Annotated in this window: 81 protein-coding genes and 1 tRNA gene (1 of these 82 running past the window's edge); 66 read left to right on the top strand and 16 right to left on the bottom strand. The window is 41.6% G+C overall.

What is annotated here, in order from left to right:
- The 4 genes from ACKI39_RS10825 to lysS all read left to right on the top strand — a co-directional run.
- Window positions 1–1,156, top strand: partial view of a PP2C family protein-serine/threonine phosphatase gene (locus ACKI39_RS10825; protein WP_407400419.1) — the 3' portion only. The gene continues 1,022 nt to the left of window position 1, outside the view; only the last 1,156 of its 2,178 coding nucleotides appear in the window; its start codon lies beyond the left edge, outside the window; the stop codon is at window positions 1,154–1,156.
- Between the two features lie 14 nt (window positions 1,157–1,170).
- Entirely contained in the window at window positions 1,171–1,503 is a 333-nt protein-coding gene (locus ACKI39_RS10820; protein WP_407400417.1) for an STAS domain-containing protein, read from the top strand.
- A complete protein-coding gene (locus ACKI39_RS10815; RefSeq protein ID WP_407400415.1) occupies window positions 1,496–2,347 on the top strand; it encodes a M15 family metallopeptidase in 852 nt (283 codons plus the stop codon). The genes ACKI39_RS10820 and ACKI39_RS10815 overlap by 8 nt, the downstream gene beginning before the upstream one ends.
- A 282-nt stretch (window positions 2,348–2,629) precedes the next feature.
- Window positions 2,630–4,258 (top strand): lysine--tRNA ligase, encoded by a 1,629-nt coding sequence (gene lysS / locus ACKI39_RS10810; RefSeq protein ID WP_407400413.1) that lies wholly within the window; start codon window positions 2,630–2,632, stop codon window positions 4,256–4,258.
- A gap of 144 nt (window positions 4,259–4,402) precedes the next feature.
- Here lysS and ACKI39_RS10805 read toward each other — a convergent pair whose 3' ends face one another.
- Entirely contained in the window at window positions 4,403–5,887 is a 1,485-nt protein-coding gene (locus tag ACKI39_RS10805) for a phytoene desaturase family protein (RefSeq protein WP_407400411.1), read from the bottom strand.
- Window positions 5,888–6,285: 398 nt separating this feature from the next.
- Between ACKI39_RS10805 and ACKI39_RS10800 the strand changes: the two genes are divergently transcribed.
- Window positions 6,286–9,525, top strand: coding sequence for a hypothetical protein (locus ACKI39_RS10800; protein ID WP_407400409.1), 3,240 nt, complete (start codon window positions 6,286–6,288; stop codon window positions 9,523–9,525).
- Between the two features lie 255 nt (window positions 9,526–9,780).
- On the opposite strand, the gene pta is transcribed toward ACKI39_RS10800, so the two are convergent.
- Window positions 9,781–10,812 carry a phosphate acetyltransferase gene (pta, locus tag ACKI39_RS10795; protein ID WP_407400407.1) on the bottom strand — a complete coding sequence of 344 codons (1,032 nt, stop codon included), beginning with the start codon at window positions 10,810–10,812 and terminating at the stop codon, window positions 9,781–9,783.
- Between the two features lie 190 nt (window positions 10,813–11,002).
- On the opposite strand from pta, the gene ACKI39_RS10790 reads away from it, so the two are divergent.
- From ACKI39_RS10790 to ACKI39_RS10780, 3 genes are all read left to right on the top strand, one after another.
- Window positions 11,003–11,800 carry a response regulator gene (locus ACKI39_RS10790; protein ID WP_407400405.1) on the top strand — a complete coding sequence of 266 codons (798 nt, stop codon included), beginning with the start codon at window positions 11,003–11,005 and terminating at the stop codon, window positions 11,798–11,800.
- Window positions 11,801–11,837: 37 nt separating this feature from the next.
- A complete protein-coding gene (locus tag ACKI39_RS10785; RefSeq protein WP_407400403.1) occupies window positions 11,838–13,112 on the top strand; it encodes a sensor histidine kinase in 1,275 nt (424 codons plus the stop codon).
- A gap of 132 nt (window positions 13,113–13,244) precedes the next feature.
- Window positions 13,245–14,267 carry a branched-chain amino acid aminotransferase gene (locus ACKI39_RS10780; RefSeq protein WP_407400401.1) on the top strand — a complete coding sequence of 341 codons (1,023 nt, stop codon included), beginning with the start codon at window positions 13,245–13,247 and terminating at the stop codon, window positions 14,265–14,267.
- 195 nt (window positions 14,268–14,462) lie between these two features.
- Here ACKI39_RS10780 and ACKI39_RS10775 read toward each other — a convergent pair whose 3' ends face one another.
- Together ACKI39_RS10775 and ACKI39_RS10770 are read right to left on the bottom strand one after the other, a co-directional pair.
- Window positions 14,463–15,560 carry a DNA adenine methylase gene (locus ACKI39_RS10775; protein ID WP_407400399.1) on the bottom strand — a complete coding sequence of 366 codons (1,098 nt, stop codon included), beginning with the start codon at window positions 15,558–15,560 and terminating at the stop codon, window positions 14,463–14,465.
- Between the two features lie 149 nt (window positions 15,561–15,709).
- Entirely contained in the window at window positions 15,710–16,456 is a 747-nt protein-coding gene (locus tag ACKI39_RS10770; protein WP_407400397.1) for a transposase, read from the bottom strand.
- 230 nt (window positions 16,457–16,686) lie between these two features.
- Between ACKI39_RS10770 and ACKI39_RS10765 the strand changes: the two genes are divergently transcribed.
- From ACKI39_RS10765 to ACKI39_RS10725, 9 genes are all read left to right on the top strand, one after another.
- A complete protein-coding gene (locus tag ACKI39_RS10765) occupies window positions 16,687–21,273 on the top strand; it encodes an acyl-CoA dehydratase activase-related protein (protein ID WP_407400395.1) in 4,587 nt (1,528 codons plus the stop codon).
- Between the two features lie 77 nt (window positions 21,274–21,350).
- Window positions 21,351–22,739, top strand: coding sequence for a hypothetical protein (locus ACKI39_RS10760; protein ID WP_407400393.1), 1,389 nt, complete (start codon window positions 21,351–21,353; stop codon window positions 22,737–22,739).
- Window positions 22,726–25,641, top strand: a complete 2,916-nt coding sequence (locus ACKI39_RS10755) for a tetratricopeptide repeat protein (RefSeq protein WP_407400391.1) — start codon at window positions 22,726–22,728, stop codon at window positions 25,639–25,641. Before ACKI39_RS10760 ends, ACKI39_RS10755 begins: the two co-directional genes overlap by 14 nt.
- A gap of 3 nt (window positions 25,642–25,644) precedes the next feature.
- Window positions 25,645–27,288: a hypothetical protein gene (locus ACKI39_RS10750; protein WP_407400389.1), complete on the top strand. Its 1,644-nt coding sequence runs from the start codon at window positions 25,645–25,647 to the stop codon at window positions 27,286–27,288.
- Window positions 27,289–27,307: 19 nt separating this feature from the next.
- Entirely contained in the window at window positions 27,308–27,919 is a 612-nt protein-coding gene (locus tag ACKI39_RS10745) for a MotA/TolQ/ExbB proton channel family protein (protein WP_407400387.1), read from the top strand.
- The gene (locus tag ACKI39_RS10740) at window positions 27,920–28,336 is read left to right on the top strand and encodes an ExbD/TolR family protein (RefSeq protein ID WP_407400385.1); all 417 of its coding nucleotides are present in this window, start codon (window positions 27,920–27,922) and stop codon (window positions 28,334–28,336) included.
- Window positions 28,333–29,355 carry a hypothetical protein gene (locus ACKI39_RS10735; protein ID WP_407400383.1) on the top strand — a complete coding sequence of 341 codons (1,023 nt, stop codon included), beginning with the start codon at window positions 28,333–28,335 and terminating at the stop codon, window positions 29,353–29,355. Before ACKI39_RS10740 ends, ACKI39_RS10735 begins: the two co-directional genes overlap by 4 nt.
- Before the next feature lie 21 nt (window positions 29,356–29,376).
- Window positions 29,377–30,048: an HAD family hydrolase gene (locus ACKI39_RS10730; protein WP_407400381.1), complete on the top strand. Its 672-nt coding sequence runs from the start codon at window positions 29,377–29,379 to the stop codon at window positions 30,046–30,048.
- A 43-nt stretch (window positions 30,049–30,091) separates the two neighbouring features.
- Complete coding sequence (locus ACKI39_RS10725; RefSeq protein WP_407400379.1) at window positions 30,092–35,785, top strand: SpiroCoCo family coiled-coil protein; 5,694 nt, start codon at window positions 30,092–30,094, stop codon at window positions 35,783–35,785.
- Window positions 35,786–35,841: 56 nt separating this feature from the next.
- Here the strand turns inward: ACKI39_RS10725 and ispF are convergent, their stop codons facing one another.
- The 4 genes from ispF to ACKI39_RS10705 all read right to left on the bottom strand — a co-directional run bounded on the left by ispF (window position 35,842) and on the right by ACKI39_RS10705 (window position 40,195).
- Window positions 35,842–37,023: a 2-C-methyl-D-erythritol 2,4-cyclodiphosphate synthase gene (gene ispF / locus ACKI39_RS10720; protein WP_407400377.1), complete on the bottom strand. Its 1,182-nt coding sequence runs from the start codon at window positions 37,021–37,023 to the stop codon at window positions 35,842–35,844.
- Between the two features lie 3 nt (window positions 37,024–37,026).
- On the bottom strand, window positions 37,027–37,638 hold the full coding sequence (locus ACKI39_RS10715; RefSeq protein ID WP_407400375.1) for a CarD family transcriptional regulator: 612 nt from the start codon (window positions 37,636–37,638) through the stop codon (window positions 37,027–37,029).
- Between the two features lie 37 nt (window positions 37,639–37,675).
- Window positions 37,676–38,938 (bottom strand): glycoside hydrolase family 5 protein, encoded by a 1,263-nt coding sequence (locus ACKI39_RS10710; RefSeq protein ID WP_407400373.1) that lies wholly within the window; start codon window positions 38,936–38,938, stop codon window positions 37,676–37,678.
- 285 nt (window positions 38,939–39,223) lie between these two features.
- Window positions 39,224–40,195: a tetratricopeptide repeat protein gene (locus ACKI39_RS10705; RefSeq protein WP_407400371.1), complete on the bottom strand. Its 972-nt coding sequence runs from the start codon at window positions 40,193–40,195 to the stop codon at window positions 39,224–39,226.
- A gap of 77 nt (window positions 40,196–40,272) precedes the next feature.
- Here ACKI39_RS10705 and ACKI39_RS10700 point away from each other — a divergent pair, with 77 nt between their 5' ends.
- The 33 genes from ACKI39_RS10700 to ACKI39_RS10540 all read left to right on the top strand — a co-directional run bounded on the left by ACKI39_RS10700 (window position 40,273) and on the right by ACKI39_RS10540 (window position 80,038).
- The gene (locus ACKI39_RS10700) at window positions 40,273–40,566 is read left to right on the top strand and encodes a CRISPR-associated protein Cas2 (RefSeq protein ID WP_407400369.1); all 294 of its coding nucleotides are present in this window, start codon (window positions 40,273–40,275) and stop codon (window positions 40,564–40,566) included.
- A 37-nt stretch (window positions 40,567–40,603) separates the two neighbouring features.
- Window positions 40,604–41,743, top strand: a complete 1,140-nt coding sequence (gene prfB / locus ACKI39_RS10695; protein WP_407400367.1) for a peptide chain release factor 2 — start codon at window positions 40,604–40,606, stop codon at window positions 41,741–41,743.
- Entirely contained in the window at window positions 41,730–43,490 is a 1,761-nt protein-coding gene (locus ACKI39_RS10690; protein WP_407400365.1) for a hypothetical protein, read from the top strand. The genes prfB and ACKI39_RS10690 overlap by 14 nt, the downstream gene beginning before the upstream one ends.
- 45 nt (window positions 43,491–43,535) lie before the next feature.
- A complete protein-coding gene (gene ftsY / locus ACKI39_RS10685) occupies window positions 43,536–44,408 on the top strand; it encodes a signal recognition particle-docking protein FtsY (RefSeq protein WP_407400363.1) in 873 nt (290 codons plus the stop codon).
- A 2-nt stretch (window positions 44,409–44,410) separates the two neighbouring features.
- Window positions 44,411–45,367, top strand: coding sequence for a hypothetical protein (locus ACKI39_RS10680; RefSeq protein WP_407400361.1), 957 nt, complete (start codon window positions 44,411–44,413; stop codon window positions 45,365–45,367).
- Window positions 45,364–46,590 carry an ABC transporter permease gene (locus ACKI39_RS10675; protein WP_407400359.1) on the top strand — a complete coding sequence of 409 codons (1,227 nt, stop codon included), beginning with the start codon at window positions 45,364–45,366 and terminating at the stop codon, window positions 46,588–46,590. The genes ACKI39_RS10680 and ACKI39_RS10675 overlap by 4 nt, the downstream gene beginning before the upstream one ends.
- On the top strand, window positions 46,583–47,269 hold the full coding sequence (locus ACKI39_RS10670; protein ID WP_407400357.1) for an ABC transporter ATP-binding protein: 687 nt from the start codon (window positions 46,583–46,585) through the stop codon (window positions 47,267–47,269). The genes ACKI39_RS10675 and ACKI39_RS10670 overlap by 8 nt, the downstream gene beginning before the upstream one ends.
- Window positions 47,266–48,585, top strand: coding sequence for an ABC transporter permease (locus tag ACKI39_RS10665; RefSeq protein WP_407400355.1), 1,320 nt, complete (start codon window positions 47,266–47,268; stop codon window positions 48,583–48,585). Before ACKI39_RS10670 ends, ACKI39_RS10665 begins: the two co-directional genes overlap by 4 nt.
- A gap of 61 nt (window positions 48,586–48,646) precedes the next feature.
- Window positions 48,647–49,180, top strand: coding sequence for a UvrB/UvrC motif-containing protein (locus ACKI39_RS10660; protein ID WP_407400354.1), 534 nt, complete (start codon window positions 48,647–48,649; stop codon window positions 49,178–49,180).
- 3 nt (window positions 49,181–49,183) lie between these two features.
- A complete protein-coding gene (locus tag ACKI39_RS10655; protein ID WP_407400352.1) occupies window positions 49,184–50,299 on the top strand; it encodes a hypothetical protein in 1,116 nt (371 codons plus the stop codon).
- A gap of 11 nt (window positions 50,300–50,310) precedes the next feature.
- Complete coding sequence (locus ACKI39_RS10650; protein ID WP_407400351.1) at window positions 50,311–52,866, top strand: ATP-dependent Clp protease ATP-binding subunit; 2,556 nt, start codon at window positions 50,311–50,313, stop codon at window positions 52,864–52,866.
- A gap of 254 nt (window positions 52,867–53,120) precedes the next feature.
- A complete protein-coding gene (locus tag ACKI39_RS10645) occupies window positions 53,121–53,600 on the top strand; it encodes an LSm family protein (protein WP_407400350.1) in 480 nt (159 codons plus the stop codon).
- 56 nt (window positions 53,601–53,656) lie between these two features.
- Complete coding sequence (gene nusA / locus ACKI39_RS10640; RefSeq protein ID WP_407400349.1) at window positions 53,657–55,141, top strand: transcription termination factor NusA; 1,485 nt, start codon at window positions 53,657–53,659, stop codon at window positions 55,139–55,141.
- Between the two features lie 28 nt (window positions 55,142–55,169).
- Complete coding sequence (gene infB, locus ACKI39_RS10635) at window positions 55,170–57,950, top strand: translation initiation factor IF-2 (protein WP_407400348.1); 2,781 nt, start codon at window positions 55,170–55,172, stop codon at window positions 57,948–57,950.
- A 10-nt stretch (window positions 57,951–57,960) separates the two neighbouring features.
- The gene (rbfA, locus tag ACKI39_RS10630; protein WP_407400347.1) at window positions 57,961–58,380 is read left to right on the top strand and encodes a 30S ribosome-binding factor RbfA; all 420 of its coding nucleotides are present in this window, start codon (window positions 57,961–57,963) and stop codon (window positions 58,378–58,380) included.
- 93 nt (window positions 58,381–58,473) lie between these two features.
- Window positions 58,474–59,820 carry an MATE family efflux transporter gene (locus ACKI39_RS10625; protein WP_407400346.1) on the top strand — a complete coding sequence of 449 codons (1,347 nt, stop codon included), beginning with the start codon at window positions 58,474–58,476 and terminating at the stop codon, window positions 59,818–59,820.
- Window positions 59,821–59,886: 66 nt separating this feature from the next.
- Window positions 59,887–61,773, top strand: coding sequence for a tRNA pseudouridine(55) synthase TruB (gene truB, locus ACKI39_RS10620; RefSeq protein ID WP_407400344.1), 1,887 nt, complete (start codon window positions 59,887–59,889; stop codon window positions 61,771–61,773).
- Window positions 61,774–61,947: 174 nt separating this feature from the next.
- Window positions 61,948–62,217, top strand: a complete 270-nt coding sequence (rpsO, locus tag ACKI39_RS10615; protein ID WP_407400342.1) for a 30S ribosomal protein S15 — start codon at window positions 61,948–61,950, stop codon at window positions 62,215–62,217.
- Between the two features lie 151 nt (window positions 62,218–62,368).
- The gene (gene pnp, locus ACKI39_RS10610) at window positions 62,369–64,459 is read left to right on the top strand and encodes a polyribonucleotide nucleotidyltransferase (protein ID WP_407400340.1); all 2,091 of its coding nucleotides are present in this window, start codon (window positions 62,369–62,371) and stop codon (window positions 64,457–64,459) included.
- Window positions 64,460–64,641: 182 nt separating this feature from the next.
- Entirely contained in the window at window positions 64,642–65,925 is a 1,284-nt protein-coding gene (locus ACKI39_RS10605) for a M16 family metallopeptidase (RefSeq protein WP_407400338.1), read from the top strand.
- Window positions 65,922–66,362: a dUTP diphosphatase gene (gene dut / locus ACKI39_RS10600; RefSeq protein WP_407400336.1), complete on the top strand. Its 441-nt coding sequence runs from the start codon at window positions 65,922–65,924 to the stop codon at window positions 66,360–66,362. Before ACKI39_RS10605 ends, dut begins: the two co-directional genes overlap by 4 nt.
- A gap of 15 nt (window positions 66,363–66,377) precedes the next feature.
- On the top strand, window positions 66,378–67,736 hold the full coding sequence (locus tag ACKI39_RS10595; RefSeq protein ID WP_407400334.1) for an LptF/LptG family permease: 1,359 nt from the start codon (window positions 66,378–66,380) through the stop codon (window positions 67,734–67,736).
- The gene (locus ACKI39_RS10590; protein ID WP_407400332.1) at window positions 67,733–68,803 is read left to right on the top strand and encodes an LptF/LptG family permease; all 1,071 of its coding nucleotides are present in this window, start codon (window positions 67,733–67,735) and stop codon (window positions 68,801–68,803) included. Before ACKI39_RS10595 ends, ACKI39_RS10590 begins: the two co-directional genes overlap by 4 nt.
- Window positions 68,804–68,819: 16 nt before the next feature.
- Complete coding sequence (gene tgt / locus ACKI39_RS10585; RefSeq protein ID WP_407400330.1) at window positions 68,820–69,956, top strand: tRNA guanosine(34) transglycosylase Tgt; 1,137 nt, start codon at window positions 68,820–68,822, stop codon at window positions 69,954–69,956.
- A gap of 3 nt (window positions 69,957–69,959) precedes the next feature.
- A complete protein-coding gene (locus ACKI39_RS10580) occupies window positions 69,960–71,744 on the top strand; it encodes a HEAT repeat domain-containing protein (RefSeq protein WP_407400328.1) in 1,785 nt (594 codons plus the stop codon).
- Window positions 71,745–71,836: 92 nt separating this feature from the next.
- Window positions 71,837–71,918: transfer RNA gene (locus tag ACKI39_RS10575), tRNA-Leu, on the top strand.
- Window positions 71,919–72,023: 105 nt separating this feature from the next.
- Window positions 72,024–72,773 (top strand): DUF554 domain-containing protein, encoded by a 750-nt coding sequence (locus ACKI39_RS10570; RefSeq protein WP_407400326.1) that lies wholly within the window; start codon window positions 72,024–72,026, stop codon window positions 72,771–72,773.
- A gap of 93 nt (window positions 72,774–72,866) precedes the next feature.
- Window positions 72,867–74,072, top strand: a complete 1,206-nt coding sequence (locus ACKI39_RS10565) for an ABC transporter ATP-binding protein (RefSeq protein ID WP_407400324.1) — start codon at window positions 72,867–72,869, stop codon at window positions 74,070–74,072.
- A 114-nt stretch (window positions 74,073–74,186) separates the two neighbouring features.
- The gene (locus tag ACKI39_RS10560; RefSeq protein WP_407400322.1) at window positions 74,187–76,145 is read left to right on the top strand and encodes a ribonuclease catalytic domain-containing protein; all 1,959 of its coding nucleotides are present in this window, start codon (window positions 74,187–74,189) and stop codon (window positions 76,143–76,145) included.
- A gap of 137 nt (window positions 76,146–76,282) precedes the next feature.
- Window positions 76,283–77,557, top strand: a complete 1,275-nt coding sequence (locus ACKI39_RS10555) for an O-acetylhomoserine aminocarboxypropyltransferase/cysteine synthase family protein (RefSeq protein ID WP_407400320.1) — start codon at window positions 76,283–76,285, stop codon at window positions 77,555–77,557.
- 3 nt (window positions 77,558–77,560) lie between these two features.
- Complete coding sequence (gene aroF / locus ACKI39_RS10550; RefSeq protein WP_407400318.1) at window positions 77,561–78,595, top strand: 3-deoxy-7-phosphoheptulonate synthase; 1,035 nt, start codon at window positions 77,561–77,563, stop codon at window positions 78,593–78,595.
- A gap of 3 nt (window positions 78,596–78,598) precedes the next feature.
- Window positions 78,599–79,495: a prephenate dehydrogenase gene (locus ACKI39_RS10545; RefSeq protein WP_407400316.1), complete on the top strand. Its 897-nt coding sequence runs from the start codon at window positions 78,599–78,601 to the stop codon at window positions 79,493–79,495.
- 3 nt (window positions 79,496–79,498) lie between these two features.
- Window positions 79,499–80,038, top strand: a complete 540-nt coding sequence (locus tag ACKI39_RS10540) for an adenine phosphoribosyltransferase (RefSeq protein ID WP_407400314.1) — start codon at window positions 79,499–79,501, stop codon at window positions 80,036–80,038.
- Between the two features lie 79 nt (window positions 80,039–80,117).
- Here ACKI39_RS10540 and ACKI39_RS10535 read toward each other — a convergent pair whose 3' ends face one another.
- A complete protein-coding gene (locus ACKI39_RS10535) occupies window positions 80,118–82,898 on the bottom strand; it encodes a M16 family metallopeptidase (RefSeq protein WP_407400312.1) in 2,781 nt (926 codons plus the stop codon).
- Between the two features lie 55 nt (window positions 82,899–82,953).
- Here ACKI39_RS10535 and ACKI39_RS10530 point away from each other — a divergent pair, with 55 nt between their 5' ends.
- The 6 genes from ACKI39_RS10530 (at window position 82,954) to ACKI39_RS10505 (ending at window position 91,907) form a co-directional block, all read left to right on the top strand.
- Window positions 82,954–85,182, top strand: coding sequence for a DUF4954 family protein (locus tag ACKI39_RS10530; protein WP_407400310.1), 2,229 nt, complete (start codon window positions 82,954–82,956; stop codon window positions 85,180–85,182).
- A 209-nt stretch (window positions 85,183–85,391) separates the two neighbouring features.
- A complete protein-coding gene (locus ACKI39_RS10525; RefSeq protein ID WP_407400308.1) occupies window positions 85,392–87,077 on the top strand; it encodes a 2-isopropylmalate synthase in 1,686 nt (561 codons plus the stop codon).
- Window positions 87,078–87,129: 52 nt separating this feature from the next.
- Entirely contained in the window at window positions 87,130–88,557 is a 1,428-nt protein-coding gene (locus ACKI39_RS10520) for an ABC transporter permease (protein ID WP_407400306.1), read from the top strand.
- Window positions 88,557–89,843, top strand: a complete 1,287-nt coding sequence (locus ACKI39_RS10515; protein ID WP_407400304.1) for an ABC transporter permease — start codon at window positions 88,557–88,559, stop codon at window positions 89,841–89,843. The genes ACKI39_RS10520 and ACKI39_RS10515 overlap by 1 nt, the downstream gene beginning before the upstream one ends.
- A gap of 25 nt (window positions 89,844–89,868) precedes the next feature.
- Complete coding sequence (locus ACKI39_RS10510) at window positions 89,869–90,645, top strand: outer membrane lipoprotein-sorting protein (protein ID WP_407400302.1); 777 nt, start codon at window positions 89,869–89,871, stop codon at window positions 90,643–90,645.
- On the top strand, window positions 90,642–91,907 hold the full coding sequence (locus tag ACKI39_RS10505) for a hypothetical protein (protein ID WP_407400300.1): 1,266 nt from the start codon (window positions 90,642–90,644) through the stop codon (window positions 91,905–91,907). The genes ACKI39_RS10510 and ACKI39_RS10505 overlap by 4 nt, the downstream gene beginning before the upstream one ends.
- A gap of 77 nt (window positions 91,908–91,984) precedes the next feature.
- On the opposite strand, the gene ACKI39_RS10500 is transcribed toward ACKI39_RS10505, so the two are convergent.
- Window positions 91,985–92,713: an ABC transporter ATP-binding protein gene (locus tag ACKI39_RS10500; RefSeq protein WP_407400298.1), complete on the bottom strand. Its 729-nt coding sequence runs from the start codon at window positions 92,711–92,713 to the stop codon at window positions 91,985–91,987.
- 313 nt (window positions 92,714–93,026) lie between these two features.
- Between ACKI39_RS10500 and gltX the strand changes: the two genes are divergently transcribed.
- The gene (gene gltX, locus ACKI39_RS10495) at window positions 93,027–94,598 is read left to right on the top strand and encodes a glutamate--tRNA ligase (RefSeq protein ID WP_407400296.1); all 1,572 of its coding nucleotides are present in this window, start codon (window positions 93,027–93,029) and stop codon (window positions 94,596–94,598) included.
- A 94-nt stretch (window positions 94,599–94,692) separates the two neighbouring features.
- On the opposite strand, the gene ACKI39_RS10490 is transcribed toward gltX, so the two are convergent.
- Complete coding sequence (locus tag ACKI39_RS10490) at window positions 94,693–95,319, bottom strand: formate/nitrite transporter family protein (protein ID WP_407400294.1); 627 nt, start codon at window positions 95,317–95,319, stop codon at window positions 94,693–94,695.
- A gap of 277 nt (window positions 95,320–95,596) precedes the next feature.
- Here ACKI39_RS10490 and argJ point away from each other — a divergent pair, with 277 nt between their 5' ends.
- From argJ to ACKI39_RS10470, 4 genes are all read left to right on the top strand, one after another.
- Window positions 95,597–96,883, top strand: coding sequence for a bifunctional glutamate N-acetyltransferase/amino-acid acetyltransferase ArgJ (gene argJ / locus ACKI39_RS10485; protein ID WP_407400292.1), 1,287 nt, complete (start codon window positions 95,597–95,599; stop codon window positions 96,881–96,883).
- Between the two features lie 72 nt (window positions 96,884–96,955).
- The gene (gene argB / locus ACKI39_RS10480; RefSeq protein ID WP_407400290.1) at window positions 96,956–97,858 is read left to right on the top strand and encodes an acetylglutamate kinase; all 903 of its coding nucleotides are present in this window, start codon (window positions 96,956–96,958) and stop codon (window positions 97,856–97,858) included.
- 204 nt (window positions 97,859–98,062) lie between these two features.
- Window positions 98,063–99,220, top strand: coding sequence for an acetylornithine/succinylornithine family transaminase (locus ACKI39_RS10475; RefSeq protein WP_407400288.1), 1,158 nt, complete (start codon window positions 98,063–98,065; stop codon window positions 99,218–99,220).
- A gap of 37 nt (window positions 99,221–99,257) precedes the next feature.
- Window positions 99,258–100,763 (top strand): pallilysin-related adhesin, encoded by a 1,506-nt coding sequence (locus ACKI39_RS10470; protein ID WP_407400286.1) that lies wholly within the window; start codon window positions 99,258–99,260, stop codon window positions 100,761–100,763.
- 6 nt (window positions 100,764–100,769) lie between these two features.
- Here the strand turns inward: ACKI39_RS10470 and ACKI39_RS10465 are convergent, their stop codons facing one another.
- Window positions 100,770–101,189: a hypothetical protein gene (locus ACKI39_RS10465; protein ID WP_407400284.1), complete on the bottom strand. Its 420-nt coding sequence runs from the start codon at window positions 101,187–101,189 to the stop codon at window positions 100,770–100,772.
- 341 nt (window positions 101,190–101,530) lie between these two features.
- Here ACKI39_RS10465 and ACKI39_RS10460 point away from each other — a divergent pair, with 341 nt between their 5' ends.
- Window positions 101,531–102,160, top strand: a complete 630-nt coding sequence (locus tag ACKI39_RS10460; protein WP_407400282.1) for a hypothetical protein — start codon at window positions 101,531–101,533, stop codon at window positions 102,158–102,160.
- Entirely contained in the window at window positions 102,160–104,016 is a 1,857-nt protein-coding gene (locus ACKI39_RS10455) for a TonB-dependent receptor domain-containing protein (RefSeq protein ID WP_407400280.1), read from the top strand. Before ACKI39_RS10460 ends, ACKI39_RS10455 begins: the two co-directional genes overlap by 1 nt.
- 8 nt (window positions 104,017–104,024) lie before the next feature.
- Here the strand turns inward: ACKI39_RS10455 and ACKI39_RS10450 are convergent, their stop codons facing one another.
- From ACKI39_RS10450 to ACKI39_RS10440, 3 genes are read right to left on the bottom strand one after another with little or no spacing between them, the layout of a single operon-like run.
- Window positions 104,025–106,619 carry a helicase-related protein gene (locus tag ACKI39_RS10450; protein ID WP_407400278.1) on the bottom strand — a complete coding sequence of 865 codons (2,595 nt, stop codon included), beginning with the start codon at window positions 106,617–106,619 and terminating at the stop codon, window positions 104,025–104,027.
- Window positions 106,610–107,731: a CapA family protein gene (locus tag ACKI39_RS10445; protein WP_407400276.1), complete on the bottom strand. Its 1,122-nt coding sequence runs from the start codon at window positions 107,729–107,731 to the stop codon at window positions 106,610–106,612. The genes ACKI39_RS10450 and ACKI39_RS10445 overlap by 10 nt, the downstream gene beginning before the upstream one ends.
- Before the next feature lie 34 nt (window positions 107,732–107,765).
- A complete protein-coding gene (locus tag ACKI39_RS10440) occupies window positions 107,766–108,557 on the bottom strand; it encodes a helix-turn-helix domain-containing protein (protein ID WP_407400274.1) in 792 nt (263 codons plus the stop codon).
- 198 nt (window positions 108,558–108,755) lie between these two features.
- Here ACKI39_RS10440 and ACKI39_RS10435 point away from each other — a divergent pair, with 198 nt between their 5' ends.
- Both ACKI39_RS10435 and ACKI39_RS10430 read left to right on the top strand, forming a co-directional pair.
- Window positions 108,756–109,709, top strand: a complete 954-nt coding sequence (locus tag ACKI39_RS10435; RefSeq protein ID WP_407400272.1) for an ABC transporter permease — start codon at window positions 108,756–108,758, stop codon at window positions 109,707–109,709.
- A 12-nt stretch (window positions 109,710–109,721) separates the two neighbouring features.
- Window positions 109,722–110,519 carry an ABC transporter ATP-binding protein gene (locus ACKI39_RS10430; protein WP_318690830.1) on the top strand — a complete coding sequence of 266 codons (798 nt, stop codon included), beginning with the start codon at window positions 109,722–109,724 and terminating at the stop codon, window positions 110,517–110,519.
- Between the two features lie 289 nt (window positions 110,520–110,808).
- On the opposite strand, the gene ACKI39_RS10425 is transcribed toward ACKI39_RS10430, so the two are convergent.
- Complete coding sequence (locus ACKI39_RS10425; protein ID WP_407400270.1) at window positions 110,809–113,829, bottom strand: glycoside hydrolase family 2 TIM barrel-domain containing protein; 3,021 nt, start codon at window positions 113,827–113,829, stop codon at window positions 110,809–110,811.
- 104 nt (window positions 113,830–113,933) lie between these two features.
- Here ACKI39_RS10425 and ACKI39_RS10420 point away from each other — a divergent pair, with 104 nt between their 5' ends.
- Complete coding sequence (locus ACKI39_RS10420) at window positions 113,934–115,079, top strand: GGDEF domain-containing protein (RefSeq protein ID WP_407400268.1); 1,146 nt, start codon at window positions 113,934–113,936, stop codon at window positions 115,077–115,079.
- Window positions 115,080–115,343: the final 264 nt, after the last annotated feature.

Raw genomic sequence — 115,343 nt, 5'->3', positions numbered from 1 at the left:
GTACCTTGGAACATCGTCCATGAAAATCATAATGGATGACGGTACTGGAAATCTTTCTGTAGTATATTCTTCTGACGGCAATACAAATGTTGAAATTCCATTTGATCACGCAACAGGCGATGCTATCATGAATGCCCACCGTCAGGTAATTTTTAAGGAACAGGTCACAAGACATGGTTCCCTTGCCGCCATAAAGAGCAAGCTTGAAATCCTTTTCAATGAGACTAAATCCGATGCTGTCATCATGCTTAATGAAGGACGCAACTTCATCGGTCTCATCCTTCTTGGTCCAAAGTCCAGCGGCAACATCTATTCAGATTACGACTATGAAATCTTCAACAAGTATTATTCAAACCTCTTTGTTGTAGGCTACTACATCAAGAACATCATGAACGAATCTGTTGTCGGTACCGTCAACCGTGAAATCCGCATGTCTGGTCAGATCATCACTTCCATCCAGGAAAACATGGATCTCATCCAGAGCAAAAAGGTCGATGCTGGTTATCTTATGATTCCAGCCCACAACATTGGTGGTGAATTTGTCGATATGATCCGACTTACTGATACTCGCCACATCTTTATCATCGGTGCCCTTTCTGGTAAGGGTATTGCCGCATCCATGAGCATGGTCATCCTTAAGTCCATCATCCGTACCTACCTTGCTGAGACTACTGACTTCAAGAAGCTGGTTGCAAAGGTAAATGTCTTTATACGAGACTCTTTGCCAAAGGGAACTTTCTTTGCTGGTATCTTCGGTCTTTTGGACTTTACTTCCGACACGCTGTACTACATAAACTGTGGTTCTCCAGCCCTCTATGTATATACCCGTGCATACAACAACGTAATTGAAGTTCAGGGTGAAGGTCATATCCTCGGATTCGTAAAGGATATAGCTCCACTTCTTAAGGTAAAGAAAGTAAAGCTTGCAGAAGGTGACATCATCATGTCCGTAACGGATGGTATCCTTGATACAAAGTCGCTTCGTGGTGATATCTTCGGTAAGACTAGGACCCAGAATGCTCTTATGGACAACTCAACTTATCCAGCAGATAAGATGACTAAGTTTGCATATGAGGTTCTTGTTGATTTTGCTTCCAAGGAATTGGAAAACGACGTTACCATGCTTGTCATCAAATACCTTGGAAACAGGGCATAAGGAGGAACATCTAAATGGATCAGTTAACTCTACGCGAAAAAGTTGGCGTAAACTATATGCTTCTTGAAGTTTCTGGAACAATGAATTCCAATACTTGCGTTGAACTTCAGCAAAAGGTATCTCAGTATATTATTGATTCCAATGTTGTTCTTGATATGGAACAGGTTCAGGTAATCGATTCCACTGGAGTTGGTATAATCATTGCAGGTCATATTGACGGAGATGACAACGGTACAAGGCTTTTTGTCATGAATCCATCTGAAGCAACAAGAATTGCATTGGGTAAGACGGGCTTTATGGATACCTTCCATGTGATCCACTCTGTAACAGAGGTTGAAGATGCATAGCATCAAAAAATATTCACCATTGTTTGTAGGATTTTTGGGACTTTCCATCCTGTTCTTTGGATGTTCAAAGAAGGCTTATGCTGCAGAAAAAAATGTAGAAACCAAGGAAGTAGTCAAGGTCCATCCATATACAGGAAGGCTTGATTCTGTTCTTTCGAAGATGAATCCAAGGGCAGCCGATTTCTGCAGATTGATCAAGGATAACCAGGTTGATTTTTTTTCTGATCTTTCTGTGATTCTTGAAGAAGAAAAAACTTTTCGCTCCGACGACAAGAGCCTATTCTTTTTGATAGACAAGAAGCATAAGGCTGAAAGCAGCTACGTTCCTAAGGATTTGATTGAACTTAAGGCAAATGATCTTTTCAACCTTAATAAGAAGAACATGTTCATCCGCCCTGAAGCATACGAGGCGCTTAAGAAAATGGCTCTGGCATCAAAGAATGACGGAATAACCCTTCTTGTAAGTTCTGTTTATCGTTCGTACCAGTATCAGGATAATCTTTTCAACTACTGGGTCAGTGTTGATGGACTTGAAGAAGCTGAGCGTGAAAGTGCCCGCCCTGGAACAAGCCAGCATCAGCTTGCGACTGCCATTGACTTTGGCAGCATCAGCGATGATTTTGACAATACTGAAATGGGGCAGTGGGTTTATAAAAATGCCGCAGATTACGGCTGGTCCCTTTCTTTTCCAAAAGGATATGAAGATGTTACCGGCTACAGGTGGGAATGCTGGCACTTTCGTTATGTAGGTGTCAATGCCTGCCGCTTCCAGAAAAAATGGTTCGGCGATGTCCAGCAGTTCATGCTTGAATTTATCGATGAGTGGAATAAATCCATTGATTAGTTTCATGTAAAAGTCGTTGTCTTTTTGATGACGACTTTTTTTCATTTACGAATACTCATTGAAGAACATTTTTTTTAAGCCTTATTAAAATTGAGAAGGAAGGAAGAGGCTGGCAAAAACATTTAAAGCCCTGAAAGATAGTTTCCTTGCAGGGCTTTGCATGTAGCGACGATATCTAGCGGTTTTACCAGACTCGTACTGACTGGTAGGTTTTCATAAAAAACTTTTACATGTGTTCTTCTATTCCAATTTGTCATTTTTTTCACTATACTCTATGTCATTATGTCTAGAGATGTTAAAGAATTGTGCCACTGGGCTGACCAGCAGGCTGCTAAGATTATCAAGGAGAAGGGTGACCTGGATTCTTACACTTGTGCTTCAGGTATCACACCTTCAGGAACAGTTCATATCGGTAACTTCCGCGAGATCATCACAGTTGATCTTGTTGTTCGTGCTATGCGCGATCGCGGCAAGAATGTTCGCTTCATCTATTCATGGGATGATTACGATGTATTCCGCAAGGTTCCTGGCAATATGCCAAAACCTGAAGAACTTGAAAAATATCTTCGCTATCCAATTACTTCCGTTCCAGATACATTTGGTCGTGACGAAAATTATGCACGCCACCATGAAGTTGACATTGAAAAGCAGCTTCCACGCGTAGGAATTCATCCAGAATTCCTTTATCAGTCACAGCGCTACCGTGCAAACCGCTATGCAGAAGGTATGAAGAATGCGCTTCAGAACCGCGAGCTTATCAAGGAATGTCTCAACCATTACCGCGACGACGACCACAAGATGAAGCCGGAAGATGTTTACTGGCCAACTGCTATTTTCTGCGGAAAGTGTAACAAGGACACGACAGAAATCACAGGCTACGACGGAGAATATGGCGTAAGCTACAAGTGTGAATGCGGCTGCGAAGAAACTGTAGACATCCGCAAGTTCGGCGGAATCAAGCTGGGCTGGCGTGTTGACTGGCCGATGAGATGGGCAGAAGAAAAGGTCTGCTTTGAACCAGGCGGAAAGGATCACATTTCTCCAGGTGGATCTTACGACACTGCAAAACTTGTATCAAAGAAAATCTACAACTGGGATGCACCTGTTACAATGAAGTATGACTTCGTTAAGCTTAAGGGTGTTCCAGCAAAGATGTCATCTTCTAAGGGTAAGGTAATTTCCCTTGTTGATGCTCTTGAAGTTTACCAGCCTGAAGTTTTGCGCTATATCTTTGCCCAGAACAAGGTTGACCACGAATTCTCAATCAGTTTTGACCTTGATGTTGTTACTGTTTATGAAGCTTACGACAAGACAGAACGCATCGTATGGGGACTTGAAGAACCAAAGGAAAAGGATCCTGCAAAGAAGGAATCAATCATTCTCCGCGAAAAGAGAATTTACGAATTGAGCCAGATCGAACCGGGAATGCCAAAGGTTCAGCCATATCAGGTTCCATTCAGACTTTTGACAACTTTGCTCCAGACTTATGATGGAGACATTGATGCAGTGATTGCTTCCCTTGGAGATGTAAAGCCAGAGCAGGAAGAATGTCTCCGCCGCCGCTGTGCTTGCGCATGGTACTGGATCAACGAAAGCGCTCCTGACTGTGCTCCTGATTTCTGCTTCAAGCTCCGCAAGGACGGCTCAAAAGCAGAAGACATTACTGGCGACATGCTAAAGGCTGTTATCCGCGTTCGTGATGAAGTTGTTCCTAAGGTTGGAACATATGCTCTGGACAAGGAATGCCAGCAGGCAATGTATGATATTGCTACAGAAATGGGTCTTGAATCAAAGGCTTTGTTTACTGCATTGTATCATGCCCTCATCGGAAAGGATCAGGGACCACGCCTTGCAAACTTCATGAAGATTATCGGCAAGGAAAAGCTTGCCAAGATTCTCAGCGTATACTAAGTAAAATAAGGGGATGTCCAATAAGTATGATTTACGGTGGTTGAGCCTGTCGAAACCACCACTAATAGCGTAGCAGTCATTTCGACAAGCTCAATGAGCGCTACGCTACATACTTTTGGGACATTCCCTTTCTTTTTTCTGGCTTTAGTCTTTTTCAAGCCACCAGTGGCCAAAGTCCCTGCAGAGCAATTGACTTGCTTTTCGTGCGGAACGTATCGTAACAGGGAGTCCTCCTGGCATCTGTGATCTATGCCCTTCAAAGTACAATCCCTTGATGCTCCTTGATTTGAGCGGATAGTTGAAAGCTGGTTTTCCTTTGCCCCATATGCTCATCCATGAACCATGCCAGCTTGAACAGTATCGTTCGTAAGTAAGTGGAGTGGCAAAGTCCGTTACCTGAATGTGGCCTTCTAGTTCCGGAATGTAACGGCATATGCTTGCAACAACCTTGTTGATATGTTCTTCTTTCAATGTCTTGTATGTTCCGTCTGCCTTTGCTTTTTTCCAATAGTCATAGCTGAATCCGCTAAGTACGCAGGTAAGCACGCTTGTTCCCTTTTTACTGTAAAACTCGTTGCCGGCGTAATTGTTCAGTCTTAGTTCCGTGAACTTTTCACCACCAAGTTCAAGTGAATCTTCTGCTGGAATAATTATGTTTTCCGGATACTGACTTAAATCAACGTCTGCACCGCAGGCAAAAAACATGCAGTTGCGGCTTGGATGGTAAGATTTCATTTTTTTTATCCAGTTTTCATCAATGGGACTTTCAAACAAATCATCTGCAGCCCTCAGTGTGTCCTGAGAAACCATTACTGCATCACAGGGAATGAAATCATTGTTTACGACCAACCCCTTTGTCTTGCCGTTTTCTACGACGACTTTCTGAACTTTAGACTTGAATAGTATTTTTCCGCCAGCCTTTTCCAATTCACTGACCATGTTGTTAATCATTATTGAGGAGCCGCCATATGGATTTCCGTAATCTCCGCGGCAGAAACCTCTTAGTGTGTAAACAAAACTGAGGGCATTATAGGTAGTTCCGACAACTGAGCGAAGAAGATGTCGTATTCGTTCGTCTTTTATTGCAGCTATATATTCTTCTGCACTGGTATTTTTTAACCTGTTTACAAGAAGTCCTGCGTGCCACATTTTAATAAGTTTTCTTATGTCTGATTTTACTGGATGCCTTGTTTTGATTCCTCTAATGTCATCAATTGGCATAAATACGTTTTTAAAAATCCTTACTTGAGTCATTATTTTTTTTATTGCTCTTTTGTCATTTGGCGAAGCTTTTGTAAGTTCTTGAATTGTTTTATCTATATCGCGGTATAATGATATGGAAGATTTTCCGTCATAGTATGTGTAAAAAGGATCTCTGAAATGAACCGGATTGTTTTCGTTTAATGCCCCGCATTCTTTCCAAACTTTATAAAGGGGAGTGTCTGGACTGGAACCAGTAAGCCAGTGCATTCCGCCTTCAAACCTATATCCCTTGCGTTCCCATCCTTGGGAAAGTCCACCTGGAATAGTATGCTGTTCAAAAATGGTTACATCAAAACCACTTTTTGCAAGAAACACTCCGCTTGTAAGTCCGGAAAATCCTGCACCAACGATTAAAACTTTTGCCATACCCAAATTGTAAGGTGATTTAGTCCAAATTTAAAGAAAAATTAAAAATCTACTGTATGATTTGTAAAATGTTGTTTTTTCTTTTAATTGTGCTGATTTGAAACTTAATGAACTTATTGGCAGTATCTTTGATTTCTTCCACATGAAACCTACAATAAATTCAGTTTTTACTGAAATATGAATCATGGAAATTACAGTTTGTAAAGCTAAGGATTAAAATTGACATAAACGAGTATTCGGGGTCTGTCCCCGTTGGCCATGAATTATGAATTATGAATTATGAATTATCAGGCTCTGTCTCCGTTGAACATTATTGAACTTGGCGTAGTTAAGTTTAACCGTTATAATTTTCTAGGATAGTAATAAAGACAATAAAGTGATGTAATTGAGGACGTGTTATGAATAATCTTGTTAAGTATAAAAGTGTATTTATTGTTCCCGTCGTTTGTTTGTTTCTTTCTTGTGAAAATTTCTTGAGTGGCGGTGAATTAAAAGAAAGGATTGAGAAACAGATAGAGTATTCAAACTCGTCATCAATGTCAGTTCATTTTGTTGTAGATAATAAAGCGGGAACCATAAAACCTACTGACGATAAAAATGTGAAAATTACAGACAGCTTTGATATTTCTTATATTCCTGCAGATAATTTTGTGTTTAAAAAATGGAATGTTTTTGAATATGGTACAAATAAAGAACTTAGAGATGTAGTTTCTTTTGCAGATTCTTCTGCTACAACTAAAATTACTGTTTTAAAATATATCCCAAATGGAATTACAATTACACCATCTTATTACGAAATTCCAAATATTACAGAAAAATTTCCAAATGATAATAGAACTGCAGTTTCTCAAGATTCCAGTATTTTTATAACTTTTAATTATGCACTTGAATTAAGCGATTTTTATAATGAAGAACTTGATCAATTTAAAAACATCGAAATATCTGCTGGTGGAAAAAATCTTATAGACAATAAAAACCCGTTCTATTATTTTACAAAACCCAAAATGGATAATGGGGGACGTACACTCATTATTTCAATTAATTCACGTAATTTAATAATACCTGAAGATTCATTGGAAACAGAAAAAGAGATTACGGTAACATTACTGCTTTCCAATATTTCCGTTGGGGGTAATACATACTTTAGTGAAGATAAAACCTGGACTTATCGTATTAATAAAACACTGGATAAAATTGCCCCAGAGATTCGTTCTTTTAAAGCATATAAAACTTTAGCAGATGGAAATGCAACAGCAGAAGAGATGGAAAACAGTCAATTTACAGACTGGACATCAGAAACATTTAAGACTAATCATACCAGTCAGATTACTGTTGTCTGTACAGGATATGATGCTGGCGGTGGTATAAAAAATCTTTTTGTTAGAGAACAGCTAATAAAACTTGTAAGTGGTACAGATAATACGACAATTGTTCCATATGAATATACAGCTGGAACCAATTGTTTTACGCAAAATGAAGATTATATATATTCTGCAAAATTTAGCTTCCCATTTCAAACACCTGAAGATGGTATTTTAAAGTTGGAGTTTGGACTTGAAGATTATGCAGGAAATAAAAATATTGAAAAAACTTACTATGTAGTAAAAGATACGTTAGTAGATGATACGAAATTCGGAGCAACGGGAACGCTGTCTTCTGAAACAAGAAAAGAGGTAAATGGAATAGATACCTTTGACTTTACTTTTCCTAAAGTGATAAATAAATCTTCTACATTAAGCTGTATAGATACGTACTACGGAACAAATACAAATTATTATGATCTTAATACTGTTACTAAGGTTGCATGGGGATATGACAAAGAAAATCTTACAGAAATTTTTCCTCATAAAGATGGAAAATATAAGATTTCAAAAAATGCCTATGCTGAAGCCTATATACAGATGACAATAGAAGATGCTCTTAAAAATTCACTGGTAAAAACAGTTGTTGTTCCGTCAAAAGCTAATACTCCAAGAATTAAAATCAAAAAAGAAACTGCAGAAACAAAACTTTCTGTTTATGCGGCATCATATGTCTCTTCTGAATCTCAATCTGTTTCTTCGATGTATTGTTATCTTACTAGTTCTAGTGGTTATTGGCATAATAATCCTTTCGAGAGTATCCTGAATTTGGGATCAAATGGAGATCCTGAAATATATTGTACTACATCAAAAGATAGTAATTTCGATGAAAATAATTTTAAAACAAAGTTTACTGTTTACGCCTACGCTCGAAATGCCTATAGTTCGTGGTATTTATTTGGTTGTGATAGTGATTTGAATGTTGTTTATAATGGTATTGAAAATCCTACGCAACCGCCTAGCATTGATGAAGTCCCTTATAAAGCAAAGCTTTCTGTATTAAACTATAAGCAAAACGTTCCAAATATTAACCTTAAAGTCACTTTGTATAATGAAAATGATACTTTATATACACAAGAATTAAATTCTGAATATAAATATTTAATTAAAGCAATTTCCACTAAAGATTGGACTGAATATTATTGTGATATGAATAATGTGTCGTTGCCTTCAGGACAATTATATAGAATTTATACTGCTATCCGTGATAAAGACGGCAATATTACATCTAGAACAAATTATACCAACCTTGATTTGAGCACTTACGATACCACTCCTCCTGCTGTCGAAATAAGAGATGCTAATTACATGAATTATGCATATTCCTCTGGAGCTGTAAAATTATTATTCTATACATTCCCTAAAGATAGTTCAGACTTAAAAAATACTGATGGAGTATATCAACTACAGTATTATTTTATTCCAGGAACTAAAAAAATGGCACGTTCTTCAGAAGAAATAGAACAATATCCTTGCAAAACGACAACATTTACCAAGATAAATGGAGAATGGCCAGAATATATTTTATTACCTTTTGATGACATGCCAGAAAATGACTATAATTTGTATGTAAAAATAGAGGATAATTCGCCTCTGCATAATTATACCTATGTCAATGCCTTGTGTTCTAACAAAAGTTCTACCGCAACAACAACGGTCTATTCGGATATGGTTGATGGGGAAAAGCATTTATTTGCTTCTTCAAATGATAGTGGAGATATAATGATTGACTATTTAGACAATAAGGTCTGGAGGACCATAAAAGGTTCTTCATCTTTACGGTGGTATATTCCACTAAATAGAAATCTTTTATCTAATGAAGAAAATAAGAATTATTCGGTAGATTTGACAAGTTTTGAATCTAAGTCAACTACATATAATGAATGGAAGGATAAATTTATAAAAATATCTATAAAAAGCTCAGTAACTTCAAAGCAACCATATTTTGGAAATATAGTAATTGCATATCCAAAATACTATTTGGAAAATATACCGGTTAAGCGTAAAAACGTTATAACAGGGGGCTTAAATGGTATTGAAGTTATGTGCGATGCACCTGTCCTTGTTCATACCATGTACTGTTCCAAGAATCTTGGTTCAAATCCTACTAATTGGGTAACTAAGGGTATTGAAACAGGTCTTGTAGTAAATACAGAAGGTGAGCCATTTACCTATGAAAAATCTAATTATGATTTTGTACCATCAGGAGCCTATTACACAATAATTGTTCATTTTGCGGATGGAAAGATGATTATGACAGATGTAAAACAAAAGTAAGATGTTGTTGATTCAGCCCAAACCGATTTTCAATTAACGGATTAGATTGTTAGGGGTCTGTCCCCGTTGATCGTATACTAAAAATCAAGATGAGATAAAAAAAGGGGTGTCTTAGAAGTTTCAAAAACTTCTAAGACAGCCCTTTGCGTTTAAAACTCGCAGTCTTAATTTATTTTTTATGCCTGAAGTGCTGGTCGTTCGCTACGCTCACTAACGAGTTTTCTGGCGAAAACTCGCGGGCTTTCTTTGCTTACTTTATGACTGTAATGCAGTCACTGCAACTGTGGCGATAATATCATCTACATTGCATCCGCGGCTAAGGTCGTTGAGAGGCTTTGCAAATCCCTGGCATACAGGACCGATTGCCATCCATCCGCCCATGCGCTGGCAGATCTTGTAACCGATGTTTCCTGCGTTGATGTTAGGGAAGATGAATGTGTTTGCATGACCTGCAACCTTGCTGCCTGGAGCCTTGAGTTCTCCAACTTCAGGTGCGATTGCTGCGTCAAACTGGAATTCTCCGTCGAGAGCGAGTTCCGGTGCCTTTTCCTGTGCGATCTTTGTTGCTTCCTGAACCTTTGAAACGCTGTTTGTGAACTTGCTGTCGTTTCCAGATCCCTTTGTAGAGAATGAAAGCATTGCAACGCGTGGTTCGATTCCAGCGATCTTCTTTGCTGTGTCAGCAGATGCAATTGCGATGTCTGCCATTTCTTCTGCTGTTGGTTCAATGTTGATTGCACAGTCGCCGAATACAGAAACGCCTTCCTTGATGTATGGGGTTCCAGATTCTGGAGCTACCATGATGAAGCATGAAGATACTGTCTTGATTCCAGGTGCTGTCTTGATTACCTGAAGTCCTGGGCGGAGTGTGTTTGCTGTCGAGTGGCATGCACCTGAAACGAAACCGTCTGCATCTCCTGCCTTGAGGATGAGGGCACCGTACATTGTGCGGTCCTTGAGGATATAATCCTTTGCTGCTGCAACATCAGCATATTCTGGAGCATTTGTCTTCTTGTTGATTTTGCCTTCACGTGCCTTGAACAAAAGTTCTGCGTACTTGTCTGCGTTTGAATCTGTTGTCGGGTCGATGAGTGTTACTCCGCTCAAATCTACACCAGGAGCAACCTTTTCGCATTCTTCCTTGTTTCCCAAAAGAATGATCTTAGCGATGCCTTCCTTTACGATGATGGAAGCAGCTTCTACAACGCGCTTGTCTTCACCTTCGCAGAGAACGATTGTCTTTCCGGCTTTCTTAGCCTTTTCCTTAAGTTCACTAACAAAATCCATAATTTGCCTTCTTTAATAAAAAAATCTGCATACAGAATACCACTCGGTCAAAAAGTTTGCAATTCATAGAAAATGGGCATAGAATTGAAATGAGATCCCAAAAGTGGACGCAGGAATTTCATTAACATTCTATTCACACTGGATGTGGTATAATTCTTGACTCAAAGTTAATTCGATACAGGATGCTAAATTGAAGATTATTTGTTGTGACGACGAAAAAAACCTTCTCATGTATCATAAGAATCTTCTCATTGCCATGGACGAAGTAACAGATGTCTTTGATTTTTCTTATGCAGAAGATGCGCTGAAATTTGCTGAAAAGAACAAGGATGTTGATGTAGCGATCCTTGACATCAACTTGCCTGTCATGAATGGAATTGAGCTTGCGGAAAAGCTTAAGGTTCTTGTTCCTGATATAAGAATCATCTTCATTACTGGGTATCCTGAATATAAGACCGAGGCGACTGAAAACGGGTGCAGCGGTTATCTTACAAAGCCTACAAATGTCAACGAAATCAAGAAGGAACTTGCCTTTGTGATGCAGGATATCAAGGCTTCCACTGCAGAAAAAATCAGAGTTCAGTGTTTTGGAAATTTTGATATTTTCATAAACCAAAGGCTCATTACATTCAGCCTGACAAAAGCAAAGGAACTCCTTGCGTATCTTGTGGACAAAAGAGGATCTACCGTCAGCGGTGGTGAACTTTGCGCCGTTCTTTGGGAAAACAACGAGGACGACGGAAAAAACAAGAATAATCTCAGGCATTGCTGGATGGCGCTTAAACAGGCTCTTGAAACCGCAGGTGCGCAGAATATGCTCAAGAAAGGGTGGAACTGCTATGGTATAGACCCTGATGCGTTCTGGTGTGATGCCTATGAATTTGAAAAGGGCGATGTTCAGGTAATCAACTCCTACAAGGGTGAATACATGAACCAATATAGCTGGGCAGAGAACAGCAAAAGCATCTTCAATAAAAAAACTGAATAGCACTGTCATTCTTAATTTTATTTGAGGGGTGGTACTAATGGTACAGGGATTGGGTGTCTGTATAGCATCATTTTCAATTTTCATTACTTATATAGTTTTTGGCTTGATGTCTCCCCGCAATAAGAGCAAGAAGGTAGTTCTTCCTCCTCTTGGACTTTTGTTCTGTCTCATCCGTTACCTGCTTGAAATAATGTTTCTTAACGGAGGATTCAACAATTATTTTTCCATGTCCGTTCATTATTCTGTATGGATTCTTGCAACCTTTGGCATTACTTCGGTTTTCTATCTGCAGAATGCAGGGTTCATGAACAATCCAGAAATCATAGGAAAGAAGCTAACGATTGCGGCATATACAGCCCTTGTTTCAGTAGTTCTGTTCACATTCAATGCGTTTGCTGCCTGTGTCAAAAACCATGAGTTCCTTGTCGATCGCTTCAGGTTTGTCGAGTTTACTGAACTTTTGATTCATCTGATAGTAATATGCCTCCTTGTCTTTTATCGCAAACAATATGGAACTAGAATTTTTCTTCTTCTTCTTTCTAGTCTTGTGCTTTATTTCCTTGCATGGGCTTCTACTTTTGCCGTTTATTCACTTAAATACGAAAAGTTCTATGGTTTCATAAAGGAAGTTAATCCTGCTGCCATTGCCACGATGGTTCAGGTCTGCATCCAGTTCTTTGTGTTTTATAATGTTGTCTACGGAAAATTTTTTGAAAACCGAATCAAGCTGGAGCATTCTCTGATAAGTGTTTCCCAATCTCAGATTCAGCCTCATTTTGTGAACAATGTCCTTTATAACATCAAGGTTCTGTATTCTGCGGATCCAGAAAGGGCAGAGAGAATGCTTGATAATCTTTCAAAATTCCTGAATGGAAACAAGGATGCTTTTGATACGGGTTCCATTCATCCTTTTGAGAGGGAGCTTGAACATGTTAAGTGCTATCTTGAAATTGAAAAGGAACGCTTTGACAATATTTCCGTTGTCTATGACATAGGAGTTCAGGATTTTCTTTTGCCGCCTCTTACGCTTCAGCCTATTGTGGAAAATTCCATTCAGCATGGCTTGCGGCCTAAGAAATCAGGGGGAACAATTACTGTTTCAACCTATAGGAAGGACGGAAACATCATTATCTCTGTTAAGGATAATGGCATCGGTTTTGACATGACAAAACCAATGGATTCAGGACGGAAACATCTTGGCATGGAAAACACCAGGTTCCGCATTGAAAAAATCTGCAATGGCACTCTGGATGTAAAGAGCATCGAGAATGCAGGAACCGAAGTTTTGATTACCATTCCTGCTTCAGTTTAGTTAAAGAGTTCATTTAATCGTCTAGAATTCATTTTACTTTTTTTTTCTCTAGTGATATTATTTTTAGAAACTTTAATAAACTTTAAGTTTTTTTAGTTTTACTTTATTTTTTTATCATCAAGAGGTACTTTTATGGCAAAAGACATCGATTGGGGCAACTTGCCTTTCGGCTACATGGAAACAAACAAGAGCTTCGTAGCCAACTGGAAAGACGGTGCTTGGGATGAAGGAACTCTTACTTCTGACCACACAATTACTATGAGCGAATGCGCATGTGTTCTTCAGTATGCACAGACATGTTTTGAAGGACTTAAAGCATATACAACTTCTGACGGAAAAGTCGTTACTTTCAGACCTGACCTTAATGCAGACCGCATGGCAGACAGCTGTACACGCCTTGAAATGCCTGTTTTCCCAAAGGAAAAGTTCATTCAGGCTGTAATCGATGTTGTTAAGGCAAACCTTGACTTTGTTCCACCTTATGGAAGCGGCGCAACTCTTTACATCCGTCCATTCATGTTCGGTTCAAACGCAGTTATCGGTGTAAAGCCTGCTACAGAATTCCAGTTCCGCATCCTTGTAACTCCAGTAGGACCATATTTCAAGGGCGGCGTAAAGCCAATCAAGGTTCGCATTTCTGACCGCGACCGTGCTGCTCCTCACGGAACAGGTGACATCAAGGCAGGTCTTAACTACGCAATGTCACTTTACAATATCGTAGACGCACACAACTGCGGATATGCTGAGAACATGTATACAGACCCTGCAACACATACTTATATTGAAGAAACTGGTGGAGCAAACATCCTCTTCGTTGACAAGAAGGGAACTTTGATTACTCCAAAATCGGGATCAATTCTTCCTTCTATAACACGTCGTTCTTTGATTACAGTTGCAAAGGACATCCTTGGCATGAAGGTTGAGGAACGCCCTGTAAACAAGAAGGAGCTCAAGAAGTTTGTTGAATGCGGTCTTTGCGGTACTGCAGCCGTTATTTCTCCAATCGGTCAGATTGACGACCACGGAAAGTCCATCATGCTTCCAAGCGGAATGGAAAACATCGGACCTGTAATGCAGAAGCTTCGCGAAACTTTGACAGGAATCCAGATGGGAACCGTTAAGGGACCAGAAGGCTGGGTTGTTGAAATCAATTAATAATTAGGAATGCATAATTCATAATTGAGTCCTCCGGACGGTCTGGTGATTTCAGGCTGCCGGGGGATTTTTTTTGTTAGGGGTGTTGCTTTTGTTGTATTCAAGGGGTCTGTCCCCATGGTTGAGTGTATGGATGTAATGGGGTCTGTCCCTATGGTTAAGGGTATGTAATGTGAATGTTCTTGATAGAAATGGTTATTTTTCCAGTACGAAAAGAAATTCGTTTACATGTATGTCACGGTTCTTTAGGTTGCGGCTGCCACGGAAGGTGTTGTATTCAATTTCTACGGTTTTTACTCTGCCGTATTTTTTCAGCATGCTTTTCATTTCATCAAAACCTATGAATCCCTCAGAATTGTATGATACAATTATATACTTTGCGTCAAGATTTGCGATTATTTGGTCCATGGAATCCAATGCATATGCTTTTTTGTTGAATTTTGATCTGTTCCAGTTGCATGGAATTCCTGAAACTTTGCTTAATTTGACATCGGGAATTGCATTGTCTGCTATGAGATTCAGCATGAAGTAATTTGAACCGTATGGGTGCTGGTTATAGGGTGGGTCAAGGTATGCGATGTCGATTTTTTTGAGTTCTGCAGAAAGCTCAACCGTATCCTGCTGAAAAAGCTGCATTTTGCTTGAATAGTTGCTGAATACAGGCACTGGAAGCTCAACCTGTCCCATTATTCTTGTCAGGGCGTTTTTTCCACTTCCTCCAAAGCATCCGATTCCTGTTTTTTTGTCTTTGTAGAAGCCTTTGAAGACGCCGCTTGTGTTTACATGAATGCTAGCTTCGGTTAAAAGGGGGGCAAGAAAGAAATTTTTGTATTCGTCGTCTATTTTTTCTATTAATTTTCTGTATGTATCGATTCTTTCTGCGTTTTCTCGGGTATAAAAAGCTCTTTCGCCTTCCTTGATGTCATTTGTATCCTTTGGAGCGTAATAATCACAAATGATACCTGGAGTTTTTGTTTCGAAGAATTCCTTTTCCAACGTGTTTCTAAGATCAAAGTAGTGATCGGCATTGAAATCACGACGGTTGAAAAGATAGCAGGAATTAAGAATACGGCTATAGTTTTCCAGATCGTTGGCGACAACAATTGAGGAATGCTGCTTTAGCATACGGGCAACGATTCCGCTGCCAGAAAAAAGGTCGGCGCAGACAAGCTTCTTCTTATTGAGTTTTTCTTTAATTATCTCTATTTCCTTTTGAATATAACCTATGAGGATGCGTTTGTTGCCAATGTAAGTGATGATCTGTGTTGTAAGGAAGTCGTTGTTTTCCGCCATGGTGGTAGTATAGATAGAAAATGGAAAAAAAGCAATTTTGCTGACAATGTGATAATGGGGACAGACCCCACGGATGATTTTTTAAGATATCATGGAACCTAAATTTTTCAAAGTTTTTTGTTCCTTAAACCTTCAATTTCAGATATTGTTTAGGATTTCCTGATTATAAGTTTGCTTATGCCTGTGAGTCTGGATATTTGATTTATTGATAGCCCATGCTTTCTCATGATTCCACATTTCTTAACTTGATCGTCGATATTTAAGCGTTCCAGTTCGTAAGGAGATGATATGTTGAATATTTTCTTGATTAGTTTTATTGCCTTTATATCACTAAAAAACAATTTGTTTTCAAATTCCATGCATTGTCTGGTTTCTTTTTGAAATATGAATTGGAATAGTTGTTGCTGTGATTTGAATATGCCGTATATGTAGTTTGTATCAACGAAACTATTGTTTTTGTTCCTCTTCAAGGCCCAATAACTATTCCATTTATACTGATCGATTCTGCCAAGTCCAGCTTTTTCACTGTTTTGGAGTATGTAACGATAAACAGTCTTGAAATATACATCATCAAGTATAGGTTCGCTCTTAAATCTCCCTTGGAATAGATGACCGCAGCGATCGTATTTGTGATTAAAGTAATATACATAGCTGTTTGCAATTTTCTGAACTAATAGACTTAAATTTTCCCCTGCGTTTCCTACCAAAATGTGAACATGGTTACTCATTAAACAGTAACAGTGTACAACTATTTCTAATTCTTTTGAATATTTTTTTATTCGATTAATGAAGAAAAATCTATCTTCATTATCAACAAAGAGATTTTGCTGGTTGTTTCCGCGTAGAATTACATGATAGAAGCCTGAGGTTCCAAACACTCTTGGTTTTCGTGCCATTTATATATTCCTATGTATTATATAACCGAAAAACTACATAAAATGGACAGTTTTGATTCGAAAAAAGAAACTATGTATGGGACTGTCCCCATTGTTCATTGTTTCTGATGCTGAAAAAAGATGAAAGATGGGTTGAAGGGGACTGTCCCCGCTGTTCTTGCAAAACACCATTAGTCATTGAAAAGAGATATTTTTACTTATATAATTGTAAAAATAGGATATCTATACATATGGAAAATAATACACTTGGAAACATTGCATCACTTAAGCCTTTGCTAAAACCTATCCGCATGGGAATCGATGTTGGTTCTACAACTGTTAAGGTTGTTGCTTTGGGTGATAATGATGAACTTCTTTATGGAGCCTATGAACGCCATCGCGCAGACATCCGCAATACAATCATCGCGGTTGTTAATAAGGCCTTTGATACTCTTGAAGGGCTCTTCCCTGCAAAGGAGAATCAGACCATCAGCGTTAAGGTCACTGGTTCTGGTGGCCTTTCAGTTTCGCAGTGGCTAAATATTCCTTTCATTCAGGAAGTTGTTGCCGCTACAACTGCAGTGCGCAAAATCATTCCTCAGACTGATGTCGTTATCGAACTTGGTGGTGAAGATGCCAAGATAACATATTTTAAAGGCGGAGTAGAACAGCGCATGAATGGAACCTGTGCTGGTGGTACAGGTGCCTTCATCGACCAGATGGCAGCTTTGCTTGAAACAGATGCTTCTGGACTCAACGAACTTGCCCGCGGTGCAACAACCATCTATCCTATCGCTGCCCGCTGTGGTGTTTTTGCAAAGACTGACGTACAGCCGCTCATCAACGAAGGTGCGCGTCGTGAAGATATTGCCGCATCTATTTTCCAGGCTGTTGTTTCCCAGACAATCTCAGGTCTTGCCTGCGGAAAGCCAATCCGTGGACATGTTGCTTTCCTTGGTGGTCCATTGCACTTTTTGGACCAGCTTCGCGAACGCTTCGTAGTTACACTCAAGCTTAAGGATGATGAACAGATTGTTCCAGAAAACAGTCAGCTTTTTGTTGCTTCTGGAGCTGCATATTCTGCAGAAAGGGAAATCAAATGGGTAAATGCTAAGGGTGAAGATACACCTGCCGTATTCCCGACAATAAAGGAATTCCGTGCAAGCCTTACAAATCTTGTAGGGGCTGAAATGCAGGAAGTTCAGCGTCTTGAACCTCTCTTTACTTCTCAGGCTGAACTTGATGAATTCAATCAGAGACACTCAACAGAAAAGGCTCTTGTCGGTGAACTTGACAAGACTGAAGGTCCTGTTTTCCTTGGTCTTGATGCAGGTTCCACAACTACTAAGGCAGTCCTTACAGATACAGAAGGAAGAATCCTCTGGCGTTTCTACGATGTAAATGCAGGAAATCCTGTTGACCTTGCAGTAAAGGTTCTTAAAAAGCTTTATTCAATCCTTCCTGAAAAATGCTATATTGCCCGTGCCGTTTCTACAGGTTACGGTGAAGCCTTGTTCCAGGCAGCCCTTGGCGTAGATGCTGGTGAAGTTGAAACAATCACCCACTATCGCGCCGCAGATTTCTTTGTTCCTGGCGTAGAGTTCCTTCTGGATATCGGTGGTCAGGACATGAAGTGCCTGCGCATGAAGGACGGTGCCATCGTAAGCATTCAGCTTAACGAAGCCTGTTCCGCAGGTTGTGGTTCCTTCCTTGATAACTTTGCCCGCACAATGGGTATGAGCGTTCAGGAATTCTCAAAGATTGCCCTTATGGCAAAAAAGCCTGTAGACCTTGGTACCCGCTGTACGGTATTCATGAACAGCCGTGTTAAGCAGGCACAGAAGGAAGGTGCTGAAGTAGCGGACATTTCCGCAGGCCTTTCATATTCAGTTATCAAGAATGCGCTTTTCAAGGTAATCAAGCTTCGCCGTGCAAGTGAAATCGGTACAAAGGTTGTAGTTCAGGGTGGTACATTCTTCAACGACGCCGTTCTCCGTGCCTTTGAAAAGATTGCCGGTGTAAATGTATACAGGCCTGATGTTGCAGGTCTCATGGGTGCCTATGGTAGTGCCCTCATTGCCCAGGACCAGTGGGAAGACCTCCGCCGTCCAAAGCCAGATGATCCAGACCAGACGCCAAAATTCGTCAAGTCAAACATTGCTACAGTTGATCAGCTTGAAAACTTCAAGGTTGAACTTGAACTCAAGCGCTGCGGAAAATGTTCTAACAACTGTCTCCTTACTATCAATACATTCATTGCTGGTGAGGAACGCCGCAAGTTCATTACAGGTAACCGTTGTGAACGCGGTGCAGACATCGAAGAATCTCCTGCAGAAAAATCAAAGCTTGTGGACGCAAGCAACAAGTCAAACACAAAGGGTGCAGACGAAGACAGCGAAAAGCTTCCAAACCTTTTTGAATGGAAATACAAGAGGCTTTTCAGCTATGTACCTCTCAAGGCAGAGGATGCTCCTATGGGAGATGTTGGTATTCCTCGTGTCCTCAACATGTACGAAAACTATCCGCTTTGGTTTACTTTCTTTACAAAGCTTGGATTCCGCGTAAAGCTTTCTCCTCGTTCAAGCCGTGCAATCTACGAAAAGGGTCTTGAGACAATTCCTTCTGAATCAGTTTGCTACCCAGGAAAGATTTCCCACGGACATGTGGAAAGCCTTCTTCAGCAGGGAATAAAATTCATTTTCTATCCTTGTGTTCCTTATGAAAAGCAGGAAGATCCTGGAGCTGGAAACCACTACAACTGTCCTATCGTTACAAGCTATCCTGAAGTTCTACGCAACAATGTTGATCGCTTGAGACAGGACGATACAATTTTCTTCATGAATCCGTTCCTTCCTATTTATGACAAGGATCGTCTTGCTGTTCGTCTCTTTGAAGAGATGACAAAGAAATTCCCTAAGCTTACAAAGAAACAGATTGCAGATGCTGTGGAAGCTGCTTGGGCAGAACAGGAAAAGTTCAAGAAGGAAGTTCAGGAAAAGGGTGAGGAAGCACTCGAAGAGACAATCACTCGCGGTGGCAACGGTATCGTTCTTGCAGGTCGCCCATATCACCTTGATCCAGAAATCAACCATGGAATTCCTGAGATGATCAACGGTCTTGGAATGGCAGTATTTACGGAAGATTCTGTTGCTCATCTTGGTTCAATTGAAAGACCTTTGCGCATCATTGACCAGTGGTCATACCACAACAGACTTTACCGTGCCGGTGTATTCGTAAGCGGCATGGCAAACATGGAATTAGTTCAGCTTACATCTTTCGGTTGCGGTCTTGATGCCGTTACTGCAGATCAGGTTGACGAAATCATGAAGTCAAAGAGCCGCATGTATACCCTCATAAAGATTGATGAAGGTTCAAATCTTGGTGCCGTTCGTATCCGCATCCGCTCCCTCATTGCTGCTGTTCGTGCCCGTGAAAGAAACAGGACTAAGCTTACTGTGAAGTCTGCTGCATTCAAGCGTCAGGTGTTCACAAAGGAAATGAAATACAAGCATACGATTCTTGCTCCTCAGATGAGCCCAATTCACTTCAGGCTTGTTCAGCAGGCATTCAGATATTCTGGATTCAATTTTGTTGTTCTTGATGCTGTTGATCCAATGGCAATTGAAACAGGACTCAAGTATGTTAACAACGATGCTTGCTATCCATCAATTCTTGTTGCGGGGCAGATGATTGCAGCTCTTCAGAGCGGCAAGTACGATGTAAACAGAACAAGCCTTATGGTTACTCAGACTGGAGGTGGATGTCGTGCAACAAACTACATCGGCTTCATTCGCCGTGCCCTTACCGATGCAGGACTTTCTCAGGTTCCTGTCATCTCATTGAGTGCACAGGGGTTTGAAAGCAATCCAGGTTTCAAGATTACTCCAAGTCTTTTGATTCGTGCCATGAGATCCCTTGTTCTTGGAGACCTTTTGATGCGCGTTCTCTACCGAACTCGTCCATACGAAAAGGTTCCTGGAAGTGCAAATGCCCTCTATGAAAAGTGGAATGCCAGATGTGAGCTTGGATTAAAGTCTCTTTCTCATTTCAAGTACAAGAGGATCATAAAGGGAATCATCAGAGATTTTGATAGACTTCCTCTTGTTCCTGTAAAGAAACCAAGGGTCGGGGTTGTTGGAGAAATTCTTGTAAAATTCCATCCGACTGCAAACAACGACATTGTTAATGTAATCGAGCACGAGGGTGCTGAATGTGTTATGCCTGACCTCATGGACTTCTTCTTCTATACATTCTCTACAGGTATTTTCCGCCATCAGGAGCTTGCATTCCCTAAGGAAACTGAAAAGAATGCACGCCGTCTTGTTTCAATGCTTGAGCTTTTCCGCGGCTATATGAAAAAGCAGCTCCGAAAGAGTCACCGTTTCGAGCCTCCTCATCTTATCTATGACATGATGAAGGGAGTAGATGATATCGTTCAGCTTGGAAATATTACTGGTGAAGGTTGGTTCCTTACAGCAGAAATGGTGGAACTCATCCATAGCGGTTGTCCTTCCATTGCCTGCGTTCAGCCTTTTGCCTGTCTTCCAAACCATGTTACAGGCAAGGGTATGATCAAGGAGCTTCGCCGCAGATATCCTGAGGCAAATATTTCAGCTGTCGACTATGACCCTGGTTCAAGTGAAGTCAACCAGCTTAACCGCCTTAAGCTTTTGCTTTCAAATGCTTCAGTCGGAAAGCATCCTGATGAAGAAGCAGATGGAATGGTTCACGGACCTGACAAGTCTGTCGTAAAGCCAGAAATCCAGCTTGCAGAAGGTGCAGCCCAGTTTGTCGATCCTGAGCCAGTCGCTATGAAGGATGCACCAGTAAGCAATTGATATTTTCGCATGGCCATTGATTTGGATTTGCGTTGAAACTTCTTTGGGAGGAAGTTGTTTTATAAAATAGTATGATCATGAAAAAGATATTTGCAAGAATTATTTTGCTTGCAGCGGCATGTTTTGCCTTTGCAGACTACAACAGCTACGATATCCCTGATTCTGCAGAGATCAGGCGAACCATCGTTGATTCCTGGCTTACACCTGATCTTGATACCCTTAGAGGCTATAAAGAACAGTTCAAGGACAACAGGATCGGTGTTACATATCAGATTCGTCTGGAAGAGGATGACGATGAATTCTGCGTCGTCGTTGCTCCTAGGTCAGAAATAGACATCAACATGATAAACGGTGACAGCGTAAAGACTGTCCGTGCTGCTGTCTATCCTAAGGGTGCCGCAGGAAGCTGGATCCTCTATAGGAACAAGAACAAGGGAATCCCTTCCCGCATTCAGTATTTCTTCAATCAGGATTCTGATGTCTATCTTCAGTTCAGGGCAGAGGGAAACAAGACCTTTGCAGATCTTGTGGTCTGTGGATCCTATGCCGCACGTTCTGTTTTGGTAGGTGTTCCATTCAACAGGCTATATACCGCTTCTTTTCAGGAAGTCAAGAGCTGGACAAAAAAATCCATTCCTTGGGATAAAGTTACAGTCGTAAAGAATCAGTATACAAATACACTCATTATGGTTGGTAGCATATTGGATAATCTGGATTCGTTCAGGTTCATGGATGATGCCTGCTATGATGAGCACGGAAAACTTAAGTCTATTGTTACTGGTCAGGATATAGTCGTAAGGGATGAACAGGGAAATCCAATTCCTGTCTCTGATCTTAAGAACATGCATTTCCTTTCTGGCGCAGGATTTGTAAAGTGGATAGTGGATGGTATCGTGGAACCTTACCGTGGTTATGGAACTTCGATACAGCAGCTGACTGTTCCTACCATGGAATTCAATTCTGTGGGAAAAAGCGGAGTCATGTCACAGGAATGGAATCTTACATTTACCTTGGACTGGTGCAGAAACCTTGCGTCCGAAGCCTATTCAATCCGTTCGAGCAGACAAGGGGACTACAAGACTGCTGGCCTGGATGTGAACTACAGTTATTTTTCTACTGAAATTTCAGATGGAAAGAATGTCAATGCAACAGGATACATCAGGAATACTGGATATCCTGTACATCACCTAAAGTCCATGCTCTATGTTCTGGCGGTTACGGAGCCTGAATGGTTCTATCTTGGTGCCATCAGACAGGGATCATCAATCAAACCTGATGAACTTGTATTCAATAACTGTGTTGTTTTCTTCCCGTACTTTGACAGAAATGGTAAATTTGGCTGTTATGTCTTTGAACAGGGAAATGAAATCACATTGGATAAATTCCTTGAAAAATACAAAGGAGCTTATGTACATCTTGAGAGAGTAAAAGCAACTGAGGCATTTTTCCCTTATGAAAAAAAGTAATAATAAAAAAACATTAGCAGCTGTTTCTGTCGTCCTGCTTTCAGCTTTTCTTTGTTTTGCGGGACCTGCAGATTCGGCTTCTGGTGATTCCTGGATTTTTTCGGAGATTGTCACGGCGTATTCTGGCGCTGCATATCCTTCTGTCATTGAACATGCCAACAGCCTTGTTTCAAATTATCCTGATTCAATCTACTGCTACAAAGCTCTTCTCTACAAAGGTGAAAGTCTTTGTTTCCTAGGTCGTTATGCAGAGGCTGAACCTGTTTTAGCACGAGCTTCTGGTAGTGACGATGTAGATGTTCAGGTGCAGGCCTTTTATTGGCTTGGACGAACTCGCCTTGCAATGCAAAAGAATGTCGAAGCCGTTGATTCTTTCTACAGATGCTGTGAAATTTCAAGTCAAAAGAAAATTTCAAAGAAATCAGAGCACTACTACAACATGGCTCTTTATTATGCAGGTGAAACTTACTTCGTCTCCGAGGAATTTGACAAGTGCATTCCTGTCTTTGAATCTGTCATTTTACGAGGTGACAGCTATCCTGTCGGTGCCTATTCAGATTCTTTCACGATGCTTTTCAAAAGTTATCTTGCGGAAAAAAAATATTCTTCCTTGATTTCATTGTACAGGAAGACCCCAGAGATGAAGTCGGCTCCGCTTGCAGACCTTTATGCGGAACTTTCCCTGCTTGCATCCAACGCCTATGAAAAGACTGGTGACTATAGGAATGCATGGGGGTGCTGTGTAAAGGCACTTTCATGTGCTGATGAAGCTGTTTCGTCTGAAGCCTTCAGGACGGCATACAGAATTTCTGGACCCTATGAAAAGCAGACAGGCAAGAGTACTTCCGATGTCTTTGAAAGTGTTTCTGGAAAACTTTCTGCTAATCCTGCTTTGCTGGCAGAATTCTGGACTAGAGTTGCCACTGACTGCTTTGAGAACGGAGACTATGAAAACGCTTCCAGATATTTTGACAAGGCTGAAAGCTACGACGGTGAAAAGAAATATGTTTCGTTGATTTCTCTTTACAGGGCACGTCTTAAAGGAAATACCCTTGATCTGATTGGAAAGGTTGATAGAAACAATGAGCTTTATGCCGACTATGAGGCTTCCTTTGCAGAGCAGTATGCTTCCGTCGGTGATTGGCCTAACTGCCATAATCATGGAAAGAATGCCTATGACAGCATTGATGTGGCTTTGGCTGATGAAAATCTCAGTCGAAAGGCAGCCTATTACTATGCCATGGGACTTCTGAACTGTGGAAAGATAATGGAGGCAGAAAAAGTTCTTGATGGTGGCAAAGTAAAGTTCAAGAAGGATGAACCTTTCTTTGTTGGAAGACAGAAAATTCTTGCAAGAATATATTCATTGTCAGGTAGGGAAGAAAAGGCAATTGAAACTTATAGGAGCTTGGATGATGATCTTAACGGAGAAGAAATTGCAGACTATGCAAAAGTTCTTTTTTCCTGTGGTTATTTGACCTCAAGTAAAAGAGAAGGCCTTAGATCCAGGACAGATGAAGGTAAATATATCGCAGCTCTTTCCTGCTTTAACCTTAAGGAATGGAAGTATGCGGAAAGTCTTTTTTCTGAATACCTCAGGTCCAATTCTAAGTCCAACAGGGAATATGCCGTCTTCTATCTTGGATATTGCCAGTACAAGCTTGAAAAGTCATCTGTCTGTGATACCCTTGAAAATTTCAGCGTGAACTATCCAGGCCATTTGCTTTGCTATAATGCTGCCATTGTCTGTGCCAATTCTGCCATTGCAATGGGAGACTATGAAAAGGCCGTACGACAATCTTCACTTGCCATGAGTCTTTCAAGAAACAGCTCTGAAAGGGAACACGCTACCTTGTTGACGTCTTCCATCTATGCGGATTCTGGTGACTACGAGCGTGCTGTAGCAATTCTTACTCCATATTTAAAGGATTCATCAGAATTCAGCATTGCGTGCAGATATCAGGTTGCATTGCTTTATTCTCGTTCAGGAAAAATTGGAGAAAGCGACAGATATTTCAACGAAATCCATGTAAGGTTTTCTTCCTCAAAATATGCTGAAGAAAGTACTTACCGCAGGGCAGAGCTTTTTTACACAGCGGAGAAATATCAGAACGCAATCATCCGTTTTGATGAATACAGAAAAGCCTACCCAAAGGGCAACTTCTATGAAAGTGCGGTCTTCTATTCTGCGGACTGCCAGAGAAGAACTGGAAATTCCAGGGATGCCATTCTGTCTTATGAACTCCTTCTTGTGGAATATCCTAAGTCTGCATATGCCTATGCAAGCTCAAAGGCTCTCGTTCAGCTTTATAAGGAAGCTGGCAATGTTCCAAAGGCAAAGGAAAACTGCGATAGAATGCTTGCTTCCGCCATGAATGACGAGCAGAAGGCAGAGGCTAGGTCGGAATCTAAGCTTCTTTCTGGACTTGCAGAATCAGGCAGCAATCCGAAGTTTGCATTGAAAAATCGATATGAATCCCTTGGAAAGCAAAAGACTAGGGATGGCCGTATCGCGGGTACGGAGCTTGCCGACTACATCTGGAATACGGAAGGAAACCTTGATGAGGCAGTTGAGGTTGCCGAAAGGATCTATGCTGAACAGATCAAGAAAGCCAATGTTGATGTCGAATGTCTTTATGCTGCGAGAAATGGAATTATTCTTGCCCAGGCAGATCGTCAAGGTGGAGAATATGTTTCCTCTGCGAATTTCTTCCTTGCTGCGGCAAAATATGCAAGACAAGGTGGTGACGATGTTCTTGCTTCCCGTGCTCTCTACGGTGCGGCTGAGGCTTTTGAAACCGCTGGCAAAAAGGGCGATGCAAGGAGCGTTGCCGATAAGCTTGTTGAACTCTATCCGAACACTGAATATGCAAAGAGTGTCCGTGAATTGATAAAAAGGTAGTATATGAAAAAATTATTGTTTGTTTTGTTTGCCTCCATGGCAGGTTTTGCTTTTTCTCAAAGTTCTGAAGAAGAGAAGATCCAGCTTCCTGAGATCACAACCACAGTATCGGGTGACACAGTGGTTGCTGGAAGAGATGCTGTTCCTGACTTTTCAAAGGTTGTTCCATCTGCTGGCGTAGAAAAGAACATCATGCCTAAGCTTCCTGGTGAACGCATGAGTGCTGAGGATCTTGATGTAGAGCCTGAGGCAAATTTCTTTAGCGGTGAGAACAAGAATGTCTATGCACAGGGACTTGTTGGCGGTGGTTTTCCAGGAGATTTCATCGGCGAATTCTCCGTGTACAAGGCTTCTAATTCTGATCCGTTCAGAATTGAATTCTCCCACTTCAGCAGAAACGGTTATGGAAAGCATACTGCGGCTGATGGATTCTTTGATAATGGAACTAAGCTGTATGCAGAAAAATCTTTCCATGCCATTGATTCTGATTTTACCATCGGTGGTAGGTACGATAGAGCTGGAACGGGTCTTCAGGGGTTGAACGATCATTTTTATGACATGAATTCCCAGAAGGTTTCTGCTGTGTTCCTGTTTGATCATTTCTTTGGTGATTCTGGCTTTGAGTTTTCTTCAGAAACCGAAGGCTACTGGTACAACAGATATTCTGGAATAATCAATGATGGTGATTTCTTAAAGCAGGAAAAGAATGTCAATGTTGTGTTCACCAATCCTGGTTTTGTTTTTTCCTGGTACAACAAAGGATTTTCTGCAGGTCTTGAATGCAATTTCCAGATTGAATCTTTCATTGGGAAGCATGACGATACACTGGCAGACGACATGTTCCGTGTAGATGGTTCCTTGTTCACTGGATATGAAAGCGACATTGTAACTGCTTTTGCCCGCGGTGGAATAGCTGGTGGAACTGAAATCGGTGAAGGCCGCAATATCGTTCCAAGCTTCAGTACAGGTGCGGAAGTAAGGGCTCCAATGTCAAATGGACGCAAGCTTGTAGTAGGTGTGAATGGTGGACTTGAGACACGACATGAGGAATTTTCTGTCCTGGAAAGAAAATATAAGTTTGCACAGATGGTTTCCTTGACTCGTGAGACTTCTGACTGGTTCGTCAACTCAAAAATCGTCCTTCCATTGTTTGATGTCATTACCTTCAATAGTGGGGTGGAATTCAAGAAGACTGCCTTCGACAACTGTCCATGGGAAGCTGATTATTCAAGTAAAAAACCTTGCGGTGTGTTTGGTTTCAAGAATGAAAAAAGAACTCAGGTTACAACGGATAACGGCATTTCCATCAAGTATGATATTTTCACACTTCGTGGTGGCTGGAGAGCTCATTGGCTTCATGTACCTTCAAACGAATACAGGCATTCTGTAGAGGGCTCCATCGGCTATGATGATGACGATGAACGCTGGGGTTTTTCTGCAGGCGTGCTTGAAGCTGTGGATGGAAAAAGCGACAAATGTCCTAATCTTAGAGCCAATATCTATGTCAACATAAAGAAAGCAATGAGACTTTCTCTTGAAATGGACGATGCGATAAAACTTTTTGCACGTAAGGACAGGGAGTATGTCGAATCAGGATATTTGGTAAGGGCTGGAAGTGTAACCTTCCTGTCTCGATTCTTCTTTTAAAAATATATAGAGGTAAATTATGTTTCAGATATTGAAGAACGGTGGAATCCTTATGGTTCCAATCATTGCTTGTGGTTTCCTTGTCGTGTTTATCGTAGCTGAAAGGCTTCATTATTTTTTCACCCTGAAAAAAAGGGAAGAAACTTTCTCCGATGACATTGACAATGCACTTGCTAAAAAAGACTATGCGGTTGCAGAGAACCTTTGCGCTAATGCCCTTACACCTTGTGCTTCAGTTGTAAGGGATGCCATCAAATGCCGCGGACTTGCGGAACAGGACCTTAAGGAGTATGTTCAGACAAGGATGGATCTTGCTGTTCCTCGGTTTGAACATTTCCTTTCGGCTTTGGGAACGATTTCCAATGTTGCTACTCTTCTTGGTCTTCTAGGAACTGTTACTGGTAACATCAAGGCTTTCGGTGTTCTTGGAAACGGAGGAACCATGGGGGATCCTGCCTTGCTTGCTTCTTCCATCGGTGAAGCTCTTGTTACTACAGTAGCGGGCCTTGTTGTTGCGATCCCTGCCATCATTTTTCATAGCTATTTCAATTCTCTTGTAAACCACAGCATAAAGCGTATGGAGCTTACAGTGACAAGGGTCATGTTCCGCCTTACAGGAAAGGAGCTTTAAATGAAAGTTTCGGAAAGAAGGAGCAATGGTGGACTTGGTGGAGTAGACCTTTCACCTATGCTCGATGTCATCTTTCAGCTTATCCTCTTTTTCCTTGTTTCTACGACTTTTTCGGTGCTGCCTGCGATAAATGTCAACCTGCCTGAAAGTTCAACTTCGCAGGGGGTGGAGACAAGCAGCATAACCATCACTGCCCAGGAGGATGGAAGCCTTTGGTTCAATGAAGACAAGGTTTCAATGAAGGAACTGGAAAAACTCCTCAAGGAATTTGACACAGGGGACAGACCCCGAAATGAATTCCCAGTTTCAATTCAAGCTGACAGCAATGTGACCAACGGAAAAATAGTTTCCCTCTTTGATGTCATCAGGTTCAGCGGATTCAGTGCGGTAAGCCTTAGGACTACGGGTAAGAAATGATTTTCCAGTCTACCGAAATCGAGGCGCAGGGCAGAAGGTTTGCGCTTCAGGTTACAGCAGCATTTTTTCTCTTTCTTGTCATTCTTTGTCTTGCGGTCAGAATCAAGCCAAAAGAAAAATATCATGAGCTTGCAATCCGACTCGACAGTGTTCCTGTTGTTAAGGAAAAGGCGGCTGCTTCAAAGAAGCCTGATCCTGTAAAAACTGAGAAAAAGGTGCAGGAAAGCCAGGAAAAGAAGGTCGAGACTCCTAAAAAACAGGAAAATAAGCCTTCTCCAACAAAGAAAGCCGAGAAAAAGTCGGAGCCAGAAAAGAAAAAGGCTGTCGCCGAGGATTCCAAGCAGAAATTTGAGGAACCTAAGCTTAAGAAAAGTGTCGACGAACTTATGGCTGAAAACAGGACTGCCAGAAAAAAGGTTGAATTTGACGAAAGCCTTTTTGCAGACAGCAATGAGCCTGTCCAGACAAAGGAATCTACAGTAACCAGGAATGTTGCAGTTGCAAAAAGTTCTCTTAGTGGTAGTTCTGCCACAGCGGAGACTAAGAAAGCCTCTGGAGCCTCTTCCAGTTCGGCATCCAGCAATGCATCTGACAATTCCGTTTCCGATTCGACAAGGGATGCACTTAGTGATATAAAGAACACTTTGTTTTCTTCTACAGTTGCTGAAGGCATAAAGAGCAAGTCTAACATCCAGGCCTCAAGAAGTCCCAACGGAGCTGTTTCCATGCAGATGTCGGACGGAAGTGCAAGGCAGCTTCTTTATCCTAAGAGTCCTTCGATAATGGTTTCTGAGGAAAACGCAAGGCTCATTGATACCACAAGGAATGTAAAGATAACTTTTACTGTCAAGCCTGATGGATCCGTTCCTTTTGGGGGTATTCAGATTACTCCTGGTGCAAGTATTCCTGCTGCTATCCAGAAGGAAATAAAGGAACAGATAATGGCATGGAAGTTCTCGGAAGACGCTTCTGGAAGAAATGCAACCGCAGCCTTCAACTATTCCCTTGAGATTAAGTGATTTTCCTACTATAATAGAGGAATGTACAAGGATATACAGGCAGTGGCATTTGATATTGACGGAACGCTTTATCCTTCATGGAAGCTGTTCGTTCGTATGCCATTGCATGTTCTCAAGAACTTCAAGCTTTATCTTCACTTCAACAAGACCAGGCATATCATGCACAGAACCGCTCCTTTGGCGGATTTCTATGAATACCAGGCCCGTATGCTTGCAGAAATTTCCAAAATCAAAAGTCCTCGTGCAAAAGAAATCATCAATGAAGTCTGCTATGACGGACTTAAGAAATTCTTCACAAAAGTAAAACCTTACGCACATACATATGAATGTATCAAGGCAATGAAAGATGCAGGTCTCAAGATCGGTATATTGTCGGACTTTCCTCCAGAACAGAAAGGGGATATCTGGGGAATCCGCGATCTTTGTGATGTCTGCATTGGTTCTGAGGAATCTGGTGCCCTTAAGCCTTCGATCTATCCTTTTGGGATTCTTGAACGAAAACTTGGAGTTCCTGCGGATAAGATCCTGTATGTGGGAAATAGTGTTAAGTACGATGTTCTTGGTGCCAAAGGTGCTGGAATGAAGACGGCTTACATACTGAAGGGTTTTAAGAAGCTGTTCAACATCAAGCTTCCTGAAGCTGACATATCATTTAAAAATTATCGTCAGTTGCAGAAAATCGTGCTAGAATAGATAGACGTACAAAAGAATAATCAAAATTGGGTGGGATTAAAAAGTGATTATCATTGGAATTGTTATCTCTGTAATATTGTCTGTGGTGGCTTCCTTCATCGTTCGTCAGATTGATAAGAATGAAAGTCAGATGGAGAAGGTCAAGAGATACGCTGAAAACAGAAAGAAGGAATTCGATGAATACTTCGACCAGCAGAAAGAATCTCAGAATATCATCATCAATGAACTTAAAACTAAGGAAATAGAAACTGAAGCTGCCATCAAAAGAATGGAACAGCAGATCAATGAATGCAAGGAAGCTACTGAAAGCTTTGAGGATCCCGTTAAGGCTGTCGAAAACATTCAGGCAAGGATTCAGTCCTACGACAATGTCCTTAAGAACCTGATGGAAATGACTGCTGCTGTAGAGCAGAATCTTGCTTCTGTAAAGAATGAGGCTGTGCTCATCGATAAGGTCAACGCCCGTCTCAACAAACAGCAGAAAGCCGCAGAGGTGCTTGAATCAAAAGTGTCGGAACTTGTAAAACAGTTTTCGGCAAAAAACGCAGAACAGCTTAAATCAATTGGTGAGGATCTTCTCAAGGCATTTGAGGAACGAGCTTCAGAAGTTGAAAGCACGACAGAGCTTTCAAGAAAGCAGAATGAAGCTATCATGAAGAAAATCGAGGATGACATCCGCAATGCCTATTCTGCAGCCATTGAAAATGCAAAGAAACTTGAGGATGAATCTTTCAGCCAGCTTCGTGATGAATCGCAGCAGAGGATCGATGAGTGCCTTAACGAAATCAACACGCAGGCAAAGCAGATTACTGCGATGATCGATACTAGAATCGAGGATACTCAGAAATCTCTTGATGTACGCTCAAAGGAACTTGTGGATGCCTTCAAGGATTACAGCAGCACAATCGAAGATAGGTTCAGGGAAAGAACAGAGAACATGCAGCAGATGCTGGATGCTCGCACCAATGTTCTATCCGACAGCTGGGAAAAGAAGATGACTTCTCTCGAGGCGGATCTCAAGGAGCGTGCGGAGAATTTTGATTCCGTTCTTGATGCTTCTACTGATTCCCTCAAAGGCAAACTTGAACTAAAGATTGCAGATATCGAGAATGATGTAGAGACAAGAACTGGGAACATTGAAGGAAATCTTTCTGCCAAGGTTGATGAACTTGCTTCCCGCGTGGAGGAAATCACTTCTTCCCTCAATAATGAGATTGCGGAAAAAATCAATGACATCCGTTCTGACCTTGATAACAACACATACGAAATCCGTGAGCAGTGCAATACTCGCATAGCTGAATTCAAGAACAGCCTTGAAGACAGCACTTCTGGCATTGAAGAAAGAATCGATGGTCGTATTGAAGCCCTCAACAACAAGATTGATGCAGGTCTTGAAGGAATGGACTCGAATATCGATGAACGCGTCTCAACTCTCAATGCAAGGATCGATGACGGTCTTTCCGCAGTTGAAGAATCTGTTGATTCCCGCATCGAAGCCCTTAATGAAAAAATTGAAACTGGTATCGCTCAGATCGATAGCGGATATACAAATCGTGCAGACAGCCTTGAAAGAACACTTTCTGCAAAGTTTGATGCAATGACCGCTGATTTCACTGTAAAGACCGACAACTTTGACAGGATATTCACAGAACGATCCTCGGCTTTTGAAGAAAAGACTGCAGCTTTCGAGAATTCTGTTCGCGAAAGAACTGAAAAAATCAATGCTGCCATCGATACTAATACAAGTGATTTTGAGGAGAAGCTTGCTGAACGTGTAAAGGATCTTGATGCCGCTCTTTCTCAGAAGACAGAAGCCCTTGATATGCTTTTCCATGACAAGACAAAAGCGTTGGAGACTGATTTTACGACTAAAACCGATAGCCTTACCAAGGATCTTGAAGATAAATACGGTGATATGGTAGGGTCGATTGACGGTCGTCTTAGGGAAATTTCAAAGAACTATGAAGATAGAATCATGGAAATGAACCAGAAGTTCAATGATACTTCAACATCTGTGATCCATATGTTCGATGACAAGAACCGTGAGCTTGAAAGCGCCTATGACCTTAAGGCAAAGTCCCTTAAGGAAAGCCTTGAGAACAGCACTGACGGTGCCGAATCTGAAATGAAGGAAAAGTCTCAGAAGCTCATTTCTCTTTTCAACGAAAAAGCTGCAGCCCTTGATGCAAAACTCAAACAGAAGATCTCATCGGTGGATCAGGAAATCGATAAGAATTTCGATGAGCTTGCAGACAAGCTTAAGCAGAAGACGGCCGCTGCGAATGCAAGTCTTGATACATCTATCGGTAAGATTGAAACTGAAATCAAGCAGAGGACTGCATCCCTCAATACAAACCTGAATGATAAGGCTGATGCCGCTGACACTATGATCCGTAAGAAGCTTGATGAGCTCAACAACCGTGCTCTTTCCATTTCTACGGAAATCAAGAACAGGACAGACAGCCTCGAAGATGATGTAAGAAAGAAATTGAATTCCCTCACGGAGGATGTAAGGGAACAGACTGCTCAGGCTGTTGAGAAATATAGGGAGACAACTTCTTCTTATACCCAGGATATTGAGGATCGTACAGATACCCTTAGGAAAGAACTTGCGGAGCGTACAGAAAATCTTGAACGCCAGCTCCGTGACCGTACAAGTGAAATTGAAGGTAAGCTTGAAGAACTTGTCAACAATGTTGAAAACCAGACCCATGGAGCCATGGAACAGTATAAGCTTACGACTTCTGATTATACTGCAAGGATTGAAAACCAGACAAAGAGCCTTATGGATGCCCTCGACAGCAAGAGCCGTGCACTGGAGGAGCTTATCGATTCAAATGCAAATGCTTTGGCTGAGAAGACAAATGCCCTTGAGTCTGAAATCAACGGTAAGGCTGAAGGCATAAGAGAAGAAGCCATCAGGATAGTAGAATCAATCAAGGATAGTCTTTCTTCGGAAACTGATACGGCTAGAAGGGAAGCAGAAGCTCAGATTGAGAATGTCAAAGGTCAGTTCTCGGATGCTGCCGATAAGCTGGTTGCCGAAATGCGCGATACAATCTCCGATGTTCAGAGAAAGGTTTCCGATGCTGTAGAGAACGCAAGATCTGCTGTTGATTCTGTCAATATGGATGCAAAGGCAAATGCAGAAAAACTTGCAGCCCTTCAGGAATCTGTTGACAGACAGTCTGATACTCTCAAGGAACGCTATGACGGCATGTTCAACAGCATTCTTGAAAAAGCAGAGCAGGAAGAAACATCTGCCTATGATAAATTCAGTACCCTCAGTACGGCGAACCTTGAAAAATACAAGAAGGATGTTCAGGATCGTGTCGACCAGATGCACAGCGATGTAAAGTCTACCCTCGGGGAGCTTGATGAACAGGCTAAGACCTACAATGAAAACATTTCCAATGCGTTGACTGAAATACAGACCAAATTCCAGTCTATTCAGGAGCATTCAAATACCATCACTGAACGCATTGTGGCAGAGACGGCAGAACATAAGGAAAAACTTGATGGATTTGCCGTTGAACTCAGCTCTCGCCTTGCAGAAATGGATTCCAAACTTCTTGGAGCATCCCGTGATATTGCCGCTGAATGCGATGCAAGGCAGACAAAGTATCTTGCGGAACTGGACAATACGCTCGATGAGTATAAGAAAGAAATGGAATACCGCTTTAAGAAGCTTAATTCCGCTGGTGCCGATGTAGATAAGCTTGAGTCTGCCTTGAGAAAGCTCATGGAGCAGAGCCAGAAGAAGGTTGTCGGCGACTTTGAAAAGTTTACTCAGGTCCAGGAAAAGAATCAGAGCGATTTTGAAACCGAACTCAGCAGTAAATTTGCCAAGGTCAAGGAAGAACTTGAAACGGTTCAGACCTCGTTGGATGAAATCAAGAGGGATTCCGCAGCAAGACTCAGCAGTAAGGTCAAGGTTTTTGAGGATTCATTCCTGCAGGATCTTGCAAAACGTGAAGATGATGTATCTTCAAAGCTTTCATCCTGGAAGAATACCTTTGATGCTCAGTTTGAGAATTTTACTGCAGAGTACGAAGACAAGAGAGAAAGCCTTGAACGACAGTATGAAGAAGCTCTGACCAAGAGAATAGTCGATCTCCAGAAAAAGACTCAGGATCAGGAAAAGAAATTCCAGACTGCACTTCTTGCTGGACAGACGACAATCCAGGAACAGATCAATTCCGTTAACCAGAGGATCCATGATTTTATCGAACAGTATCGTGCTGAAATAAAGAAGGCCATTGAAGGTGTTGATGGTGAGCTCAAGGCAGAGTCCGATGAATACAAAAACCGTATGAATGAAAATCTTGATAGGACTGAGCGTGAGCTTAATTCCAAGATTGCAGAGCTTAAGGGAATTCTTGTTTCAAAGCAGGAAACTCAGTCTGCTACCATCGATGCTGCTGTCCAGGAATTCTCTGAATGGAAGACCCGTCTCAAGGGGCAGTACGACGATTATTATCAGCAGATTGAAGGTCAGCTTAAGACCCTTGCCGATACAAATGAGCAGAAAATTTCTGAGCTTCAGACTGACTTTTCTGCTGCGGCCAAAAGAGCTGGAGAAATCCTCAGCACCTTTGATTCTGACAGCAAAAAGCATATCGGTGAATTCGAAACCATGTACAATGAATTCTTCAGTCAGGTAAAGGGATATACTGAAGAGCAGACAAGGAATGCCGAAGCCAAGATAAAGGATCTTAAGAAGACCTTTACTGAAAAAGCAGAGGATTACAAGCAGGCTTATCAGGGAGCTACCGACAGGCTCAACGATGAGACAAACAACCTACAGATGAAGGTTGATGACATCAACAAGAGCATTGCGAAATTCGTATCTGAATCGGCAGCTTTTGAACAGGCTGATATTCTTAAACGACAGCTTACAGACGACCTTGAGGATCTTGGAAAGAAGATCTCTTCTGTTAAGAACTTCGATGCAAAGATCAATGATCTTGCTTCACAGATGCGCCAGCTTGAACATCTTGGTGATGATGTAAACCAGAAGCTTAATGCCTATAGTGCTGATAAATCTCGTCTTGAAAGCCTTGAGTATAAGTTTGATACTTTGCTTAACCTTTCAAACGGTATGGATGCAAAGATCCAGGAAATACAGAAAATCAACGATGATTTCATCAATATTCAGGCAAATGTACGCAAGTACAGCGAGTCCATGGCAAACATGGAGAATAAGTTTGAACGTATCGAGAAGAAAAGCGAGACCGTTGACCGTGTTGCCGAGGCTGTCGATCATTCCTTTGAGAACATCAGTGCTCTTGAAGAACGCCTGAGCAACTATTCTTCTGAGTTTGAGAATATTCCTGAAAAAATGGACAGACTTAAAAAGGATATGGATGCCATTCTTAAAAATGGAGAGATTATCAGCGAGGCAGTTGATAAGGTCAGCTCTCTTCAGGAATTCATCAGGGATGTTGATGACCATATCGCAGAAATCAAGGATTCCAAGGAAGGCATTGTCGCTACGGAACAGAGGCTCCAGAAGCTTTATTCCGATGGTGAAAAGCAGCTTGATCTTCTCCATTCAATTGCATCGAAGGATACGAGAAAGAAAAAGGAGGCGACAGGTAATTCCCTTTCACCTCAGCTTAGAAGCAACGTCATTTCCCTTAAGCAGAAGGGATGGACAAACGCAGAAATTGCAAAGAGCCTGGGCATAGAAGAGAACATGGTTCAGCTTATCCTTGAAGTTGGTACTGACTCATAAAAAATGAATCCCTTGGGAACTTGCTTCTCAAGGGATTTTTTATAGTTGTGGAAAAATTATTCGTTTCTTTCAAGAAGACATACACAGTAGGCTTTTATTGCATTTCCTTCGCCTACGGAATCCTGCTTTTCGTTTGTCTTTGCCTTCACGAATACCTGGTGATTGGAAACTTCAAGGACATTTGCTATGGACTCTATGATCTTTTCTCTCCATGGAAGAAGCTTTGGTTTTTCTGTTTCCACCACGCAGTCAAGGTTGTTCAGTCTCCAGCCTTCATTGCTTATATCCTTCCAGATTTTTCGAAGCAGTTCCTTTGAATCGGCATCCTTCCATTGTGGCTCATCGGGTGGAAAATAGGAACCTATGTCACCAAGCCCTGAAGCTCCCAAAAGAGCATCGCTGATTGCATGCAGCAGTACATCACCGTCAGAATGTCCATCTTCACCTTTTTCTGAAGGAATTTCTATTCCACCAAGGTAGAATTTTCTTCCTTCAACCAGGCGATGGAGATCCGTTCCAATACCTATTTTTGTCATCAAATGCTTCATCGGAATATCCTGGATGAATGTTATTTTTTTGTTGTCCTTGCTTCCTTCCACCACAAAGACCTTTTTGCCGTCGGTTACCTCTGGGTAATTATCCCATATTTCAGTATCATCGGTGAATTCCATGTCCTCTTCCGCAGCTTTTTCATGGCAAAGGAGCAGGGGAGCAAGGATAAATGCCTGAGGGGTCTGGACTGCACAAAGATTTTTCCTTACCAGATGCCTTTTTATCGTTCCGTCTGGAGAGATTTCCTTCTGTGTATCCACTGGTGCAATGGCAGGAACTGACGCTCCATATCTTTCTGCAGCGGCTATTACTTTTTTTATGGTTTCCTCGGATACGAAAGGTCGAGCCGCATCGTGGATAAGTACTATGGAATTCTTTTCTGGAATTGCTTTTATCGCCTTGAAAACGGAAGATTGCCTTGTGGAGCCACCTTCAACGAAGAAAAGATTTTTATGTTCCAACAGCTCATGTAATCTTGGGTCTGAGAAAAGAGCCTTTTCTGCATCCTCTTTTCCGTCTTTGGGAATGGCTATGACTACCGTAGAAAAATCCGCTGTCTCCAAAAAAATGCGGGCGGCACAAGATAGAACTGTACCGCCTTTCATTTCAAGGTATTCTTTTTTTTTGCCGAGGCCCACCCGTGTGGATGAACCTGCAGCTGCAAGAACTAGTGAAAGTGATTTCAAGGATTAATCCTCGTCGTCATCGTCATTGTCTTTTGAAGATGATGAGGTGTCTTCTTCGAATTCATCCTCGTCTTCATCATCATCGTTATATACTGGCTTCTTTTCAATCTTAAGACCAAGAGGTTCAAGCTTTGCATGGAGCATTGCTTCAACTTCCTTTGCGGAAATTCCGTAAGCTTCTGCTATCTCATTCTCAAGAAGTGTCTTTGCGTTTTCATAGAGCTTGCGTTCAAGAATTGGAAGTTCCTTTACCTTTGAACGGTGGTAAAGACAGCGTACGATTGCCGCAATGTCACCGATTGTTCCCTTTTTGAGAAGGTCAAGGTTCTGCTGGTAACGGAGCTTCCAGTCTGATGTTGGTGGCTCATAGTCGTCACTGATGGAATCAAGTGCTTTCTTGGCTTCTGCTTTTGAAACGATAGCACGAATTCCAAGAAGTTTTGCATTGTCTACAGGAACGATGACATTCATGTCAGAAACTTCGATGTAGATCTTGTAGTGATAAACCATCTCGCCTTTGAAGTCGCGCTTGAATACATCGACGATCTTACCTACACCCTGGCTAGGGTAAACGATTGTCTGGTTTACTGTGAATTCTGTCTTTGGTTTTGCCATATCTTCTATAATATCATACTTTTTCTAGAAATTCAATTCACATGGATGAGGCGTGTTTCTTTGCACCTTCAGCAGCGGCTCCGATGATGACGTTCCTAAGGTCTTTGTCGTACCATTGACAGGTTTCTCTATTAAAGAAGCCAAATGCCTCTGCAGGGTTTTCATTGTTTCTTTCCTGCCCATTGTCCCAGAGTATTGAAATTATTCCCCTTGAGGCGGATTCCTTAAGGTAGTAGTTAAACCATATAAGACGGTCTTCTTTGTTTCCTTTGTTTGTGGCTCCATATTCACCGATGATGACAGGGTATCCTTTGTCGATGAAATTTGATTTGAGCATATTGAAGTGCCAGTCCAGCTCATCCCTTGTCTGGATTGAAAATGTATTGTATCCATCCTTGCCACAATTCATTGTAAAGTTGTATGGGGTGTACATATGGACTGAAAGAGCAAGCTTTCCAGGTCCTGATGGATCATCTGGAAATTTAAAGCTGCCATTCCATGCGGCATAAGGAGAAGCAACATATGCAGGTACCATTATCATTCGGTCTGTGTTGACGCCGCCTCTGCTACGGATTGTCGTGACTGCCTTCTGGTTGAGTTCATTGATGACTTTGACTGCTTCCTTACATTCTGGACAGCTCATTTCAGCATTCCATTCGTGGGCGTGACCTCTCAGACGAGGTTCGTTGAGGGTTTCAAAAATCACCTTGTCATATTTTGCATCCTTGAATGCGTCCGCAACCTGCTCCCAGACTTTTTCAACAAAAGCCAGTGACTTTGCTTTTCCTTTTTCTGTTGGGTAGAAGCCCTGGAAAGCATATACCATGTTGTCGTTGATGTAGTTGTCGTGATGGATGTTGAGTATTACATACATCTTTTCTTCGATGCACCAGTCGACGATAGTCTTTACGCGGTTCATCCACTCTGCATTGATTTCATAGTCTGCATTGATGTGTGGAGTCCAGCTTACAGGGAGACGGACTGTCTTTATTCCGCTTTTTGCGAGACCTTCTATCATGCTTCTTGTGGTCTCTGGTTGCCCCCAGCTAGTTTCTGTATTTTGAGGTTCGTCAGAAAAAGAATCAGCATTGTGGGCATCCAACGTGTTTCCGAGATTCCAGCCTGTTCCAAGATCCATAAGTGTCTCCTTTGTAACTGCCTTGAGTTCTGAATCCTGCCATGGAGGAGTTATGTCTCCATAATCGGTCCATGAAAACATCCTTGAGTTGTCTACGCAGCTCACAAGGATGAAGGATAAAAGCAGCATTGATTTTATGAAAGTTTTTCTAGTTTTAGCCATATTGACCTCTTTGCGGTGTGTGTCTTTGCTGAAAAATCTTTCCTGCTGTTGAATATAATGCAATGAAGATGCAAATAATACAAAAATTATGCTAAGTGTATAAAATTAGTTGGAAAAATTAAAAAAAAATGGGGCTGTCTCAAAAGTTCGATTTGCGGTGGTTGAGCATGTCGAAACCACCATATTTAGTGTAATGGTCATTTCGACATGCGGCTTTATGGAAGCTCCGCAGCCATATGCAATGATCGCTACGATAGTTACTTATTAGACCCCCATAAGTGACCTTTAGTTCAACTGGTCCAATGTGCTGTCAATCCACTGACGGCACAGTTCAGGATAAGTTTCTTCCAGCGCAAGGAATCTTGTCAGTGCAGAAGGAAAATTTCCAGTGTAGTAGTAGGATTCCCCCAGGTAGAAGCTGGCTCTGTCCGCAACAGTTTTTGTCCTGTTCTGTGCGAGGAACTTCCTGAGCTGCGTGATGGATTCTGAGTACTGCTTCTTTATGAAATGGGTCTTGAGGATTTCGAACAGGAGGTATTCATCTCCGCCTGCAGGACTCACAAGATCTTCTTCGAATATATGGATTGGAAGAGGTTCAATCTTGTGCCTTGTATCCTTTCTGATGAGGCTCTTTGCCTTTTCCTTGGATGCGGCGGAAATTGTTGGCTCGTGGGTAGCCTTTTCATCAAGAACATCGATATATGGCAGTGGAGTTTCTCTCAATGCACCGTTTTCATAGGTTTTTCTAGGCTGTTCGGGTGTCTTTATTTCTGATTTTACCTTTTTCTGTTTTCCGTTGGCACGGGCACCCTGGACCGTAGCGTTTACTCCTGGAAGTACTGTCCTGAGCACTGGGTCGTCAGGTGAATATTCGTTCTTTTCGTCTGTTTCTTCGTCGTAGTAATATTCGCTGTTTGCAGGGTTTTTTGACGCAATTGCCGAAACCACTGCGTAGTAGTATTCCTGGGATGTTCTTAGGGTGTCTGTGTAGGAGGTTTCGTTTGACATGAGGATTGCTATAGGCTCAAGATTCTCTGTCTGTGAAAATCCTGTGAATGGTTTTGTTGCCCTGTAGACAAGTAGCGCTGAAACCGAAGACAGGTCCGATGGACTTGACCATGTCACCGTCACTGACTTTGCTGAGGTTGATTCAGCCTTGATCCCTGTGATTATGGACTTTGTCGACTGGGCAAAGGCAGCTGATGCAGAAAGAATAAATGATAGTGCCAAAAGTTTTACACAGATTCTGTTTTTCATACACATATTTTCTACTAAAATGCCCGTATTTTCAAGTCTGTTTGACAATAGATGTTGTTTCAATTATTCTGTTAGATATGTTTGTTTCTGTAATGATTGAACCAGGAAGTCTTGACAGCGGTAAATCTCTTGTTGATATCCTTACACGCTATGGATTTACAAAGATTCAGCGTTCCTGCTGGGAGAACATGAAGGTCCGCGAAGATGAGCTTTCAAACCTTAAGAAGGATTTGGATCGTGTTACCGATTACTATGATAAAATCAGACTGTATCAGTTCCCTGTCAATGGGCTTTTTGTGATTACGGAAATGAAGCAGAAAAAATGGCGCAAATGCCAGTTCTCTGGCACTCCGAGTCCAAGAAGACAATAGAAATAGTCAGAAAAAAAGATATCTAAGGAATGTATATATGGTAGAAGATTTTCAGGAACCCATCGCACAGTTGAGGGAAGGCATTCTTTCCGTATGGGGTCGCCTCGACGTGGATGATATAAACAAGAAGATTGCAGACAAGGAAGCGCAGTCAAATGCTCCTGGATTCTGGGATGACAATGCAAAGGCAACAAAGGTCATGAATGACATCAAGCTCCTGAAGGGAAGAATTGAGCCTTGGCAGAAGCTTGTTGCTGATATCGATGACATTGAAACGATGTATCAGATGGCATTGGAAGAAAATGACCAGGCGTTGGAAAGCGAGCTTAAGGAAATGTATGAAGCTGCAAACAAGGACTACGAGCACTACAGTATCCTTAACCTCTTGAGCGATGAAGTAGATAAGAACGACTGCTTTCTTTCCGTTCATGCTGGCGCAGGTGGAACGGAAGCCTGTGACTGGACTTTCATGCTTTCAAGAATGTACCAGAGATGGGCTGAACGCCACGGATATAAGATTGAAATTGTTTCACAGGAAGAGGCAGAAGGAGGACTTAAGTCCATCAACATGAGGATTTCTGGCGATTATGTTTACGGATACACAAAGGGGGAGGCTGGAGTCCATCGTCTTGTCCGTATTTCTCCTTTTGATGCCAACGCGCGTCGTCATACTTCATTTGCTTCTGTATATGTTTTTCCAGTTCTTGATGACAGCATTGAAGTCAACATTGAGCAGAAGGATCTTCGTGTAGATACATATCGATCGGGAGGAAAGGGTGGTCAGCATGTCAACAAGACTGAATCTGCAGTCCGCTTTACCCATATTCCTACAGGAATTGTCGTTGCCTGTGACAGTGAAAGATCCCAGCTTATGAACCGTGCCACAGCAATGAGCATTCTCCGTTCAAGACTTTATGAATACTACAAGGAACAGAAAGAAAAGGAGAATTCAAAATTCGCAGGTGAAAAGAAGGATATTTCTTTTGGAAGCCAGATTCGTTCCTATGTTTTCCAGCCATATACAATGGTAAATGACCACCGCACAAAGCTTAAGATCGGAAACATACACGATGTCATGGACGGAAATATCGATCCGTTCCTTGATGAATTCCTTTCTGCAAAATGGAAGGGACTTTCTGTTACTCCTGATGACGATGACATGGATGACATCGAGTAGACTGAAGACGCTGAAAAAAAAGGTCTTCCTTTGCTTATTCTCAATATTCATTGTTTCCTCTGATTTCTTTGCTGATGAGTGGGTTCTGTCCGCAAAGAAATTTGAATTTGCACAGAACAAAAAACGTGACATTTCCGAAGAGGAGCTTTCTACATTGATTCCTCAACTTCTGCTGGAGCAGATTTCAGAAGGACTTATCAGGAATACATCAAGCAAGGAAATGATGGATCGGACATTGGAATCCTATCTAGTTGATCGGCAGTCCTTGTTCCTTCAGCTTTCAAGGGATTACAGAAAGCGTGATTCACTGGTCCTTACCACCGACAACAAGAAAAAACTTGCAAGGGCAATCAAGGCTCAGCAGAAGGTCATAAGGGAAACAGAAATAAAGATAGAAGAAAATCTTGATAAAACCCAGCAGATCAAGGATGAATATAGAAGGTCTCTTGAAAAAGAAAGTGCAGATACAAAGGTCGAAAGTGACTTCAATTTTTTCTTCAATCCGTTTACAAATCTTTTCGTAAAGAAAAAGGAAAACTTGCTTCCAGATCCAAGGGAAGAAAGAATAAGCCTCTATAAAAAGGATTCCGCTGAACTTTATGTTCCAGGTGAATCCTATAGACGCAACGGGCTTGAAAGTCGCGCCTTTGAAAAGGAAATGGTCGGCGCAAAAATCAACGGTCTCATTGATGGTTCTTTGACGGTGTATGGTGAGTATTTTTCTGTCACATGCTCACTTTATCTTTATCCTGGAAGGGATCGTCTTGGAACCATAACTGAGGTTGGCAAGGTAAGGGAATGTGGAAAGGTTGCTGCAAATGTCGCTTCATACTTTTGTCCACTGATAACGAACCATATGGGCGTTGAAGTTTTTTTTGAGGTCCAACCTGCGGAAATTGTCGACAGGACCCATGTGACCGTTGATGGAATCTATTACGACAAGGTTCCAGATAGATTGATTCTTGATGCAGGAAAACATACGGTCAAGGTTGAATGTCAGGATTATCATACAAGAATGATTTCCTATGAATTTATAGGAGCTGAAAAATTTCTTGTTTCTGCGGATATGGTCAAGCAGACCAAAGCTGATGTTTCTGTTGCTCTCGTCAAACCAGAGGAAGGAAAAATATATGCGGATGGAAAGTTTGCAGGAGAAATCCTTTCCGACAGTTATTTTGGAAAATTCACATCAACTGGCGAACCGATCATAGGACACTTCATGGCAAAAAGAAAGGATGTTAGTGGTGAGAAGGCAAGTTTTTTCTATTATGTTCCTGAAAGCATACAGACCGATGATGCTGTGCTGACAGTCAACAGCAAAGCCATTGACCATGCTTCCTATATCGACAGGCGTAGAATTTGGACCTATAGGGCTTATACACTCCTGATTCTTTCAATGCCTTTTACCCTTTACTACACAGGGCAGTACAATTCTTCCGTATACGCATACAATGCAAGATCTTTCAATGACCTAGATGAAATCTACAGGCTCCAGAAAGCAAAGAATATTTGTCTTGGTGTTACTGCTGTATGTACAGGCTTTTTTGTTATTGAACTGGTACGATATCTGATTGCCGCCAATTCAGTTCTTCCTGCCAATGTACACAAGGCTTCTGCTTCAGAATTAAAAAAAATAGAAGAAAGAGCAGGAAAAATGGTACCCGCTCAGCCTGTTGTTGAAACAAGTGTCGATGAACAGGATAATGATGATATTGAAATCAAGGACATCTCTAAAAATACATTTTAGAGACTCCATAAAGAGTACAGAAAATATAGTTGCTGGAGAAACATAATGAGCAGACTTTCATTTGCAGAAAAACTCAAGAGCATATTCGGTTCAAAGAAGGCGGAGTCAGAAGAATTCTTTGAAGACCTTACGGACGCACTCATAGAAGGCGACATCGGTGCAAAGAATGCAATGCAGATTGTAGATGAACTTGAAGCAAAATGCCGTGATGAAAAAATTACGGATCAGGAAAAGATCTCTCAGATACTGAAAGGGCTGCTTTTGTCTCAGATAAAGTCTGTTTCCTTTGTTCCTGAATCAGGCAAGGTGAATGTCTGGATGATACTTGGTGTCAATGGTGTTGGAAAAACAACATCCGTAGCTAAGATGGCAAAGCTATACAAGGACCGTGGAAATGATGTGGTCATGGCTGCCTCTGATACATTCCGTGCGGCTGCAGTTGACCAGATTTCCATGCACGGTGAAAGACTTGGTATCCGTGTTGTTAAGCATCAGATGGGGAGCGACCCATCTGCGGTGGTTTTTGATGCTGCAGATGCCTGTCGTGCCAATGGTGGGGGACTTGTGCTTGCCGATACAGCAGGTAGACTTCACAACAAGGAAAACCTTGTGAATGAATTGAAGAAAATAGATAGAATTTGCAGTTCAAAGGCTGATGAAGGCTGCTATAAGAAAATCCTTGTAATAGATGCAACCACAGGACAGAATGCTGTTCGTCAGGCAGAGGTTTTTAATGAGGCTGTAGGTGTGGATGCTGTCGTCCTTACGAAATATGATTCAACGGCAAAAGGAGGAGGTATCGTAACCATTTGTCGTGAACTAGGTATTCCAGCTTTCTTTGTCTGCACTGGTGAGCACTACGAGGACATAGCTGAATTCAATTCGGAAAAATATGTGGACGAATTCCTGGGCAGATAATAATGGATATAGTTTCTGCTGCAATGAGTCTTTATCTTCTCTTTCCAATCCTCACAGACAGGCAGCAGAGATACTCTGAGCTTATCAAGAGAAATTTAACTTCAAGTCCGCAGGAGGTTGAGAAGCGTATTGAACTTGTTAAGTTTCTTGGGCTTGAAGAGTCACAATACAGTATACCAGAAGAACCTGTGTCTGATGGTGAAGAATTAAAAACTGCAGAAAAAAAAGAAGATGTTGTGGAAGTATATCTTAGGGATGTTCATAATCATCTTAAGCATTTTGAATTTGGTGAAGAAAAATTTTCTGTGGGGGACAAGGATGGTTTGCGGTCTTCTGTTGTTTCCGTCAATGGTGATACCGTAACCCGTACCAGTTATGATTCAGAATATAGGGTAGTTGAAAGCATCGTATGGAAGAACAAAAGCACGGTTTCAGAATCTGTCATGCTGAATAAAAAAAACTGGTTCTATACGGATGATGAAATCTACATGACAGAGGATGATTTTGAGAAAAATATCTTTTCTGATACTGTTTTTAATGATAGAAAATTGCCTGTAAAACTTTCAGTCTATCTAGTAAAGCAAGAAAAGGTTGAAGGTTCTGAAGATAAAGCTCAGAAAAAAAATCTTTCAAGGGTTGAATATTTTGACTATGACCTGCAGGATCGAATGACTGTTGAGAAAACAGAATCCTATGAACAGAAGGTAAACGAAACTACTGGAAGACAGAAGGATGTGGTCGTTTACACATCCGAAAAAAGATATGAATATAAAGATGGCTTCGAAACGCCTGACCTGAAATACTTTGAGGACGGAAAGCTCAGACAGGAAATCCAACGGGTAAGCGAAAGTACTTACTATGAATCCCTCTATTTCCCTGGAGGCGCAGGAGTCAGGTCTAAATATGTAGATGAAACTAAAGTTGAAGAAAAGCTGTTCCTTTATGGAGAAAATAGATGAAGGGTATCAGATGGATCCTGTTTGTTTCAAGAAGATTCTCAAAGGTTGACCGTAAGGGTAGGACAGCTGTTACTTCATGGCTTGCCTCTGTAGGTGTCTGTTTTGGTGTCATGGCACTTACGGTCGTCATGGCTGTCATGAATGGGTTTCAGATGTCCTTCATAGATTCCATAATGGAAATTTCCTCCTACCATATCAGGGTTACTGGCATTGCTTCAGAAGATGAAGCTTCATTTCTGGATTTCTGCAAGACCGATAGAAGAATACTCTGTGCTGTTCCTTTCTATGAAGCACAAGGTCTTATGGCGGGGAAAAAAGGTCTGCAGGCCGCTTCCATGGTGCGTGCCTTACCTGAGGATGTTTCAAAGCTCGATTCTGGATTCCGACGGGAACTAAAGATGGTTTCTGGTCGTTTTGATCTAAGTGAACCTGATTCCATTGTAATAGGAAATACCATTGCATATAACCTCAAGCTCAGAAAAGGAAGCAAGGTGAATATCGCTGCCTTGAGCGGTTCCTCCGATACAGCTCTTCTTTCCACTAATAGAATTTTTACTGTAAAGGGAATCTTTTTCTGTGGATATGCTGACATAAATGCTGGATATTCTTTCATCAATCTTGAGTCGGGGGAGAAGAATTTCGGAAAAGAGACTCCTAAGATATATGGAATAAAGCTCAAATCTTCTAGAAGCGATGCTGCTGTTCTTGAGGAAATCAAGGCTCTCTTCAAGGATGCAACGGTTGTAAGCTGGAGGGAATTCAACAGGGGATTTTTTGGAGTCCTCAGAATGGAAAAAAACATCCTGTTTCTTCTTGTGCTTTTGATTTTCGTGGTCGTTGCAATAAATATCTACAATGCACTGAAAAGACTTGTCTATGAACGCAAGCAGGAGATAGCGGTTCTTTCGGCTTTAGGTGGAAGCAAGGGCAACATAAGGAATATTTTCCTTGTGCAGGGAATTAAGACAGGTCTGTTCGGAGCTGTTCCAGGTATGCTTCTAGGTATTTTTGCCAGCAGGAACATTTCTGCCTTTTTTGAGTTCCTTGGGACTGTTTCTGGAAATTCCATGTTCTCAGCCTATGCTTCCATTCCTGCCAGATTGATTCCTCATGAGGTTTTCCTGATTTTTATGTTTGGGCTCTGTTCCGCTTTGGTGGCTTCATGGCTTGCAGGTAGGAGTGTATTGAAGATGACTGTTTCGGAGGTTCTTAGAGATGAGTGATGATTTTATCTTAAGCCTTAAAGATATTGAGAAGACTTATGTTTCTTCTGGAGAAAACCTTACAATAATAAAGGGGCTTTCCCTTGATTTGGAGCGCGGCAAGAAATGTGTCATTGTTGGAAAAAGCGGAAGCGGTAAATCAACCTTGCTTAATATCATAGGTGGTCTTGATTCTGCGACCGATGGAACTGTCCATGTCAACGGCTTTGATGTATCCAGAATGAACGAAAGACAGATCAACGAATTCAGGATGAATGTACTTGGTCTCGTTTTCCAGTTCCACTATCTGCTGAAGGATTTTACTGCCCTTGAAAATATTTTTCTTCCTGCATATATGGCAGGTGTTCCCAAAAAAGAAGCTATGGAAAAAGCGTTGGATCTTCTCTCTGATGTAGGACTTTCAGAAAGAAAAGATCATCTTCCATCCCAGCTTTCAGGTGGTGAAAGGCAAAGGATTGCAGTAGCCCGTAGCCTTGTTAATGATCCAGAACTCATTCTTGCCGATGAACCTACAGGCAACCTGGATCCTGAGAATGCAGTTTTGATAGGTGATATGCTGTTTTCCCTTTCAGAAAAATACAGAAAGACCCTTGTGCTTGTGACCCACGACATGAACCTTGCTTCAAAAGGAGATGTCTGTTTTGCAATTGAGGGCGGAACCTTGGTGGAAAAGAAATGACATTTGCCTCATCGTTGCTTTATGCGAAGAAAATTTTCTTCTCCCGTACAAATCGAGGGGCTGAAAAAAGCTCAGGGCAGCGTTCTCTTGCGGGAGCTGTCATCTGCATAGCTGTAAGCCTTGTTCCTCTTGTCGCGGTTCTTTCTGTCAGCAGCGGAATGATTTCTGGAATGACAGGAAGAATGATTCATCTTTCATCCCAGGATATTCAGGTGGTTGTTGAACCTGAATCCCTTTATGCAGGTTCTGAGGAAAAATTCCTTGAGTTTGCTGGGAAATTCAAGGATGTGGAAGGTGTCACCAAGGTCTATGGAGAGGTCCAAGGTATGGCTCTTGCTGCTGGTAACAACTTTAGGAGCGGAGCAACCCTTAGGGCTGTTGATAGGAATGTCTTTGTAGAAAACACTTACTTTTCTTCATTTTTTGATGTTGTCGAAGGTTCAACGGATCTGTCGGATGGTAGGAATGCCGTGATAGGTAAAAAACTTGCCGAGACTCTTGGTGTTCACCCTGGAGATACGATCAAGCTTATTACAATCAAGTCAGGCGGAGAAAAAGTTGTTCCTAAGGTTTCTATCTTTAAGGTTACAGGGATTGTTTCCTGCGGCTATCAGGAATTGGATGCCCTCTGGGTATTTGTTTCCCTTGAGAATGCCTTTACGACCTTTAAGAAGTGTTCCCTTGAATATTTAATCGGACTGGAGACTGACAGGACCTTTGCAAAGGAACTGGATGATGTCCTTGCAGACGTAAGGATTCAGCTTGTGTCGGATATTGAATGCATCGGCTGCTTAGCTGAGACCTGGAAGACTGTCAATGCCGCCCAGTTTGAAAATTTTGCTTCGACAAAGGCTCTTCTGGTCGTCATCATGCTTGCGATAATACTCGTTGCAAGCATCAATATCAGTTCTGCGATAGTCATGGTCGTTATGGAGCGAAAAAAGGAAATTGCCATTCTCAAAAGTACGGGAGGCTCATCTTTGGGAATAGGTGCTTCTTTTGTTATGACAGGGCTTTTTGCAGGTCTAAGCGGAATAGTGATTGGCGTTCCAGCGGGGCTTCTTATATCTTTGTTCATAAATCCTATTATCAGTGGTATAGAACAAATTGTTAATTTAATTCTTAGCTTTTTCAACGCAGGCCATCTGAAATTCCTTGATCCAGCTTTCTATCTTCAGGAAATTCCTGTCGTCATCCCATGGGCGGAGATTGTTATTATTGTGGTTTCAACCATTATCCTTTCCATCGTCATGTCCATTCTTCCATCCCTTAGGGCAGGCAGGTCAAGCGTAACTGAAATTCTCAGCAAGAACTAAGTTTTTTTGAATTTTTGTTCAATATTTTGTATAATTGGATCAAATAGATGAGGGGAATTTAATGGTCTGTGACTTTTGCCACGAACGTGAAGCCGTGATATTCATGGAACAGATGACCGGTATCGGTCAGCATCGTAAAATCAACATATGCCTTGAATGTGCCATAGAAAGGGGAATTTCTCCAGATCCCAAAAGCATTGAATCTTCAATTGGAAACCTGTTCAAGGAACTCACAGAAGTATCAAAAAAGATATCTGAGAAAGAAAACAGGATATGTCCCGTATGCGGTACAAAGCTTGGAGAAATAAAGAAAACTGGAAAAACAGGTTGTCCCGAATGTTACGCCATTTTCAAGAATGAAATAAGACAGGCTCTGGAAAATAATGGAGTCAAGAATGTGTTCAAGGGAACAATGCCTGCTCGTCTTTCAACGATTCATTCGGTCCTCAATGACAGGGTAATCCTTCAGAACAAATTGAACGATGCACTTGAAAGGGAAGATTATGAAAAAGCCGCCATGTACCGTGACTACCTTAAGGCATTGGAAAGTCATGCCGTTTCCGATGGGTCAGATCTGGAAAAAGGGGGAGTCTGATCAATGGCAAAGAAAAAGAATTCCGCTGTTTCTGATGCCTGGTATACAACTCCTGGAATAGAACAGGATGTGGTTGTCTCATCCAGTTCCACATTGAGAAGGAACCTTGCAAATTTCCCATTTCCTTCAAGACTTCATGAGTCAGAGGCTGGACGCATCCAGTCCATAATGTTCGATGCCTTTAACTTTCTTCCAGATGCAAATGAATATCAGGCAGTTTCTCTGGAAAAGCTTGATGATGTAGGCAGAAAAATAATGCATGAACGTTCTATACTTGAAACTTCGGATGTTTCAAAAGGTGGAATCATCATGCGCAATGACGGAAGACTTGCCTGCACCGTAAATACAGATGACCATGTAGTCATGTCGACCTTCATGTCAGGACTTGCGTTGGATGACACGACAAGAAAAGTCTATGATGTAGACTGTGAACTCCAGAAGCATGTTCAGTATGCCGCAAGCTATGATTTTGGATATCTCAACAATTTCATTTTGAATTCAGGAAGTGGTCTTGCATTATCTACTGTACTTCATCTGCCAGCCTGTTCCTTGCTTCAGGAAGTAGGACCTCTTGCACAGAAGCTTTCTGAGGATGGATTTGACCTAAGGGCTCGCTATGGGTCAGGTGGGTTTGATAATGTCAGCGGCTATGGAAGCCGTGGCGCTGCCCTTGGAGCCTATTACAGGCTGACTACAAAAAGCAGTGCTGGAGGAACGGAACTTGAGCAGCTTGCTTCCATGAGGGTTGCGGTACAGAGCGTAATGCTTGCTGAACGCAATGCAAGAAAAAAGTGCCGTTCCACCCATGTTACGGAAATTGCAAACTATACCTACAGGTCCCTTGCACTTGCAAAAGCAAGTTTCTTTATAAACCTAAAGGAATCTGTCGATATTATAAGTGGAGTGAAGTTCGGTGCTGACATGGGCATTCTTGATGGCATAGAAAGCACTGAACTGCATGCTCTTCTTTACAGAGTTCAGGAAGGTCATCTTGAATATGTGCTGAACACAGGAAAGTTCAAATTTGAAAAGGACATTCAGGATAACAAGACCAGGCAGATTGAACGGTTGAGGGCACTCATACTCCAGGAATCTTTTGAAGGAATTGAAAAGCCTTAAGGAAAGTTGCTATGTATAAGAATTTTTCACCTAGAGCACGTAGACTTCTTGTAGCCCTTGCGCAGGATGAAGCCTACAAATCGGGCAGCAAGGAAGTTGATCCTGAGCACATAATTCTTGCCCTACTAAAATCGGCAGATGGACTTGGCTATATTGTGCTCCAGAACCTGCGCATCAATGTGCTTACCATGCAGCTTGCCATTGAGCAGAATTTCAACAACCGCTATCCTGACCAGGAGCTCAAGACTATTCCTGATTCAGAAAGGACTGCAAAATTCCTAAAGCAGAGTGCCTTCATTTCCAAGGCAATGGGAAACAGCTATGTAGGAACGGAGCATTTCATTCTAGCTGCTATCACCGAGGAGCATTCTCTTCTTTGGGCATATTTCAAGAAAGCAGGGATTTCCGTCGATCAGGTAAAGAAATCCATTTCAGATATTCAGAGAAAAATTCCTTCTTCCGCTATGAATGAAAACGAAGATATGGAGGAAGGCAACTTCATAAACGAAAAGGCTGTTCCTTTCATGGCTGACGGCAGTTCCCAGCAGAAAAAGAAAAAGCCTGAAAGCCTTTTGGAACAGTTCTCCAGGGATTTAACGGAGGCAGCTCGGGAAGGCAACCTTGATCCTGTTGTTGGACGGGACAAGGAAGTACTTCGTGCCGTTCAGATCCTAAGTCGCCGTTCAAAGAACAATCCACTTCTTATTGGTGAACCTGGTGTTGGAAAAACTGCCATCGTGGAAGGCCTTGCGCAGAGAATTGAAAAGGGGACAGTTCCTGTTGATCTCCTTAACAAGCGTGTGCTTCAGCTTGATCTTGCGGCAATGGTTGCAGGTACAAAGTATCGTGGAGAGTTTGAGGAAAGACTCAAGAGGGTGATGAAGGAAATAAAGGAAGCAAAGAATATCATTCTTTTTATTGACGAGCTTCATACGATCATTGGCGCTGGTGGTCCTGAAGGTGGGCTTGATGCTGGAAACATGATTAAGCCTGCCCTTAGCCGTGCTGAGCTTCAGATCATCGGTGCTACGACAACAAAGGAGTACAGAAAATATTTTGAAAAGGACAGTGCCCTTGTTCGCCGTTTCCAGATTGTCCGTGTAGAAGAACCGTCTGAAGACGAAACTGAAGAAATTCTTCTTGGGTTGAAGTCTAATTACGAGGAATATCATCATGTGAAATATGACGATGCCGTTATTCCTCTTATAGTGAAATATTCAAAGCGCTACATCAATGAAAGATTCCTTCCTGACAAGGCTATAGACATCCTGGATGAGGCAGGGGCAGCAAAGAAAATTCTTGAAGATACACGTCCTGAGGACCTTGAGCGCCTTGAGTCAGAATATGCAAAACTCAATGAGCAGAAGCGGGATCTTGTTGCTAAACAGGAATACGAAAAGGCTGCCTGGATTCGAGACAAGGTGAACAGCCTCCGTACGGAGATCGATGAACTTAACAGAAAATGGAAGGCTGCAGACGGAAACAAGAATCGGATTGTGACTGCGGAAGATGTGTGCAGGATAATTTCGTCTATGACAGGAATAGATGTTTCCAAGCTTGATGATGGAAAGTCTTCAAGACTTCTTAACATGGAAAAGGAAATCCATAAGGAAGTCATTGGTCAGAGTGAGGCTGTAAGCCTTATAAGCAGTGCGGTCCGCAGAAATCGTGCAGGAGTTTCTTCTGGACGCAGACCGATGGGATCCTTCATTTTCCTTGGTCCTACAGGTGTCGGAAAGACCCAGCTTGCAAAGAGTCTTGCGAAATTCCTTTTTGGAACGGAAGATGCCCTTATCCGTGTAGACATGAGCGACTATATGGAAAAGCATAATGCAGCACGTCTTGTTGGTGCTCCTCCAGGATATGTTGGATATGAAGAAGGTGGTGCCCTTACGGAACAGGTAAGACAGCATCCTTATTCAGTTGTTCTTCTTGATGAGATTGAAAAAGCGCATCATGACATCTTCAATCTGCTGCTGCAGATGCTTGAGGAAGGTGAGCTGAAGGACAATCTTGGACATACTGTTTCTTTCCGTAACTGCCTTGTGATAATGACAAGCAATGCAGGCGCAAGGGAAATCACAGCAGACAACCGCATGGGATTTTCAACCTTGAAGGAAGGACTTCTTCCATATGAAGACATAAAATCAAGTGCAATGGAAGAACTTAAGCGCATAATGTCGCCTGAGCTTCTGAACCGTGTTGATGATGTGGTTGTATTCAATGCTCTTTCCCGTGAAGAGGTTGGCAGCATCCTTGACATTCAGCTTGGTGATCTTCAGTCACGTCTTTTAGAAAAGAATATAATTCTTGAGGCAAAGCCTAAAGCTAGGGATTATCTTGTGGACAACGGATATGAACCTTCGATGGGTGCCCGTCCTATGCGTCGTCTCATTCAGCGTGAAGTCGAAGATCCTCTTTCTGTTCTTCTCCTTGAAAATTCTGAGTTTGCTGATGATGTGGATGCAAAGACAGTGGTTCTCGATTGTGACGGTGAAAAACTGAGCCTTAAGGTAAAAAAGCCTAGAGGAAAAAGTGTCAAGACAAAGGAGCTTCTTTCTGTCTGATCGGGGATGATGAATTCCATCCACTGCAGAACCTGCCCGCAAAATCAAGATTCTATGTTTTGTTTGCAGGCAGGTTCCTGGATTGTATGGTGCGGCGGTGTGACGAGATTTTAAATAAGGCTTCTTATTGACATAGACCTCTTGAAATGATATATTCAAAACACATTGTGATTAACCTTAAGAATGAGCCCTCCAAAAAGGCTCTTTTTTTTTGGTGTTTCGATATTTGTTATACTTTTTTTTAGAGGCATCAATTGGAATATACTTCATTGAACAGTATTCCCTATTTCAAAGAATGTTCTGCTGTGGTTGCAGCGGAAGGTCTTAAACTTGTGGAACTTCAAGTTGTTCCACAGAAAATCCTTACAAAAATTTCAGCGGTCATAGCTTCTGGTGATCCTTCAAAGGATGTCGGTGTTTCTGATTGTTCCAAGGCTCATCGTGCGCTTGCCCCAAAACTCATGGCGCTTCTCAACAAGACAGAAGATGACATCGCCATGGAAGTTTGTTCACCTGGCATTGAGCGAAACATCAAAAATGCTGCTGAATTCGAAATTTTTAAGGGTCGGGAAGTTCGCGTCTGGGACAGGAATGTAAGCGACTGGACTGCAGGGACGATCAAGTCATCGGATGATAAGTCCGTTACCTTGGTTTTACAGGATGAATCTGGAGAGAAGTCAGAAAAGGTCTTCCAGTATTCTGATATTGCAAAGGCAAAATTTATCCATATTTAGGAATATAAATTTCGTGACAAAGACATTAAATGGCATGAAAAGACAGGAGAAATAAAATGGCAAAGAAAACAAAGAAAGATGCAACAGAACCAATTGCAGATATTATCCGTGCGCTTGCAGCAGAGAAGGGAATTGATGAGACAGCCGTAAAGGCAACCGTTTCAAAGATGATCATAGCTGCTTACCAGAAGTGCTTTGGAAAGCAGTATGACAACTGTATCGTTGATATTTCCGATGACCTTTCACAGATAAACGTTTATGCAGAAAAGACTGTCATCGACGGTGTATGGGATCCTGTCATTGAAATTGAACTTGATGAAGCAAAGGAACTTGAACCAAGCGCAGAAGAAGGTGATATTCTTCGCATCGTGCTTGACCCAAAGAAGGATTTCCAGCGCGGAGCTGTTTCTGTAGGTAAGCAGGAAGCTCACAAGGATCTTAATGAAAATTCAAGCAAGAAGCTTATTGATGAATATAAAGACAAGATCGGTGAGACAATCATCGGATACTTCCAGCGTTCATATAAGGACAACATCTTTGTTGATCTTGGTGGAAAGGTTGAAGGTGTTCTTCCTAAGAAGTATCAGAGTCCAAGAGAAGTCTATGCAAACAAGACAGACAGAATCAAGGCTCTTATTAAGGAAGTAAAGAAGACAAATTCTGGTGTTCAGATTGTTCTTAGCCGTACGGACGAAAATCTTGTTCGCAATATTCTTGAAAGCGAAGTTACAGAAATCCAGGATGGTATTGTTGTTATCAACAGCATCGCTCGTGAAGCAGGATATCGTACAAAGATCGCTGTTTCTTCTACTAAGATGGATGTTGATCCAGTAGGAGCTTGTGTCGGACTTAAGGGTGTTCGTATCCAGAATGTTATCCGTGAGCTTGAAGGCGAAAAGATCGATGTTCTCCGCTATGATGAAGATCCACATGTATTCATCAAGAATGCGCTTTCACCTGCTGAAGTTCTTCAGGTCATCATTAAGGATTCTGAAAAGCGTGAGGCACTGGCAATCGTTTCCGACGAGAACTTCTCCATTGCAATCGGTAAGCAGGGACAGAACGTTCGCCTGGCAAACAGATTGTGTGATTGGATAGTTGACGTCAAGACGGAATCTCAGGCTGCAGAGCTTGATCTTACAGAAAACTATACAGCAAAGGCTGATGCAGAAAGACTTTTTGCAGATACAGCAAATACAGAAGACGAAGAAATCACTTCAATCCTCCAGCTTCCTGGTGTCGATATGGCAGCGGCTGAGCTTATCAAGGCAGCAGGCTATGACGACATCGAAGCATTCATCACAGCATATGACGATGGATCTTTGGCAGAAATTGAAGGCGTAACAAAGGAACAGCTTGATTCCATCAACTCTATCATCGGTGAATACGTTGAGTTCGAAGAAGAGGAAGCTGTTGAAGAGCAGCCAGAGGCAGAAGAGACTGAGGAAGAATATTTCTGTCCTGAATGTGGTGAGAAGATCACGCTTGATATGACTAAGTGTCCAAAGTGTGGTGCAGAATTCTCATTTGAAGAAGAGTAAGGTAGAGAAGAGGTAGGTATAGTATAGTATGGCAGAAGAATCAGAGAAAAAAACTATCTTAATTAAGCATTCAAAGGCAAACGACGCTCAGCCAGCAGCGGAGCCAACAAAGAAGAAGATCGTCATCAAGAGAAAGGCTCCTTCTGCTGCAGGTTCAGGATCAGGTGACGGTTCAAAGCCAGAGCAGAAAAAGCGTGTTGTTGTTCAGAAGAAGCATAACGATGCTCCTGCAAAGAGCGAAGAAGTAAAGTCTGCAGCTTCTTCTACTACAGATGCCGCCACAGAGAAAACTGTACAACAGCAGGCTTCTGCGGCATCTCCAAGGTCTCAGGCTCAGACACTCGAATTCCCAAGTACAAGACCTAATGTCAAGGCTGGTAACTTGAGCGGCGGTAACCGTGGTGGATACAACGGTGGCTATAATCGTGGTCAGGGTGGATATAACGGTGGTTATAACCGCAACAATAACGGCGGTCAGGGTGGCTTTACCGGTGCACAGGCACGTGAAGGCTATCAGAACCGAGAACGCCAGGGTGGATATAACAACCGAGGTAACTACAACAACAATGGCGGTCAGGGTGGGTATAACCGTGGCGGCTACAACAACAACGGTCAGGGTGGATATAACCGTGGCGGTTACAATAACAATAACGGTGGTCAAGGTGGATATAACCGTGGACCAAACGGCCAGGGTGGATACAACCGTGGTCCTAATGGTCAGGGCGGCGGATATAACCGTGGTCCTAACGGTCAGAGTGGCGGTTTCAACCGTGGACCAGGCTTTGGTGGATCACGTCCAGGATTTGGTGGTGGTCGTCCAGGTTTCGGAGCACCTTCAGCTGTCCCAACTCCCGACAGAACCCCTGGCAAGAAACAGTTCAAAGGTAAAAAACAGGTATATAACCGCAAGGACAAGGAAGAACTCTTTGACGAAGATGAACTTTATGGAAACAAGAAACATGAAGTTACACCTGCAAGCGTAGTACCTGAGACAATCGATATTATGGAAACAGTTTCTGTTTCTGATCTTGCAAAGAAGATGAACCTCAAGGCTTCTGAAATCATCGGAAAGCTTTTCTCGATGGGTATGATGGTTACAATCAACCAGTCCATCGACAGTGATACAGCTACACTTCTTGCTGATGAATATAACTGTAAGGTTCACCTTGTAAGCCTTTACGATGAGACAGTCATTGCAAGCGATGAAGGTTCGTCAGAAGGAGAGCGTCCACGTCCTCCTGTCGTTACAGTCATGGGACACGTTGACCATGGTAAGACTAAGACATTGGATGCTATTCGCGATGAAAATGTTGCTGCTGGCGAAGCCGGTGGTATCACACAGAAGATTGGTGCTTACCAGGTACGCACAAAGGATGGACAGGACATTACATTCCTTGATACTCCAGGTCACGAAGCCTTTACAATGATGCGCGCCCGTGGTGCTCAGATTACGGATATCGTAGTTCTCGTTGTTGCAGCGGATGACGGCGTCATGCCTCAGACAATGGAAGCCATCAACCATGCAAAGGATGCAAAGGTTCCTATCATCGTTGCAGTCAACAAGTGTGATAAGCCTGATGCAAATCCTGAGAACGTAATGACTCAGCTTTCTAATCTTGGTCTTACACCTGAAGCATGGGGTGGAGATACTCAGTTCGTAAATATTTCAGCCCTCAAGCGCCAGGGTATCGATGATCTTCTTGATGCAATCCTCATTCAGGCAGAAATGCTTGAGCTTAAGGCACAGTATGATTGCCGTGCTGAAGGTAAGGTTATTGAATCCCGCACTGACCAGGGACGCGGTGTAGTAGCATCTGTTGTCGTTGAACGCGGTACTCTTCATATCGGTGATCCTCTTGTTGCAGGTATATACTCAGGTCGTGTCCGTGCACTCTTCAATGATCGTGGACAGAAAATCAAGGAAGCGACTCCATCAATGCCAGTTGAAGTTCTTGGTCTTGAGAGCATGCCTAATGCTGGTGATCCAATCCAGGTTACTGAAAATGAAAAGGATGCACGTGCATTCGCCGCAAAGCGTCAGGAGCTCAAGAGATTCGAGGCTGCAAAGGCAGTCAAGAAAATCACTCTCGACAACATGTTCGACGAACTTGATTCCCGTGAAGTCAAGGAGCTCAAGATCATCATCAAGGCAGACCTTCAGGGATCTGCGGAAGCCCTCAAGACTTCTTTGGAAAAACTTTCTACAAAGGAAATCCGCGTAAATGTCATCCATTCCAGTGCTGGTGCAATCAACGAAAGCGATGTTACACTCGCAGCCGCTGACCAGAATGCAATCATCATCGGTTTCAATGTTCGTCCAACACCAAAAGCAAAGGAACTGGCAGACCAGGAAAAGGTAGAAATCAGAAAGTACAACATCATCTATAAGTGTGTTGAAGAAATCCAGCAGGCCATGGAAGGTATGCTTTCTCCAGATACAAAGGAAGAAACAACAGGTACTGCAGAAGTACGCAACACATTCAAGGTTCCAAAGGTTGGTGTCATTGCAGGTTGTTATGTTACAGAAGGTTTCATCAAGAGGACTTGCAGCGTAAACCTTATCCGCGACGGTGTTGTTATCTTCACTGGAAAGATTTCTTCCCTCAAGCGTTTCAAGGATGATGCAAAGGAAGTTAAGGATGGATTTGAATGTGGTATTGGTCTTGAAAACTGGCAGGATATCCAGGTAGGCGACCAGATTGAAGCATTTGAAATCATTGAAGTAAAGCGTTCACTTGGTAAGACTCTTGCTGAAGAACAGGCAGAGGCAGAAAAGAAGGCCGCTACAACTTCTGAAACAGCAGAATAAAAGGAAATAAATGGGACAGTTCAGATTACAAAGATTAGGTGAACAGTTAAGGGAAGAAATTGCAACAATGATCCTTAGACATGAGATCAAGGATCCTCGCGTAAATGAATTCCTTTCCGTAAATCGTGTAGAGGTTGCGGCAGACCTTGCCTACGCAAAGGTTTTTGTTTCTTCATTCATGGATGATCAGTCAGTTCTTCGCGGAGTAGAAGGCCTGAAAAGTGCTGCTGGATTCATTCAGTGTTCAATTGCCAGAAAACTGACAATCTACAAGTTTCCGAAACTTTCTTTTGTCGCTGACTTCAGCATGAAGGAAGGCTACAAGATGGTTCAGAAGCTTAACGCTCTTGAGGCTGAGTCAAAGGAGCGTGAATCTCAGAATGAAGGTGTAAAAGCCGATGCCGAGGCCAAGGCAGATGCAGAAACTTAAGCAAAATAAAAATCTGTAATAATTGGGACTTCCTTTGTGGAGTCCCTTTCCTTTTTTATTTAAAAACATATAATTTCCCACATTGGGGTTATTATGGACGAAAAAAAGAATCCAGGTTCAATATCAATGTTTGCCCTAGCTCTTCCTTTGTGCCTTGAGCAGGGGTTTAGAATTCTTGTTTCTTCAATAGATACTGTAATGCTTTCAAGCTACGATAATGCTGCAGTTGCTGCAGTTGGAATGACTAGCCAGTATGCTTTTTTCATAAACATTCTATACAATGTGGTCTGCGTTGGTACCATGATTGTCTTAAGCCAGTATATCGGTGCAAAAAAATCCAGGGAGGATCTAGGAAATATTGCAAAGGCAAGCATGATCATGGTCGTTTCCTTTTCCATAATCATGTCTCTCGTTGTCATTTTTGGAACAGGACCTTTGCTTTCCTGCTATACCCTTGAAGACACTGTCCGCAACTATGCCCATGAATATTTTGTGATTTTCTGTGGGTTAGGATCAGTCTTCATTGCTTTCAATTTGATGCAGGGTGCGGTTGTTCGAGCCTATGGGTATACAAAGGAAATCCTTCTTGCAACCATTCTTGCCAATCTAATAAATGTCCTTGGAAATGCCTTGTCTCTTTACGGATGGTTCGGTCTTCCTGTTTTTGGTCTGCCTGGAGTTGCTGTTTCTTCTGTTGTAGGTAATATCTTCTCATGCATTTATCTTGCTTCTGTTATCAGAAGAAGAAAGGAAATTCAATTCAGCGTGAAGGGTATTTTTTCTGTTGAAGGAACTTATTTCAAGAAGATCCTCAAGATAGGAATTCCTACTGCAGGAGAAAATCTTTCCTATAATGTTGCACAGATTGTCATAATGGCAATGATCACTACTTTGGGTACTGCCGCCATGAGTGCCCAGGTCTATACCCAGACCATATGCCGTTTTGTCTTTGTTGTTGCCGTTGGAATCGGAAGTGCAACCCAGATTAAAACAGGATATTTTGTCGGCTCAAGAAACGCTGATATTGCATACAGGAATCTTTGGCGCTATCAATTCTGCGGAACTTTGACAAGCATGGTCCTGATTCTTCTCATTAACCTTGGAAAAGGATTCATCGTTCCAATGTTTACAGATGATCCTGTAATTATCGGTTATGTTTCAACCTTGCTCCTTTACTCCTGCTACATAGAATTCGGTCGGTCCCTCAACCTTATTTCTATCGGTGGACTAAAGGGGGCAGGAGATGTTGTTTTCCCTGTAGGATATGGTATTTTCTCCATGTGGTGCATAATGGTTCTCTTTAGCTACATCCTTGGAATTAGGATGGGACTTGGATTGGTTGGATTCTGGCTTGCCATTGGGACTGATGAAACTACTCGTGGACTTGTAATGCTTGTCCGATGGAGGAGTAAAAGATGGCAGACAAAGGCTTTGGTGTGATCGGAAAGGCTTGATTGTAAATCCCGCTTATTGTCTTATTGAAATTATTTCTATAAAATCACATACATGAAATCTAAGGCTGTACCGACAGGAATAATGCTCTATGCAAAGTCTTCAGGACTTACAAGTTTTTCTTCTCTATGGAGCATCAAGCATGCCCTAGGTACAGAAAAGGTCGGGCATACAGGAACTTTGGACAGTTTTGCCGATGGTCTTCTTGTTGTCCTTACTGGAAATCTTACACATCTTGTTCCCCATGTAACAGGATTTACTAAAACCTACGAAGCCATAATATGCTTTGGAAAAGAAACAGATACATTGGATCCTACGGGAGAAGTTGTTTCTACTGCAGAACCTGTATCAAAAGATCAGATAGAAGGCATCCTTCATAAATTTACAGGAGCAATCCTTCAGCAGCCACCTGCATTCTCTGCCCTTCATGTTGACGGTAAGCGTGCAAGCGACCTTGTTCGTGAAGGCAAGGAAGTCTCTCTTGAAAGCCGTCAGATTTTCATCTATAAACTTGAACTTTGCGATTTTCTTGACAGAAAAGAAGAAGATGGCTGCTCTTATGCAAAACTTGTGGTCACCTGCTCAAAGGGAACATATATCCGAGCCCTTGCCCGTGACATAGCCTATGCTTTAGGTAGCTGTGCCCATCTGTGTGCCTTGCGTAGAACTCAGGTTGGTCCTTTTGTGCTGGAAGATGCCGCCTGCTACGGATCTCTCGGGGAATTCACCATTGATGCTGGAATTGAAAGCGAGAGACGGTTTCGTCTTGAAAAAGAAAAAAAGAGCCTCATAGAAAAAGCAGAGGAAAAACTGTTCAGTAAGAAAAAGGAAAGAAAGCCTCGCGAAAAGGATAGTGATGAAAAGATAGCTGCCATCAAGAGCCGTTTTCTTTCCTTTACGCCAGAACTTGCAGGTCTTTGTGGCTTTGAATGTACTGTTCTTAAACCTGAATTTGAAAGATCCTATAACAATGGCAGACCTCTTTCTTTAAGGATGTTCGACAGATGTGAAGGCCTTGATGTTTCAAAGAATTTTTATAATCAGGATGAAATAGCCGTCTACTATGGAGATGGAAATTTTGCAGGAATAATGAAAAAACACGATGGCCGTCTAGGCTACGGATTTGTCGTTCCACACGGAAAGAAAGCCATGAGGGTTTTCACATGGAAGGAAATCTGTGATGGTGCTTTTCCGATTCAGTGGAAGGAAAAGGGCAGTGCCATTACCGTTGGAAGCTTTGAGGCCATTCATAAAGGTCATCAGGAGCTTGTGGATTTTGTGGTATCTGAAAAGGACTGTGTTGCTGGGGTTGTGACTTTTGCTTCAAGCATATGCCGTGAAGATAAAAGAGACATCTTTACTCTGAATCAGCGCCTTGAATTCTTTGAGACTCTAGGTGTTGATTTTGCAGTTGTCATTGATTTTAATGATGATTTTTCAAGACTCAGCGGTGACGATTTTTTCAGGATTCTCATTGATGAATGTAAACTTAAATTCCTTGCGGAAGGCAGCGACTTTAAATGTGGATATAAGGGAAGCTGTGATATGGAACAGATTTTGCATCTTTCCAATGAGCATGGGTTCATCCTGAAAAAGGCAGACTATGTTGAATACGAAGGTTCAAAAGTTAGCTCCAGCCGTATCAAGAAGGCGATTTCTGAAGGTGAATTCAACGGAATGGAATCCATGCTTGGGCGTCCATTTGAATATATGTTTTCAGGATGTAAATGGATAAAGAAATCTGATGGCCAGGAATTGTCTAGTTTTGTTACAGCTGCCAATGGTGATCAGGTGCTTCCTGGTCATGGAGAATTCAAGGTTGTTGCTGTTTTCAATGACGGCAGTACTTTGCATTCAGTCATGAAAATCGACGGAGAATCCATAGCATTAATGTTGCCTACGCAGCGCTATGCTGACAATGTTCACTCTGTCATTTTTTGATGAATTGCTCTCGTGGAATTTTATACTAGACAAAAAATGATATATCAGTAAAATTAAAGTGCTTCTTTTTGAAGCAATAAACTTTTGCTGTCATGATTCCGCCTGGAATGCAAAGAGCCACTTTTATCCCAGGTCTAATCTTAGGCAAAAGAAAAAAATCATAGGAGTAAGTATATGGCACTTACAAAAGAAACAACATCTTCAATCGTTGGAAAGTTCGGCAAGTCGGCAGCTGACACTGGTAACACAAACGTTCAGATTGCTCTTCTTACAGAACGCATCAAGCAGCTCACAGCTCACTGCAAGTCATTCCCAAAGGATACAACAGCATCCCGCGGACTTCTTAAGGCTGTAGGTGCTCGCAGAAGACTTCTTAAGTACCTTCAGAACACAAATCTTGAAGGATACCGCGCTCTCATCAAGGAACTCGGAATTCGTAAGTAAGTTTTCTACAAATCAGGGCAGGGGTGTTGTGGATTTCCATGGCATTCTTGCCTTGAACTTTTTTTGGAGAATAGTAGGGTATGTCGGCTGTTCAAACGATATATCCTTTGCCTAGTGCAAGAAAAGAAAATAAAAGAACAAGGAATTAGTTATGGTACAGAGAGTAACTAAAAAAATCGGTGATCAGGAACTCATCCTCGAAACCGGTAAAATCGGTAAACAGGCTAACGGCTGTGTTTATGCTCAGATCGGCGGAACATCAGTTATCGCTACAGTTTGTTGTTCAAGTGATGTAAGAGAAGGACTTGATTTCGTTCCAGTTACAGTTGAATACAACGAAAAATTCTATGCCGCTGGTAAGATTCCTGGCGGATTCGTAAAGAGGGAAGGTCGTCCAAAGGATAAGGAAATTCTTGTAAGCCGCCTTATCGACCGCCCAATGCGCCCACTTTTTGAAACAGCTTTCGGACGCGAAATTCAGATCGTTCCAACTTGTGTTTCAATCGACGGTGTAAATACACCAGACATTCTTGCAGTTCTCGCAGCATCTGCTGCAGTTTCCATTTCAGACATTCCTTTCCATGGTCCAGTTGCAGCTTGCCGCGTTGGTTACCTCGACGGACAGTATGTCATCAACCCAACATACGAACAGATGGAAAAGGTTCAGCTTGAAATCGTTGTTGCCGGTACAAAAGACGGCTTTACAATGGTAGAAGGCGGTGCAAATGAAGTTTCAGAAGATGTAATGCTTGGTGCCCTCGAAAAGGCTCAGGGATTCATCACAGAAATGTGTCTCCTCCAGGAAGAACTCGTTAAGCTTGCAGGTAAGGAAAAGCTCCCTCTTGCTCCACTTAACGTTGAACTTGAAAACAAGGAAGCCATCAAGGCAGACGCTCTCCCTCTCATGAAGGTTGCATGTTTCAAAGAAGGAAAGATGGCTCGTTCAGAAGCTGTAAAGGAAGTTAAGAAGCAGATTGCAGAAAAGTATGCTGACCAGCTTGCTGATGAAATGCAGGCAAAGCTCTTTGGCGCACTCTTTGATGACATCCAGTACGAACTCCTCCGCTCAAGCATCCTCGAAACAGGCATGCGCATCGACGGTCGTGGAACAGATCAGATCCGCCCAATCACTTGCGAAATCAACGTTCTTCCACGTCCACACGGATCAGCACTCTTTACTCGTGGTGAAACACAGTCCCTCGCTGTTACAACTCTTGGTACAGCAATGGATGAACAGGTATATGATGATATTGAAGGCGACAGAAGCGAAAACTTCATCCTTCACTACAACTTCCCACCATATTCTGTAGGTGAAACAGGTAAGCTTACAACAGGCCGCCGCGAAATCGGTCATGGTAACCTTGCACGCCGCTCACTTGCTCCAATGATTCCTTCAAAGGCAGAATTCCCATACACAATCCGTGTTGTTTCTGAAATCATGGAATCAAACGGTTCATCTTCACAGGCTTCTACATGTGGTGGATGTCTTTCACTCCTTGCAGCTGGTGTTCCAATGAAGAAGATGGTTGCAGGTATTGCAATGGGTCTCATCACAAGCGACGAAAAGTATACAAAGTATGCAATTCTTTCTGATATCCTCGGTGAAGAAGATCACCTTGGCGACATGGACTTCAAGGTAGCAGGTACCCGCGATGGTATCACAGGCTTCCAGATGGACATCAAGATTGCTGGTGTTTCTATGGAAATCATGAAGAAGGCTCTTGCTCAGGCTAAGGACGGACGCAACCACATCCTCGACATCATGGAAAAGTGCATCAACAAGCCACAGCCAATCAGCCAGTACGCACCAAAGATTGACAGCCTCAAGATTCCTGTTGACAAGATCGGTGCCCTCATTGGACCAGGCGGAAAGAACGTCAAGGCTCTCTGCCAGCAGTATGGCGTTACAATCAATACAGAAGATGACGGAACAGTTACAATCTATGGTAAGACAGGTACAGCAACAGATGCTGCAAAGGCTGCCGTTAAGGGTATCTGCGAAGATCCAGAGCCAGGTACAATCTACCAGGGTACTGTTAAGCGCATCATGGACTTCGGTGCATTCATCGAAATCCTCCCAGGTAAGGAAGGCCTCTGCCACATCTCTAAGCTTTCTCGCGCTCGCGTAGAAAAGGTAACAGATGTTCTTAAGGAAGGACAGGTTGTTCCAGTTAAGCTCCTTGAAGTAGACAAGATGGGACGACTCAACCTCTCTTACATTGATGCTGTAGAAGCTAAGTAGGCCATCTGCGGCTCTGTAAAATCATAAAGGGCTGTTCAACAAGTATAAGCCATGGCGGTCATTGAGCCTGTCGAAATGACCATCACGCTATTAGTGGTGGTTTCGAGGGCCTCAACCACCCTGTTTTATACTTTTGGAACAGCCCTTTTTTTATTTTTGTGATATGCTATAATCCATCCATCATGATTAAGAAACAGGTCTTGAAAAATAATGTCGTCCTTATTACGCAGAATGACGATTCTTCTAAGGTAGCAACCATAGGCTTTTATTTTTCAGTCGGCAGTCGATTTGAGAAAGACGGCGAATACGGAATAAGCCATTTTACCGAGCATATGCTCTTTAAAGGTACAAGGACAAAATCCAATAAGGAAATTTCCCGTATCTTTGACAAGATGGGAGGCGTCACCAACGCTTTTACTGAACGCGAAAATGTCAGCGTATATTGCTCAATTCCTGTAGAGAAAAAAGAGAATTTTCAGATTGCCCTTGATACAATCTGTGATCTGTCTGAAAACTGTATTTTCCCGGAAGAAGAATTTGAAAAGGAAAGGGGAGTTGTAGAAAACGAAATCTATGCTGTTGAAGATGATCCAGATGATTCTTCCATGGATGAAATCGCACGCCGCATCTGGCCTGATCAGGACATTTCAAGAACCATAACTGGCTCGGTCGAGGATGTTGAAGCCATTACGCGGGAGCAGATGATCTGCTGGTATGAGAAGTACATCGTTCATGGTGAACTTGTTGTCATAGGGACTGGTAAGATTGATGAAGGGCTTCTTGTTCAAAGACTTGAAAATCTACAGCAGAAAAAGGAATCCCTTGAGTTCTACAGAAATGCACATTTCCCTGACGCTGTTGATTGGTGCAATGGAAATCATGTTGTAAAGGCAAAATTCAATCAGGAACAGATTTTCGCTTTGTTTCCATTGGATTGGACTCTTTCCTATAAAGATTATCTTTCCCTAATGATATTCGATACCATCACTGGGGACAGCATGAGCAGCAGGCTTTTCCTTGAGCTTAGGGAACGGCTTGGTCTTTGCTACAGCGTGGGAAGTTTTTTTACTACTTATGAAAACGCAGGGCTTTGGGCAGCTTACCTTGTCTGCGAAAAGAAGAATGCCCTTCGCGCATCAGAAGCCTTGGTGAAGGAAACCTGTGGACTTATTGAAAAAGAAATCACCCAGGAAGAAATTGATCTTGCATTGGAACGTATCAGTGGTCTGGAAACCATGAACGATGTCAATTCTGTTTTTCTTATGCGCCGTTTGTGGAATTTCTATTCACTTGGTTTTGACCTTATGACAACAGATGAATTCATCAAGTCTATACGGATGATAAAGAAAGATGATATAATTTCCTTTGTTCGTCGCCTTGTGGATCCTTCAAGAAGGAATGTTGTGGTTTATGGACAGAAGCTTTCTGTTTTTGACAGGAAGAAATTATTGGGAGGAATACAATGAATTGTGTCGATATAAAAATCATTGCGTCTGAAGGAGCTGTTGTTCCTTGCTATAAAACTGAAGGTGCTGCAGGGGCTGATGTCTGTGCTCTTCTGGAAGAAAAAATTGTGCTTAAAAAAGGGCAGAGGATCATCATCCCTACAGGACTCTTTTTTGAAATTCCTCAAGGATATGAAATCCAGGTTCGTCCAAGAAGTGGTCTTGCTGCAAAGAATGGAGTTACCGTATTGAATACTCCTGGAACAATCGACAGTGACTATCGTGGAGAACTCAAGGTAATCCTCATCAATCTTGGTGATGAAGATTTTGAAATCAACAACGGTGACAGAATTGCCCAGATTGTCGTTGCACCTGTGACTGTTGGAAATTTCATTCAGACTGAATCCATTTCTGTAACAGAACGCGGAGCAGGTGGTTTTGGTAGTACGGGCGTATAATCTACCTTTCAAGAAATGAATTCCTGGTTTAAATCGCTGAAGATAAAAATTGAAAATATCCTCAACAAGATAGATGCAGCATTTGTCTTTCTGTACAAGCAGTATGTCTTCTATAAAATAGCGTTTTCAAGAAAGACACGAAATCTAAAGAAAATCAAAGTAAGAAAGACTTTCTTTAGACTGGGCTATGCATTTGGGAAAAAAATCGACAGTCGGCCTGTCATGCGTTTCTTTATGATCCGTACATACAGGCTCCATTCTCTTGGAAACAACATTCTTGCAAAATATATCGCTAAGGAACTGCTTCTTTACTTCATTGTATGCTTTGCTTTTTTCTTTGTCGTTTTTTTTGTAAATCAGATTTTACTTCTTGCGGAAACCATCCTTAAGAAAAGGGTTCCTCTAGGTTCCGTGCTTAAGCTTATCACATATTGTCTTCCTGCAATCATTGCCCAGTCCGCTCCTTTCGCTACGCTTGTCGGTTTTCTTATGTGTCTTGGTAGGCTTGTGACTGATAATGAGGTTCTTATTTTCAGGGCCAGTGGTCAAAAGTACAGTCTCATCCTAAAGTCTGTCCTTACAATGGGCATGATCATTTCTATATTTAGTTTTATAATGAATGACTATTTCCTGCCGCTTGGAACCATCAACTACAATAAAATGCGAAGGCAGCTCATCACCTCCAATCCTGCAATAGAACTTGAATCCATGTCCATAAAAAGAATGAATGATTCAACTTTCATCATCGGTAAGGTTAACGGTACGAAGGTAAGTGACCTGGTTTTCTTTGATACGGGCAAGGATGGAAATACTAGGATCATCATCTCCAAGGATTCTGAAATACGAAAATCTGTTTCAGAAGGTGTTCTTATGAGACTTGATATGAAGGATTCCGTGGTCATGATGATGAAAAGCATAATGTCTGGAACCTACGATACCTTGTCGTCGGAAAACCTTTCTTTAAGCATCTTTGAAGATTCCATCATCGCTTCAAGCGGTGGCGTATCTCCTCGTGAAATGACTTCCTGGGATCTTGGTAAGAAAATCAAGAATATGAAAAGCGACGAAAATATTTCACCAAAGATAAAGAATACATATAAGCTTGAGTTCAGCAAGAAATTCTCCGTTCCATTCGGTTCAATCTTTTTTGCCATTCTTGCATTTCCATTGTCCTTGATTTTTGGTCGTAAGGACGGTCAGACACTGGGATTGATATTTGGAATCATTCTTTCGGTTCTCTATTGGGCAGCCACCATCATCGGTCAGATGTTTGGCATAAGGGGGGGGTACAACGGATTCTGGATGATGTGGACTCCTAATCTTGTTCTAGGACTTCTTGGCATAATACTTTATCTGAGGTTAAAGAAAAAATGAAAATCATTACCTATATGCTAAGAAGCTTTTTCCCTATTTTTCTCGGTGCCCTCATTTTTTTTGTGCTGGTCCTTTGTCTTACGGATTTGTTCATGAATCTTTGGAACTACATATCCAAGGGAGTTTCATCCAAAGATGTCGGTATGATCATTCTTTATTATGTTCCTAAGACTGTCTGGTATGCCATTCCTATCGCCATGCTTTTTGCCACCGCCTATATGTTGAGTGATTTTTATGCACGCAATGAACTTCTTGCGATCTTTGCTTCGGGCATTTCTCTTTTCAGATTTACTGTTCCATTGCTTTTTATTGCTGTTGCAATGAGTTTTGCCATGTTTTTCTTTGAAGACTATGTTGTTGTTCCGACGTATACAAAGAAAGTCCATATGCAGGAACTTGTTCTCCAAAAAGAAAAATCCATGAACAACGACAGAATCGTCATAATGTCAGATGAAGGAAAAATCGTCTATAAGGCTGATTTCTATGATGATTCCGTCAAAAGACTGTACACCGTCTATTGTCTTATCCGTGATGATGAAAAAAATCTTCGTGCCCTTATCTATTCAGACAATGCATCATGGATTGACGGCAAATGGAAACTTTCTAATCCTGTTGAGTATAAGAATTCTGATGAAGGAATCGTAATGGCAAGTGTGGAAGAGGAGCTTCTAGATCTGTTTGATGAACCTCCTGAAACTTTCAGAAACAACACGATTTCTGTAGAAGAAGTAAATACCCGCCAGGCAAGAGAATACATAGAACATCTTGAGAAGGCAGGACTTCCGAGCGCAGAAGAAAAATCTGTCTACTACAAGAAATTTTCTTTTCCATTCGTTGTTTTTATCGTTGTTTTTCTCGCTGTCGGTCTTAGCGGAAAAACTAGGAAAAATGTTCTTCTTGTAAGTCTTGCCCTTAGTATTACTGCAGTAGTTCTGTTCTATGTTACACAGATGATAACCATGCTGATGGCAAAATTCCAGGCGATTCCTCCCTTGTTTGGAGCCTGGTTTCCCGTCATGCTGTTCATAATAATCAGCACCATGCTGTTGAAATATGCTAAAACTTGAGTAAGGTATAAATGATATGATAGAGAATTTTTTTGAAGTTCACCATGAAAACAAGGACTCGTTGGCCCGTACAGGTGTAATGCACCTTCCACACGGTGATGTTCAGACTCCTGTTTTCATGCCTGTAGGAACTAAAGGTACTGTAAAAGCCCTTACAAAGGATGATCTGGAAGAAATCGGCTTTGAGATCATCCTTGCAAACACTTACCATATGTATCTGCGTCCAGGTGCCGATCTTGTCAAGGAAGGCGGTGGACTTCATGGATTTACAAAATGGAACAGGAATTTTCTTACTGACTCTGGTGGTTTTCAGGTATGGTCGCTTTCAAAACTGAGAAAAATAAAGAACGAAGGGATTGAATTTCGCAGTGACATAGATGGAAGCAAGCATTTCTTTACTCCAGAAAATGTTGTTCAGACACAGGTTAAGCTTAACAGCGACATCCAGATGCAGCTTGATGTTTGTTCTGGGTTTGGTGTGGACAGGGCTGAAGCAGAGCGTGCTCTTAGGCTTTCATCTCAATGGGCTGAAAGAGCGATTGCAGAATGGACGATACATCAGGAAAACGGTTATAAGGGAATTCTTTTTCCTATAGTTCAGGGAAATTTCTTTGACGATCTTAGAAAGGAAAGCGCACAGTTTGTGGATTCTCTTGGTACTCCTGGTCTTGCCATCGGAGGCTTGAGCGTTGGGGAGCCTGCGGATGTCTACAAGGAAAAACTTCAGTATACGGTCCAGTTTCTTTCTCGAAGCAAACCCCGTTATGTAATGGGTATAGGTACACCTGAGTATATCCTTGAAGCTGTAGCGAATGGAATCGACATGTTTGACTGCGTTCAGCCTACGCGCATTGCCCGTCATGGACTTTATTTTTCAAAAAAGGGAATGGTGTCGATTAAACAGGCTCGTTACGAACATGATTTTGGTTGCATTGATCCTGAATGTAAATGCAAGGTCTGCACGACTTATTCCCGTGCTTATCTTAGACATATTTTCCGTGAGCAGGAAATCCTGTCGTCAATGCTGGCAAGCTACCATAATCTTTATTTCCTTCATAATATGATAAAGGAAATCAGAGAGGCCATAAATGAAGATAGATTTGAAGAATATAGAAAAAGCTTTCTTGAAAATTTTCACTCTGGGGAGGTGTGACAGATGAAAAGAATATTTTCCTTTATCGCAGCATGCGTTTTGTTTTCTACCATAAATGTGGTTTCGCAGGAAATCGTTGAGGCTGTCGGTGAAATTACTGAAGCTATGAATCTTGTCACGGAAACCGTTACGGAAATTTTTGATGGACTTGAGGATGAAGCTGACGTGGTGTCTTCCTTTGTTGAAGATTCAGATTTCGATTCCGATGATGCAGAAGACGAAGATGAAGTACTTAAGGCTTACAGAGAATCCAAGGATAAGAAGGAAGAAAAGCCAAGGTATAAGTATACAAAAGAAAAGAAAGTTCCTTCAAAAAAACGTCCGTCAAAGCATGAGTCCAAGAATGAATATCTTGACAAGTCCGACAACTACGAGGATGAGACCAATGCTGTATTTAAATATGGACTTGAAAGTCAGATCAGCAATTCTCTTGATGAGCTTACAAAAAATGAGGATATGCGTTTTGTCGATCAGATCTATGATCTTTTTTATGAGACGAAGGATGTACTTGTAAAGGATAAAATCATCGAATATTTCACGAAGCTCAAGGATCCATGTCTTGGAGACTATGCCTGTGCTGTTATCAATGATCCCTATGATACAAGAAAAGATACCGTTGACAGATGCTTTAAGTATGTGTCGGAAGCACAGATAAAGGACGCTGTTCCAGGTCTTGTCGATCTTGTTGATAAGGAAGAGGAAGATTATTTTACAGGAGCACTTACAGCCCTCGGCGATTTAGGTGAAAAGGAAGAGGCTGAATTCCTTGCCGATTATCTTGATCGTGACGATCTTACGGTTCCTCAGCGACAGGCTCTCATGAAGGTTCTTGGTAGAATCAAGGCAGTGGAAACTTGGGATAAGATCGTTGAGATTGCAAAGGATGAAGATGAGAACAGCTTTGTCCGTATGTATGCAGCGGAAGCTATAGGTGCCATGGAAAAGTCGGAGGGCGAGGAAATCCTTATTGACCTTTTTGAATCCACTGATCCAAATCTCCGTTGCTATGTCGTTAAAGGTATCAGTCATTTCAAGGATGAAAAGGCTGACAAAGTAATCATACAGGCATTGAGGGATTCCCAGTACAAGGTCCGCATAGAGGCGATAGAAGCCGTAGAAAAACGTGAAATGAAGGAAGCTGTTCCGTATCTTATTTTCCGATGCAAGGATAAGGATGAGCTTAAGAACGTTAAGGAAAAATCCTACAAAGTGATTGCAAGGTTGAATACCAGCGAAGGAAACGACTATCTTATAAGCATATTTGACGATAAGAAAATTGGTGTGGGAGTAAAAGCCAAGGTTGCAGGCTTCCTTCTTGCAGAAAACAATGCAGGAACAAAGGAGGTCATGGAACTTGCCCGTACTTCACTTGAAAGTGACGTAAAGTATCAGAAGGACTTAAGGTATGCTTTGGGAAAAGAATTTGCAAAGTATGACCGTCCTGAATTTGCCGATATCTGCAGTGAATATCTTGAAAGCAGCGATGTCGCAACCCAGGGGACAGGCCTTGATATCTGGGCAAAGGGAAGATATTCCTCGTGCCGCGCAAAGGTCGAAGAAATTGCCCAGGATGCTCTGGAAGAGGAAGTCAAGGAAGATGAGAAGGGCAGCAAGCCTGGAACCTATCAGTTTGGCAAGAAGAAAAAGAATGCCAATGCTAAAAAAGCAAAAAAGATCCTTGAGATGGATGGAACTACGGTTCTTAAGGCAGCTTCGTCTTCTGATAAAGCCGATGCTGTTTCGGGTGCCGCTTCTTCGGCTTCTGTTGATACATCAAATGCAAAATAATTTTTGAGATTTTTATTAAAAATCTTAGAAATGCTATTGACACTGAACCTGCAAATTGATATATTTAAATCACGATTTGCGGAAACGCAGATGCGGGGATGGTGGAATTGGTAGACACGCTAGCTTGAGGTGCTAGTGGCGCGAGCTGTGCCTGTTCAAGTCAGGTTCTCCGCACGAAAAGCAGTTGCTGAAAAGTGGCTGCTTTTTTTTATTTTAAAGCGACGGTTTAGGTTTCTTTTCCGTTTGTCTTCAAGTAGATGTAAATGTTAGGGGGCATATATGTTTGCAGTGTTCGTCAACTGTGCCGCAATTATTGTCGGTTCCATCCTTGGTCTTCTGGTTGCAGGCCGTATGTCTAAAAAAATGGAGGATGTAATCCAGACTGGTGCTGGATTCATCACATTTATACTGGGAATCCAGATGGCATTTAAATATCAGAACGTCTGCTTCCTTACTCTTGCCATTATCCTGGGTGGAATCTTAGGAACCATCATAGATCTTGATTCTAAAATCCTTTCTTTGGGAAAAATCCTTGAGCGCCTGGTTTCAGTACAAAAGGGGCAGGTTTCTGGAAGCCGTGACTCTATCGGTTCATCAGGCGAAAAGAATTTTGCCTATGCTTTTCTTAATGCCAGCGTTCTTTTCTGTGTCGGGGCCATGGCAATCCTTGGTTCCTTTAAGGCAGGCATAGAAAAAGATTATTCAATCATCTATACCAAGAGCATACTGGACGGTTTCATGGCGATTTCCTTTACTGCCGCCATGGGAATAGGAACTGCCTTCAGTGCTCTTGCCATATTCCTTTATCAGGGGGCCCTTACCTTGCTCAGCGTTGCGGTTCAGCCTTTTGTATCCGATGTGATGCTTTCTGAACTTACAGGGAGTGGAGGAGTCCTGATCTGTATGATAGGTGTGAATCTTATCGGCCTGAAGAAAATCAAGACTGCAAACTATCTTCCTGCGGTTGTTTTTACGGTTCTCTTTGTTCTTCTGGAAAGTCCAGTTAAAAATCTCCTTGGATTGCAGTGAATTCAGTGAATTTAGCCTTGAATTTGTTTGACTTATGGTTTTTTTGAATTTATAATAGTACATATATAATATAAACCCTTAGGGAGGCCAAAAATGGCAAAGGTAGAACTTAAAGGTATTGGTAAGATTTACGACGGCAACGTACAGGCTGTTGAAAATGCCAACATCGTAATCGAAGACCGCGATTTCTGTGTATTCGTTGGTCCATCTGGATGCGGAAAGTCGACAACTCTCCGTATGATCGCTGGTTTGGAAGAAATTTCTGAAGGTGAGCTTCTTATCGACGGTGAACTCATGAACGACGTTCCACCAAAGGATAGAAACATCGCTATGGTATTCCAGAACTATGCTCTTTACCCACACATGACAGTTTATGACAACATGGCTTTCGGTCTTAAGATCCGCAAAATGGACAAGGGAGAAATCCAGCGTCGTGTTGATGAAGCAGCAGTTAGCCTTGGACTTACTCAGTACCTCGATCGCAAACCAAAGGCACTTTCAGGTGGACAGAGACAGCGTGTTGCAGTAGGACGCGCAATCGTTCGTAACCCTAAAGTATTCTTGTTCGACGAACCACTTTCTAACCTCGATGCTAAGCTCCGCGTTTCAATGCGTGGAGAAATCGCTGCTTTGCACCAGAGACTCCAGGCTACAATGATCTACGTTACACACGACCAGATCGAAGCTATGACAATGGGTACAAAGATTGTTGTTATGAAGGACGGTCACGTTCAGCAGATCGGTGAACCACTTTACTTGTACAACCACCCAATCAACAAGTTCGTTGCTGGCTTCATTGGAACACCTCCAATGAACTTCATGACTGTATCAGTTAAGAAGGATGGCGATAAGATCGTTGTTGATGAAGGAACATTTACACTCGTTCCAACAGCAGAACAGCAGAAGTACCTTTCTGAATTCGTTGGTAAGGAAGTATACTTCGGTGTTCGCCCAGAAGACCTTACATATGCAGAAGCTCCAGCAGCTGAAAACAACATGCAGATGAAGGTTTCAAACAAGGAACCACTTGGTGCAGAAACACACCTCTTCCTTGCTTCTAAGAACCAGAGTGTTGTTGCTCGTGTTCTTGCATCTTCTAAGGGAGATTTCAAGATCGGCGAAACAGTTAACTTCGTTCCAGCTATGGAAAGATGTAAGTTCTTCGTTAAGGACACAGAAGACCTTTCAAAGGAAATCAATATCTGTGAAAAGGACAAGATTTCTGCTCCTTGGCTCAAGAATGCTCTTACAGGCGAAGTTGGTTACAAGGTAGCTATCGGTTCAGAAATCAAGAAATAAGTTGATGGCTGCTTAGGCAGTTCAGTCAATACTATTTTTTTGACACCGAAAGGCACCGTCAGTTGATTCTGGCGGTGCTTTTTTTTTATGGCATTTTTTATTAAAATGAATTTCATGCTTAAGACAAATTCAGTTGTTATCTATAAAAATTCCGCTGCGGTGATTACTGCTGTTCAGGACAATGCAAAATATACAGTAAAGTTCAGAAGTGCTGCTGCAACTGCAACAAAGCCTGCAGTGTATGGCGAGCAGAATGTCCGCGAAAAGGATGTGATTCTTCTTCATGAAGGACCATGTTCATCCCTTGCCAATGTGCTTTCTTTTGCTGAAGATAAATGTCCCCTTGCAGAAAAACTTTACAATCTTGAGGACAGAAATGAAATAGGTCTTCAGGTTAAGGACTGCTATGAACTGCTTGCTTCTGATGATGAAACTAAAGATTCTTCATTTGGATTTGAAGAATTGGTTTCCCTTTTCAATGACAGGATGACTGCGGATGAAAGCTGGGGAATGTTCTGTGCCCTTAAGAATACAGTCTGGTTCAATCAGAACCTTAAGGAACAGATGAACGGCAATCTTGTGTTCAGTCTTCGTTCTCAGGAAGAAATAGATTCCCTCGTAAAAAAAGCCGATGCCAAGGGAAAAGAGGCTGAACTGCGTGCGGCGTTCCTTGATAGACTTAAATCAAATTCCCTTCTTCCAGAAGATTCCATATATATGGGAGATGTTGAAGCCCTTGCACTTGGTAAAACAGACAAAAGCCGTACGATGCATGATGCAGGAATAAAAGAAACTGTGGAGAAAGCTCATAAACTCCTGCTTGATACAGGAGTATGGGAAATAACCCGCAATCCTTATCCTTTGCGCTGGGGACTTTCAATGAAGAGTGCCTCTGAATCTCTTTCATCTCCTCCAGTAGAAGATCGTTATCAGGTTCCTGGTGTAAGCTATGCCATCGATGCAGAAAACTCTGCTGATCCTGATGATGCTGTCGCCTATGACGGCAAATACTACTGGGTTCATATCGCCGACCCTGCAAGTACAGTAATGCCTGATTCTTCCATTGATAGATCAGCCCGTGCCCGTGGAGCAACTTTGTACATTCCTGAAGGTGCTGCCCGTATGCTCTGTGAGGATGCCCTTGAAGATTATGCACTTGGTCTTAAGGAAATGAGCAATGCCCTTTCTTTCCGTCTTCTACTGGATGATGATGCCAACGTAGTTGAATGTGCCGTTATGAAGACGATTGTCGATGTAAAGAGGTTGTCCTATAAGCAGGCAGAGGAACAGAAGGAAAGTCCTGAACTTAAGCCTCTTTTTGATATTGCCCGCAAGAATGTGGAAAAGAGAAACAAGGCTGGTGCTGTTCAGATTACCATGCCTGAAGTTCATGTACATGTAGACAAGGAAACAAAAAAGGTTTCGATCGTAAAAGATGAAAAATACGAAAGTAATGAAATGATACGTGAGCTAATGCTGCTGGCAGGTGAAGGTGCTGCAAAGTTTGCTTTCCAGAACAACATCCCGTTCCCGTACATAAGCCAGGAAGAACCTCAGATTCCAGCTGAAATTCCTGAAGGTCTTGCTGGACAGTTCAGGTTAAGACGCTGCATGAGAAAACGTTCCGTTGGTGTAACGCCAGGTATGCACTGCGGTCTTGGACTCAACATGTACAGCCAGGTAACAAGCCCTTTGCGTCGCTATGGAGACCTAATATCACATCAGCAGCTCCGTGCCTTTATCGATGGTCGTGAACTTTTGGATAAGGATACCATGCTCATGCGAATTTCTGAAGGTGATGCTGGTGCCATGGCCGCCCGAAAATCAGAAAGAAACAGCAACCTTCACTGGACGCTTGTTTATCTTTTGCAGAATCCTGAATGGACAGGAGAGGCTGTATGCGTGTCCCTTGCGGAGGGCAAGCTTCCACAGTTCTGTATACCCGAGCTGGCGCAGGAAGCTTTCTTTGATGTTCCTGGTGGAGTAGAACTGAACCAGACCGTGAAAGTCAAGGTAAGCAGGATAAATCTTCCTGAGCTGCAGGTTGAATTCCAGATTGCTGCTGAAGATTGAAAGTGTTGTTATAGATGAAAACTATAGGTAGTGATAATTTTTTTATAATATCTATAGACTGGGTTATTATATAAACTGATAGGGAAATTATTTTTTTTGTAATCAGTAAAATTACAAATTTTATCATGGAGTTAAATATGTCGGAAATCGAAACGAAATGTATCCACGCAGGCTATGAACCAAAGAACGGTGAATCACGCATGATTCCTATTATCCAGTCTACAACCTTCAAGTATGACTCAAGCGAAGATATGGGTAAACTCTTTGACCTAGAGGCTGAAGGATATTTCTATACACGACTTGCAAATCCTACAAATGATTATGTAGCAAAGAAAATCTGTGCCCTCGAAGGTGGAACCGCTGCAATGCTTACCTCTTCTGGACAGGCTGCCAACATGTTTGCCATCTTCAACATTGCAAATGCGGGAGACCATGTCATTGCCTGTTCATCAATCTATGGCGGGACATTCAACCTGTTCAACGTGACGATGCGCAAGATGGGAATTGACTTTACTTTTGTAAGCCCTGAATGCACCGAGGAAGAACTCAATGCTGCATTCAAGCCTAACACAAAGGCTGTTTTTGGTGAGACTATAGCAAATCCTTCACTGGTCATTTTTGACCTTGAGAAGTTTGCGAAGGCAGCCCACAGCCACGGTGTTCCGCTTGTAGTTGACAACACCTTTGCAACTCCTGTCAACTGCCGTCCTTTTGAGTGGGGAGCAGATATCGTTACCCATTCGACAACAAAGTACATGGACGGTCATGACGCAACTGTAGGCGGATGCATCGTAGACAGCGGTAAATTTGACTGGATGGCACATAAGGAAAAGTTCCCGGGACTCTGTACTCCAGATGAAAGCTATCATGGTATCACCTACGCGGAAAAATTCGGTCAGGCGGGCGCCTTCATCACAAAGTGTACTGCCCAGCTTATGCGCGACTTTGGATGCATTCAGGCTCCAATGAACGCATACTTCCTCAACCTTGGCCTTGAATCACTTCCATTGCGAGTTGAACGCCATGTTGCCAATGCAACTGCCATCGCAAAATTCCTCAAGGCCCACAAGAATGTCGAATGGGTAAACTACCCTGGGCTTGAAGGTGACAAATACTATGAACTTGCAAAAAAATATATGCCTAAGGGAACCTGCGGAGTTATCAGCTTTGGCGTAAAGGGTGGCAGAAAGGCTGCCGAAGCCTTTATGGGAAAGCTAAAAATTGGTATGATTGCTACACATGTAGCTGACAGCCGCACATGCGTTTTACATCCTGCAAGTGCAACTCACCGTCAGCTTTCTGACCAGGAACTCATTGACTGCGGTGTACGCCCAGACATGATCCGCCTTTCCGTCGGAGTGGAAAACGTAAATGATTTAATAGAGGACCTTAAAAACGCATTGGGAGACTAAAAGATGATTGTTGTTCTTAAGAATGGTTTCGGAGAATCAAAGGTTGAGGAATTCATAAGTGACATCAAATCCAAAGGGCTTGACTGTCATGTAGTCAAAGGTGTAGAGAAGACTGTTGTAGGTCTTCTTGGAGATACATCAAAGCTTGAACCTCGTGATTTCTTGAGCAATGACATTGTTGAAAGTGCGGAGCGTGTTTCTGCACCTTACAAGATGGCAAGCCGTGAATTCCATCCAGAGAACACAGTAGTTGAAATCGGCGCTGGTCAGACAGGCGTAACCTCTTGCTTCATCGGTGACGGTAAAACGATTCCTGTAATTGCAGGTCCTTGTGCCGTTGAAGGAGAAGAGCAGATTTTGAATGCTGCCCGTGCCGTAAAAAAAGCAGGTGCAAGAATCCTTCGCGGAGGTGCATACAAACCGCGCACATCTCCATACAGTTTCCAGGGAATGGGAAAGGACGGAATCCGCCTTCTTGAGCTTGCAAAAAAAGAGACGGGTCTTCCAATCTGTACGGAACTCATGGCTATAAGTGAAATCGGAAATTTCCATAATGTGGACCTGATTCAGGTTGGAGCCCGCAACTTCCAGAACTTTGACCTTCTTAAGGAACTTGGACGCTTTGGGAAACCTGTCCTTCTAAAACGCGGTCTTTCTGGAACAATCCAGGAACTTCTTATGTCTGCCGAATATATCATGGCAAACGGAAATGAGAACGTAATTCTTTGCGAACGCGGAATCCGTACCTATGATCCATATACAAGAAACTGCCTTGATGTAAGCGCAGTTCCTTACCTTCACAAGGTAAGCCATCTTCCAGTTGTCCTTGATCCAAGCCACGCTTCGGGAATCCGATGGATGGTTGGAACTCTTGCCTGTGCTTCCGTTGCGGCAGGCTGTGACGGCCTTGAAATTGAAGTTCACTGCAATCCTGAAAAGGCTTGGAGTGACGCATCCCAGCAGCTCAACCCAGCAATGTTTGAGGAGCTTATGTCAAAGCTTGGAAAATATGCGGCAGTTGAAAACAAGACAATGTAGACTATGAAGAAGCTTAATGAACTTACATACGGAATCGTCGGCCTTGGCCTCATGGGTGGTTCCATCGCAAAGTCAATCCGCGAAAACATCCTGTCAAGCGGAGGGGCCACTGGAAAGGTTTATGCTTCCACAAGAAATGTAGCGGCCCTTGAACTTGCAAAGAGCCAGTGTGTCATTGATGATTTTTACACCCTTGATAAAGTTGACGAGATGCTTGCTCTCTGCGATTTTGTCTTTGTCTGCTTTTATCCTCATATGACGGTGGATTTCCTTGCGGCTCATAAAAACGCCTTCAAGAAAGGTTCCGTTGTTACGGACATCAATGGCGTGAAGGCAGAAATCTTTGACAGGCTTGGGGAAATCGAAAATGAAAACTACGATTTTATCCCAGGGCATCCTATGGCAGGTGGAGAAAAGGAAGGGTATGCGGCAAGCAATGCGGCATTCTTCAAGAACCACAACTACATCCTTATGCCTCTTGCTTCCAACAAGGCGGAAAATGTCGAGCAGTTCAAGCGCCTTATAACAGAGATGGGTTTCACTCAGATTGTTGAGACTGATGGACGCGTCCATGATCATAAGATTGCCTTTACCTCACAGCTTTGCCATGTCATCGCAAGTGCTCTGGTAAACAGTGCTGAAGATGCAAAAGTGACACAGTTTGGTGGTGGAAGCTTTGAGGACCTTACACGCATTGCCATGATCAACGCTCCCTTGTGGACCGAGCTTTTCCTTGCCAACAAGGTTGAGCTTATAGGGCACATTGAAAATTTTGAAAAGTCTCTTGAAGTCCTCAAGGACTACATTAAGAATGACAAGGCGGAAGAAACAAAGGCTTATCTTGAAGAAGTCCGCATTAAGCGCATTGAGATGTCACGAAAAGATGTAAAGGTGGATTGATTTATGGAACAGAAAGATTTCAATACTTTGGACAAGGTCATCGGTCGCGTGCCTGATTTCCCTAAAAAAGGTGTGCTTTTCTACGATATTACAGGCATACTTCGACATCCTGCGGAATTCAAATACACGATTGACCGCATGTGTGAAATATACAGTGATAAGAAAATTGATGCAGTGGCTGGAATTGAAAGCCGTGGCTTTATTTTTGCATCCTGCTTTGCTGAACGCATGGGAATCCCATTGATATTGATTCGAAAAAAGGGAAAGCTTCCTGCAAAGACATATACACAGAAATATGATTTGGAATATGGTTCTGCAGAAATCGAAGTTCATACTGCCGATGTGGAAAGGGGACAGAACATCCTCCTGATTGATGATCTCATTGCAACAGGCGGAACTCTTAATGCCGCAGCCAAGCTTATGGCTCAGGGCGGTGCAAAGGTGACTGATGTTTTTGGTGTGATCGGACTTCCATTCCTCAACTACAAGAAGGTGCTGGAAGGGATTGAAGTGACAACCCTCGTTGACTATATGTCGGAATAGGATCGTTGCCATAAAGGTTTTTCTGGCGTTACAAAAACAAGAAGTGGTCCCTGCGTGAAAGTAGGGACTTCCATCCTTGTCATTTTCCGTCTACCGAATGAACTTTCATCAATGGTTCTTCAGGAATGTATTTTAGCAGAACATCATAAAAGTCCTTTGCGCTTGAGTTTTCAAGGTCCAGATAGTTTGAAAGGTATTCGTTGTAGCTTCCGTTTAAAATGCTTTGCTGTATAAGCATTGCTGTTCCTTCATTCGTGGAAGTCTTTTCAAGTATGCTGATTTCGTAGCGGCTTTTGATTGTTCTTAGTGTTTTTGGCCTTTTTTTCTTGTCCGCAAGTTCTTCGAGTATTTCAAGCCTATGTTTCCTGTAAAGCTTCATGAAATCTTCTGTCTTGCGTATCTTGTTTCCATGTATGTAACCTATAGGAATAAGCTTTGTAGCCGAATAAGATTTGCAGTAGGAGTCAAGGTTCCTGTCGATTCTTGCGCTGATTTCCATCAACAGTGCGTTGAATTTTTCAATGTCCCTCTCATTCTCTGGAGCTGCAAAGTATATCTGGACAGGATCAAGAAATTCCTTTGTTGGAACAAGAATAGGAGATTCCTTTGGGGCAAGCTCTGGAGGCAGATCTGATGAATACAGATGCCTTAGCTGAACTCTTCTTTCTTTGTTTTTCCATGCAGGCAAAGGAAAGTCTACCTGGGGTTCATCTCTGTTCCTCTGCTGCCTTAGGACACCGAAGGTTTCTTCTGCACTGGAAAATACATCTTCAAATTCAACGTCACCACATATCACGATTGAATAGAGTGAGGCATCAAGAAATTCTGTATAACCAGTGAGAAGAGATTGGTATGATGCTGAATTGTTTCTGTTGTCGTAATCCCTGTACATTTGACCTGGTTTAGTGTCTCTGTAAAGATATGCAAATACATTGCGCTTCATCTGGGCACCGAGGTCTGCATTTTCCATCAGGATGCGGTAGTTTTCATCTGAAAAAAGCCTGTCAGCCTGCACTGGTTTTATGTCGCCATAGACAAGGGCCTCTGTAAGTTTTCTTAGTGAAGGCTTTAAATCTTCTTTCATCACCTCACATGTTACATATGATACAGTTTCCTTTGTTGTTGATTTTGCTCCTTGAATTCCAGAATTCTTAGCAAGAGCCGCCACCAGGATTGTTCTAAGATTTTTTTCTTTTATTGGAGATGCGAGCATCCCGCCTTTTATGGCGATGGAAATACAGACTGTCTGTGAGCCTTTGTTGATTTTTACAGAAACAGGAATATCATTCCTCAGTTTTCTTTCTCTGATCGTCTTGATGGAATTTGCATAGAAATATTCAGCAGGCTTTGCCTTTACAACCTTTTCTTTTCCATCCTTTTCTTCCCGAAGAACCTGTTTTTTTTCGGCTTTTGCTTTCTTTGCAAGCATTTCGTTTTTCCACCAGGAACTGTTCTTTCCATCGATTTTCACATAGCCAGACTCTACAAAGTTCTTTTCCTGAGCCTTGTATTTTTCAGAGTTGACGAGAAGAAATACGAATGGGTCTTCCGTTGTGATGATGTTTTCTATTTCCTTTTCGTTTTCAAACTGAACCTTGTAGACCTTGTTCTGAAATCCCTGGTAGAATTCTTCGGGGGTCGTCCAAAGAGCTGTCTGCCAATAATCAGCAAGAAGCTCCGATATTGAACGGCTGTTTCCCGTCTGAAGCCTGAATTTAAAAAGGATGTCATTTTGTGCCTTTACGAAATCTGAACGGTTCAGCCGTGCTGTTTCTTTTGCAAGTTCAACAAAGGTTTCTGCCTGACCTGGTATTATGTTTTCTGATGATGGGTCTTCCATGAGAGCCTGAAGGATAAGTCTGCTGTATCCGTTTACCTCTGCGCTTGCGGCTGCAATGTAGTCGGGTCCGCGTATGCAAAGGCTCTGTTCGGCAGGCAATATGTTCCTGTAATTGGAATTTTCATTGTTCATTGCTGCTGCGAGAATGTCGCATTTTGTCATGTCCAGAGAGGTGAACTGAACGATGATCTGTGTCATTTCTCTGGAAAAGTCGTCTGAAACAAGAACAAATCTTTTACCTTCATTTGTGGCAGGTGACTTATAGCCTGCAAGGTTCAATGTGGATTTTCTTGATGTCCTTTTCCATGAAGAAAAAGCTTTTTCTGATGCCTCAAGAACTTGTTCTGTCAGAATGTTTCCGCTTACGAATAAAGCACAGTTTTCTGGAGTATAGTATGCGGTACCTATGTTGTTGAGAATTGTCCTTGCCTGTGCAGCTGAAAAGTCGGAAAAAAGCGCTGGGTATATGCCTGAGTCATGCTTCCACGGTTCTTCTGAAAATATCCTCGTGTCTATCGAACTGTTTATGAAGCCAGCTGTGCTTGAGGCGTATTCTGCTGATTCAGCTTTCATCTGTTCCAGAACTTCTTTGATTTTCCTGTCGTCGAAGGATGGTCGTGAAAGACATGATGAAAGGGCGCTGAAGTAGTGGGCTGTCTCTTCTGGTGGAAGGGTTGCCTTGAAGACTGTGCCTTGTGCCCTGCATTCGCTTTGCAGCTTTAGCAGCTCAAATACGGTTGCAGTTTCTTTTTGTGCGCTGTCGGAAAAAAGTCTTGCGTACATTGAAAAAAAACCGCAGGTTGAAGGTGTCTGTGAAGAAAAACCTGCTCGACAGACCAGTTCAGCATTCACCAGGGCATTGTTTTTGTCTGGGATCACAAAAACGGTAAGTCCGTTTTTCAATGTAAAGACTTCCAGATTCAATCCGCTGTTCTCTATTGAGATTTTTTCCTGTGCAGATAGAAATACAGAGAAAAGAGCCAGGCATGCAAGTGTTATAAACTTTTTTCTTGGTGACATATATGCTATTTTATTGAAAATTGCTTTTTTATCCAATTACCGTTAAAATCTCTGTATGCTAAAAGTAATTCCAAATGCAGATAGAAACACAAAATTGAATATAGATAAAAAACTTCTCGAAGGAAAACGAAATCTGACCAGCGAGGAAATAGCTGTCCTCAAGTCAAATGGAAACCATTCCTCTGATTCTACATGGAAAAATGTATATGTCTCGGACAATAAAGGAAGCTTTGATCCTGGTCTCCTTAAGCATAATGAATTCTCTGGTTTTGTGATCCTTGGTGAAATTACAGACAGCACAATCACATACCATGACCTGAATCTTCCTGTGGGAATCACACGATCATATCTCAAGGATGTTGTTGTGGGGGATAACTGTGCGGTCCATAACGTCAAGTATCTTGTGAATTACAGACTAGGTGACCGTGTAATTCTGTTCAATATTCAGGAAATGTCCTGCACTAAGCATTCAAAATTCGGTGAAGGTCTTATCAAGGAAGGTGAGTCGGAGTCAACTAGGGTTTGGATCGGTGTCGGTAATGAAAATGGGAACCGTCAGATTCTTCCCTTTGAAGGACTTATCCCTGCAGATGCTTTCCTTTGGTCCCGTTTCCGTGAAGATAAGAAACTTATGCAGCGCTTTGTTGAGATTACGGAGTATGGAAAATCAAAGGCTCTTGATACTTTCGGAATAGTTGAAGATGATGCCGTCGTAAAAAATTCCGTAGTCCTTAAAGATGTTAAGGTAGGTTCCTGTGCCTACATAAAGGGTGCGCTTAAGCTTAAGAACATCACCATTCTTTCATCTGAAAATGAACCAAGCCAGATAGGCGAAGGGGTAGAGATGGTCAATGGAATCATGGGTTACGGAAGCCATGTGTTCTACCAGGCTGTTGCTGTAAGATTTGTCATAGGCAGAAACTGTCATCTTAAATATGGCGCAAGGCTGCTCAATTCCGTGCTGGGGGATAACTCAACGGTTTCCTGCTGTGAGCTCCTTAACAATCTTATATTCCCATTCCATGAGCAGCATCATAATTCGTCCTTTCTTATTGCCTCTACCATCATGGGGCAGTCAAACATTGCCAGTGCCGCAACCATCGGCTCCAACCACAATTCAAGAAGCCCTGACTGCGAAATGATTGCAGGTCGAGGTTTCTGGCCTGGTCTTTGCTCTGACTTTAAGTTTGACAGTAAATTTGCATCCTTTGTACTTGCTTCAAAGGGAACCTATAGAAATGAAGTCAATATAACCTATCCGTTCTCGATGATTGCACCGAGCATTGAGGATAACACCATACATATCATTCCTGCTTATTGGTTCCTCTATAATATGTTTGCCATCGTCCGCAACAAATATAAGTTCAAGGCACGCGACAAGAGATTCAAGATCGTTCAGCATATTGAAACCAATCCTCTTGCCCCTGATTCAGTTCAGGAAATCATTTCATCGCTGGATCGTCTTATTGAACTTACAGGACGGTATCTTAAGATGCCTAAGGATGAGTGTCTTAAGCTTACAAAATCCATGCCTACAGAGGATTTTCTTGATGCATATAGAAAAAGGATTTCCGACTGCAGAGCTGAGGATGTGTATGTGGTTGCGAAAGATTTTCTTCATAAGGGGTATGATGCAAAATTCCTTCTTGTCGATGACCGTTGCCAAAAGAAATATGGGGCACTTATTTACAAGCCATCGCAGGCATACAGGGAATACAGACGGGTGCTCAAGTACTTTGCGGCTGAATGCCTTATGAATTATGTTCTGCGCAATAACAGGGAAAGCCTCACTATTGAAGATATTGCGAACATCAAGGATATTCCGCTCTATACTGAATGGATGAATGTGGGAGGCCAGGTAATGCCTAATGCCAAGGTCCAGGAGCTTCTATTCAAGATCAAGCAAGGCGAAATCAATAATTGGGATCAGGTCCATGAATTCTATGATGAATGTGAGTCAAGCTATGTGGATTACAAGTCTCGCTATGCCTTGTACATAATTGAATGGCTTTATTCCAAGTCCATCGAATATTTTACAAAGACTGACTTCGATAAGTTCCTCACCGATGTTGCCTTTGTTTCCGTCAATATGCTTGAATCTTCCATTCAGGTAAGAGAAAAGGATTTTACGGACTATTTCCGTTCTGTCACCTACAGAAATGAAGCGGAGAAAGAAGCTGTCCTTGGTACGATCGATGAAGATGGATTCTTGAAGAAATTAAGGAATGCCACCGACGAATTTGAAGCAAATCTTCAGAAGCTGTTCAGGGCATTGAGGTCATAGAAACCTTAATACATGTTCAGATTCACCTTGACTTTTGTTAGTTTTGAATGTAAAGTTATAAACATGAAATTAACAGCACTACTTCTACTATTGTTTTCTTCTCTAGTGAATGCCAGAAGGTAGCAAGTCGCTGTGTATTATCAATGTTAATTACAGACCTGTTGCTTAAAGGCGGCGGGTCTTTTTTATTTTTTTCAAGGAGTTTAAAAATGAGCGTAATGAATCCAGGCACAAAGTATGGACGTGTGGGTGACATCGAGATGAAGAGCCGCAGATGGCCTTCAAACAAGATTACAAAGGCACCGATCTGGTGTTCCGTTGACCTTAGGGACGGCAACCAGGCACTTGTAAATCCAATGGGTGTTGATACAAAGCTTGCATTCTTTGACCTCCTTGTAAAAGTCGGATTTAAGGAAATTGAAGTAGGATTTCCTGCTGCCAGCGATACTGAGTACGAATTCATGCGTCGTCTTATTGAGGAAAAACGCATTCCAGATGATGTTACTGTACAGGTTCTTTGTCAGGCACGTGAAGCATTGGTAAAGAAAACTTTGGAAGCAATCAAAGGTGCTCCAAATGCAATTTTCCATCTGTACAACTCCACAAGCCCTGCTCAGAGAAAGTATACCTTCAACAAGTCAAAGGACGAAATCAAGCAGATTGCAATTGAAGGCATCAAGTGCATCAAGTCCTGCCTTACAGAGGAAGAACGCAAAAAGATCCGTATTGAATATTCTCCAGAAAGCTTTTCGCATACAGAAATTGACTATGCAGTTGAAGTTTGCGATGCAGTAATGAAGGAATGGGGGGCGACTAAGGACAACAAGATCATCTTTAATCTTCCTACAACAGTTGAATGCTATACACCAAACGTATATGCAGATGCGATTGAATACTTTTCAGATCATATTTCCGACAGGGAAGCCGTGATCATTTCTACCCACTGCCATAATGACCGTGGAACTGGTGTTGCCTCTGCAGAACTTGCCTTGCTCGCCGGTGCCGACAGAACTGAAGGGTGTCTTTTTGGAAACGGTGAACGAACAGGAAACCTCGATATCGTGAATGTTGCCCTCAATATGTACGCACAGGGAGTGGATCCAGAGCTTGATTTCCGTGATGTTCAGGCTGTAGGTGAAAGATATACTGAGTACACTGGTATGGAAATTTTCCCTCGTACTCCATATGTCGGTGAACTTGTTTTCACAGCCTTCTCTGGAAGCCATCAGGATGCAATCCGCAAAGGTATGGCTGCACGTACAAAGATGGAAAAGAATGCTTTATGGGATGTTCCTTATCTTTACATCGATCCCCATGACATTGGACGCCAGTATGAAGGTATCATCCGCATCAACAGCCAGTCAGGAAAGGGCGGTGCTGCATACATCCTTGAAAATGATTATGGTCTTACACTTCCTAAGGCCATGCATCCTGCGCTTGGAAAGGTCATTCAGGCAGAGGCAGACAAGGCTCAGCGTGAGCTTCAGACAAAGGAAATCTATGACATCTTTGAGAAGCAGTGGTTTGAGAAAAAGGATAACATGCAGATTCTCGACTTGTCAGAGACCCATGTGGAATCAAAGAAAGAAGAAGAAAACCTTGAAACGACTCTCTGTCGTGGTGTAGTTGTTTGGAAGGGACAGCAGTTCATCATCGGTGAAAAGGGAAACGGTCCTCTTGATGCTTTTGCATCAGCTCTTGCCGCAACTCCTGCTCCAAAGTTCAGTGTGACTGCTTTCCATGAGCATAGTATCGGAACTGGAACAAATACAAGCGCCATAGCCTATGTCCAGCTTACCTGCGAGGACGGCAACGAGTATTGGGGTGTCGGTAAGTCTACAAGTGTCGGACGTGCAGGTATCGATGCTATTGTTTCAGCATTGAATCAGATTTAATAAATATAGGGGACTTCAAAAGTCCCCTTTTTTCTATTATAATAGATAAGCTATGTTGTTCTATCTGGCGTACAAGAATATTGTTTCTCGAAAAAGCTCTTTTGTCATAATTCTCTTCATTGCGTTTGCCATTACATTGATGGTTCTCATAAATTCTATTTTTGATAGCACGGAAAATGGGGTTGAAAGCGTCTATTCAAAGAGTTTTACGGGTGATGTTGTGATTCGCCCTGCCGCCAAAATGCCATTAAGCCTCTTTGGCGATGAAACTCCAATAACTGGAAAACTTACGGAAATTCCAAGGGTTGTTCCATATTCAGATATCGTAGACTGCTTGAAGTCTGATTCTAGAATTGCTGTCCTTGTTCCCCAGATTTCAGGACGTGCAATAGTCGAAAGCGATGAAAGTGAAAAGGAGCTTGAAACTCTTTTTGGAGTGGAAGCTTCAGAATACTTTAAAATCATGTCTTCGATAAGGATTCTGGAAGGGGCTCCTTGCGGTCCTGGAGAACGTGGAGCTGCTCTTTCACGACAGGCTGCCGAACGGTATGGAGTCAAAGTTGGTGATGAACTTAGGTTTCTAGTAGAAGACAAGATGACATTCAGAATCCGCGCTGCTAAGGTTTCATGCATTTATGATTATGAAATTAAGAACGAGACCTTGGACAGCATCATTCTTGTGGATCCTATAACTCTCCGTTCTCTTCTCGATATGACAGATACTTCTGAAGTCATTGATATCGATGACAACAGCCAGGACCTTCTCATTGATGATGACTTTGATTCTCTTTTTGAGGATGCAGAGGATTTTTCAGCTGAGGATAATGCCATTGCAGAAGAAAAAGAAGAAGAAATATTGGATGAGGTTGTTCTGGAAGCTGAAACAGAAAGTACTGCATGGAATTTCATCATACTTCAGCTTAAAGATAGAAAGGAAATTAAAAAGACCGTTGGAGAACTCAATCGATTTTTCAAGAAGTCATCATGGCCTGTTCAGGCTGTAACCTGGAGAAGTGCAGCAGGTAGTACAGCCATGTATCTTTTCTGGATCAGGTTCATTTTCAACGTTGGAGTAATCGTTGTTCTTGGTGCTGGTTTCATAGTCATCAACAATACTCTGGTTGTAAACGTCCTTAATAGAACACAGGAAATAGGTACCATGCGTGCAGAGGGAGCATCAAGAAAATTTGTTTCTGCAGAATGTATGATAGAAACCTTTATGCTTACGATCACTGCAGGAATCCTTGGATGCATATTTGGAGCCATTGCCAGTACCTGTGTTTCTTCAATGCACATCAATCTTGGAAATTCCTTCCTCATTCAGCTTTTTGGAAGTGAGACTTTGGAATTTTCCGTATCAATTAAAATAATCCTTGAATCAATGGCTCTTTCTTTATTGTTGGGAATTGTCGGTTGGATATATCCTGTTCATACAGCACTTAAAGTCAGTCCTGTAAAGGCAATGCAGGGGGGGAGCTGATGTATTATTTTAAGATTTCATCCCGTTCACTTCTTTCAAAATGGCGCCAGTATATTTCGCTTTTTCTTGTAAGCATGTTCGGCGTTGCTATTTCTCTTTTCCTTATGTTTGTCATTAGCGGAATGCTTTCTGCCATGGCTACCAAGGCAAAAATTTATTATGGCGGTGATTTTCAGATTCAGGGTGGATATGATTATCTTGAATATTTCCATGCTTCTGAATATGTAAAGAAAGTACAGTCGGTGCTTCCCAAAAATGCTGTTGTTTCAAAAAGAATATCTGTAAGGGCACATGAATCTTTCCTTTCCTATGAAGGAAGTGAAGCAAGATTCCGTCAGGTAATTGGAATTGAATTTGATAAGGAACAGGCTCTCTTCGAGAATTTCAATTTCGTAGAAGGTTCTGCAAAAGATCTTTCCGACAGATATGATGTCCTTATATCAGAGCCTATTGCAAAAATGCTTTCGATCCATGCTGGTGATCAGTTGACTTTTGTCGTGACAAATACTGGACATGGAATTGATACCATACCGTTTGTCGTCAAGGGAATTTTCCGAGATTCGAGTGTATTCGGTATGTACACGGTTTATTTCAGCATCGATTATGTTAATGAATTTGAAAGGGAAGAAGCAGATTATGCCAACAGAATCTGTGTATATTTTCCTGATGGCTCCTATTCGTCAAAAGATCTTCCTAAATATCATAAGGCCTTGAGCTCTGTTCTCAATATGTATCCACTTGTCGAGACAAAAGAAGATTTTTATGAAGTCCTTTACGGTCCAGGGTTTGAAGAAGAAACCAGCTGTATAGTAAGCGTTGAATCCGCCATGGAAAATCTCAAGCTTATCATCGATGCGATGAATTGGGTTTCCATGCTTGTGATTTTCGCACTTGTGGTAATCATCATCGTTGGGGTTTCAAGTACCTATCGCGTCCTTGTCCTTAAAAGAGTAAATGAAATTGGAATTTACAAAGCCATCGGAATGAATCGATTCAATGTATATCGGATTCTTCTTTCCGAAGCATGTTGTCTTATGCTTTGTGGATGTTTGTCTGGTCTTGTCCTTAGCCTTGCTTTGTGTGGAATATTAAGATGTTTTAATCTTTCCTTCATTCCAGCTTTCGATGTTTTCCTTACAAACGGAGTCATAGCACCAAGATTAGAGTTTTCTAATATAGTGGCAATTGTGGTGTTTGTTTTTGTAACTACTATTGCTGCCGTTGTTTTATCTATTAGAAAGGCAGTTGAGATTACACCTGTTCAGGCTCTTGCCACTACAGAATAGAACTGACTTTCAGGAGTGTTTGCTTATGAAAAAGATTGTTTTGTTTACTATCGCAGCAATAAGTTCAGTATGTGCGTTTGCCATCTCCAATGAAGATCTTCTTAAAAAGGCTGAAGATCAGACCGCTTTTTATGGAAGGGACTTCAAGGCAAATTATTCCATCGTTCAGGAAAAACCTGGACAGGGAAAAAGCAATACAGAAGCTACAATGTACCGTCGTGATGATGAATCCAAGTGGGTTATCCTTGTGAATGGTCCTGAAAAGGAAAAGGGCAAGGGATACCTTCAGTTTGACAATACCATCTGGTTCTATGATCCAGCGGACAAGCGTTTTACTTTTACAAGTGCAAAGGATAAATTCCAGGGCTCCAATGCAAATAATTCAGATTTCACTCCGCAGCACTATTATCGTGATTATAAGATTGAAAATACTGAAAATGTGAAACTTGGTAAGTTTGACTGTGTTTTATTTACATTAAAGGCAAAAACTGATAATGTTGATTATCCAATGCTGAAACTCTGGGTTACAGATGACGGCCTTGTGCGCAAAAAGGAAGACTACAGTCTTTCTGGACAGCTTTTGAGAACAACTGCAGTTCCATCATATCAAAAGGTTACTGAAAAGGGCAAAGAGACATTTGTCCCATCAAAAATGCTTATTACCGACAACCTTCGTGGAAAAAAGATCGGTGATAAGGTTCAGTATGAAAGAACTCAGGTTACAGTTACAAATGTTTCATTTGCATCACAGGCAGCTACTGTATACACCAAGCAGTATCTGGAAATGATGAGTGCAAAATGAAAAAAAGTCTTCTTGTAGTATTATTCTTTATAGGTGCATTGGTCTTCGGACAGGAAACGGATGCGGATGATGATTTTGATTCGATTTTTGATGATGCACAGGATATCACTGCGGAAGAAAACGACATGATTCATGGTGCCGGTGAGAACACTGGCGCCGACAATAATTCCCTTATTAAATTCTATGGTTATCTTGATTCAGAACTAGGTCTTTGTTTTAACAGCCGTGTCGGTGAAATCGGTGATGGTGATAAAAGATGCTACATGTCGGAATATTTCAGCTTCAAGAATGACCTTTCTTTTGTCTCTCGTCCTGATGAGACCTTTGCAATGCATGGTACCGTCCGTACTCAGTTTTTCCCTATTGAATGGGCGACCCTTCGAGAAATCTATTTTGATTACATGGCTAGCCAGTATTGTCTTGTGTCTGCTGGTAAAAAGATCCATAACTGGGGTTATGTCCGTATTTTCAACAATGAGGATGACTATGGCTTGCAGTCGCGACTTACCACAAATATCGTAGCTGACAGTGAAACCTGTGCATCAGGTGCGATTACGGTTCCTTATAATTTCATGACATTTACAGCCATTGCTCTATATAATCCAGAATCTGATAAAAACAAGAAGAACAATACAAAGAACAATCCTAAGTTTGAGGATATTTCCTTTGCGGGATCCCTTGAATTCACCTTCTGGCAGGCTTCCATCAATTTTTATGGTAGAAGGACCGCTCCTAGTGAATACACTTTTGATGTAAGCAACGGACGTGGAATTTCCAATGTTCTTGGCGTAGAGGCTAAAAAAACATTCTTTGAATATGACTGTTATGCTCAGAATACTGTTCAAATCGGTGGTGTGGATGACAAGGTGATCGGAAACATCTTTACTGGTGGGTTCTATCGAATTTGGGATAATGCAGGGCTTAATATCGAAATGCAGGATATGTATAGCTATGAGACCAAGAAAAACACTTTGAAGATGGCAATGGATCTTGGTTTTAGAAGAATTGGTCCAAAAAAGAACCTTAAGCTTGGCATTCAGTGGCGACATGACAGCACCTACTACTATGATAAGACTCTTGTGAATGAATATGAAAAGAACAGCGGAGAAAACTGCTGGGTAAAAGTAGGTATCATAAACTCAAGGGTTCTTCCTCATGTTGACTGGAAGAATGGAGTTGAATTCTTCTACGATCCAGAAAAGAAGCCTTATCTTTACAAGGTCAGACTTGCTTCCGTAATGCAGTTGAAGATAGACTACTAATAATGATAATAATTTTTGACTAAATTAAAGGACATCTCTAAAAGTTGCAATTTTTAGAGACTCCATAAACTCAATTCTCAGGCAGAAAGGATCTTTCCGTCTGAAATCTTGATTACATGATCCGACATTTCGACGATTTTTGAGTCGTGGGTAGAGAAGACGAAGGTTGTTTCAAGCTCCTTGTTTAACTTCTTCATTAACTCAAGAATCTGGTCTCCGTTCTTTGAGTCAAGGTTGGCTGTTGGCTCGTCGGCAAGAATTACAGGTGCCTTAGTTACGAGGGCACGGGCAATGGCGACGCGCTGTCTTTGTCCACCGCTTAATTCTGAAGGCTTGTGTGACTTCCATGCAGAAAGTCCAACTGTATCTACAAGAAAATCAATCCATTCGGAAAGTTCCTTTTTATTCATTGTTTCTGTAGCGATTGTTGAGCCCAATGTGAGTGGAAGCTCAATGTTTTCACGAACATTGAGTACTGGTATGAGATTGAAGGTCTGGAAGATGAAACCAAGATTCTGACGACGAAGGACTGTAAGTTCATTGTCCAGTTTTACGCCAAGCTTTGTATTGATTGAAAGTTTTGTGTCCCTGTAGATGTCATTTCCATTGAGAAGAAGGGTTCCTGCTGTTGGAAGATCAATGAGACCGATCATGTTGAGAAGAGTAGATTTTCCTGAACCAGATGGTCCTGATATGGCTGCAAATTCTCCCTTTTCAATCTTGAAGGAAGCATTGTCAACGGCCTTTACGATAACCTTGTCCATCTGATAATTTTTGCAGATATTTTTTAACTCAATCAAACTCATTCTTCCATTTTAGTTAATCATTGAAAAAAAAGCAATAAAACAGTAAAATGACGCAACTATCTGTCGCTACGGCGATAGGTCTCGTAGTTTATATATTACTTGTATTTTTATTTATGAGGTTTTTATATGTCTGATGTAAGAGTTCGATATGTCATCTTGCTTCGACGTCCATGTCTCCGCAAGCTGATCAGTTTCTGCTTTGCATAAACTGACGGGCTGCTCAGCTAAACTGTTAGACGCGACCTCCTGTCGCTACGGCGACGGAATGGTTTAGTTTATATATTTGTTGTATTTTATTTATTAGGGGATTTATATGTCTGATGTAAGAGTTCGTTATGCTCCGTCGCCGACAGGTATGCAGCACATTGGTGGTGTGCGCACTGCGCTTTTTAATTATCTTTATGCCCGTTCACAGGGGGGAAAATTCATTCTTCGTCTTGAAGATACAGACCGTACTCGTTTCGATGAAAAATATGTTCAGAACCTTTACGATACAATGGACTGGCTTGGAATCGATTGGGATGAAGGCGGTTCAAAGGGTGGCGAATACGGTCCTTACGTTCAGTCAGAACGCTTTGAACTCTACAAGAAATATGCAATGCAGCTCATTGAAAACGGTGAAGCATACTATTGTTTCTGTGATGCAGAACGTCTAGAACGCATCCGCAAGATTCAGACAGAAAACAAGATGGCTCCAGGTTATGACCGTAACTGCCGTCACCTTACTGCAGAAGAAGTAAAGGCAAATCTTGATGCAGGAAAGCCATACGTAATCCGCCTTAAGGTACCTCTTGAGGGAAAGACAAAGTTTGCAGACCATCTTCTTGGTGACATTGAATGGAATAACGAAGATATTTCTCCAGATCCAGTTTTGCTAAAGAGCGATGGATTCCCTACATATCACCTTGCAAACATCGTTGACGATCACCTTATGAAGGTTTCTCATGTTATGCGTGCACAGGAATGGATTCCATCTACTCCATTGCACGTTCAGATGTACCGTTCTTTTGGATGGGAGCATCCTGAATTCTGCCACCTTCCAATGGTAAACGGAAGCGACGGAAAGAAACTTTCAAAGCGCCATGGTTCAACTTCATTGAATGAATTCCGTGCCCGCGGTTATCTTCCACAGGCAATCGTAAACTATGTTGCTCTCCTTGGCTGTTCTTATGACGACGGACGCGACATGTACACCCTTGAAGAACTTGGACAGAAGTTCCGTCTTGAACACCTTAACAAGGCTCCTGCTGTTTTTGACTACAAAAAGCTTGAATGGTACAACGGCCAGTATATCCGTGCCCTTACTGATGAAGAACTTTACAAGTGGGTACTCCCATTCATTACAGGTACAGGTGATGCTACTCTTGAAATCAACCCTGACAATCCACAGCCAAAGCCAAAGGTTGGTCCAGAATTCTCTGGCGTTTCCCTCGGTGCTGACGGTGAACCAGCTTGTGTTGATGCTTCAATGAATATGTCTTCAGCAGACGTTAAGAAGCAGCTTATGGCTTTGATGCCACTCATCAAGGAAAGACTTCACTTCCTTTCTGATGCGGCAGAAATGGTTCACTTCCTCTTTACAGAACCAGCTGTTCCTGCAAAGGAAAACATCATTCCAAAGAAGCTTGACGAAGCAAAGACAAAGGAAGTTCTTGTAAAGGCTAAGGACTATGTTGCAGAAATCTTCGGAATGGAGCATGAAGCAGCAGAAGAACTTGCAAAGAAGTATGCAGAAGAACTTGGAATCAAGCTTGGTGACTTCATGATGCCTGTCCGCATGGCTGTTACAGGATCAAAGGTTTCGCCTCCACTTATTGGTTCAATCTGGATTCTTGGAAAGGAACGTGCTGTTGCCCGTGTTGAAAGAACACTTGCAGCTTTCTAAATCCAAAAGGTTTTAAAACAGGAAGACCGCCTGAAGTTTCAGACGGTCTTTTTTTTATGCTTGAATTTTTTTTAACGATTTATTCCGCTGGAATCTACTTGTTTTCAACCATTGCTTTTCTACAGAGAGGAATCAACATTCCGCCAACTGCATTGCCAAGAGTCATTACGAGAAGGTATCCAAAGCTCTTTACTGTCCATGCATCTGCAAGACTGAAATAGAACATGTTTGCAACGCAGTGTTCGAAACCGCTCAAGATGAATGCCATTACAGGAAGGAAGATTGCAAGGCATTTTCCTGTTTCATGGCTGATTTTTTTATATCCGTCTGCTGCAATGAACATGAGCATACCGCAGAAGATTGCAAGTACAAAAAGGCTCACAAGGCTGTCGTTCATTTTAACTTCGCACATTGCTGCTGCCTTTGCTGAAATCCCTGCAACGCGTGTAAGGAGAAGGAGTCTTGCAAATACGAAGGTACCAATCAAATTGCCGAGCCAGATGAGGGCAACTTCACCAATGTATTTTGGCTTGTTTTCAACGATATATCCAACCTTACCTGTGTAAAGATAGAATCCGAAAGTAAGGATTGTGAAAAGTCCAGTTCCGAAAAGGAAGGCTCCTACAACTTTGCTTTCACAGCTTAAAAAAACAGCACCACCGATTCCGATGGCAATACCGGTCAAAAATGCACGAACCAAAATGTTAATGATGTTTTTCATAGTAAAAAACATTATATAGAGATGAAATAAAAAATGCAATTTTCTTATACATCTAAAAATGATATATGAAAATACGAGAAGGAATGTAGGGGATGACAAAAACGCTTGCAGGTCGGAATGATAGTTTCCATACCGGCCTGCATGTGTAGCGACATATGGAGCGATTTTGGCAGACACGAAATGACTGGTAGTATTTTCATATTTTATTGTATATTGTTGAATAATATTTTATATAGTGGTATATTTATGCAAAATAATGCAAAAGGAGTGTATATTTATGCATTTTATTGACGGTGGAGTTTGTGCTCCAAAAGGATTTACAGCAAACGGAATTCACTGCGGTCTTAAGGCTTCAAGAACTACAAATGATACTGCCCTTGTTTACAGTGAAGTTATGTGCAATGCAGCAGGAATTTTTACAAGCAACCGTGTAAAGGCTGAATGTGTAAAGCTTACGATGAAGAATATTGCTGGCGGAAAAATGCAGGCTGCAATCTGTAATGTTTGTTTTGCCAATGCATGTACAGGTGAAGAAGGCTATAAAAATGCACTCCGTATGGCCGACTTTACTGCCAAAGGTCTTGGCATAGCTCCTGAGAATGTAATTGTATGCTCTACAGGTATCATTGGACAGCATGTTCCTGTAGAAAAAATTGAAGAAAACTTTGACAAGCTTAAGGCTGGACTTTCTGTAGAAGGACATAAGGAAGCAAGAACTGCCATCATGACAACTGATACTCAGTACAAGGAATGTGCTGTTGAAACAGAAATCGGTGGAAAGACAGTTCACATTGGTGCCATGTGCAAGGGAAGCGGAATGATCCACATCAACATGGGAACAATGCTTTCGTTTGTAACAACCGACTGTGCAATTTCTTCTGCAATGCTGGACAAGGCACTTAAGGAAACTGTAAAAGGAACTTACAACTGTGTTTCTGTTGACGGTGACATGTCTACAAACGATACTCTTACAATCATGGCAAACGGTCTTGCTGGAAATGCAGAAATTGTTTCTGAAGGACCTGACTATGATGCATTCCTAAAGGCATTGAATGTTCTCAATACACAGATGGCTATGAAGATTGCTGCAGACGGCGAAGGAGCAAGTCATCTTGTTGAATGTACTGTAAAAGGTGCAAAGGATGTTGAAACAGCTCGCGGTCTTGCAAAGTATGTCATCAAGTCAAACCTTGTTAAGGCTGCCATGTTCGGTCGCGATGCAAACTGCGGAAGAATCATGTGCGCCATGGGATACAGTGGATTTGAATTTGATCCTGATAAAACTTGCGTTTACTTCTCAAGCAGAAAGGGTTCAAAAAGATATTTTGATACTCCAGAAGAAGAAAAGTTCCAGGTTTGCGGCTGTGACAAGTGCGGCGGAAAAATCGAAGTTGTCCACAACGGTGTAGGGCTTTCTTTTGATGAAAATAAGGCGACTGCAATTCTTGCAGAAGAAGCTGTTGAAATTGAAGTTGTACTTCAGGATGGAAAAGCCGAAGGAACAGCCTGGGGTTGTGACCTTACATACGATTATGTAAAGATCAACGGGGATTACAGAAGCTAGAAAATTGCTTTATATTTTCAATTCAGAATTATAAATTATAAATTATGAATTGTTTTTGAAGGAGATAAAAAAATGGCAGATGAAAATACAGTTGGCAAAATAAATTCAAGGTTGGATAGTGATACCTGGTCAAGCGTTCTTGTTCAGGCTTTGCCATACTTTAAGCATTGGGTTGGAAAGACTGTCGTTGTTAAATACGGTGGAAATGCAATGCTTAACGAAGACCTTAAGCGTTATGTTATGGAAGACATTGTCCTTCTCAATACAATAGGCATCAAGGTTGTTCTCGTTCACGGTGGTGGACCTGAAATCAATGCAATGCTTGAAAAGGTTGGAAAGGAATCCAAGTTTATAAATGGGCTTCGCTATACAGATGAAGAAACAATGGAAATCGTACAGATGGTACTTGCTGGAAAACTCAACAAGGGCATCGTCGGAATGCTTGTTCAGCAGGGAGGAAAGGCTGTTGGCTTAAGCGGTACTGACGGTGGCCTCATCCGTGCAAAGAAGCTTGATAAGGGTGACGGCGTTGACTACGGTTTTGTCGGTGAAGTGACACAGGTAAATCCAGAGATCATTCAGAGCCTTCTCAATGAAGGAGCAATTCCTGTTGTTTCGACAATTGCCTTGAGTGAAACTGAGGAAAATGTAAGATACAACATCAATGCTGATACTGCCGCTGCCAAGATTGCCATTGCCCTTGAAGCCGAAAAATTTGTTCAGCTTACAAATGTTCCTGGTGTATTGAAAGATATGAATGATCCTTCAAGCCTTATCCAGCGAATTCATTTGAACGATGTGCAGAAATATTTTGACGATGGCATCATTTCTGGTGGTATGATTCCAAAAATTGAATGCTGTCTTCTTGCTCGTAACGGTGGTGTTCCAAGAACCCACATCATCGACGGTCGCGTGCCACATTCATTGCTGATTGAAATGTTCAGTGACCGTGGTATAGGAACAATGATTTACTAAAAAAAATCCATCCTTGGATTTTTTTTAGTGACGAGTTTCAATTCAGCCGCAGTCTGCGTCTGTTTTTTGCTTCGCAAAAAAGCATTGAAACTCGCGGGTCTAATTGTTTTTTTTATGTGCGCCGTCCATGGCGCAAAAAAGGCTTTTAGTCTCGTAGAATAATGGATGATGAGCCATCCGTGGCGTTTTATAAAGGAAATTACTATGGGAAACAAACAAATATTGAATAATTATGGATCCTTTGATGTTACTTTTGTTAAAGGACAGGGATCAATTCTTACAGATGTGAATGGTAAGAAATATGTTGATTTTCTTGCTGGTATTGCTGTCAATTGTCTTGGACATAACTATAAGCCCCTTGTAAAGGCTGTTGCAAAACAGGCAAAGAAGCAGATTCATATCTGCAATTACTTCACAAGTGATATCGGCAATGAATATGCTGCAAAGCTTTTGAAGGCTACAGGATTTGAGGGAGTCTTCTTTGGAAATTCAGGTGCTGAAGCAAATGAATGTGCCATCAAGCTTGCAAGAAAATACGGCTGGCTAAACGGCGGTGAAAAAAGAAGGACTATCGTTACATTAAAGAAATCTTTCCACGGTAGACCTCTTACAACTCTTACTGCTACAGGACAGGACAAGTTCCATCCTGAATGCTTTGGTCCTTATGTTGATGGCTTTAAGTATCTTGAGCCAAATGATTTTGAAGTCCTCAAGACTGCTTTTGATGAAACAACTGCTGCCGTTATGTTTGAACCTGTTCAGTGCGAAGGTGGAGTTCTTCCGCTTGATAAGGAATGGGCAAAGGCATGTGCCAAGGCAGCCCGCGATGCAGGTGCCATCGTAATCTGTGATGAAGTTCAGACTGGTATGGGAAGATGCGGAAGCCTTTTGTGCTCTGACATCTACGGTGTTGAACCTGAAGTTGTAACACTTGCCAAAGCTATTGCTGGTGGTGTTCCAATGGGTGCCTGTATGTGGCGTGGAAAGGGTAATGTGTTTACTGCAGGTGACCATCAGTCTACATTCGGCGGAAATCCTCTTGCTTGTAGTGCCGCTAATGTTGTTCTTGATGAACTTACAAAGCCTGGTTTCATGGATTCTGTAAATGAAAAGGGAAACTATATCCGCGAAACCATAAAGAGCTGGAATCTTCCATGTGTGGTTGAAGTTCGTGGTATGGGACTTGTAATAGGTGTTCAGGTAAAATCAAATCCTGTTGAATATGAAAAGGCTTGCCTTGCAAAGGGACTTCTTTTCTCAACTGCAGGCGATGATGTCCTTCGTTTTGTTCCTCCTTTGAATATTTCAAAGAAAGAAATTGATACAGGTCTTGCGATCCTTAAGGAAGTTCTTACAGCATAGCCTTGTGCGACAATGCAAGAATTAGTAAAATAGGGCAATGAAGAAAAAAATTACACTTGCTTTGCTGATTCTTGCGACCGCCGCAGTTCTCGCTGTGGTTATTGCAAAACGATATATATATAAGGAAGAGGAGACGATAGTTTCTTCTTCTGTTGTCATTCCAAAATCAAATGCTGAATCTCAGACCTCAGTGCAGAATGTTTCAATTGAAGATGATGATTCAGCTATGGTTTCTTTAATTCCCCTTCATAGCAATGAAACTCTCCTTAGCATCGTAAGTATGGATTTTGACGGTGATGGATTAGATGATCAGGTAAATGCCGTCAGGACCATGGACAGTCCCTATATTGCCCTTATAGTAGGTATGTACAATCAAGATACTTCCACTTACGAAAGAAAGGCGGAGCTTACAACAGAAATCATACAGGTTCAAACTTTTTCATATACTGGAATAGATTTGAGCGGTGACCATAGAAACGCCCTTGTCTATCAGGGGTTTGCGGAAAATGGGGATTCTATCCTTAAGGCATATCATGTTTTTTATTCCAGCGCTACGGGATATTTCCGTCTGTCAAAGATTGCAGATCTTCGTGGAGATGGAACAATCTTCATCCAGCAGATGGACCGTTATGATGCCTATGAAAGATCTAAGGCTAATGGAACCAGTTTCCCAATCTGGGTATATACTACTGATACAGAAAATGAAAAAAGCACCGATCAGCTGCAGGTTCAGTATGAATGGAACAATGATGAAAAAAAATATGTAAAGACAAAAACTCTTCGCGTTGCTGGCAGTCGAATAGCTGCAAAGGAGCTTGCAAAGATTCAGGACGGAACTGTCGGGACATTTGCAAATTTTCTCGAAGGACTTTGGTATGTCAATGAAAGTGATGGAAGTGGTGTCCGCTATATTTTCTTTAATTATGCTTCCAAGGAAATCATTTTCTTTAAGGATGATAAAGAAGAAGTCTATATATGGGCACACAGCAACATACGCCGAAACGGGATGTATCTTTCAACAATCAATCAGGAAATTGAAAACCTTAAGCGCCGTGTCGATATTTCATTGAAGTCTACTGAAGAAATCCATATCCGCATTCAGGATGATGTCCGCATGAGGATCAGCGAAAGCACAGAATGGGATGGAGACTACAAAAAAACAAATCAAAATCTCTATAAAACAAAGCTCAAGTCAAAGAAAGTCAGCAACGAAATTGCCCTTGAACTTGAAAAAATAAAATCATGGAAGACATCTGAAGGCTATGTGGTCAAATTTACAGGCGGCAAATATTCAGTTTCAGGTGACGGTGTTTCTGATGAAGGCAGCTATTCCTGGAATGGAACTCGTGAAGACAATATGGTTCAGTTCCGATCCCAGAAGAATGATGGAGCTTTCTTTACGGGTGTCTATAAGGTAACCGTTGAAGAGAATCAGGACAAAGGAAAAACCTATTCAATGCAGCCTTTTAAAATCTATGCGGATGGAATGGTTGCGATTGACCAAAGGGCTGTTGTCCTTACTGCCATTGCAGAAAAAGAATAGCCTTGTCTATCTTACAGCTTCAATAGCTTCGATGGATATGGCTCCTGCAGTTGCAGTTCCTTCAATGCAGAATGTCAGATATGCTGCTTCCTCATTTTCAAAAAGATTATTTATCTCAAAATAAATGACTTTTTCATCGTTTTCGGCGATTGAATTAGCCTCGGAAAGTGATAGCACCTTCAGATTTTCATCCTCAAGGTATATTCTTATTTTCAAGAGGCTGTCAGTGGAATTTTTGATTCCAGCCTTTATTCCTGAAGTGTTTTCAAATTGTGTTGGATTCAACAGTTCAAGACGCATTGTGTGCTCTGTGTTTTCCAATGGACCATTGAAATTAATTTCATATACAGAGTCTGTATCATTGCTGTCATAAAGATAGATTCTATCCGCAGGAATGCTTATACATCCAGCTGTTAGAAAAATCATAGATAGTACAGAAGGTAAAAACAGTTTTTTCATGAATTTAATCTACGAATTTATGTTTATTTTTTCAACTTTTTTTGCTATCATCTCCCTGTTCATTTCAATGGAATCTGGTTAAAAACCAGAGGTGGACGCTCAACTGTAAGTGGTTCTTTTTGTTTTATTGTTTAGGCATTAGGAAAAATATCATCTGGCTTTATGCATCACTGGCTTTGCTGGGAAGATGGATGATATTGCCATGACCCAGGAAACTTTGGTGAACGCGGAGTCTTTGGCTTCATGCCTTTCGTATGAAAGGTTAACTTTTATTTAGTGGTGGAGCGCTCCTGCCGCTGGAGCATGCTATGCGTATTAAACGCTCTTCTCTTAAGGTCTGCGCAATGGTCTTTGGCGCAGTCATTTCCCTTTTTATTTGTAGTGGTCTTGTTGGATGTAAAATTAATGATGCAGAAAATGAAAAGATTGTCTTGTTTGGGTCTATCAATGTTCTTGAAGCTAATGATCCTATCTGTGGAACTTGGATTGGAAATGCAGGTTACTTTGTAATAGAAAAGAATTGTTTTTATAATGCTATGGTTTCCAATTGTGACGCTATGTCAAAACCTAGTGAAAACCCTATCTGTCCAGAAGGATATAAGGAATATGGATATGAGCCTTGGAATACTTATCATTATTTGAGTAAAACGAATTATTCAAAAATTTATGTTGTTTATAATGATAAAGATAAAAAATCTGGGGTTCTTATTTTTAAAGCTCTTTTAAGTCAATATGGTAGTCCGACAAAGAATTGCTATTATGGAGTGAAATTTGAACTTAAATCTGGCTCGTCTGCATTATTTGAAGGTGGATATAATAATGCACTGAATGATGTTTCGGATCTTGCTGATGCCATCGAAAAATTTGGTTTTAATAACAATGATTATTTTGCTCCCGCTTCTTGGACTGAAGCACGCTCAGGCGTAACAAAGCAGTAATGTTTCTACTGAAGAAAATCCTTCCATTTGCAATCTCATTTTCTCTTTTTGCACAGGATCTAGAACTTCCGTCCATCGTAACGGTTGTTTCTTCGTCAAGGAATCCTTCAACTACGATTGTTCTTGATGAGGAAAAGCTTAAGGATCATAAGACCATGGAAGAGGCCTTGGCAAGGGAAGGGTTTTCATTTAAAGGAACAAACAATGAATCCACATTTCATGGTTTTTGGAATGCATCTGTAAAAGTGTATGTGGATCAGATTCTTATGAACGATCCCAATACAGGCTATTTTGATTGGAGCAGTCTTGACTATTCTGTCATCAAGAAAATTGTGATAGATACTGCAAGTGTAAATGGCTGTGTTTCAATCTATATTACAACCTTGTATTACGATTATACTGGAATCCGATATTCTTTTGGCGTTCAAAGCAAATCTTATTTAAACTCTGTTTTAGATTCAAATCGGGCGACGGCTTTTGTTTCGTCTCCTGTGCTTCTTGATTCTGGAAGCGCATTGTATTTTTCTGACAGTGCTTCTGTAGATTATGATCAGAATCATTTTGGCTTCAGATCAAAGGATATAACGGAAAGGACCGATCTGTCAAAATCCTATACGGGATATGAAAAAGCCTATGATGGTTATGAAAAATTTCTTGTCAACAATTCTTTTCTGTTTGAATATAATCCATGCTGGTATAACGGCGCAAGCTTTGGATTTAAGAATTTCATTTCCTTGTCGGATGCCAATTGCGGCAGGGAAAGCGGTACTTATTATAAAAAAGAAAATCAAAGAAATCTTAATACAGGGTTTTCAGTTCCTGTTTTCATTCCCTTTGAAAAAATCAATCTGAAATTCATACCGTCCTATAGATATAGTGATTTGCTGTATACAAAAGATGCCGCATTTTCTTCGGCTAGAGATGAATATAAAATAAATAATTTTTCTTTTCAGAATGAGATAGGTATTCTTGGGTTTTATAGAATTTCTTTTGTCTGTAGTTATGACAGGAGCAGCCAGACTTCTAAGAACTACTCTGGAACAGAAGAGAATACTTTGTTTACGGCATTTTTGAATCCATCGGTTGATTTTGCTGTCGGTGATTGGGGCTTTGATTTTTCTACGCCTGTCAATTATTTTGGGGTATCCAATAAGTTTGATTTCCTCTATAAAGGTAGTGTGTCAAGAAAAATCAGGGATTACAATTTTTCTGTTACAGCGTTGAAGAATGTTACGAATCCAGTCTTCCAGCAGTTGTATTATAGCGGAGGGGGAGGAAAGGGAAATCCTGAACTAAAACCCGAAAGTTCCCTGCATTATATTTTTTGTGCAGAATATTCATCAGTCTTCTATTTTTCAGTTAAACCGTATTTGATTTTCTATAAGGACAAGATTGGATGGCAGAATTCTTCCAATGGATTGCTTGTTCCTTTGAATTACGGTTCTTCAACAAATTATGGTGCTGATGTTTCATTTGATTCCTTGGATTTATTTGGAGCCTTCAATCTTGGATTTAACTATACCTATTGCAGGGCTAGATTGACTTCTGATTCCACGGTCGATGGAAATCAGATTATGTATACACCTGAGCATACATTTGGACTTACTGCAAAATTAAAATTTGATAGCTTTGTATGGAGCAATGTATTCTCTTTTAATTCAAAAAAATATACGGACAACAGTAATGAATACTTTGTATCTGAGTACTTCAATCTTGACACAAAGCTTACATGGGTTCACGGAAAGTGGGAGACGTTCGTTCTTTGGAGCAATATCCTTGATGTTCAGTATACCCAGATAAAAGAATACCCAATGCCAGGAACGTCCGTGACACTGGGTGTTAAATTCAGCAATTAAGCAAAGTTTTATTCATACATGTTGCTTAACAGTCTGTAGACCATGTTGACCTTTTCTTTCTGTGCTTCATCAAGGTTCTTGTCTTCTGCATCATCTATGAGCTTTTCAAGGGAAGAAATGCTTTCGTTGATTGCAGTTGCAAAACCTCTTGAGACCTTGAACCAGTAGGTTCCTTTCCCATCCGTAAAGAGACATATGAATCCGTATTCCTTTGAGGCGCTTTTTGCGATCGTTATGCGCATTATGAATTCAACATTACGGATCAATTCAAGGATTGCATCGTTTTCATGGATGTTTATGTTCATCTTTCTTGGCCATGATTTCTCATCGATAGGCTCAAGATTGAGTGTCTTTGCGGCCTTCATGATGATTTCCATTTTTTCACCGTCAAGGAGTTTGAAGCCACCGTTCATAAGGATTGTTCCTCTCATGCCTGCAATTTGGGCAAGAAGATTCTCATTTTTTTCCATGATGATGGCTGGCTTGAAGGATTTCCAAGGAAGCTGTGCAGTTTTCTTTCCTTTGATTTTCTTGAATTCAAACTGGGTTCCACCGAGGGTGATGGTGTTTTCAGAATCCGATTCTTTCTTTGATTTCCTGTCTTTTTTCCCTTTTTTGGATTCCTTTTCGCTTTCGTCTCGGAATGTAGTTCCTGAATATTCAAGGTTTCCTGTAAGGCTTTTTCCTTTGTTGCCACGGGATTTTGCAAGTTCATGTTCAAGATTTGGATCGATCTGTTCAAGAAGCTTCTTTGTCAAAGGAGAAACGCTCATTGCAAACATACGGCTTGTGCGTACAATTTCTCCAGCAACGATATATAGAGGAAATGTCTTGAACATGGATGAGCCTGGATGTATGGAGATGTGATCCTGGGTAAGGCTTCTGTAGTTTTCACGACCTTCGCGAACGCACACAAACTGAATCATTCCGCTTGCGATGCAGCAAAGGTAGTTGTCCATGCTTCCTCCACCTGTGATAGGCATCTGAAGTCTTTTTGAAATGATTTCTTCAAGCTGTTCCTTGATGTTTACTATTTCTGCCATTACGCGCTCATCAAGATAACTTCTTTTGCAGAATTTCTCCTTGTTCGGTTGATTCATGTAAGTGCGGAAAAGCTTTACATATGTAACAAAATCGCCCTGTATATCTCTGAAGGAATGGTGTGCCATTCTTGCGTCCATTTCCTCTCCGACAGGAAGTACAAAAGGGGACTGTGTGCTAAGGAAAGCGGCCGCGATTATTACTTCTTCCAGAACATCTGGGTATCTCATGATGCTTTCAACAAGTATTTTTGAGACACGAGGCTCTAGAGGAAATTCCACCATGAGTTTTCCAGTTGGAGAAAGGGATCCATCGCCTTCAAGTGCATGGAGCATATTGAGTGTATTGATTGCTCCGATGATTCCTTCTTTGCCAGGTGGAGAAATAAAGTCGAACTGTTCAAAGTCGGTGATGCCAAGCTCTGCCATGCGGAGAACAACTTCGCTCAAATCAGTTCTATAGATTTCTTCTGTTGTATATTCCTGACGTGTGTCAAAGTCTTCTCGGCTAAAGAGTCTGTAACAGGTTCCTTCGCAGGTACGTCCTGCACGACCTCTTCTCTGGTTGCAGCTGGCTCTGCTTACTGGAGTTTCGTTAAGGCTCGAAGTAAATGTCTTAGGGCTGTAGAAATTCAGCTTTGCAAGACCGCTGTCTATTACCGTAGTAATTCCGTTGATAGTAACTGATGTTTCTGCAATGTTCGTGCTTAACACAACCTTTTTCTTTCCAAACGGTGCATTGTCAAATACCTTTTCCTGCTCCTCTTTTGGGAGCCTTCCGTACAATGGAACTATATGTATCTTGTTTCTGAATGTACTGTTGTAAAGACGTTCCATGCAGTCCTTGATGATTTTTTCACCAGGAAGGAATACAAGTATGTCACCTGTTCCTTTGTTGTCGAGGGTACGGTCGATTGTCTTTTCAATTTTTGAAAGCAATGCTTCTGTGCCTTCTACCGATGCTGTCGTTGTTTTAAGGGCAGGTGGATCATAGACCATTGCAACAGGGAATGTCTGGGTGTCTATGGTGACAATAGGACATCCACCGAAGTAATTGCTGAAGCTTTCTGCGTTCATTGTTGCGGAGCTGACGATTACCTTGAAATCATGTCGGACAGCAAGTACTCTTTTTAGGAGTCCAAGGACAAAGTCAATGTTCAGGCTTCTTTCGTGAGCTTCATCCACCATGATGACTGAATACTTTGACATATAGGGATCCAGTTTCATTTCCTGCAGAAGAATGCCGTCTGTCATGATCTTGATCTTGGTGGTTATGTCTGTCTTGTCTTCAAAGCGCATCTTATATCCAACAAGTCCAGGATACTTTGTCTTGAGCTGCTTTGAAATGAATTCACTTACGCTTAAGGCTGCGATTCTTCTAGGCTGTGTGACTGCTATCACTCCGTTTTCTGAATATCCTGCCTCATGTAAAATGACTGGAATCTGGGTTGTTTTTCCTGAACCTGTAGGACTTTGTACTACGATTACCTGATTCTCTTTGAGTGTTTCAAGGATGCGTTCTTTCTGTGCATATACTGGTAAATCCTTGTAGTTTATTGCCATGTATCTTTTCCTTTAATTTTGTTCATTAATTCTTTTCTTCTGGTAAGGAAGGAGGACCATTCTTTTCTGCCGTCTTCTTCCAATTTTTTTATGAGGTCATCGTTCAATTCTTTTACGAGGAACTCATTGTTTTCCGTGATATATGTGGTGATCAGTGTAGGTGCTGGGGTGTCCACCCATATACCGTCTTTTGTCTTTTTAATTTTTACACTGAAGAGAAAACTGTCACCCTTGAATTCAGATGCTGCGCCCGGTCTTTTAAAATCAGGATTTCGTCTTTGTGAACTGACAGTGTTTCCAACAGAATAAAAAATAAGCTTCTGCCTGTTGTCGTTTGTGTGGATTATTTCCCATTCCTTTGAGATATGGGGATGGTTGATCCAAAGAATATCCACACCTGATTCAATAAGTAGATAATAGAAGTTTTTGCTGTTTTCCGCAATGCTGCGGATGTATTCTGGTTCCGCCGTATGAAATGAAAGTATCAAAAGGTCGCAGTTTGAAGATTTTTTTTCTTGCCTTATCTGGTTGAGGAATGCTTCCCTTGTTATGTCTGTGCCTTCAAGATAGTCAAAGTATCCAAGATAGGTCTTGAAATTCAGGACTTCCGTTACTGAGGCAAACAGAATTCTTATGCCGTTTTTTTCAATGGTGATGAATTCAATAGGTGCGTTTTCCGATTTCTTTAATCCTGCAGAATAGATTCCTTGCTTGCTTCTGGAGTCAAAATATTTTTTTGTTGATTCTATTCCTTCCAGATGATAGTCGTTTGTGTGATTGTTCGCCAGACTAAAGACATTGAATCCATAGGAAATGATTTTGTCAGCGAATGTAGAATGACAGTTGAAAGTAGGGTAGCTGCTCTGTGGAATTCCATCATTTATTGGAGATTCAAAATTTGCAAAAGCAAGATCTGAATTTTGGATCAAAGGCTCTAAGTCATCAAGAATTGAACTGTAGTTTCCTTCCGTGATTTCCGTGTGGGCCATTATGTCGCCTGCAAAAAGCAATTTTAATTCTTTTTCGCATCTTATTTCAGGCTGAACTCTATTGCTTGCACAGGAGGATAAAAATAAACATATTCCGATAAAAAGAAAAACTTTCGTTTTCATGATTGTATCGGAATATATTTTAATACCAAAAGTCTTATCCCGCAATCTTCATTGCTTCGCTGTAATCACTCGGAGTCATTCCAGTGTAAGCTTTGAATTCGTGAATGAAGTGGCTCTGGTCATAGAATCTGTAGTCTGCTGCTATTTTTGAGAAAGAATTTCCCTGACCTTTGTTTATTTCTCCAAGTACAAGTTGAAACTTGATGATGTTGCAGAACTGCTTTGCGCTAAGTCCGGCATTCATGTCAAAAAGATGGTTGATATAGCGTGATGAATATCCTGCAAGTTCTTCAAGCTGACTGATCTTTATGAGCCCATTCTTTGCTACGATGATGTCAAGAAGCTGCTTGAAAAGTTCTTTTGTGGAAGAATTTGTTTCGATTGTCTGAAGGAATTCTGATGCTACCGTCATTCTCTGTTCAAAAGAAGGTTCCTTTGTTACGAGGGAATAGATTTCCTTAAGGTATTCTGTTTCTGCTGGAATGATTTTTCCTGCATTTGCTTTTATCTCATCACCCTTGGAAAATGGATTTTCTCCAGGTTCAAAACGAATTGCAAAGTATTCTGTGTCAGGCTTCATTTCAAAGGAAACTGCTTCCACTGTGTTGAAAACCATGTGGGCTTCAAAATATTTACCGCAAGCAATTACAAGGTTTGTACATCCGTCTGGCAAAAAGGTTACATTATTAGAGGCTGCTTTATTTTTGCTTGAAAAACTATAGAACCAGTATTTTCCCTGTGATTCCACACAGTCCTGGTAAAAGTTGTTTGTCTTCAATTCAAAGAAAGGCTGAATCGGTTCAAGATAGGATAAGCTCTTTTTCATTTTGTAACCTCCTGAAACAAAAAAAAGCAAAAAAAAAAGGCACTGGAGACAGTTATTTCCTGTATCCAGCGCCTTTGCTGATGATGGTATTATTGCATACACTTTAGCCTGTGTCAAGTATTTCGGACTTTTAAAATTTGTTATGGTTTACTGTTTTTTCCTATACCTCAGAGGAATTTCATGGTAAAATAGTTCATTATGTTTGAATCATTTTTGGATTTTATTGTACCTTTTTCTGGGGCCATGCTTGGTGCTGTTTCCCAGGGAATTCTTTGGGGAATAATGGCTCTTGGCGTTTACATTACGTTCAAGATTCTTGATTTTGCAGATATGACAGTAGACGGCAGCTTTGCTCTTGGTGGTTGTACCTGTGCTCTTCTTATCGTAAGCGGTGTAAATCCACTTATTGCAGTTCTTGTAGCTACGGTTGCAGGCTCCCTTGCAGGACTTATTACAGGTTTCCTTACGACTAAACTTAAAATCCCTGGAATTCTTGCAGGTATTCTTGTTCAGCTTGCCTTGTATTCCATAAATCTTCACGTGCTTGGTGGACCTAATCAGCCTTTGTCCCGTGCAAATAAGACTGTGGTCAATTGGGTAAATAATGCCCTTAATCTTGGTGACCTTTTCCCAGTAAGCGCAACATCCATTGCAAGTCTTATTGTGGGAGTCATTTATACTGCAATAATCATTGCCGCTCTTTACTGGTTCTTTGGTACGGAACTTGGAAGCGCCATCCGTTCAACAGGTGACAACGGTGCCATGAGCCGTGCTCAGGGAATCAACACTGACAGTATGCAGATTCTTGCATTGATGCTTGCAAACGGTCTTGTTGCTTTGAGCGGTGCTTTGGTAATGCAGCAGCAGAGGTTCGGCGATGTAAGTATGGGTATTGGAACAATCGTTATTGGTCTTGCTTCCATTATAATCGGTGAAGTTATTTTCGGAAAGAAATTTGGCTTCTGGTGGTGTCTCCTTGGAGTTGTTTTCGGTTCAATCATTTACCGTGTGATCATTGCCATTGTTCTCCAGATGGGAATGAAGACTCAGGACCTTAAGCTTCTTTCTGCTGTAGTCGTTGCGGTCGCTCTTTCTGTACCGGTAATCAAGCAGAAGTTTGGAATTAAAAAAGCCGTTTCAAAGGCAGCCTAAGGGAGGACAGAAATGTTAACAATCAGTCATATTTCAAAGACCTTTAATCCTGGAACCATTACAGAAAAGAAAGCACTTAAAGATATCAGCCTTACCCTTAATGATGGTGATTTCGTTACTGTCATCGGAGGAAACGGTGCTGGAAAATCAACCTTGCTCAATCACATTGCAGGTGTCTACATGCCAGACTCTGGATCAATCGTGCTTGACGGTGAGGACATTACAAATGTAAAAGAGCATCAGCGTGCAAAATATCTTGGTCGTGTATTTCAGGATCCAATGCTTGGTACTGCTGCTACAATGGAAATAGAAGAAAACCTTGCCTTGGCATATAGACGTGGAAAGGGTCGTGGTCTTAAATGGGGAATTACCTCTGCAGAAAAAAAACTCTACAAGGATCAGCTTTCATTGCTTGAGCTTGGTCTTGAGAACAGAATGAACGCAAAGGTAGGGCTTCTTTCTGGTGGTCAACGTCAGGCATTGACTTTGCTTATGGCAACGTTGCAGAAGCCAAAGGTTCTTCTTCTTGATGAACATACTGCAGCCCTAGACCCAAAGACAGCACACAAGGTTCTTGAACTTACAAAATATTTTGTTGAACGCGATAATCTTACAACTTTCATGGTTACCCACAACATGTCCAATGCAATCCAGTATGGCAACCGCCTTATCATGATGCTTGACGGACATATCGTATACGATGTAAGCGGAGAAGAAAAGAAAAACCTTAAGGTTGCAGATCTTCTTGCAAAGTTCCAGACCATTAGCGGTGAAGGTAGCACCCTGTCAGACAGGATGCTTTTCAGTTAAAATATTTCATTACGTACAGGATTCAAAAACAAATATAAAAATACTACCAGTCAGTCCGAGTCTGTCAAAACCGCTAGCTAGCGTCGCTACATGCGCAGGTCGGCAAGGTGAAGAGCGAAGACTTGGAGCTCTGAAGCGTTCCGACCTGCGAATGTTTTTGCCATCCTCTACCTTCCTTCTCGTATTTTTATAACATGTTGTGTACTATCCGTAATGAATACTTTCAAAGATAACGTATTTTAAAAATGCAAAAAGTTATAGTGGAAAACTTCGATTGCATTTCAATAAATTACCAGACCCGGAGGTGCAGCCTGTACTTGCCGGGTTTTATTTTGTACTCGTCCCTTGTGTCAGGTCCGCAGGCTCCTGTTCCAACTCCGCGATGGGCTGCATCAATGCTTAAAATCCATTTCTTGCTTTCTTTAAGCTCGAAAGTATGTTTGCATCTGAAAAGTTCCTGGACGGTGTAGGGCAGAATGCTGAATGAGAATTCTTCATCGCTCTGGATGTGCAATGTTTTTCCCTCGGCATTAAGTTCAATGTAATTGGTTTCGGTCCTAAGACCATTTTCTTGTGGAACAATATAAGGAACTCCCATGCTTTCAATTTCTTCCCTGTGGAATCCTTTTATAGCGGAGAAATTCCTGTCGCTGTAGTTTTCGTGGGGACCTCTTCCGTACCAGATGATTTCATCATACTCCCTTGGAATTTCCAGAGTAATGCCAGCCCTTGGGTATTCGCTGATTTTCTTTGACAGTTCAAGGTTGATTTCGATATCTGTAAACTTGCCGCAGTCTTTTTTGATTATGGATGCCTTTACGAATTTTCCCTGGCGGTTCATAAGGTCGTTGTTGATCCATTCCTTTGTAGGCTTGTTTGCAAAATCCCATGGGGTTGGAATGTCATTTATCGTAGAAACCTTATTCTTGACGCATTCATTTTCTGTATAGGCATGGACAATGTTTGCCTTGATGGAATCCAGTACGGTTGTACAGTCTCCGCAGCTGCTTTCAAAGTCTGCAAAATCTGCAAAGCCTTTTCCTTTCTGGATTTCAATCTGGTCAATGGAAACTATGTCGCCTTTCTTTGCAAAAGGAGTGTCTTTGTTCCATCGGAATATAGCGTTTAGTTGGATGTCATCGTTTTTCTTTGCGATGCCTTTGAGAAGTGATGCAAGAGGAATTGCAACAAGCTGCTTTTCTTCCGGTTCAATAGGTTCAAGCTTTTGTTTTCCGCTGGCTGCAAGCCTTCCGTTAAGGGAAAGATTCCATTCAAAAGAAATCAAATTGAGCTTTGAAAAGTCAAATCTGTTTTCAATGGTAAAAATTCCTTTCTTAAGGTCTACCGGCTCGATTCTTACGGGTGCAAAAAGACGCTTGCATTCATACATGACAGACTTTGGAGTCTTGTCTGGAAAAAGAATACCGTTGAGGCAGAAGTCATAGTCGCAGGGACTGTCCCCAAAATCTCCGCCGTATTTCCAGTATTTCTTTCCATCTTTAGATGCTGCGGCAATTCCCTGGTCAACCCAGTCCCAAATAAAGCCTCCTTGTAGACCTGGAGTGGATTCTATTGCTTTCCAGTAATCTGCAAGGCTTCCGTTTGCGTTGCCCATGGCGTGGCTGTACTCGCACATGATTATGGGTCTGTAGTCCTCCCTTGTCTTTGCATATTCTTTAATGAGCTCTATGGTTGGATACATGGGACCGATAAAATCCGTCTGTTGTTTTCCAAAACCAAGACTTTCAAGGGTAAAGTCTCCCTGGTGAATTTCAGGTCTTACAAATCCTTCGTAATGTACAAGACGGGTGTTGTCGTATCCGCGGATCCAGTTTCCTGTAGCAATTAAGTTAGGTCCGTTTCCGCTTTCGTTTCCAAGGGACCAGCCGAAAATGCAGGCATGGTTCTTATCGCGCCTTACCATTCTCTGTGTTCGCTGCATGTAGGCGTTAAGCCATTGTTCGCTTCGGCTCATGACATCGTAATATCCGTGGTTTTCTATGTTTGCTTCATTAAGAATCCAGATGCCAAAACGGTCGCATAGTTCGTACCACCGTTCATCATCAGGGTAGTGGCAGGTTCGTACCGCATTGAAATTGAAATTCTTTAAAAGAATTATTTCCTGAACCATTTCTTCCGTGGTCAAAGTTTTTGCCGTGTACTCGTTGTGTTCGTGTCGGTTTACTCCGTGGATGTAGACTTTCTTTTTGTTCAGCAGAAGTTTTCTGTCTTTTATTTCTACTGATTTAAAACCGCAGGTGAAAGATGTTGATTCGATGTGGCGCTTTTCATCGTGGAGGGAAACAGTAATCAGGTAAAGTTCTGGAGTTTCGTTGCTCCAAAGTTTTGCGTTCTTAATTCTTATGGTTTTTGTCGCAGTGGAAAGTGTGTTGCGGACATCAAGGGAACAATCAAGGGTTCCTTTTTCTATTGTCTTTCCGACTGTTCCCCTGAAAGGAGTTCCTTCAAGTTTGCAGATTTTGTAGGCAATCTTGAATTTCTTTTTGTCGGTTTCAGACTGCTTTGATTTTATGATTGAACCCATGAACTCAGAATAACCCAAGGTTACTTCAAGTGGAATAATTCCTGTGTGTAATCTATCCTTCCATTCAACTTTTGTAAGAGCCTTAGCGTCGGCGATAAAAACTTTCTCTGTTGAGTATAGATAAACGCTTCTATGGATTCCGCCGAACCACCACTGGTCCTGGTCTTCAATGTAGCTTGCATCTGACCAGCGTACAACTTTGATGGTTATTTCAAATTCATCTTTTCCTGAAGACTGGTCTTGCGTAAGGAATTCGTTGATTTCAAATTCACATGGCAGCCTTGTGTCCTTTGAAACTCCTGCTTCCTTGCCGTTTATGTATAAAATTACAACGCTTTCAGCACTTCCGATGTGCAGTACTATTCTGCGGTTTTTCCATGCTGCAGGAACTTTTGTAATAAGTCGGTAATAACCTGTTGGATTTTCTTCAGGAACTGCAGGCGGAACACAGTCAAAAGGCATCTGGACATTTGTGTAATGTGGGGTGCTGTATCCTTGCATGGTCCATGAAAGAGGAACTTTTATCTTGTTCCATTTTGTTTTTGCACCTGGAGTCTTCAGCGGTGAATCAAAAAAAGCAAACTCCCATTCTCCATCAAGGCTTTTGTAAAAGTTGCTAGACGGTGCAGGACACGAAACTGGTCCTGATGCTGTTTCTTTTTCAGCCTTTGCACTTGATTCATATGGAATAAGGGGACTTCTCATTGGAAGCCTGTTCACGGATTGAATTTCTGGATTTTCCCAAATATTGCGGATTGTATTCATAAGGTCATTATAGTTCACCTTGTAAAATACGCAAATCAATTTTTTTTGCAACAAAATTATGGACATAGCCAATAAATTAGAAATTATGTGATACAATATATATTATGTTTGAAATTGATAAGTTGACTCCAATAGAGAAGAAACTGTTTAACCTTGATTCTCCGGATTCATACAAGATAGATGTTTCGAAGATGATTCACAAAAGTTATCTGACAGTTCTGTTCATGAGCTCATTGCTGATGATGGTTGTCTTTTTGCTGATGTTTACCATGTCATTTTTTGCATCACCATTTTATGGGCACAGATTTTTTTATTTGCTGGAAAGTCTTGGTGTTGCCGTAGTATTCACATTATGCTGTACAGTTCTAAAAAAGAGTCCCATTGCAACTATATTTACAGTTCAGCTTTTCAACATATTTTTATATTCATATGGAATATATATTGGCGTAATTTCTCAAAATGATAATCTTGCTGTTACTGCCTGCCTTTTTCTTGCCATTCTTCCCATGCTTTTTACATCCCGTCCCCTTATAATTGCAAGTGTATCCACCAGCTGGATGATCATAACGATAGTTTTGATGGTTAAATTTAAAAGTCCAAAGATTCTGGTGGTTGATGTAGTTGATGTTGTTTTTAGCTGGCTTATGGGTGTTGGGCTGGGAATAACTACCTGCAGTCTTAAGGTCAAGAATTTTGTTAGAGAAAGACAGATAGCATTGGAACGTGATATAGATGGTCTTACGGGACTGTTGAATAAAACCGCCTATGAGCGAAAGATAAAAGAATACCTTTCCGAGACAAATAATGGTGGTGCCTTCTTCATGATGGATCTGGATAAATTCAAATTGATAAATGATACCTATGGACATAGTTATGGAGATGAGGTTCTTGTTCGAGTATCAGAGTGCATGCAGAAATGTTTCGATTCAGAAGCTGTTCTTGGAAGATTTGGCGGTGATGAATTTGTTTTTTTCATTCCACACATAGATGAAACGAAAGCAATGGAAGCTGCACGTAATCTTCTTACCGAACTTCATGAGAATGTAAAATTAAAGGCCGGAATGGGTGGCATCCAGGGCAGTGTTGGCATAGCGATGGTTTCTTCCGATGCTGAATGCAATTATGAAAGCATATTGATAAAATCCGACAAAGCCCTTTACGCAACAAAAGAGCAGGGGCGTTTTGGATATACGGTTTATTCTGATGGCGATATGAAAAGCTTTACAAAATTGCTTAAAGACATATTGTGATTAGTAAGCGTTAATTTAATTTGCGGATACATTTAATTTGCGGTTACGAATAAATCCATTTGTTCACAATAATTATTGGAAATTACCCAAAAAATAAAGGTGGAAAATTTAATGAAAAAAATATTGTGTTTACAAATTTTCTTATTGTCTTTTAATATTTTTGCTCAAGCTAAATATGTAGTACATAATGATAGTTGTTTATACGAAAAAAATAATTATTCTGATTATATATCCAAAATACGAAATATCATATATGGTATCAAT

The organism is Treponema sp. (genome assembly GCF_045641405.1).
Lineage (GTDB): Bacteria > Spirochaetota > Spirochaetia > Treponematales > Treponemataceae > Treponema_D.
This window is presented reverse-complemented; position numbering and strand designations above follow the sequence as displayed.

What these genes read in the sequence shown, in the direction of transcription:
- ACKI39_RS10820 (WP_407400417.1), top strand. Translation starts at nt 1,171, where the DNA reads ATGGATCAGTTAACTCTACGCGAAAAAGTTGGCGTAAACTATATGCTT.
- ACKI39_RS10815 (WP_407400415.1), top strand. Translation starts at nt 1,496, where the DNA reads ATGCATAGCATCAAAAAATATTCACCATTGTTTGTAGGATTTTTGGGA.
- lysS (WP_407400413.1), top strand. Translation starts at nt 2,630, where the DNA reads ATGTCTAGAGATGTTAAAGAATTGTGCCACTGGGCTGACCAGCAGGCT.
- ACKI39_RS10805 (WP_407400411.1), bottom strand. Translation starts at nt 5,887, where the DNA reads ATGGCAAAAGTTTTAATCGTTGGTGCAGGATTTTCCGGACTTACAAGC.
- ACKI39_RS10800 (WP_407400409.1), top strand. Translation starts at nt 6,286, where the DNA reads ATGAATAATCTTGTTAAGTATAAAAGTGTATTTATTGTTCCCGTCGTT.
- pta (WP_407400407.1), bottom strand. Translation starts at nt 10,812, where the DNA reads ATGGATTTTGTTAGTGAACTTAAGGAAAAGGCTAAGAAAGCCGGAAAG.
- ACKI39_RS10785 (WP_407400403.1), top strand. Translation starts at nt 11,838, where the DNA reads ATGGTACAGGGATTGGGTGTCTGTATAGCATCATTTTCAATTTTCATT.
- ACKI39_RS10780 (WP_407400401.1), top strand. Translation starts at nt 13,245, where the DNA reads ATGGCAAAAGACATCGATTGGGGCAACTTGCCTTTCGGCTACATGGAA.
- ACKI39_RS10775 (WP_407400399.1), bottom strand. Translation starts at nt 15,560, where the DNA reads ATGGCGGAAAACAACGACTTCCTTACAACACAGATCATCACTTACATT.
- ACKI39_RS10770 (WP_407400397.1), bottom strand. Translation starts at nt 16,456, where the DNA reads ATGGCACGAAAACCAAGAGTGTTTGGAACCTCAGGCTTCTATCATGTA.
- ACKI39_RS10765 (WP_407400395.1), top strand. Translation starts at nt 16,687, where the DNA reads ATGGAAAATAATACACTTGGAAACATTGCATCACTTAAGCCTTTGCTA.
- ACKI39_RS10760 (WP_407400393.1), top strand. Translation starts at nt 21,351, where the DNA reads ATGAAAAAGATATTTGCAAGAATTATTTTGCTTGCAGCGGCATGTTTT.
- ACKI39_RS10755 (WP_407400391.1), top strand. Translation starts at nt 22,726, where the DNA reads ATGAAAAAAAGTAATAATAAAAAAACATTAGCAGCTGTTTCTGTCGTC.
- ACKI39_RS10750 (WP_407400389.1), top strand. Translation starts at nt 25,645, where the DNA reads ATGAAAAAATTATTGTTTGTTTTGTTTGCCTCCATGGCAGGTTTTGCT.
- ACKI39_RS10745 (WP_407400387.1), top strand. Translation starts at nt 27,308, where the DNA reads ATGTTTCAGATATTGAAGAACGGTGGAATCCTTATGGTTCCAATCATT.
- ACKI39_RS10740 (WP_407400385.1), top strand. Translation starts at nt 27,920, where the DNA reads ATGAAAGTTTCGGAAAGAAGGAGCAATGGTGGACTTGGTGGAGTAGAC.
- ACKI39_RS10735 (WP_407400383.1), top strand. Translation starts at nt 28,333, where the DNA reads ATGATTTTCCAGTCTACCGAAATCGAGGCGCAGGGCAGAAGGTTTGCG.
- ACKI39_RS10730 (WP_407400381.1), top strand. Translation starts at nt 29,377, where the DNA reads ATGTACAAGGATATACAGGCAGTGGCATTTGATATTGACGGAACGCTT.
- ACKI39_RS10715 (WP_407400375.1), bottom strand. Translation starts at nt 37,638, where the DNA reads ATGGCAAAACCAAAGACAGAATTCACAGTAAACCAGACAATCGTTTAC.
- ACKI39_RS10710 (WP_407400373.1), bottom strand. Translation starts at nt 38,938, where the DNA reads ATGGCTAAAACTAGAAAAACTTTCATAAAATCAATGCTGCTTTTATCC.
- ACKI39_RS10705 (WP_407400371.1), bottom strand. Translation starts at nt 40,195, where the DNA reads ATGAAAAACAGAATCTGTGTAAAACTTTTGGCACTATCATTTATTCTT.
- ACKI39_RS10700 (WP_407400369.1), top strand. Translation starts at nt 40,273, where the DNA reads ATGTTTGTTTCTGTAATGATTGAACCAGGAAGTCTTGACAGCGGTAAA.
- prfB (WP_407400367.1), top strand. Translation starts at nt 40,604, where the DNA reads ATGGTAGAAGATTTTCAGGAACCCATCGCACAGTTGAGGGAAGGCATT.
- ACKI39_RS10690 (WP_407400365.1), top strand. Translation starts at nt 41,730, where the DNA reads ATGACATCGAGTAGACTGAAGACGCTGAAAAAAAAGGTCTTCCTTTGC.
- ftsY (WP_407400363.1), top strand. Translation starts at nt 43,536, where the DNA reads ATGAGCAGACTTTCATTTGCAGAAAAACTCAAGAGCATATTCGGTTCA.
- ACKI39_RS10680 (WP_407400361.1), top strand. Translation starts at nt 44,411, where the DNA reads ATGGATATAGTTTCTGCTGCAATGAGTCTTTATCTTCTCTTTCCAATC.
- ACKI39_RS10675 (WP_407400359.1), top strand. Translation starts at nt 45,364, where the DNA reads ATGAAGGGTATCAGATGGATCCTGTTTGTTTCAAGAAGATTCTCAAAG.
- ACKI39_RS10670 (WP_407400357.1), top strand. Translation starts at nt 46,583, where the DNA reads ATGAGTGATGATTTTATCTTAAGCCTTAAAGATATTGAGAAGACTTAT.
- ACKI39_RS10665 (WP_407400355.1), top strand. Translation starts at nt 47,266, where the DNA reads ATGACATTTGCCTCATCGTTGCTTTATGCGAAGAAAATTTTCTTCTCC.
- ACKI39_RS10660 (WP_407400354.1), top strand. Translation starts at nt 48,647, where the DNA reads ATGGTCTGTGACTTTTGCCACGAACGTGAAGCCGTGATATTCATGGAA.
- ACKI39_RS10655 (WP_407400352.1), top strand. Translation starts at nt 49,184, where the DNA reads ATGGCAAAGAAAAAGAATTCCGCTGTTTCTGATGCCTGGTATACAACT.
- ACKI39_RS10650 (WP_407400351.1), top strand. Translation starts at nt 50,311, where the DNA reads ATGTATAAGAATTTTTCACCTAGAGCACGTAGACTTCTTGTAGCCCTT.
- nusA (WP_407400349.1), top strand. Translation starts at nt 53,657, where the DNA reads ATGGCAAAGAAAACAAAGAAAGATGCAACAGAACCAATTGCAGATATT.
- infB (WP_407400348.1), top strand. Translation starts at nt 55,170, where the DNA reads ATGGCAGAAGAATCAGAGAAAAAAACTATCTTAATTAAGCATTCAAAG.
- rbfA (WP_407400347.1), top strand. Translation starts at nt 57,961, where the DNA reads ATGGGACAGTTCAGATTACAAAGATTAGGTGAACAGTTAAGGGAAGAA.
- ACKI39_RS10625 (WP_407400346.1), top strand. Translation starts at nt 58,474, where the DNA reads ATGGACGAAAAAAAGAATCCAGGTTCAATATCAATGTTTGCCCTAGCT.
- truB (WP_407400344.1), top strand. Translation starts at nt 59,887, where the DNA reads ATGAAATCTAAGGCTGTACCGACAGGAATAATGCTCTATGCAAAGTCT.
- rpsO (WP_407400342.1), top strand. Translation starts at nt 61,948, where the DNA reads ATGGCACTTACAAAAGAAACAACATCTTCAATCGTTGGAAAGTTCGGC.
- pnp (WP_407400340.1), top strand. Translation starts at nt 62,369, where the DNA reads ATGGTACAGAGAGTAACTAAAAAAATCGGTGATCAGGAACTCATCCTC.
- ACKI39_RS10605 (WP_407400338.1), top strand. Translation starts at nt 64,642, where the DNA reads ATGATTAAGAAACAGGTCTTGAAAAATAATGTCGTCCTTATTACGCAG.
- dut (WP_407400336.1), top strand. Translation starts at nt 65,922, where the DNA reads ATGAATTGTGTCGATATAAAAATCATTGCGTCTGAAGGAGCTGTTGTT.
- ACKI39_RS10595 (WP_407400334.1), top strand. Translation starts at nt 66,378, where the DNA reads ATGAATTCCTGGTTTAAATCGCTGAAGATAAAAATTGAAAATATCCTC.
- ACKI39_RS10590 (WP_407400332.1), top strand. Translation starts at nt 67,733, where the DNA reads ATGAAAATCATTACCTATATGCTAAGAAGCTTTTTCCCTATTTTTCTC.
- tgt (WP_407400330.1), top strand. Translation starts at nt 68,820, where the DNA reads ATGATAGAGAATTTTTTTGAAGTTCACCATGAAAACAAGGACTCGTTG.
- ACKI39_RS10580 (WP_407400328.1), top strand. Translation starts at nt 69,960, where the DNA reads ATGAAAAGAATATTTTCCTTTATCGCAGCATGCGTTTTGTTTTCTACC.
- ACKI39_RS10570 (WP_407400326.1), top strand. Translation starts at nt 72,024, where the DNA reads ATGTTTGCAGTGTTCGTCAACTGTGCCGCAATTATTGTCGGTTCCATC.
- ACKI39_RS10565 (WP_407400324.1), top strand. Translation starts at nt 72,867, where the DNA reads ATGGCAAAGGTAGAACTTAAAGGTATTGGTAAGATTTACGACGGCAAC.
- ACKI39_RS10560 (WP_407400322.1), top strand. Translation starts at nt 74,187, where the DNA reads ATGCTTAAGACAAATTCAGTTGTTATCTATAAAAATTCCGCTGCGGTG.
- ACKI39_RS10555 (WP_407400320.1), top strand. Translation starts at nt 76,283, where the DNA reads ATGTCGGAAATCGAAACGAAATGTATCCACGCAGGCTATGAACCAAAG.
- aroF (WP_407400318.1), top strand. Translation starts at nt 77,561, where the DNA reads ATGATTGTTGTTCTTAAGAATGGTTTCGGAGAATCAAAGGTTGAGGAA.
- ACKI39_RS10545 (WP_407400316.1), top strand. Translation starts at nt 78,599, where the DNA reads ATGAAGAAGCTTAATGAACTTACATACGGAATCGTCGGCCTTGGCCTC.
- ACKI39_RS10540 (WP_407400314.1), top strand. Translation starts at nt 79,499, where the DNA reads ATGGAACAGAAAGATTTCAATACTTTGGACAAGGTCATCGGTCGCGTG.
- ACKI39_RS10535 (WP_407400312.1), bottom strand. Translation starts at nt 82,898, where the DNA reads ATGTCACCAAGAAAAAAGTTTATAACACTTGCATGCCTGGCTCTTTTC.
- ACKI39_RS10530 (WP_407400310.1), top strand. Translation starts at nt 82,954, where the DNA reads ATGCTAAAAGTAATTCCAAATGCAGATAGAAACACAAAATTGAATATA.
- ACKI39_RS10525 (WP_407400308.1), top strand. Translation starts at nt 85,392, where the DNA reads ATGAGCGTAATGAATCCAGGCACAAAGTATGGACGTGTGGGTGACATC.
- ACKI39_RS10520 (WP_407400306.1), top strand. Translation starts at nt 87,130, where the DNA reads ATGTTGTTCTATCTGGCGTACAAGAATATTGTTTCTCGAAAAAGCTCT.
- ACKI39_RS10515 (WP_407400304.1), top strand. Translation starts at nt 88,557, where the DNA reads ATGTATTATTTTAAGATTTCATCCCGTTCACTTCTTTCAAAATGGCGC.
- ACKI39_RS10510 (WP_407400302.1), top strand. Translation starts at nt 89,869, where the DNA reads ATGAAAAAGATTGTTTTGTTTACTATCGCAGCAATAAGTTCAGTATGT.
- ACKI39_RS10505 (WP_407400300.1), top strand. Translation starts at nt 90,642, where the DNA reads ATGAAAAAAAGTCTTCTTGTAGTATTATTCTTTATAGGTGCATTGGTC.
- ACKI39_RS10500 (WP_407400298.1), bottom strand. Translation starts at nt 92,713, where the DNA reads ATGAGTTTGATTGAGTTAAAAAATATCTGCAAAAATTATCAGATGGAC.
- gltX (WP_407400296.1), top strand. Translation starts at nt 93,027, where the DNA reads ATGTCTGATGTAAGAGTTCGTTATGCTCCGTCGCCGACAGGTATGCAG.
- ACKI39_RS10490 (WP_407400294.1), bottom strand. Translation starts at nt 95,319, where the DNA reads ATGAAAAACATCATTAACATTTTGGTTCGTGCATTTTTGACCGGTATT.
- argJ (WP_407400292.1), top strand. Translation starts at nt 95,597, where the DNA reads ATGCATTTTATTGACGGTGGAGTTTGTGCTCCAAAAGGATTTACAGCA.
- argB (WP_407400290.1), top strand. Translation starts at nt 96,956, where the DNA reads ATGGCAGATGAAAATACAGTTGGCAAAATAAATTCAAGGTTGGATAGT.
- ACKI39_RS10475 (WP_407400288.1), top strand. Translation starts at nt 98,063, where the DNA reads ATGGGAAACAAACAAATATTGAATAATTATGGATCCTTTGATGTTACT.
- ACKI39_RS10470 (WP_407400286.1), top strand. Translation starts at nt 99,258, where the DNA reads ATGAAGAAAAAAATTACACTTGCTTTGCTGATTCTTGCGACCGCCGCA.
- ACKI39_RS10465 (WP_407400284.1), bottom strand. Translation starts at nt 101,189, where the DNA reads ATGATTTTTCTAACAGCTGGATGTATAAGCATTCCTGCGGATAGAATC.
- ACKI39_RS10460 (WP_407400282.1), top strand. Translation starts at nt 101,531, where the DNA reads ATGCGTATTAAACGCTCTTCTCTTAAGGTCTGCGCAATGGTCTTTGGC.
- ACKI39_RS10455 (WP_407400280.1), top strand. Translation starts at nt 102,160, where the DNA reads ATGTTTCTACTGAAGAAAATCCTTCCATTTGCAATCTCATTTTCTCTT.
- ACKI39_RS10450 (WP_407400278.1), bottom strand. Translation starts at nt 106,619, where the DNA reads ATGGCAATAAACTACAAGGATTTACCAGTATATGCACAGAAAGAACGC.
- ACKI39_RS10445 (WP_407400276.1), bottom strand. Translation starts at nt 107,731, where the DNA reads ATGAAAACGAAAGTTTTTCTTTTTATCGGAATATGTTTATTTTTATCC.
- ACKI39_RS10440 (WP_407400274.1), bottom strand. Translation starts at nt 108,557, where the DNA reads ATGAAAAAGAGCTTATCCTATCTTGAACCGATTCAGCCTTTCTTTGAA.
- ACKI39_RS10435 (WP_407400272.1), top strand. Translation starts at nt 108,756, where the DNA reads ATGTTTGAATCATTTTTGGATTTTATTGTACCTTTTTCTGGGGCCATG.
- ACKI39_RS10430 (WP_318690830.1), top strand. Translation starts at nt 109,722, where the DNA reads ATGTTAACAATCAGTCATATTTCAAAGACCTTTAATCCTGGAACCATT.
- ACKI39_RS10425 (WP_407400270.1), bottom strand. Translation starts at nt 113,829, where the DNA reads ATGAATACAATCCGCAATATTTGGGAAAATCCAGAAATTCAATCCGTG.
- ACKI39_RS10420 (WP_407400268.1), top strand. Translation starts at nt 113,934, where the DNA reads ATGTTTGAAATTGATAAGTTGACTCCAATAGAGAAGAAACTGTTTAAC.